This window comes from Aquabacterium sp. J223, from assembly GCF_024666615.1.
Lineage (GTDB): Bacteria > Pseudomonadota > Gammaproteobacteria > Burkholderiales > Burkholderiaceae_C > J223.
This window is the reverse complement of the sequence record NZ_CP088297.1, coordinates 3,736,439-3,851,781: the sequence shown is the minus strand read 5'-3', so window position 1 is coordinate 3,851,781 and position 115,343 is coordinate 3,736,439. Positions and strand designations below refer to the sequence as shown.

Genomic DNA, 115,343 nt, shown 5'->3' with positions numbered 1-115,343 from the left:
CGCACGCACGACGTGCTGTTGTACGCCTACCGCGACGCGCATGGCCGCATCGCGGGCGTGGCCGCCATCGGCCGCGACATCACCGATGTCAAGCGTGCGAGGGAACTGACGAGCCTGCGCGAACGCGAGTTCCGCGCCTTGGTCGAGAACTCGCCCGACTACGTCGCGCGCTACGACCTGCAGGGCCGGCGCGTCTACCTCAACCCGGCGCTGCTGCGGGCCCTCTTCGGCGACCGCGGGCCGCCGACCAAGGTGCCGTGGCAGCACGGTGCACCCGGCGAGCGCATCGTCGATGCCGCCCTGTACCGGCAGATGATCAGCGCCGTGTTGACCGACGGTGTCACCCGGTCGGCCGAGGTGCGCTTTCGCGCCAACGACGAGGTGGTGCGCTGGCTGGACATCCGGGTGTGCGCGCAGCTGGACGAGTCCGGCCAGGCGGAGGCGGCGTTCTCCATCGCCCGCGACGTGACGGAGGCGGTGCAGTTGCGCGAGCGCATCCAGCAGCAGGCGTTGACCGACAGCCTGACGAGGCTGCTCAACCGCCAGGCGCTGTACGACCGCGGGCCGGCGCTGATCGCGCAGGCCCGGCGCCAGGGCGGCAAGCTGGGCGTGGTGGTGCTGGACATCGACCGCTTCAAGCAGGTCAACGACAGCCTGGGCCACAGCGCGGGCGACCGGCTGCTGGCCGCGGCGGCGCAGCGCATCGCCGCCTGCGTGCGCGAGTCCGACCTGCTGGTGCGGCTGGGCGGCGACGAGTTCGCGCTGCTGGCGCTGGACCTGGGCGACGAACTGGACATGGCCGCGGTGGCGTCCAAGATCGGCTCGGCGCTCGGCGAACCCTTCGACCTCGGCGACCGCAGCGTGGTGACCGGCGCCAGCGTCGGCGTGGCGGTCTATCCCGACGACGGCGACACGCTGGAGGAACTGATCACCCATGCCGACGTGGCGATGTACGAGGCCAAGCGCGCCGGCCGCGGCCGCTTCGAGTTCTACCGCAAGCAGTTCACCGTGCAGGCCCGCCTGCGGCTGGCGCTGGAGACCGCGCTGCGCGAGGCGCAGGACGGCCGGGGCCTGTCGCTGCACTTCCAGCCCCAGCTGCGCCTGGGCGACGGCGCGCTCGTCGGCGCCGAGGCACTGCTGCGTTGGAGCCATCCGCAGCTGGGTTTCGTCTCGCCGGCCACCTTCATCCCGATCGCGGAGGAGACCGGGCTCGTCGTGCCCATCGGCCGCTGGGTGCTGGCCCGCACCGCCGAGGCGGCGGTGCGCTGGAACCGCGGCCGCACCGGGTCGCCGCTGCGGCTGGCGCTCAACGTGTCGACGCGCCAGTTCCTCGACGACGACCTGCTGCGCGAGGTGCAGCGGGCGCTGGAGGCCACCGGCTGCCGGCCGTCGTGGCTGACGCTGGAGGTCACCGAGGGCCTGCTGCTGGAGGACAACGAACGCGTGCACCGCACGCTGGCCGACCTGCGCGCGCTCGGCCTGGCCGTCGAGATCGACGACTTCGGCACCGGCTACTCCTCCCTCACCTACCTCGACCGCTTCGCGCTGGACGGCCTCAAGCTGGACCGCCAGTTCATCGCCGGCATCGAGCACAACCGCCGGCGGCGCGAACTGGTGCGGGCCTGCATCGCCATGGCGCAGGCCCTGGGCCTCGGCCTCATCGCCGAAGGGGTGGAGAACGAGGAGCAGGCCGCCTTCCTGCGCGACAACGGCTGCCCGCTGGCCCAGGGCTTCCTGTTCGGCAAGCCGGTGAGCGAGGACGCCTTCGAGGCGCGCTGGCTGGCGACGGCGCCCACCGCCTGATCCCGCTCCGGAACGGCTCCGGCCGGTCGGTGGGTCAGGGCGATATCCTGCCGCCATGAGCCTGACCATCACCCACATCGAGGACCTGCAGCGGCTGGCGAGGAAGCGCGTGCCGCGGATGTTCTACGACTATGCGGACTCCGGCTCCTGGACCGAGGGCACCTACCGCGCCAACGAGGCCGACTTCAAGAAGATCCTGCTGCGCCAGCGGGTGGCGGTGGACATGTCCGACCGCAGCACCGCCACCACCATGGTCGGCCAGGCCGCGGCGATGCCGGTGGCGCTGGCGCCCACGGGCATGACCGGCATGCAGCACGCCGACGGGGAGATCCTGGCCGCGCGCGCCGCCGAGGCGATGGGCGTGCCGTTCACCTTGAGCACGATGAGCATCTGCTCGATCGAGGACGTGGCCGCGCACACCCGCTCGCCGTTCTGGTTCCAGCTCTACGTCATGCGCGACCGCGACTTCGTCGAGCGCCTGATCGACCGCGCCAAGGCGGCGAAGTGCTCGGCGCTGATGCTGACGCTGGACCTGCAGATCCTCGGCCAGCGCCACAAGGACCTGAAGAACGGGTTGTCGGCGCCGCCCAAGCCGACGCTGGCCAACCTGGTCAACCTCGCCACCAAGCCGCGCTGGTGCCTCGGCATGCTGCGCACGAAGCGCCGCGGCTTCGGCAACATCGTCGGCCATGCCAAGGGCGTGGGCGACCTGTCCTCGCTCAGCGCCTGGACGGCCGAGCAGTTCGATCCCCGCCTCAGCTGGGCCGACGTGGAATGGATCAAGACGCGCTGGGGCGGGCCGCTCATCCTCAAGGGCATCCTCGACGTGGAGGACGCCCGTCTGGCCGCCGACAGCGGCGCCGACGCGCTGGTCGTGAGCAACCACGGCGGCCGGCAGCTCGACGGCGCGCCGTCGTCCATCGCGGCGCTGCCGGCCATCGTGGAGGCGGTCGGTTCGCGCCTGGAGGTCTGGCTGGACGGCGGCATCCGGTCCGGCCAGGACGTGCTCAAGGCGGTGGCGCTGGGCGCCCGCGGCACGCTCATCGGCCGCGCCTTCCTCTACGGCCTGGGCGCCATGGGCGAAGCCGGCGTCGCCAAGGCGCTGCAGATCATCCACAAGGAACTGGACCTGTCGATGGCGTTCTGCGGCCGCCGGCGCATCGGCGACGTGGACCGCAGCATCCTGTTGCCCGGCACCGCCCCGGGCGGTTGAAAGGCACCGGCGGGGGCGTGGACTGGGGCACGCCGGCTAGAATCTGGTCGTTTCAACCAGATTGTGCCGTGCCATGACCACCCAGACCCTGGGCTTGTTCGAGGCCAAGACGCGACTGTCAGAACTCGTGGCGCGCGCCGAACAGGGCGAGGAAGTGATCATCACCCGGCACAACAAGCCCGTGGCCAAGATCGTGCCGATGACCCAGGGATCCTCGTTCGATCGCGAACGCCGCCGCGAGGCCGTCGCAGCGCTGCGCCAACTGGGGCAGGAGATCGCCGAGCGGCATGGCGCCTGGACGGCCGACGAGCCCGTTGGCTGGGTTCGTGAGGTCCGTGAAGAGCGCGAGGAGCAGGTCTGGCGGGGTGTCGCCTGTCGCAAGCCGTGATCGTCATTGACAGCTCCTATGCGCTGGCCTGCGTGATGCCGGATGAACTTCGCCCGGTCAGCATGGACGAGGTGCTGTCCGAGGCGCTGCAGGCGCCGTTCCTGTGGCCGGTCGAACTGGCCAGCGCATTGCGCGGTGCGGTGCGCCGGCGGCGACTCGATGCCGACCAGGCGCGCCTGGCCTGCGTCCGCCTGCAGGACCTGGATGTCGAGATCGCCGGCGCCCCGCATGAGGATCCGCTGCGCTTCCTCGACTTCGCCGCTTCGCACCGGCTGACGCCGCACGACGGCGTCTACCTCGATCTGGCGCTGACCCGTCGGTCGGCGCTGGCCACCCGCGACAGTGAATTGATGGCCGCCGCCGAACGCATCGGCATCACCGTGTACGCCTGAGAACCCCATGAAAGCCGCCGACATCCGCCAGACCTTCCTCAAGTTCTTCGAGTCGAAGGGCCATGCCATCGTCCCCTCCAGCCCGGTGGTGCCCGGGGACGACCCGACGCTGCTGTTCACCAACGCGGGGATGAACCAGTTCAAGGACGTCTTCCTCGGCTTCGACAAGCGGCCCTACAGCCGCGCGACGACGGCGCAGAAGTGCATCCGCGCCGGCGGCAAGCACAACGACCTGGAGAACGTGGGCTACACCGCGCGGCACCACACCTTCTTCGAGATGCTGGGCAACTTCAGCTTCGGCGACTACTTCAAGAAGGACGCCATCGCCTACGCCTGGGAACTGCTGACCGAGCACTTCAAGCTGCCGAAGGACAGGCTCTGGGTCACCGTCTACGCCGAGGACGACGAGGCCTACGAGATCTGGAACAAGACGGTGGGCGTGCCGGCCGAGCGCATCGTGCGCATCGGCGACAACAAGGGCGCGCGTTACGCGTCGGACAACTTCTGGATGATGGGCGACACCGGCCCCTGCGGCCCTTGCACCGAGATCTTCTACGACCACGGGCCGGAGATCCCCGGCGGCCCGCCGGGCTCGCCCGACGAGGACGGCGACCGCTACATCGAGATCTGGAACAACGTCTTCATGCAGTTCAACCGCACCGAGGACGGTGTGATGCACCCGCTGCCCAAGCCCAGCGTGGACACCGGCATGGGGCTGGAGCGGGTGACGGCGGTGCTGCAGGGCGTGCACAGCAACTACGAGATCGACCTGTTCGTGGCCTTGCTGGCGGCGGCTAGAGCGGCCGTCGAGAAGGCCGGTGGCGCGGACGTCGATGCCGACAGCCCCAGCCTCAAGGTCATCGCCGACCACATCCGCGCCTGCGCCTTCACCGTGGCCGACGGCGTCATCCCCGGCAACGAGGGCCGCGGCTACGTGCTGCGCCGCATCGCCCGCCGGGGCATCCGCCACGGCTACAAGCTGGGCGCGCGCAAGCCCTTCTTCCACACGCTGGTGGCGGAGCTGGCCGTGCAGATGGGCGACGCCTATCCCGAGCTGCGCCGCGACGAGGCCCGCATCACCGAGGTGCTGAAGGCCGAGGAGGAGCGCTTCTTCCAGACCATCGCCAACGGCATGGAGATCCTGGAGGGCGCCCTGGCGAAGTTGTCGCAGGGGGGCGGCAAGACGCTGGACGGCGAGCTCGCCTTCAAGCTGCACGACACCTTCGGCTTTCCGCTCGACCTGACGGCCGACGTCTGCCGCGAGCGCGGCGTGACGGTGGACGCCGCCGGCTTCGACGCCGCGATGAACCGCCAGCGCGAGCAGGCGCGGGCGGCCGGCAAGTTCAAGATGCAGCAGGGCCTGGCCTATGCCGGCAGCCCCACCACCTTCCACGGCTACGAGAAGCTGATCCACGAGACCGCCACCGTGGCCGCGGTCTACGTCGACGGCACGGCGGTCGACGAGGCCAAGGCCGGCGACGACGCGGTGGTGGTGCTCGACCACACGCCGTTCTACGCCGAGTCCGGCGGCCAGGTCGGCGACACCGGCGAGCTGCGCAACGGCACCACGCTGTTCGTCGTCGAGGACACGCTGAAGGTGCAGGCCGACGTGTTCGGCCACCACGGCCGGGTCAAGGAAGGTGCGATCAAGGTCGGCGACCGGGTGGATGCGCGGGTGGATGCCGACAAGCGCGCGCGCACCGTGCGCAACCACAGCGCCACCCACCTGATGCACAAGGCGCTGCGCGAGGTGCTGGGCGCGCACGTGCAGCAGAAGGGCTCGCTGGTGACGCCCGACCGCACGCGCTTCGACTTCTCGCACAACGCCCCGTTGACCGACGAGCAGATCCGCCGCATCGAGGCCCTGGTCAACGCCGAGATCCTGGCCAACCACGCCACCGAAGCGCGCGTGATGCCGATCGCCGAGGCGCAGAAGTCCGGCGCCATGATGCTGTTCGGCGAGAAGTACGGCGACAGCGTGCGGGTGCTGGACATCGGCTCCAGCCGCGAGCTGTGCGGCGGCACGCATGTGCAGCGCACCGGCGACATCGGCCTGTTCAAGGTGGTGGCCGACAGCGGCGTGGCCGCCGGCATCCGCCGCATCGAGGCGGTGACCGGCGACAACGCGCTGGCCTACCTGCAGTCGCTGGAACGCACGGTGAACGCCCTGGCCGGCACCCTGAAGGCCACGCCGGCCGAGGTGCAGGGGCGTGTCGCCCAGGTGCTCGACCAGGTGCGGGCGCTGGAGAAGGAGCTCGGGTCGCTCAAGGGCAAGCTGGCCTCCGCGCAGGGCGACGAACTGCTGGCCCAGGCGGTGGACGTGGGCGGCATCAAGGTGCTGGCCGCCACGCTGCAGGGCGCCGACGCCAAGGCGCTGCGCGAGACCATGGACAGGCTGAAGGACAAGCTGAAGAGCGCGGCCATCGTGCTCGCCGCGGTCGACGGCGCCAAGGTGCAGCTGGCCGCCGGCGCCACGCCCGACGTGTCGGGCCGCGTCAAGGCCGGCGAGCTGGTGAACTTCGTCGCCCAGCAGGTGGGCGGCAAGGGCGGCGGCAAGGCCGACCTGGCGATGGCCGGCGGCACCGACGCCGCCAGGCTGCCGCAGGCGCTGCAGTCGGTTCGGGGCTGGGTGGCCGAACGCGTCTGATGAAGGCGACCCTGCCGTGTGGAGGCAGGGGTCGCGCGATCACGCCATGGTCATCAAGCGCCGCCTGCGCGCCGCCTCGGGCGGGGCCGGCCCACCGCCGGTGGAGGTCGCCGCCCCGTTGACCTGCCCCCTGTGCGACCGACCGGTCGAGCCCGGCCCGGCGGCCGACGAGCACCACCTGGTGCCCAGGAGCCGGGGCGGGCGCGAGAAGGTGCTGGTGCACCGCATCTGCCACCGCAAGGTCCATGCGACCTTCAGCGAGCGCGAACTGGCGCGCGACTTCCACACCTGGGCCGCGCTGCGGGCGCATCCGGAGATCGCCACCTTCGTGCGCTGGGTGCGCAACAAGCCGCCGGGTTACCTGGACCGCACGCGCCGGCCGCGGCGTTGACATTCGACGCCGCTCGCTCGATGCCGCCGAAGGGCAACGGCGCCCGGCGACCACCCCGCGCCGACATTCACCGCGCCGATGCGGCGCATGGACCGGATCCATTTCCCGCGGACGGTCGGCGCCGCTAGCATCGCGCGCCTCGTCCATCGGCCGGCGTCGACCGGCCCCGCCGACATGCACCTGCTCATCACCGGCGCCGACGGTTTCGTCGGCCGTTCGCTGGTCCGACGCCTGCTGGGCCCGGACGGTGACGGCGTCGCCTCGCTGACGCTGATGGACCTGCGGCTGTCGCCGGTGGTGGCGGCGGCGCCGACGGTGCGGCCGCTGCCCGGCAGCCTGGCCGATGCCGGCCGGCTCGAGGCCGCGTTCGAGCGCCCGGTGGACGCGGTGGTGCACCTGGCGAGCGTCCCCGGCGGCGCGGCGGAGCGGCAGTACGCGCTGGCCCGCGACGTCAACCTGCACGGCACGCTGGCCCTGCTGGAGCGCTGCAAGGCCCAGGTCGAGGCCGGTGGCGTCGCGCCGGTGTTCGTCTTCGCCAGCACCGTCGCGGTGTTCGGCCGGCCGCAGGGCCCGGTGGACGACCACACGCCGCCCGATCCCCAGCTGAGCTACGGCATGCACAAGCTGGTGGGCGAGGCCATGGTCGCCGACTTCAGCCGCCGCGGCTGGGTCGACGGCCGCTCGCTGCGGCTGCCCGGCGTGCTGGCCCGGCCGGCGGAGCCCACGGGCCAGTGGTCCGCCTTCCTCAGCGACCTCATCCACGAGCTCGGCGCCGGCCGGCCCTTCACCTGCCCGACCTCGCCCCAGGCGGTGACCTGGGCGTCCTCGGTGCGCAACGTGGTGGACAACCTGCTGCACGGGCTGCGGGTGCACGCCGCCGCGCTGCAGGGCCGGCGCACGCTGACCCTGCCGACGCAGGTGTTCAGCCTGCAGGCGCTGGTGCAGGCGGTGGGCCGGGTGCATGGCACGCCGGCCGAGGCGCTGGTCCGCTGGCAGCCCGACGAGCGCATCGAATCGCTGTTCGGCCGCTTTCCCCCATTGCGCACGCCGCAGGCGCTGGCGGCCGGGTTCCGCGCCGACGCCGACCTCGACGCCCTGGTGCGCGACGCGGTGGAGCGATCTGCCGGCTGACCCGGCTCAGGCGGCGGCCGGCTCGGCGGCGGGCCGTGCGGCCGCCGCGGCATGCATCAGCCCGCGCAGCCAGACCAGGCCCGGGTCCTGGCTGCGGTACTTGTGCCACTGCATGGTCTGGGACATCGACAACGGCAGCGGCGGCGGGTGCAGGCGCAGCGGCCACTGGCGCGCCATCTGCCGGGCCAGGCTGTCGTGCAGGGTCGCGATGCGGTCGGTGCCCACCACCAGCGCCGCCATCGACGGGAAGCTGAAGGTGGTCACCTCCACGCGCCGCGCCAGCCCATGCCGCTGCATGAAGGCGCTCTCGACGGAGGCCTGCTGGTCGGTGCCCGCCGGCACCATCACCACGTGGCCGGCGGCGGCGTAGCGCTCGCGCGTCAACTCGCCCTCGGCCAGGCGGCTGCCCTGCCAGACCACGCAGGTGAACGGCTCCTGCAGCAGCACCTCGTGCGGGTGCTCGGGCGTGTGGTGCATCTGCGGGATCACCAGCAGGTCGACCTCGCCGAGCTCCAGCGCGCGGGTGGCGTGCGTCACCTGCGGCACCAGGCTGAAGCGCACCCGCGGCGCCTGCCGGTGGGCGAGGGCGATCACCCGCGGCATGAGGGTGAGCAGGGTGTAGTCGCTGGCGGAGATGCGGAACTCCCGCTCCGAACGCGCCGCATCGAACGCCGGCTGCGCGGTGATGCTGGTGTCCACCCGCATGAGCACGTCGCGCACCGCCTCGCGCAGCACCTCGGCGCGCGGCGTCAGCTCCATGCGCCGGCCCACCTGCACCAGCAGCGGGTCGTCGAAGTACTCGCGCAGCCGCGCGAGCGCGTTGCTCATCGCCGACTGGCTCATGTGCAGCCGCACGGCGGCCCGGCTGATGCTCAGTTCCTCGATGAGCGCGTCGAGCGCCACGAGCAGGTTGAGGTCGAGTTTGTTGAAGCGCACGGGCGCAAGGGTAGCGGCGCCGCTTCCAGGGTTAACCCGAAAAGTATTCAGCGCGTCGATCCCGTGCATGGATCCAAAGCGCTTTTCGCGATGGGCATGCGGCCGTAGCCTGCGCGACTCGCCGGCCGTCGTGTCCCGTGCGCCGGCCAGGCCGCCCCGCCGGGGGCTCGAACAACACAACACCCAGGAGACCCGTCCATGCTCGCCTCTGCCCCGCTTCCGCACCGGTCCGTCACCGGGCTCGCCGCATCGTTGGTGATCGGCCTGTGCACCCTGGCCGGAACGCCGGCCGCTCAGGCGCAGGCCTGGCCGTCGGGGCCGGTGGAGATGGTGGTGCCGTTCCCGCCCGGCGGGTCGTTCGATGCCGTGGCCCGCACCTTCGCCCGCCTGCTCGAAGCCAAGGTGAAGCAGCCGGTGGTGGTGCAGGCGAAGCCGGGCGGCAGCTTCGTCATCGGGCTGTCCTCGGTGCAGGCGGCGCCGGCGAACGGCCAGAGCTTCTACTACGGTCCCGTCACCCCGGTGACGGTGCACCCCCACTGGATGAAGACGCTGCCCTTCGGCAAGGACAGCTTCGTGCCGGTGTGCCAGGCGTTCGAGAACACCTTCGTGCTGGTGGCCGGCCCCGAGTCCCGCTACAGCCGCTTCGCCGACGTGGTGGCGGCGTCGAAGACCGGCCCGGTCAACTACGCCCACCCCGGGGTGTCCAGCTCGCCGCACCTGGCCGCCGCCGAGCTGTTCGGCAAGGCCGGCGTGCAGGCCGTCGACATCCCCTACAAGGGCGAGCCGGCCATCCAGCAGGAGCTGATCGGCAAGCAGATCGAGCTGGCCATCGTGACCGCGGCCACGGTCGCCGACTTCCCGGCGGTCAAGTCGCTGATGGTCTTTGCCGACCGGCGCCTGCCCAGCCTGCCCAACACGCCGACCGCCAAGGAGCTCGGCTTCAACGTCACGCCGTCGGGCTACGGCGGCGTCTTCGTGCGCGCCGGCACGCCGCCGGCGGTGATCCGGCAGCTCGAGTCGTCGTGCAAGGACGTGCTGGCCGAGCCGGAGCTGCAGGACCTGGTCAGGCGCTTCTCGCAGCGCGCGGAGTTCCTCGACAGCAAGGCCTTCGGCGCCCGCATCGATGCCGACCACGCCTCCAAGGCCGAGCTGCTGAAGACCGTCAAGCTGGACCGCTGATCCCACCGCCGCAGACCCCCTCCATGTTCAAGTACTTCCCCACCAACTACGTCTGGAACCTCTCGGTCAACCTCGCCATCGAGATGGGCGCCAAGATGGGCGAGATCGAGCAGATGTGCGCGCCGCTGCTGGAGGCGGCGAAGCAGCCGGACGCCGCCGGCACCCAGGCCTTCCGCGAGACGTGGGTGAAGATGGCCGACCGGCTGTGCGACCTGGCGGCCGAGGACGAGGGCCGCGGCCGGCGGCTGTCGGCCGGCGAGAAGCTCAAGCGCGCCGCCGCCTACCTCATCACCGCCGAACGGCTGCAGGCGCACGACGCGCCGGGCCGGCTGGCGATGTACCGCCGCGAGCTCGACCTCTTCCTGCGCGGCACCCGCCTGCTGCACGAGAACGTCGAGCGGGTGGAGATCCCCTACGAGGGCGGGCACATCAGCGGCCTCTACACCCGCGCCCAGGGCGTGCAGGGCAGGGCGCCGCTGCTGCTGCTGCTCAACGGCCTGGACTCGACCAAGGAGATGCAGTACCTGGTGGGCAACCACCGCTGGCTGGCCGAGCGCGGCGTGTCGTCGCTGTCGATCGACCAGCCCGGCACCGGCGAGGCGCTGCGGCTGCACGGCATGAAGGCCCGCCACGACGCCGAGCACTGGGCCAGCCGCGTGGTCGATTGGCTGGAACAGCGCGACGACGTGGACCCGAAGCGCATCGGCTGCTACGGCGTCTCGCTCGGCGGCTACTACTGCCCGCGGGCGGTGGCCTTCGAGCCGAGGTTCGCCTGCGGCGTGGTGCTGGGCGCCAACCACGACTGGCGCGAGGTGCAGAAGCGCCGCCTGGAGAAGGAAGGCGACTTCCCGGTGCCGCACTACTGGGCGCATGTGCGCTGGGTGTGGGGCGGCCGGGACAACGAGGAGTTCATGAAGATCGCCGAGGACGTGCACCTGGACGGCGTGGTCGAGCGCATCAAGGTGCCGTTCCTCGTCACCCACGGCGAGAAGGACTCGCAGATCCCGCTGAAGTGGGCGCACCGGACCTACGAGCAGCTGGTCAACAGCCCGAAGCGGGAGCTCAAGGTCTTCGACGAGCGCACCGGCGGCGTGCAGCACGCCAGCTTCGACAACAGCATCAACGCCGGCCACTACGTCATGGACTGGGTCGCCGAGACGCTGGGCGGCCGCACGGCCTGAGCACCGCATGTTGGGCCTTCCGTCCGTGGCCGAGCCGCCGCTCAAGCTCATCATCCTCGGCCGCCGCCGGCCGGGGCAGACGCGCGGCGAGCACCGCCACCACATCCGCCGTGTGCACGGGGAACTGGTGCTGCGCTACATCGCCGAGGACCCGTCGCATGCGCCGCGCCGCTACGTGCAGAACGTGGTGCTCGACGGCGAGTTCCCGGCGGTGGCGGCCGGCGCCGACCCGTTCGCGCTCGACCGCGACTTCGTCACCCAGATCTCCTTCGACGAGCTGGCGGGCCTGCCGCGATCGCGCGACACCGCCTTCTACCGCGAGCGGCTGCAGGGCGACGAGGACCACTTCGTCGACCAGGCCACCGTGCTGCCGGTGCCCTCGTCCTGGCGGGAGTGCCGGCGCAGCGACGGCGAGCGCCCGACCCACAAGGTCTTCGTCTTCTCGCGCCGGCGTGCCGGCGTCGAGCGCGAGGCCTTCCTTCAGGCCTGGCGCGACGGTGCGGCGGCGCTGCACGCCGCCGTGCCCGGCCTGCGCCGCCATGTGCAGAACGAGCCGCTGGCGCGCCCCGGCCACCCGCCGCCGGTGGACGCCATCGACGAGCTGTGGCTCGACGACGAGGCCGCCGCGCAGGCGGCCCTGGCCGCGGTGCGCGGCTGGCTGCAGCGCACGCTGGTGCAGGCCGGCCTCGCCGACGACACCGATCGGCTGCTGCTGATCGCCCAAGAGCAAGTGCTGCACGCCGGTCGCGCGTGATCCCGCTTCAACCTCCCCCGGAAGCCTGACATGAACATCATCGGACCCGACGCGCTGGTCTTCGGCGTCGACGACGTCGCCGCCTGCTGCCAGTACCTCGCCGACTACGGCCTGAAGCCCGTGGACGTCGGCGACGCGGGCGGCCGCTTCGAGGCGCTGGACGGCACGCACATCCTCGTCCGCCACAAGGACGATGCGGCGCTGCCGCCGGCCATGGGCACCGCCAGCATGCTGCGCAAGACCGTCTACGGCGTGGCGGACGACGCCACGCTGGCCGCCATCGCCGAGGAACTGGGCCGCGACCGCGAGGTCCGGCGCCTGGCCGACGGCTCGCTGGAGGTGGCCGACGACATGGGCTTCGTGCTCGGCTTCCAGCGCACGGTGCGCCGTCCCATCTCGATGCCCGCCGAGACGGTGAACGCCCCCGGCGGGCCGCGGCAGCGCCCGGCCAACGCCGTCGGCGTCGACCCCGATGCGGCGGCCCTGCCGCGCAGCCTCTCGCACGTCGTCTACTTCGTGCCCGACGCGGCCAAGGCCGAGGCGTTCTACGCCCGGCTCGGGTTCGTCTGCACCGACCGCTTCACCGGCGTCGGGCCCTTCCTGCGCCCGGCCGGCACGGCCGACCACCACACGCTGTTCATGATCCAGACGCCGCCGTTCATGAAGGGCTGCGAGCACTTCACCTTCCACATGGGCGGGCCGACGGAGGTGATGCTGGCGGGCAGCCGCTTCGTCGAGAAGGGCTACGAGAGCTTCTGGGGCCCCGGCCGGCATCGCTTCGGCAGCAACTGGTTCTGGTACTTCAACTCGCCGCTGGGCTGCCACGTCGAGTACGACGCCGACATGGACCAGCACGACGAACGGTGGGCCGCGCGCGAGGTGCCGATGGGCGCCGACGCCTCGCAGCTCTTCCTCTTCCAGTACCGCGAGAAATGGGCGCCGGGCGGTCCGCCCCCCGGCGCCGCCGGCGTCGCGCAGCGGCACTGAGGTCGGCGGTGCCCTCGATGTCGTCCCCGGTCCCGGACCCGCGGCAGGGGCCGCGGCGGCTGTGCCACCTGGCCGACCTGCCCGACCGGGCGTCGCGTGGCTTCGACCCCGACGCCCGCGGCCGCGACGTGCTGTTCGTCGTGCGCCGCGGCGACCGGCTGGTGGCGTGGCGCAACGCATGTCCCCACATCGACGGCGCGCCCATGGCCTGGCGCAAGCACGCCTACCTGAACGCCGACGGCAGCCGCATCGTCTGTGCGGCCCACGGCGCGCAGTTCGACATCGACAGCGGCGAATGCCTGCTCGGGCCCTGCCTGGGCCAGCGGCTCACGCCGGTCCCGCTGGCGGTGGGCGAGGGCGGTGACGTGTTCCTGATCGATCCATGACCCAAGCAACGAGGAGACATTCCATGGCCCTGCGCAACGTCCTCATCATCGGCGGCGGCTTCTCCGGCATGGCGGCGGCCCTCGCGCTGCGCAAGAACGGGTGGGACGTCGACCTGGTCGAGATCGACCCCGGCTGGCGCAGCTACGGCGCCGGCATCAGCCTGGGCGGCGCCACGCTGCGGGCCTTCCGCCAGCTCGGCATCCTCGAGGCCTTCCTGGCCGAGGGCAGCGCGGTCGACGGCCTGGACATCTTCCTGCCCCACGGTCAGCAGATCGGCACCCTGCCGACGCCGCGCCTCGCCGGACCCGACGTGCCGGGGGGCGGCGGCATCATGCGACCCGTTCTGGCCCGCATCCTGGCGCAGGCCACGCGCGACAGCGGCACGCGGGTGCGCCTGGGCTGCAGCGTCGAGTCGATGCGGCAGGACGCGCAGGGCGTGGACGTGCGCTTCAGCGACGGCGGCAGCGGCCGCTACGACCTCGTGGTCGGCGCCGACGGCCTGTACTCGAAGACGCGCACGATGCTCTTCGCCGACGCGCCCAAGCCGCGCTACAGCGGCCAGGCGGTGTGGCGTGCGGTGCTGCCGCGCCCGCCCGAGGTGGACAGGCCGATGATGTGGATGGGCCCGGTCAAGCCCGGCGTCAACCCGGTGTCGGCCACCGAGATGTACCTCTTCCTCACCGAGAACCGGCCGCAGAACGTGAAGGTCGACCCGGCGGAGTTCCCGACGCTGCTGCGCGCGCTGCTGGCGCCCTTCAGCGCACCGCTGGTGCGGTGGATCCGCGAGCAGATCGACGAGCGCTCGCAGATCGTCTTCCGCCCGCTGGAAGCCCTGCTGGTGCCGCGGCCCTGGCACCTCGGCCGCGTGGTGCTGATCGGCGACACCGTGCACGCCACCACACCACACCTGGCCTCGGGCGCCTGCATCGGCCTGGAGGACGCGCTGGTGCTGGCGGAGGAGCTGGGCCGCGCTGACGGCGACGTCATGCGTGCCCTGCCCGCCTTCCAGGACCGCCGCTGGGAGCGCTGCCGCATGGTGGTCGAGAACTCGCTGCGGCTGGGCGAGATCGAGATCGCCAACGGCGACAAGGACGAACACGGCCGGATCATGCGCGACAGCATGATGGCCCTGGCCCAACCCATCTGACCCTTTCGAACCATGCAAGACGACCTGCCGCAAGGCCCACGCCGATCCCCTGACGCCGGCCGCCGTCGCGTGCTGGCCGCCGGTGCGCTGGCCGCCGCACTGCCGCTGGCCGCCCGCGCCCAGGGCCGCCCCTTCACCATCGTCGTGCCGCAACCGGCCGGCAACCCGGGCGACGCCTTCGGCCGCAAGCTGCAGCCGCTGCTGCAGCGCGAGCTGGGCCAGCCGGTGATCGTCGAGAACGTGCCCGGCGCCGGCGGCTCCATCGGCGTGCAGCGGGTGCTCAACGGTGCCGCCGACGGCCAGACGGCGACGCTGGTGTCGCAGACCGAGCCCATCCTGACGCCGCTGGCGCTGGCCAGCGCGCGCTACCAGCCGTCGCAGCTGCGGCCGGTCGGACTGCTCGGGCGGGGCAGCTATGTGCTGGCGGCGCGTGCCGACCTGCCGGCCAGCTCGCATGCCGAGCTGCTGGCCTGGGTGCGCTCTCGCGCCGGGCAGCCGCCGGGCTACGGCCACATCGGCAACGGCTCCATGATCCACCTGCTCGGCGAGCAGTGGCGGCGTTCGTGCAACGTGGCCATGCTGCACGTGCCCTACAAGGGCGTGCCGCCGCTGCTGCAGGACCTGCTCGGCGGCCAGATCGACCTGTCCTTCGTGCCGCTGGGGGCTGTCGTCGACGCTGATCGACGGCGGCAAGCTCAAGGTCTTCGGCGTCACCGCGGCGCAGCCGGTGACGCAGCTGCCCAAGGTGCCGGCACTGTCCACGCTCGACCCGGCGCTGCGCGGCTTCGTCTACGAGGCCTGGGGCGCGCTGATGGTGGCCCGCGGCACGCCGGAGGCCGCCGCCGCCCGCTGGCAGCGGGCCTTCGCCGCCGCCGTCACCGACCCCGAGGTGGTCGCCTTCCTGCGCAGCAACGGCACCGACCCGCAGTCGCCGCTGTCGCTGGAGGCGCTGGAGGCCTTCTACGACACCGAGACCCGCCGCTACCAGCAGATGGCACGCGGCCTCGGCATCACGCCGGAATGACCCCCGCAGCGCCATGAAACCGCAACGCCGCTTCGTCGACCTGTCGATCTACCTCGAGAACGACGTGCTCTCGGATCCGCCGCCGCTGGCGCCGAGGATCACCTACCAGAAGCACGCCGACACGCTGCCCGAGTTCATCTCGATGATCCCGGGCACCACCGCCCGCGACTACCCCGACGGCGAGGCCGCCGCGGCCGAATGGGTGACGCTGACCACGCACAACGGCACCCACCTGGACGCGCCCTACCACTTCCATTCGACGATGGACGCCAAGCTGGGCGAGCGCAAGCCGTCCATCACCATCGACCAGGTGCCGCTGGAGTGGTGCTTCCAGCCCGGCGTGAAGCTGGACTTCCGCCACTTCCCCGACGGCTACGTGGCCACCGCGGCCGACGTCGAGGCCGAGCTGAAGCGCATCGGCCACGAACTGCAGCCGCTGGACATCGTCGTCGTCAACACGCGCGCCGGCTCGCGCTACGGCCACAACGACTTCGTGCAGGCCGGCTGCGGCATGGGCTACGAGGCGACCATGTACCTGCTCGAGCGCGGCGTGCGGCTGACCGGCACCGACGCCTGGAGCTGGGACGCACCGTTCTCCCACACCGCCCGCAGGATCGCCGAGACCGGCGACATGTCGCTGATCTGGGAAGGCCACAAGGCCGGTCGCGACATCGGCTACTGCCACCTCGAGAAGCTGCACAACCTGGAGGCGCTGCCGCCGCACGGCTTTCTCATCAGCTGCTTCCCGCACAAGATCCGCGGCGCCTCGGCCGGCTGGACGCGGGCGGTGGCGATCTTCGAGGACGGGGCACCGGCATGAGCTTCCCGCCCATCCACCGCGTCGTCACCGGCCACGACGCGCGAGGCCGTGCGGTGGTGGCGAGCGACGGCCCGCTGCCCACGGTGACCGAGATCGCCGCCATCCCCGGCACCGTCTTCCACGAGGTGTGGTGCACCGCCGGCAGCCCGGCACCGGTGGACAACGGACCGGATCCCAGCGTCAGGCCGATCCAGCTGCCGCCGCCGCCGGGCGGCACCCGCATCCGCTTCGTCGACATCCCGCCGGACACGCCGGCGTTCCTCGCCGGCGGTGCGGCCGCGATGCACGACGCCTTCGCGCAGATCGGCGACGTGGCCGCCTCGACGGTCGAGGCCGATTCGCCGCACCCGCTGATGCATCGCACCGAGTCGGTGGACTACGGCATCGTCATCGACGGCGAGCTGACCCTGGTGCTGGACGAAGGCGAGGTCCGGCTCAGGCCCGGCACGGTGGTCGTGCAGCGCGGCACCAACCACGCCTGGGCCAACCGCTCCGGCCGCCCCTGCCGCATGCTCTTCGTGCTCGTCGACGGCCGCTACGACCCCGCCATCCGCCGGGCGCTGGACGCGCGCTGACCTCCACACCGAACGCGACACCCCACCGACGACCATGAAGCTCGCCACCTACCGCGACGGCACCGCCGACGGCTGCCTGCACATCGTCTCGCGCGACCTCCGCCGCGCCGTGCCGGCCTCCGGCATCGCCGCCAGCCTGATCGACGCGCTGCAGCGCTGGGACGCGGTGCGACCGGCGTTGGCGGCGCTCTACGACCGGCTCAACGACGGCACCGAGGCGCTGGCCGCGGCCTTCGACCCCGCCCGCTGCGCGGCGCCGCTGCCGCGCAGCCCGCAGTGGCTCGACGGCTCGGCCTTCCTCAACCACGGCGACCTGATGCAGAAGGCCTTCAACCAGTCGCCGATCCCGCAGTTCGAGACGGTGCCGGTGATGTACCAGGGGGCGAGCGACGACTTCCTCGGGCCGCACGACGACGTGCCGCTGCCCAGCGAGGCCGACGGCATCGACTTCGAAGGGGAGTTCGGCGTGGTCGTCGGGCCGGTGCCCATGGCCGCCACCCCCGAGCAGGCCGCCGCCGCCCTCCGGCTGGTGGTGCAGATCAACGACTGGAGCCTGCGCACCCTGGGCGCGCACGAGGTGCGCACCGGCTTCGGCTTCCTGCAGGCCAAACCGTCGACCGCCTTCGCTCCGGTGGCGGTCACGCCGGACGAACTCGGCGAGGCCTGGCGCGACCACCGGGTGCAGATGCCGCTGCACATCGATTGGAACGGCGCGCGCTTCGGCGAGCCGCACGGCGGCCAGATGAACTTCAGCTTCGCCGACCTGGTGGCGCACGGCGCCCGCACGCGACGCCTCTCGGCCGGCACCATCGTCGGCTCCGGCACGGTGTCGAACCGCGAGCGCAGCGCCGGCTCGGCCTGCATCGCCGAGCGCCGCGTCATCGAGATCATCGACCAGGGCGCGCCGACGACCGGCTTCATGGCCTTCGGCGACCGGGTGCGCATGCAGGCCAAGTTCGAGGATGGCCGCGACGGTCCGTTCGGTGTCATCGACCAGCGGGTGGTGAAGGCCGGCTGAAGGCCGCTTCGCCCTGGCCCGGCCGCCTCTGCCGTCATCCTGAACCGGGCCCAGGGGGTGGGGGGGGGGGGGGGAGGCTCCGCCGGCCCGCCGGGCGGCCCGGTGCCGGGCGGGCCCCGGCCTGCAGGCGTCGGGACGAGGCGCTAAGCTCGCCGCATGGCCCTGCTGCCCACCTATTTCATCTCCCACGGCGGCGGTCCGTGGCCCTACATGCCCGACCGCCGCGCGCACCTGCAGACGCTGGAGCGATCGCTGGCCGACATGCCGCGGCAGCTGCCGGAGCGCCCGCGGGCGCTGCTGATGGTCACCGGCCACTGGGAGGCGCCGGCCTTCACCGTCGGCACCGCCGAGCGGCCCGGCATGCTGTACGACTACTACGGCTTCCCGCCGCACACCTACGAGGTGGTCTACCCGGCGCCGGGCGAGCCGTCGGTGGCGCGGCGGGTGCGCCAGCTCATCGAGCAGGCCGGCCTGCCGGCCGCCGAGGACGCCGAACGCGGCTTCGACCACGGCACCTTCACCCCGCTGGCGGTGATGTACCCGCAGGCCGACATGCCCGTCGTGCAGCTGTCGCTGCACCACAGCCTCGACCCGGCGGCGCACCTGGCGCTGGGCCGCGCGCTGGCGCCGCTGCGCGCCGAGGGCGTGCTCATCGTCGGCAGCGGCCTGAGCTGGCACAACCTGCGCCTGATGGGCCCGGCCGCCCGCGAGCCGTCGACCCGCTTCGACGCCTGGCTGCAGCAGACCCTGGTCGAGAGCCCGCCGGCCGAACGCACCGAGCGCCTGCTGCACTGGAGCCAGGCCCCCGCCGCCCGCCTGGCCCATCCGCGCGAGGACCACTTCATCCCCCTGCTCGCCGCCGTCGGCGCCGCCGAGCACGACCCGGCGACCGTGGTCTACCACCAGGAAGGCGTCTTCGGCGGCGTCACCGCGTCGAGCTTCCGGTTCGACGCAACGTCGTGACCGGAGTCCCCGGCAGGGGACAGACCGCGCAGCGGTCAGGGGAGCGGGGTCTCGTCAGCGCGCCCAACAGGATCCGGGTCCCCCGGTCGTGTCGGGTAGCCCCCTCCCGGGGGCGGCCCCATAGGGCCGGGGGCTCACTATTTCTCGACGAACGCCCGCTCGATGACGTAGTCGCCCTGCTCGCCCTGGCGCGGGCTGATCTGGAAGCCGCGGGCGTCGAGCAGCTTGCAGCAGTCGTCCAGCATGGCCTGGTTGCCGCAGATCATGGCGCGGTCGGTGGCCGGGTCGAGGTGCGGCAGGCCGATGTCGTCGTTGAGCTTGCCGCTGTCGAGCAGTTCGGTCAGCCGGCCGGTGTTCCGGAAGGGCTCGCGCGTCACCGTCGGGTAGTAGACGAGCTTGTCGCGCAGCAGCTCGCCGAGGAACTCGTGCTCCGGCAGTTCCTTCTCCAGGAAGTGGGCGTAGGCCAGCTCGCTCTTCCAGCGCACGCCGTGGATCAGCACCACCTTCTCGAAGCGCTCGTAGGTGGCCGGGTCCTGCACGATGCTCATGAAGGGCGCCAGGCCGGTGCCGGTGGCCATCAGGTACAGGTGCTTGCCCGGCCGCAGGTCGTCGATCACCAGCGTGCCCACGGGCTTGCGGCCGACGATCAGCTCGTCGCCCACCTTCAGGTGCTGCAGCCGCGAGGTCAGCGGGCCGTCCGGCACCTTGATGCTGAGGAACTCCAGGTGCTCGTCGTGGTTGGCGCTGGCGATGCTGTAGGCGCGCAGCAGCGGCTTGCCCTCGACCTTCAGGCCGATCATCACGAAGTGGCCGTTGTGGAAGCGCAGGGCGGGGTCGCGGGTGGTGCGGAACGAGAACAGCGTGTCGTTCCAGTGGTGCACGGACAGCACGCGTTCGGTGGCGATGTTGGACATGGCGGATCGGGTTCGACGGTGCCGCGGCGTCGACGGAAGGCCAGGGCAGGGCGCCTGGCGCGGCGGTCGACGATTATCGCCGTTCAGGGAAAACGCGCAGTCGCCCGGCCAGGAGTCGCCACCGGGCAGGGGGCCGCCCACGGCCACCCGGCGGCCGGCGGCCCCTGCGCTACAGTCCGGCGCCATCATGTCCGAGCCCCTCTCCAGCGGCGACCTCGCCACCAAGCGCGTGCTGCTGGGCCTGTCCGGCGGCATCGCCTGCTACAAGGCCGCCGACCTCGCGCGCGAGCTGGTCAAGGCCGGCGCCACGGTGCAGGTGGTGATGACGCCGGCCGCCACCCGCTTCATCGGCGCGGTGACGATGCAGGCGCTGTCCGGCCGGCCGGTGATCGTCGACCCGTGGGACGACAGCGCGCCGAACAACATGCACCACATCAACCTCACCCGGGAGGCGGACGTGGTGCTCGTCGCCCCGGCCAGCGCCGACTTCATCGCCAAGCTGGCGCAGGGGCTGTCGGACGACCTGCTCAGCCTGACCTGCCTGGCGCGGCCGTCGGGCCAGCCGCTGCTGCTGGCCCCGGCGATGAACCGCGAGATGTGGGCCCACCCGGCCACCCAGCGCAACGTGGCACAGGTGGTGGCCGACGGCGCCACCATCCTCGGCCCGGCCCACGGCGACCAGGCCTGCGGCGAGGTCGGCGACGGCCGCATGCTCGAAGCCGACCAGCTGCGCGACGCGCTGATCGCGCACTTCCAGCCCAAGCGGCTCGCCGGCAAGCGGGTGCTCGTCACCGCCGGCCCCACGTTCGAGGCCATCGACCCGGTGCGCGGCATCACCAACCTGTCCTCCGGCAAGATGGGCTTCGCCATCGCCCGCGCGGCGCGCGAGGCCGGCGCCGAGGTGACGCTGGTCGCGGGTCCGGTGCACCTGGCCACGCCCTACGGCGTGCGCCGCATCGACGTGCGCAGCGCGCAGCAGATGCACGATGCGGTGCTGCCGCGGGCCGCGCGCCAGGACGTGTTCATCGCCACCGCCGCGGTGGCGGACTGGCGGCCGGCCAACCTGTCGGCGCACAAGATCAAGAAGAACGGCAGCAAGGTGGCGCCCACCTTCGAGCTGGCCGAGAACACCGACATCCTGGCCGCGGTGGCCGCGCTGCCCGACGCGCCGTTCTGCGTCGGCTTCGCCGCCGAGAGCCGCGACCTGCTGGCCCATGCCCGCGAGAAGCTGGAACGCAAGAAGCTGCCGCTGGTGGTGGGCAACCTCGGACCGGCAACCTTCGGCCGCGACGACAACACGCTGACGCTGGTCGACGCCGACGGCCACCGCGAACTGCCCGCCAGCGACAAGCTCAGCCTGGCGCGCGAGCTGGTGCGCGAGGTGGCGGAGCGGCTGGCGAGGCGCCAGCGATGAGCCTGCGGGCCGTGCGCCGGGCCGCTCCCAAGCCGGCCCGCCATCCCCTTGGGGGATCGGCCGGCGCACCCGCCGGACGAGGGGCGAACAACTCATGACCACGATCGACATCCGCGTCCTTGACGCCCGCATGGCCGAGGTGCTGCCCGCCTACGCCACGGCGGGCAGCGCCGGCCTCGACCTGCGCGCCTGCCTGGACACGCCGCTGCACCTGCAGCCCGGCGACACCGCGCTGGTGCCCACCGGCCTGGCGGTGCACCTGGCCGACCCGGGCCTGGCGGCCATGCTGCTGCCGCGCTCGGGGCTGGGCCACAAGCACGGCATCGTGCTCGGCAACCTGGTCGGCCTGATCGACAGCGACTACCAGGGCCCGCTGCAGGTCAGCGTCTGGCACCGCGGCCGCGAGCCCTTCACCATCGCCCCGATGGACCGCATCGCGCAGATGGTCATCGTGCCCATCGTGCAGGCGCGCTTCCGGGTGGTGGACCGCTTCGAGGCCTCGGCGCGCGGCGCCGGCGGCTTCGGCTCGACCGGGCGCGGGTAGAACGCGGCGGGTGGTCCTTCGTGCTCGAAGGACCGGGGGTTGTCAGTGCAGCGAGGCGCCCGGCGGCGCCATGTCGAGCACCGTCAGCCCGGGCTCGTTCTGCACCGAGCCGGCCTCGATCTCCTCCTCGGTGGCCTCGCGCACCTCGCGCACGGTGACGTGCAGCTTCAGCGCCATGCCGGCCAGCGGGTGGTTGCCGTCCAGCACCACATGGCTGGGGTAGACGTCGGTGACGGTGTAGATCAGCTCCTGCGGCATGTCGGGCGTCTCGGCGCCTTCGGGCAGGCCCTCGAACTGCATGCCGGGCTCGACCGACTCGGGGAACAGGCTGCGCGACTCGAAGCACACCAGCTCGGCGCGGTAGTCGCCGAAGGCGTGCTCCGGCTCCAGCTGCAGGTCGGCGACATGGCCCGCCTCCTGGCCCTCGAGCGCCTCCTGCACCTTGGGCAGGAGGTCCTCGCCGCCGAAGAAGAACTCGACCGGCTCGGCCAGCTCGTCGATGGGCTGGTCCTGGGCATCGGACAGCCGCCACACCAGGCTGACCACGCAAGGGGCTTGGATGAGCATGCGTGAATGATCGCACAGCCGTTCCCCGCCCCCGTCCCCGGGAATCGCCGCCGAAGCCCCGGTGGGGCGGTCGTGCTGCCGGCCGCTGTTATCGTCCCGCGTCCGCCGCACCGCCCCGTCCCTTTTGAGCATCCGCACCCGCCTGCTGTTGTTGGTCCTGGCCGTCTGGCTGCCCGCGGCGGCGGGGTTCGGCGCACTGGCCTGGTCGACCTACCAACGGGAGGTGGCCGGCGCCCGGGAGGCGATGGCGAACTTCGGGCGCAGCCTGCGCCTGGTGATCGAGGCGGAACTGGACCAGCGCGCCGCCGCCGCGCGCACGCTGGCGGGCTCGCAGGCGGTGCGCGATGCCGACCTCGCCCGCTTCCACCAGGAGGCGAGCGCCGCCCTGGTGGGCACCCGGACCTGGGCCCTGCTCGCCACGCCGACCGAACAGCTGGCCAACACCCTGCGGCCGGTGGGCAGCCCGCCGCTGCGGCGCGCGCCGCAGGCGCCCTGGCTGCAGGAGGGCACCGCGGTGTTCTTCGCGCCGGTCGGGCCGGCCGCGCAAAAACCCGTCATCACCGTGCTGGCGGCGGTGCGCGCCGACGACGGCGGTCCGACCCGGTTCAACGTCGGCGTCGTCTTCGAGCCGGCGCTGCTGCAGGACCTCGTCGACGCCCACGCCCGCGGCTGGGTGGGGCTGGTGTCGGTGGTCAACGAGCGGCAGCTGGTGATGAGCCGCAGCCGCGACCCCGAGAAGTGGCTCGGCCAGCGGGCCAGCGACCGCGTGCTGCCGCCGCTGGTGGCGCGCCGCAGCGACTTCGTCGCGTCCACCACCCTGGACGGCGTGCGCAGCCTGACGTTCGTCTCGTCGCCCACCCACCAGGGCTGGGCGGTGCTGGTCTCGCTGCCGCAGGCGATGCTCGACGCGTCGGCACGGCGGCTCACGCTGCAGGCCTGCGCGGCGGCGGCCGGCCTGCTGGCCATCGGCCTGCTGGCGGCCTGGCTGGGCTCGCGCCGCATCGTGCGGCCGGTGCTGGCGCTGCGCGACGCCGCCGTCGAGCTCGGCCGCGACGCCGTGCCGGCGGCGCTGGCCACCGGCGTCACCGAGGCCGACCAGGTCAGCCTGGCGCTGCACGAGGCCGGTCGCCGTGCGCAGGAGGCCACGCAGCTGCTGGAGTCGCGGGTGGCGCAGGCGGTGCAGCAGGCCGAGCAGGCGCAGGCCCGGCTGCTCGACGCCCAGAAGCACGAGGCCATCGGCCGGCTCACCGGCGGCCTGGCGCACGACTTCAACAACCTGCTGCAGACCATCCGCACCGGCCTGCAGGTGCTCGACCGCGGCACCCACGAGCCGCCCCAGCGCCGGGTGCTGGAGGCGGCCCTGCGCGCCACCGGCAAGGCGGCCGAGCTGGTGCGCCACATGCTGGCGTTCGGCCGCACGCAGCCGGCCCAGGCCCGGCCGGTGGACCTGCACGACTTCATGCTCAAGGGCCAGGAGCTGATGGCCAAGGCGGTCGAGGGCCGGGCCCGGCTGCACGCCCACATCGACGTCGGCCTGCCGCCGGTGATGGCCGATCCCACGCAGCTGGAGCTGGCGCTGCTGAACCTCGTCTTCAACGCCCGCGACGCCATGCCCGCCGGCGGCGACATCCAGATCCGCGCGCGGCTGGCCACCGACGACGAGGTGCCGCCGGGACCGCCCGGCCGCTTCGTCTGCGTGCAGGTGGCCGACACCGGCGCCGGCATGGACGCCGCCACCCTGCAGCGGGTCTTCGAGCCCTACTTCACCACCAAGCCGGTGGGCGCGGGCAGCGGGCTCGGGCTGGCCCAGGTGCAGTCCTTCGCGCGCGAGGCCGGCGGCGAGGTGCGCGTCCACAGCGTCCTGGGCCAGGGCAGCCGCATCAGCCTGACGCTGCCGGTGGCCGACGTGCCGGCGCCGGTCGCGGACACCGTCGCGCCACCGCTGCCGGTGGCCGCGCTGCATGTGCTGGTGGTGGAGGACGACCCGCTGGTCGCGTCGGTGGTGGTGTCGGCGCTCGAGGGTGCCGGCCACCGCTGCGTGGCGGTGGGCAGTGCCGACGAGGCGGTGCTGGTGCTGTCCGGCGAGCAGCGCTTCGACGTCGTGTTCACCGACGTCGCCATGCCCGGCCGGCTGAACGGCATGCAGCTGGCCGCGCTGTGCCGCGGCCACCGTCCGCCGGTGCCGGTGGTGGTGGCCTCCGGCTACACCACCGAGGCGCTGGTCGACGGCGTGCAGATGCTGCGCAAGCCCTACGGCACCGACGAACTGCTGGCGGCGCTGCAGGCGGCGGTGACGGGGCCGTAGCCGGCCCGGCCTACACTGCCACGATCCGCCCACCCGGAGTGACGTCGTGCCCGGCGAGACCCTGCCGATCTCGGTGCTCGATCACCACCCCGACCCGGTGCTGCGCCTGCGCCGGGATGCCGGCCCGGCCGGCACGGCCGCGGCATGGCGCTGTGCCCATGCCAACCCGGCCGCCGCGGCCCTGCTGGGCCAGCCCGAGGCGAAGGGCATGGCGCTGGTCGCGTTGGTCGGCGAACGGCCGGCGGCCGCGCTGGCCGATGCGCTGCACGGCGACGGCCCAGTCCGCCTCGACCTCCGCCTCGACGATGGCCGCCGCCTGCGCGGCCAGGCCTTGCCCGACGGCGAGGGCGGCTGGCTGCTCCTGCTGTCGCCGGCCGAGGACCCCGAGCTGTCGCGGCTGCAGGCCGAGCTGGCCCAGCGCTCGCTGACGCTGGAGACGCTGCTCGAGGTGGTGCCCGTGCCCATCATCGTGGCGCAGGACCCGGAGGGCCGGCAGGTGGTGCGCAACCGCGCGGCGGTGCAGCTGCTGACCGCTGCCGTCGCGGGCACCGGCCCGAGCATCGTGACCAAGGGGCCGCCGGTGTCGCTGCAGTTCTTCCAGCACGGCCAGCCGCTGCCCCTGGCCCGCTTCCCGCTGCGTCGCGCGCTGCAGGGCGAGGAGGTGCGCGACGAGCCGTTCGAGCTGCGCCTGCCCGACGGCCGGCAGCGCCACATCCACGTCTGCGCCGCGCCGCTGTACGACCCGGCCGGCCGCATCCGCGGCGCGGTCAACACCTTCGTCGACATCAGCGAGCCGGTGCGCGCCGAGCAGCGCGTGCGCGAACTGCTGCTGGATGCGACCCGCGCCTCGCAGGCCAAGGACCACTTCCTCGCCACCCTGGCGCACGAGCTGCGCAACCCGCTGGCGCCGATCCGCAACGCGGTGCACGTGCTGCAGCGCGGCGGCATCGACGAACCCGAGCGGGTGCGCCTGCGCGCCGTCATCGAACGACAGATCGGCCACCTGGCGCGGCTGCTGGAGGACCTGCTCGACGTCTCGCGCATCGGCCGCCAGCGGCTGGAGCTGCGGCGCGAGCCCGTCGACCTGCACGCGGTGGTGGACGTGGCGCTGGAGACCAGCCGGCCGCCGATCGAGGCCGGCGGTCACCGGCTGTCGGTGCACGTCAGCGAGGCGCCGCTGCCGGTGGTCGGCGATGCGGTGCGCCTGGCCCAGGTGCTGACCAACCTGCTCAACAACGCCGCCAAGTACACGCCGCCGGGCGGCCGCATCGAACTGCACGCCCGCGCCGACGGCGACGACGTCGTGCTGCGCGTGCGCGACGACGGCATGGGCATCGAGCCGTCGATGCTGGAACAGGTGTTCGAGCTCTTCAGCCAGACCGAGAGCGCGCGCGAGCGCGCCCAGGGCGGGCTGGGCATCGGCCTGTCGCTGGTGCGGGCGATCGTGGAACTGCACGGCGGCAGCGTGCGGGCGCACAGCGCCGGCCTGCAGCGCGGCAGCGAATTCGTCGTCCGCCTGCCGATGGCGCCGGCCAAGCCGCCCGTCGCCGCCGCGGCGACGCCGGCGCCGGGCTGGAACGCGGTCGCCGGTGCCGGCGACGAGGCGCTGCGCGTGCTCGTCGTCGACGACAACCGCGACAACACCGAGACGCTGACCGTGCTGCTGCAGACCGCCGGCTGCCGGGCGCGCGGCGTCTGCGACGGCCAGTCCGCGCTCGACCTGGTCGACGGCTTCCGGCCCCAGGTCGTGCTGCTCGACCTCGGCATGCCGGGCCTGGACGGGCTGGAGGTGTGTCGCCGCCTGCGCCGCCGCCCCGACGGCGCGGCCATGCGCATCGTCGCCATGACGGGCTGGGGCGGCGCGGAGGACCTGCGCCGCACCCGCGAGGCCGGCTTCGACCTCCACCTGGTCAAGCCGGTGGCGGTGGAGGCGTTGCTGGCGGCGCTGCGCGTCGACGGCTGACCCGGCGCCGGCGCGTTCAGCCCGCCGCCACCTGCGCGGCGATCGCCCGGCCCATGTCGGTGGTCGAGGCGCTGCCGCCCAGGTCGGGCGTGCGCGGGCCCTCGGCCAGCACCTGTTCGATGGCGCGCACGATGGCGTCGTGCGCGTCGCGGTGGCCGAGGAAGTCGAGCATCAGCGCCCCCGACCAGATCATGGCCACCGGGTTGGCGATGTTGCGGCCGTAGATGTCCGGCGCCGAGCCGTGCACCGGCTCGAACAGGCTGGGGAACCGGCGCTCCGGGTTGAGGTTGGCGCTGGGCGCCAGGCCGATGGTGCCGGTGCAGGCCGGGCCGAGGTCGGACAGGATGTCGCCGAACAGGTTGCTCGCCACCACCACGTCGAAGCGCTGCGGCTGCAGCACGAAGCGCGCGCTCAGGATGTCGATGTGCTGCTTGTCGACGGTGACGCCGGGGTAGGCCTTCGCCACCTCGTCGGCCCGTCCGTCCCACCACGGCATGCTGATGGCGATGCCGTTGCTCTTGGTGGCCACCGTCAGGTGCCGGCGCGGCCGCGCCGCGGCGCGCTCGAAGGCGTAGGTCAGCACGCGGTCGGTGCCGAAGCGCGAGAACACCGACTCCTGGATGACGATCTCGCGGTCGGTGCCTTCGTAGAGGATGCCGCCGAGCTTGGTGTACTCGCCTTCGGTGTTCTCGCGCACGACGAGGAAGTCGATCTCGCCGGGCCGGCGCGGCCGGCCGGTGGGGTCCACCAGCGGGCAGGGCACGCCCTCGAACAGGCGCACCGGGCGCAGGTTGACGTACTGGTCGAACTCGCGCCGGAACTTCAGCAGCGAGCCCCACAGCGACACATGGTCGGGCACGGTGGCCGGCCAGCCGACGGCGCCGAAGTACAGCGCGTCCATGCCCTCGAGCTGCTGCTTCCAGTCGTCCGGCATCATCTGGCCGGTCTTCACGTGGTGGTCGCAGCTGGCCCAGTCGATGTGCGTGGTCTGCAGCGACAGGCCGAAGCGCGTCGCCGCCGCGTCGAGCACGCGCAGCCCTTCGGGCATCACTTCCTTGCCGATGCCGTCGCCGGGGATGACCGCGATGCGGTGGGATGGGGTGGTCATGCCGCGAGTGTGCCCGCGCCATGGTGCCCCGCCGCCTGTCGCGGCCTTCGCCTGCCGGAGCCCCTCGCCGCCCGTCCAGGGCACGGCGTTTGCGCTGATGCCGACCTGAGGCGGCCGCACCGCATGGTGCGGCCCGGGGGGCCGGCGTGGGCGCGCGCCGGCGGGATCGGACTCGATTGCGGGGAGATGGAATGATTGGCGGCAAGAAGGTGCTGGCCCTGGTGCTGGCCGGCGGGGAGGGATCGCGGCTGCACCCGCTGACGGCCGAGCGGTGCAAGCCGTCGGTGCCGTTCAACGGCCGGCACCGCATCGTCGACTTCGTGCTGAGCAACCTGGTCAACTCCGGCCTGACCTCGATCTACCTGCTGGTGCAGTACAAGTCGCAGCCGCTGATCGAGCACGTGCGGCGCGCCTGGTCGCTGCCGCAGCTGATGGGGCACCACTTCGTCAGCGTGGTGCCGCCGCAGATGCGCCAGGGGCGCGAGTGGTATGCCGGCACCGCCGACGCGGTGGCGCAGAACCTGCACCTGCTGGACCAGCAGCGGCCCGACCTGGTGGCGGTGTTCGGCGCCGACCACGTCTACCGGATGGACGTCTCGCAGATGGTCGAGTGGCACCTGGCGCAGCGCGCCGACGTGACCGTCGCCACGCTGCCGGTGCCGATCAACGAGGCGCCGGCCTTCGGCATCGCCACCATCGACGCCCGCCACCGCATCGGCGCCTTCGAGGAGAAGCCGCGGGCGCCGCGCAGCATGCCGGGCCGGCCCGGCTTCGCGCTGGCCTCGATGGGCAACTACGTCTTTTCCGCGGCGGTGCTGCGCCAGGCGCTGGTCGAGGCGCAGGCCCGCGGCGAACACGACTTCGGCCGCGACGTGCTGCCGCGCCTGATCGGCAGCCACCGCGTCGTCGCCTACGACTTCGACGACAACCGGGTGCCGGGCCTCGACGCGCAGGAGGAGCGCGGCTACTGGCGCGACGTCGGCACGCTGGACGCCTACTTCGCCGCCAACTTCGACACCCTCGGCGCGCGGCCGCGCTTCCGCATGGCCAACGCCGCCTGGCCGATCCACACCGCACCGGATGCGGGCGAGTCGGCGCAGGTCGAGGCCGGGCACCTGCTGTGCTCGACGCTCGGGCCGGGCAGCGTGGTGCACGACGGCTGGCTGGACCATGCGCTGCTGCGCCAGGAGGTGCAGGTGCACGAGGAGGCCTGCCTGGAGCACTGCATCCTGATGGACCGGGTGGTGGTCGGCCGGGGCGCCCGCCTGCGGCGGGTCATCGTCGACATGGACAACCACATCCCGCCGGGCGAGGTCATCGGCCACGACGCGGCAGCCGACCGCGCGCGCTTCCACGTCAGCGAGGGCGGCATCGTGGTCGTGCCGCGCGGCCATTTCCGGCCCGGCGCGGCGGCGACGCCGGCCGTCGGCACCGAGGCGCTGGCCCGATGAACGCAGGCCAACGCATGTTCGGAGAACTGGACCGGCACCTCTTCCGTGAGGGCACCCACGCGCGGCTGTACCGCCACCTCGGCGCGCACCCCGTCGCCGACGGCGAGGGCGTGGACTTCGCCGTCTGGGCTCCCGCCGCCAGCGCGGTGTCGGTGGTCGGCGACTGGAACGGCTGGAACCCGCAGGCCGACCCGCTGACGTCGGCCGGCGACGGCAGCGGCATCTGGCACGGCCGCATCGGCATCGCCCGGCCGGGCCAGGTCTACAAGTACCGCATCGTCGGCGCCAACGGCTACACGGTGGACAAGGCCGACCCCTTCGCCCGCCTGGCCGAGCGGCCCCCGGCCACCGGCTCGCGCATCTGGCAGGGCGGCCACACCTGGGGCGACGGCGACTGGATGGCCCGGCGTGCCGAGCGCAACGCGCTGGACGCGCCGATGTCGGTGTACGAGCTGCACGTCGGCTCCTGGCGCCGGCAGGACGGCCAGCCGCTGACCTGGGCCCAGCTCGCCCCCCGGCTGGTCGAGCACCTGACGCGGCTGGGCTTCACGCACGTGGAGCTGATGCCGATCACCGAGCACCCCTTCTACGGCTCCTGGGGCTACCAGACGACGGGTTACTTCGCGCCCAGCGCGCGCTATGGCACGCCGGCGGACTTCATGGCCTTCGTCGACGCGCTGCACCAGGCGGGCATCGGCGTCATCCTCGACTGGGTGCCCTCGCATTTCCCGACCGACGAGTTCGGGCTGCAGTATTTCGACGGCACCCACCTGTTCGAGCACGCCGACCCGCGGCAGGGCTTCCACCCGGAGTGGAACTCCAGCATCTTCAACCTCGGCCGCGGCGAGGTGTCGAGCTTCCTGCTGTCGTCGGCGCTGTACTGGCTGGGCGAGTACCACCTCGACGGGCTGCGGGTGGACGCGGTGGCGTCCATGCTCTACCTCGACTACGCGCGCAAGCACGGCGAGTGGATTCCCAACGTGCACGGCGGGCGCGAGAACCTGGAGGCCATCCAGTTCCTTCGCCGGCTGAACGAGGCGGTCTACCGCGAGCACCCCGACGTGGTCACCATCGCCGAGGAATCGACCGCCTGGCCGATGGTGTCGCGGCCGACCACCATGGGCGGCCTCGGCTTCGGCATGAAGTGGAACATGGGCTGGATGCACGACACCCTGGCCTACTTCAAGGAAGACCCGATCCACCGGCGCTGGCACCACCACCAGCTCACTTTCTCGCTGGTCTACGCCTTCAGCGAGAACTTCGTGCTGCCGCTGTCGCACGACGAGGTGGTCTACGGCAAGGGCTCGCTTATCGGCCGCATGCCGGGCGACGACTGGCAGAAGTTCGCCAACCTGCGCGCGCTGCTGGGCTGGATGTGGACGCACCCCGGCAAGAAGCTGCTGTTCATGGGCGGCGAGTTCGCGCAGTGGCGCGAATGGAACCACGACACCGAGCTCGACTGGCACCTGCTGGAGCAGCCGCGCCACCGCGGCGTCGAACGCTGGGTGGCCGACCTGAACCGGCTGCTGCGCGAGGAGCCGTCGCTGCACGAGCGGGACGTCTTCCCCGACGGCTTCCAGTGGCTGCTGGCCGACCACACCGAGCACAGCGTCTTCGCCTTCCTGCGCCGGCCGTGCGAGGGCGAGGGCACGCCGCTGGTGGTGGCCTTCAACCTCACCCCGATGCCGCGGGAGCGCGTGCTGCTGGGCGTGCCGGCGCGCGGCCGCTGGACCGAGGCGCTGAACAGCGACGCCGACGTCTACGGCGGCAGCGGCCTGGGCAACCCCGGCGGCGTCGACAGCCGTCCGCTGCCGGCGCAGGGCCAGCTGCACTCGGTGCGGGTCACGCTGCCGCCGCTGGGCATGATCGTGCTGAGGCACCAACCCACCTTCTGAACCCTTCACGCTGATGGCCAAGACACCCCGCGAGAAGACGAACCCGGCGGCGCCGGCGGTCGAACCGTCGAAGCCCAAGGCCGGCCGCGCCAAGGTCGCCCAGGCGGCGCAGGCGGTGACCGCAGCCGCCGCCGGCAAGCCGGCACGCAAGGCCGCCCGCGCCAAGGGCGCGCCCGCGGAAGTGATGGCCGCCGCCATCGGGGCCGAGCTGTCGCCGGCCGAGCTGGCCGCCAGCCTGACGCCGGGCGACGGCGATCGCGTCGTGCCGCCGGGACCGGCGGCGGACGCGGCGTCGCCGGTCGCCGCCGCGCCGGCCGCGTCGCCGGGCGAGCCGCCGTCGCCGGCCATGGCCGCGGTGGCGGCGGCGCTCACCGCGCCGGCGGCCGCCGTCCCGCCCACGCCGGCCGCGCCCACCGAGGGCCTGCGCGCCGGCACCGCCGCCCGCGCCTGGCCGGGCGAAGGCCGCGTGCGCGCGGTGATCGACGCGCTCAAGCCGTCGGTCGACGGCGGCCGCTTCGACGCCAAGTGCGTCGCCGGCGAGCCCACCGACATCGAGGTGCACGCCTTCACCGACGGCCACGACCGGCTGCGGGTGGTCATGCACTGGCGCGCCGAGGACGAGGACACGGCGCGCGAGGTGGAGATGGCGCTGGACGTCAACGACCAGTGGCATGCGCGCTTCCTGCCGCCGCGGCCCGGCCGCTACCTGGTCGGGGCGGTGGCCTGGGTCGACGGCTTCCAGTCGTGGCGCCACGAACTGCGGCGCCGGGTGGACGCGGCCGACATCCGCATCGCGGCGCAGGTCGGCGCCGAGCTGCTCGACGGCGCCGCGCGGCGCGCGCAGGAGGCCGGTGCCGGCGACGACGCGGCGCAGCTCAAGGGCTGGGCGCAGCGCCTGCGCGACGAGGCCCCGGCGGCCGAGCCGGAGGTGCTGAAGGCGCTGGCGCTGGACGACGGCCTGGCCGTCCTGGCCGACCGCCACCCGGACCGCCGGTTCGCCACCGTCTTCCCGGAGCGGCCGCTGTGGGCCGACCGGGCGCGGGCGCGCTTCTCGACCTGGTACGAACTGTTCCCGCGCTCGGCCTCGCCGGACCCCGGGCGCCACGGCACCTTCGCCGACGTCGAGGCGCGGCTGCCCTACGTGGCCGAGATGGGCTTCGACGTGCTGTACCTGCCGCCCATCCACCCCATCGGCCGCGACAAGCGCAAGGGCCGCAACAACACCCTCACCCCGGAAGAGGGCGACCTGGGCAGCCCCTGGGCCATCGGCGCCGCCGAGGGCGGCCACAAGGCCATCCATCCCGAGCTCGGCACGGCGGAGGACTTCCGGCGCCTGGTGGCGCGGGCCCGCGAACTGGGCATCGAGCTGGCGCTCGACATCGCGCTGCAGTGCGCGCCCGACCACCCGTACGTCAAGGAGCACCCGCAGTGGTTCCGCTGGCGGCCGGACGGCACGGTGCAGTACGCCGAGAACCCGCCCAAGAAGTACCAGGACATCTACCCGTTCAACTTCGAGTGCGACGACTGGCCGGCGCTGTGGCGCGAGCTGAAGAGCATCTTCGACCACTGGATCGGCGAGGGCGTGAGCGTCTTCCGCGTCGACAACCCGCACACCAAGAGCTTCGCCTTCTGGGAGTGGTGCATCGCCGAGGTCCGGCGCGAGCACCCAGAGGTCATCTTCCTGGCCGAGGCCTTCACCCGGCCGAAGGTGATGCACCGGCTGGCCAAGCTGGGCTACAGCCAGAGCTACACCTACTTCACCTGGCGCCACACCAAGGAAGAGCTGACCGACTACTTCACCGAGCTGAGCGCCACCGACGCCTACTTCTACTTCCGGCCCAACGTCTGGCCCAACACGCCGGACATCCTCAACGAGCAGCTGCACGGCGCCGGGCGACCGATGTTCGTGCAGCGGCTGGTGCTGGCCGCCACGCTGTGTTCCAGCTACGGCATCTACGGCCCGGCCTACGAGCTGATGGAGAACCGGCCGGTCAAGCCGGGCAGCGAGGAGTACCTGGACTCCGAGAAGTACCAGCGCCGGGTGTGGGACCTGGACCGGCCGGACTCGCTGCGCTGGTTCATCGCCCACGTCAACGCCATCCGCCAGGCCCACCCGACGCTGCAGGACAACCGCCGCCTGCGCTTCATGCCCACCGACAACGACCAGCTGATCGCCTACGCCCGGCGCAGCGCCGACGGCGGCGACACGCTGCTGGTGGTGGTCAACCTCGACGCGCACCAGGCGCAGGCCGGCGTGGTCGACGTCAACCTCGACGCGCTGGACCTCAAGCCCGACACCGACTACGTGGTGCACGACCTGCTGGACGACCAGCGCTACACCTGGCGCAACGGCCGCAACTTCGTGATGCTGGACCCGCACCACTGCCCGGCGCATGTGTTCCGCATCGAGCGCCAGGGCGCGCGCAGCGAGCGCGACTTCGATGCCTTCCAGGGGTGATGGACATCGGGTTACCCTGAACGCGGCACGCTAATGGCCCCTGGACCGGAATGAACGCTCCCGACCCCACCCCGACACTGGCCGATGCCGATGCGGGCGCGACGACGCCGGTGACCGATGCCGCCCTGTGGTACCAGGACGCGGTCATCTACCAGCTCAACGTCAAGGCCTTCTTCGATTCCAACGACGACGGGGTGGGCGACTTCAACGGCGTCACCGCCAAGCTCGACTACGTCAAGGACCTGGGCGTCAACACCCTCTGGCTGATGCCGTTCTACCCGTCGCCGCTGCGCGACGACGGCTACGACATCAGCGAGTACGAGAACGTCCACCCGCAGTACGGCACGCTGGACGACTTCAAGCGCATGCTGGACGCGGCGCATGCGCGCGACCTCAAGGTGATCACCGAGCTGGTGATCAACCACACCTCGGACCAGCACCCCTGGTTCCAGCGCGCGCGCAACGCCCCGCCGGGCAGCCCCGAACGCGACTTCTACGTCTGGAGCGACAGCGATGCCAAGTACGCCGGCACCCGCATCATCTTCACGGACACCGAGAAGTCCAACTGGACCTGGGACCCGGTGGCCAAGGCCTACTTCTGGCACCGCTTCTTCAGCCACCAGCCGGACCTGAACTTCGACAACCCGCTGGTGCTGGAGGCGGTGTTCAAGGTCATGCGGTTCTGGATGGACCTGGGGGTGGACGGTTTCCGGCTGGACGCCATTCCCTACCTGATCGAGCGCGAGGGCACCAACAACGAGAACCTGCCCGAGACGCACGCCATCCTCAAGCAGCTGCGCGCCGCCATCGACGCCAACTACCAGAACCGCTTCCTGCTGGCCGAGGCGAACCAGTGGCCGGAGGACGTGCGCGAGTACTTCGGCGACGGCGACGAGTGCCACGCCTGCTACCACTTCCCGCTGATGCCGCGCATGTACATGGCCATCGCGCAGGAGGACCGCTTCCCCGTCACCGAGATCATGGCGCAGACGCCGGAGATCCCGCCGGGCTGCCAGTGGGCCATCTTCCTGCGCAACCACGACGAGCTGACGCTGGAGATGGTGACCAGCAAGGAGCGCGACTACATGTACAGCACGTACGCGGCCGACCCGCGTGCGCGCATCAACCTCGGCATCCGCCGCCGCCTGGCGCCGCTGCTGGACAACGACAACGACCGCATCAAGCTGATGAACAGCCTGTTGATGTCGATGCCGGGCAGCCCCATCGTCTACTACGGCGACGAGCTGGGCATGGGCGACAACGTGTTCATCGGCGACCGCAACGGCGTGCGCACGCCGATGCAGTGGAGCCCCGACCGCAACGCCGGCTTCAGCCGCGCCGACCCGCAGCGGCTGTACCTGCCGCCCATCATGGACGCCATCTACGGCTTCCAGGCGGTGAACGTCGAGTCGCAGCTGCGCGACCCCAGCTCGCTGCTGCACTGGATGCGGCGGCTGCTCACCGTGCGCACCAGCAGCCAGGCCTTCGGCCGCGGGTCTCTGAGCTTCCTCAAGCCGGGCAACCGCAAGGTGCTGGCCTACCTGCGCACCTTCCGCGACGACGTGATCCTCTGCGTGGCCAACCTGGCGCGCACCGCGCAGCCGGTGGAGCTGGACCTGGCGGCCTGGAAGGGCCGGGTGCCGGTGGAGATGATGGGCAACACGCCCTTCCCGCCGATCGGCGAGCTGCCCTACCTGCTGACGCTGCCGGCGCACGGCTTCTACTGGTTCCGGCTGTCCGCCGACGCGCCGGTGCCGGGCTGGCACGCCGAGGTGCTGCCGGCCGAGGAGCGGCCGGTGCTGGTGCTGTTCGACGAGTGGTTCAGCCTGTTCCGCGAGGAGGTGGTGCCCTGGCGCATCGGCCTGGCGGTGCGCACGCGGGAGCAGTTCGAGACCGCCATCCTGCCGAGCTGGATCGAGACCCAGCGCTGGTACGCCGCCAAGGGCAGCGCCATCGCGCGCGCCCGGCTGGAGGACAGCGCGCTGTGGGAGCGCGACGGCCACACCTGGCTGATGCCCCTGGTCGGCGTCGAGCCGAAGGGCGGCGCCGCGGCGGGCGAGGAGCCGGCGACCTACTTCCTGCCGCTGTCCCTGGCCTGGGAGGAGCGCGACGAGGCCCGTGCCCGCGCGCTGGCGCCGCACGCGGTGGCCCGCACCCGCCAGCAGGCGCAGGTGGGGGTGATGGGCGACGCGATGGCCGACGAGGCCTTCCTGCGCGAGCTGCTGCGCGCCATGTCGATGGGCCAGCAGGTGAAGACCGCCAATGGCGGGCGGCTCAACTTCCTCGCCACGCCGGCCTTCCAGCGGCTGGTGGGCGACCGGCTGGACACGCTGCCCATCGGCCGCCCCCAGGCGCAGAGCAGCAACACCGTGGTCTCGGTGGACGAGACGCTGCTGCTCAAGGCCTACCGCCGCATCCGCCGCGGGTTGAACCCCGAGGTCGAGATCGGCCGCTTCCTGTCCGAGCAGGCGAAGTTCGAGGCCGCGGTGCCGATGGCCGGCCTGGTCGAGCACGTCGACGCCACCGGCGAGGTGGCCACGCTCTTCACCGTGCAGGCCTACGTGGCGAACCAGGGCGACGGCTGGGGCTACACCGTGGCCTACCTGGAGCGCTACCTGGCCGGCCGCATGTCGAGCACCGAGCCGGAGCCGGACGACGTGCACGGCGCCTACCTCGAACTGGTGCGCACGCTCGGCCGGCGCACGGGCGAGATGCACGTGGCGCTGGCCGGCCGCCACGGCCTGCCGGCCTTCGACCCCGAACCGCTCGGCCCCGCCGACACCGCGGCGCTGCAGCGCGAGGTGGAGGCGTCGCTGCAGGCCACGCTGGCGCTGCTGCAGTCGCGCATCGGCCACCTGGGCGGCGACGCGCTGGCGATGGCCGAGCGGCTGCAGGCCGGGTCCGCCGACCTGCAGGCGCGCCTGCGCACGCTGGCCGGCGGCGCCGGCGGCCTGAAGACCCGGGTGCACGGCGACTACCACCTGGGCCAGGTGCTGGTGACGAAGAACGACTTCATGATCATCGACTTCGAGGGCGAGCCGGGCCGCACGCTGGCCGAGCGCCGCGCCAAGCAGTCGCCGCTGCGCGACGTGGCGGGCATGCTGCGCTCCTTCGGCTACGCCGCGCAGGCCGGCCTGCAGGCGGCCACCGCCAACGGCGAGGACCCGTCCGCGCTGGCACCGCTGGCGCTGACCTGGGAGCGGCAGGCGCGGGCCGCCTTCCTCGACGGCTACGGCCGCGCGGTGTCGGGCCACGGGCTCGTCGACGACCTGCAGCCCGGCCAGGGGCTGCTCGGCCTGCTGGAGCTCGACAAGGCGCTGTACGAGCTGCGCTACGAGCTCAACAACCGGCCGGACTGGGTGGGCATTCCGCTGCGCGGGTTGTTGGGGTTGTTGGGTGAGGGGGGTGGTTCGTGATTGCCTGTCGTGCTCGTGTTGGGCGCGGCGAAGGCGGCCGGGTGCGGCCGTCGGCGCGCGGTCGCTGGCCGCCGCTGAAGCGGCGGTGCCCTGCGCTGCTCACGCCGACGGCCGCGTCGCGAAACTCGCTCCGCTTGCTGCGCAAGCTGCGCTCAGACAGCCGCGCCGAGTCAGAGGTTGAACGGGCTTCGCCCTGGCCGTCGGCGCTGCGCTGCTCGGCTGCGCTCGACGCACGCCGCCGGCCGCCCCGGCCGCCTTCGCAGAACCGCTCGGGGACTGCGAAGGTCATGGCAGCGGTGCCCTCGAACCACTGGTGCTGAGCAGGTGGGTGGGTGCCGGGTTTCTCGTGCGTAGAGCGCCGCCGAGCAGCGCAGAACGGCCGGCCCGCGCGCAGCGCGTTCAAGCACTGACTCGGCGCGGCTGTCTGAGCGCAGCCCGCGTGGCGGGCGGAGCGAGTTTCGCGACGGGGCCGGCCGTTCGAGCAGCGCAGGACACCGCCGCGAACGCGGCGGCCAGCGACCGCACGAGAAACCCGGCACCCACCCACCTGCGACGCACCACCACAACGCAAGACCAACGCATCGAGGGTCGAACCCCATGGCCGAAGTAGATGTCCTCCTCGCCCCCCTGCGCGCCTTCGTGCTGCAGCTCGCCGACTTCCTGCCCCGGCTGCTGCTGGCGCTGGTGGTGCTGGTCATCGGCTTCCTCGTCGCCAAGGCGGCCCGCTTCGCCATCGAGAAGGGCCTGCGCGCCATCAACCTGCACGTCGTCACCCGCCGCTCCGGCATGGACGAGTTCATGCAGCGCGGCGGCGCCGGGGCCGACACGGTCAGCATCTTCGGCGTGCTGGTGTACTGGGTGGTGATCCTGGCGGCGCTGATCGTGGCCTTCAACACGCTCGGCCTGGCCTACGTCACCGACCTGCTGACGCGGGTGATGCTGTTCGTGCCCAAGCTGGTGGTGGCGCTGCTCATCCTCGCCTTCGGCACCTACTTCGCGCGCTTCATCGGCTCGGCCATCGCCAGCTACGGGCACGGCATCGGCATGCGCGGCGCCGATGCGCTGGGGCAGCTGGCCCGCTACGCCGTCATCGCCTTCGTGCTGATGATCGCCATCGACCAGATGGACATCGGCTGGGACATCGTGCGCCAGTCCTTCCTCATCATCCTGTCCGGTGCCGTGCTGGCCGTGGCGCTGGCCTTCGGCCTCGGCGGCAAGGACTGGGCGGCGGCGCGCCTGGAGCAGTGGTGGCCCACCGGTCCAGGCCACCCGCGGAAGCCGGAATGAGAAGCCGGGACGTCCCGATCAGCACCGTCTGGCCCGGCCGGCCCTACCCGCTGGGCGCCACCTGGGACGGCGAGGGCGTCAACTTCGCCATCTTCTCGGAGCACGCGGAGCGCATCGACCTCGCGCTGTACGACGCTGCCGGGCGGCGCGAGACGAAGCGCATCACCCTGCGCGAGCGCACCGACCACGTCTGGCACTGCTACCTGCCCGAGGCCCGGCCCGGCCAGGCCTACGGCTACTACGCCCACGGGCCCTACAAGCCAGAGGAAGGGCACCGGTTCAACCCGCACAAGCTGCTGGTCGACCCGTACGCGCGCGACTTCGTCGGCCGCCTGCGCTGGAACGACGCGCTGTACGGCTACACCGTCGGCCACAAGCGCGCCGACCTGACGCTCGACCGCCGCGACAGCGCCGCCTACATGCCGAAGTGCCGGGTGCTGGAAAGCGCCTTCAGCTGGGGCGAGGACCGGCGGCCCGACATCCCGTGGGCCGACATGGTGGTCTACGAGCTGCACGTGCGCGGCTTCACCATGCGCCACCCGGAGGTGCCGGAGCCGCTGCGCGGCACCTACGCGGCCATGGCCTCGGCGCCCGTCATCGGCTACCTGAAGAAGCTGGGCATCACCACGGTGGAGCTGCTGCCCATCCACGCCTTCGTCAACGACCGCCACCTGGCCGAGAAGGGCCTGCAGAACTACTGGGGCTACAACACGCTCGGCTTCTTCGCGCCGGAGATGCGCTACACCGCCTCCGAGAAGGTCAAGGAGTTCAAGACCATGGTGCGCACGCTGCATTCGGCGGGCATCGAGGTCATCCTCGACGTGGTCTACAACCACACCTGCGAGGGCAACCAGCTCGGTCCCACGCTCAGCTTCCGCGGCCTGGACAACGCCACCTACTACATGCTCGGCGAGGACCGGCGCTACTACGCCGACTACACCGGCTGCGGCAACACGCTGAACCTGGAGAACCCGCGCACCCTGCAGCTGGTGATGGACTCGCTGCGCTACTGGGTCGAGGAGATGCACGTCGACGGCTTCCGCTTCGACCTGGCCTCGGCGCTGGCGCGCGAGGGCGGCGTGGTGTCGCACTGGGGCGGCTTCTTCGACGTCATCCGCCAGGACCCGGTGCTCAACCGGGTCAAGCTCATCGCCGAGCCGTGGGACCTGGGTGCCGGCGGCTACCAGGTGGGCAACTTCCCGCCCGGCTGGGCCGAATGGAACGACCGCTACCGCGACGGCATGCGCGCCTACTGGAAGGGCGACGGCGGCCTGATCGGCGAGTTCGCGCGCCGGCTCACCGGCTCGTCCGACCTCTACGGCCGCTCGGGCAAGAAGCCGCACGCGAGCGTCAACTTCATCACCGCGCACGACGGCTTCACCCTGCACGACCTCGTCAGCTACAACGGCAAGCACAACCAGGCCAACGGCGAGGACAACCGCGACGGCAACGACAACAACCGCAGCTGGAACTGCGGCGAGGAAGGTCCCACCGAGAACGCGGAGATCAACGCGCTGCGCGAACGGCAGAAGCGCAACTTCCTGGCCACGCTGCTGCTCAGCCAGGGCGTGCCAATGATCGTGGCCGGCGACGAGATCGGCCGCACGCAGGGCGGCAACAACAACGCCTATTGCCAGGACAACGAGGTCTCCTGGCTGGACTGGAACCTCACCCCCGAGCGCGAGCGGCTGCTGCACTTCACCCGCACGCTGATCGAGCTGCGCTGCGAGCACCCCAGCTTCCGCCGGCGCGACTTCTTCGCCGGCCGGCCGCTGGTCGGCAGCCAGCTGAAGGACGTGCTGTGGCTCAAGCCCGACGGCCACGAGATGAGCAGCCAGGAGTGGGAGCACGACTACGCGCGCTGCCTCGGCATGTACCTCGCGGGCGCCGCCATCGACGAGATCGGGCGGCACGGCCGGCCCATCGTCGACGACGACTTCCTCATCCTCTTCAACGCCGGCGCCGACGACATCGGCTTCACCATCCCGACCATCGACGGCGAGCGCTGGACGCTGCGCGTGGACACCCGCGAGGAGACCGGCCTGCCCGCCCCGCGGGAGCTGGCCAACGGCGAGGTGTTCCCGCTCGGCGCGCGTTCGCTGGCGCTGCTGCAGCGGCCGATGGTGGCGCCCGGCCTTCCCGGCTGACCGCCCGCGACGGCCGCGGCCCCGGCGCAACAATGACCGCATGCCCGCTCCGCAACGCCACCCCCACCGTCCCCGCCGTCGGCCTTCGGCCTGGGCGGCGCTGGTCTGCTGCCTGCCGGCCGCGCCCGGCATGGCGCAGGACGCCGCCACGCCGTCCGACGGCGCACCGGCCGAGGTGGTCATCAGCGCCACCCGCACCGAGCGCCGTCCCTTCGACGTGCCGGCGTCGGTGGACCGGCTCGGGCCCGACGACCTGCGCGAGGGCCGGCCGCAGGTCAACCTGACCGAGGGCCTGGCGCTGGTGCCGGGCGTGGCGGCGCGCGACCGGCAGAACTTCGCGCAGGACGTGCAGCTGTCCATCCGCGGCTTCGGCACGCGGTCGAGCTTCGGCATCCGCGGCCTGCGGGTCTACGTCGACGGCATTCCCGCCACGCTGCCCGACGGGCAGGGGCAGGTCTCGCACGTCGACCTGGCCTCGGCCGACCGGGTGGAAGTGCTGCGCGGGCCGTTCTCGGCGCTGTACGGCAACTCCTCCGGCGGCGTGGTGCAGGTGTTCACCGAGGACGGCCAGGGGCCGCCCAGCGTGACCGCCGGCGCCGGCGCCGGCAGCCACGGCCTGCACCGCGAACAGCTCAAGGTCAGCGGCGGGCAGGGCGCTTTCGGCTACGTGCTCAGCGCCTCGCGCCTGGCCACCGACGGCTCGCGCGAGCACGCCGCCGCCCGTCGCGACGGCGCCAACCTCAAGCTGCGCTGGCAGCCGACCGCCGACCGCACGGTCACCCTGGTCGCCAACCACCTCGACCAGCGCGCGCAGGACCCGCTGGGCCTGACGCGCGCCCAGTTCGACGCCGACCCCGACGGCGCCGACCCCGCCGCCCTTCGCTTCGACACCCGGAAGACGACGCGGCAGACGCAGGCCGGCCTGGTCTGGCGCGAGCGGCTGGACCGCCACCACGAGCTGCAGGCCATGGCCTATGCCGGCACGCGCAGCACGGTGCAGTTCCAGGCCATTCCGGTGGCCGTGCAGGCGTCGCCGCTGCACCCCGGCGGTGTCATCGACCTCGACCGCGGCTACCACGGCGGCGAGGCGCGCTGGACCTGGCGGCCGTCCGCGCCGCGGCCGTTCTCGCTGGTCGCCGGCCTGGCCTGGGACCGGCTGGACGAGGACCGCCGCGGCTGGGCCAACTTCGTCGGCCCCACGCTCGGCGTGCAGGGTGCGCTGCGGCGCGACGAGCGCAACCGCGTCAGCAGCCTGGACCCGTACCTGCAGGCCGGCTTCGACCCGACGCCGCGCTGGCGCGTCGAGGCCGGCGTGCGCCACAGCACGGTGCGCGTGCGGCTGCAGGACCGCTACGTCGCCGGTCCCAACGGCGACGACAGCGGTGCGCTGCGCTACGGCGCCACCTCGCCGGCGCTGGGCCTGCTCTACCGCGCCAGCGAGCGGCTGCACCTGCACGCCTCCGCCGGCCGCGGCTTCGAGACGCCGACGCTCAACGAGCTGTCCTACCGCCCCGACGGCAGTGCCGGACTGAACGGCGCGCTGAAACCGGCCATCAGCCGCCAGTTCGAGCTCGGCCTGAAGTGGCGGCCCGAGGCGGGGCAGGCGTTCGACGTCGCGCTGTTCGACGCGATGACCCGCGACGAGCTGGTCGTCGCCACCAACGTCGGCGGCCGCGCGACCTTCCGCAACGCCGCCCGCACCCAGCGCCGCGGCGCCGAGGCGGGCTGGACCGGCCGCTGGTCCGACTGGCGGGCGCGGCTGTCGCTGACCTGGCTCGACGCCCGCACCCTTGACGGTTTCCTCACCTGTGCCGCCACCCCCTGCGCGACGCCCGACGCGCCCGTGCCCGCCGGCCAGCGCCTGCCCGGCGTCGCCCGCCACAGCGCCGCGGCCACGCTCGACTGGGCGCCGCCGCAGGGCTGGCGTGCGGGGGGCGGAGCTGCGCCAGGTCGGCGCGGTCCCGGTCAACGACAGCGGCAGCGACGCCGCCGCCGGCCACACCGTGGTCGCCCTGCACGCCGGCTACACCGTGCAGCGCCCCGGCTGGACGCTGCGCGCCTTCGGCCGCGTCGACAACCTGCTCGACCGCCGCTACGCCGGCTCGGTCATCGTCAACGAGGGCAACGGCCGCTACTTCGAGCCGGCCCCGGGTCGCACGCTGTTCGTCGGGCTGGACGGGCGCTGGAGTTTCTGAGGCAGGGCCGGCCCCATGGCCCGAGGCACACCCCGGTGCCGGCGGGTCTGTGCCTTGCTGACCTGACGCCGTTCCGCGCCACGGCTTTTGCTGCCTCGATGACCCTCCGACACGACATGCCCTTCGGCGCCAGCCTCCTGCCCGGCGGCGGCGTGCGCTTCCGACTGTGGGCGCCCGACCGGGCGCAGGTGCAGCTGCAGGTGGAACGCGGGGCCAGCGGGCCGTCGCGCCGGCCGATGCGGCCGCTCGAGGGCGGCTGGCACGAGCTGGTGGTGCCCGAGGCGGGCGCCGGCACCCGCTACCGCTTCGTCATCGACGACGGGCAGGGCGGCGAGCTGGCCGTGCCCGATCCGGCGTCGCGCTACAACCCCGACGACGTGCACGGGCCGAGCATGGTGATGGACCCGACCGCCTACGCCTGGCGCGACGGCGCCTGGCGCGGCCGGCCGTGGCACGAGGCGGTGGTCTACGAGCTGCACCTGGGCACCTTCACCCCCGAGGGCACCTACGCCGCGGCGACGGCCCGGCTGTCCGACCTGGTGACGCTGGGCGTCACCGCCGTCGAGCTGCTGCCGCTGGCCGACTTCCCCGGCCGCCACGGCTGGGGGTACGACGGCGTGCTGCAGTACGCGCCCGACGCCAGCCACGGCACGCCGGACCAGCTGAAGGCACTGGTCGACGAGGCCCACCGGCTCGGCCTGATGGTGCTGCTCGACGTCGTCTATAACCACTTCGGGCCGGACGGCAACTACCTGCACGCCTACTGCTCGACCTTCTTCAATCCCCGGCACCAGACCCCGTGGGGCGCCGCCATCAACTTCGACGGCGAGGGCAGCCGCACGGTGCGCGACTTCTACGTCCACAACGCGCTGTACTGGGTGGAGGAATTCCACTTCGACGGCCTGCGCATGGACGCGGTGCACGCCATCCGCGACGACTCGCCCGAGCACATCTGCGCCGAGATCGGCCGCGCGCTGCGCGGCGGGCCCGGCCGGCAGCGCGCCGTGCACCTGGTGCTGGAGAACGACCTCAACCAGGCGCACCTGCTGACCCGCGACGCGGAGGGCCGGCCGCGCATCGCCGACGCGCAGTGGAACGACGACCTGCACCACGCGGCGCACGTGCTGCTCACCGGCCAGACCGACGGCTACTACGCCGACTACGCCGACGAGCCGGTCAGGCGCCTGGCACGGTGCCTGGCCGAGGGCTTCGCCTACCAGGGCGAGCCGTCGGCGCTGCGCGACGGCGAGGCCCGCGGCGAGCCCAGCGCCCAGCTGCCCTCGATCGCCTTCGTCTCCTTCCTGCAGAACCACGACCAGATCGGCAACCGGGCCTTCGGCGAGCGCCTGCACCAGCTCTGCGACCCGCGCGCGCTGCAGACGGTGCAGGCCTGCCTGCTGCTGTCGCCGCACATCCCGATGCTGTTCATGGGCGAGGAGTTCGACGCCGCCACGCCCTTCCTCTATTTCTGCGATTTCGAGGGCGAGCTGGCGGAGGCGGTGTCCACCGGCCGGCGCGAGGAGTTCAAGCGCTTCGCGGCCTTCGCCGACCCGAAGGTGCGAGAGCGCATTCCCGACCCCAACGACGAGGCCACCTTCGTCCAGTGCAAGCTCGACTGGTCCTCGCGCACCCAGTCGCCGCACCGCGAGCGGCTGGACTGGCTGCGCCGCATCCTGCAGGTGCGCCACGAACACCTGGCGCCGCGGCTGGCCGGCCAGCGCGAGGGCGGGCACTACCGGGTCGAGGGCAGCCGGATGCAGGTGATGTGGACGCTGGGCGACGGCAGCACCTGGCGCATGGACGCCAACTTCGGCGACACGGCCGTGCCGTGCCATGGGCAGGGCGAGACGCTGTTCAGCCACGCCTGGGACGGCGGCTCGCTGATGCCGCACGGCCTGAGGGTCGGCCGGGAGCAGGCCAGTGGCGGCTGACGGCATGCAGGAGCAACGATCCGACGACGACCTGGCGGGCTGGTGCCGCCGCCTCGGCCTGCAGCCCGGCTACGACGACATCTGGGGCGGCCACCACCCGGCGCCGGAGGACCGGCTACGCGCGCTGCTGGCCGAACTCGGCGTGCACGACACCTCGGCCGCCGCGCTGCAGGCGGCGGAAGACGACGACTGGCGCCGCCCGCTGCCGCCGGTGCTGGCCATCACCGCCGGCGCGCCCGACTGGTCGCTGCCCGTGCGCCTGGACGGCGACCGGCGCCTGGGCTGGACCGTGGTCACCGAGGACGGCCGGCGGCACCAGGGCGACGCCGCGCCCGGCCCGTCCACCCTGCAGGCCGAGCGCGAGGTGGGCGGCGCGCGCCTGCAGGCGCACGCCCTGAGCCTGGGGCTGTCGCTGCCGGCCGGCTACCACCGGCTGACGGTGGACGGGCTCGACGGCGAGACCCTGCTCATCGCAGCGCCGCCGCGCTGCTGGCGCCCGGCCGCGCTGCAGGGCGAGGGCCGGGTCTGGGGCCCGGCGGTGCAGCTCTACGCCGTGCGCAGCGAGCGCAACTGGGGCATGGGCGACTTCGGCGACCTGGCGGCGCTGGTGGAGCACTGGGGCGCCCGCGGCGCCGGCATCGTCGGCCTGAACCCGCTGCACGCGCTCTTCGGCCACAACCCCTGGCACATCAGCCCGTACAGCCCGTCGTCGCGCGGCCAGCTGCACACGCTCTACCTCGACGTCGAGGCGCTGGACGACTTCCGCGAGTGCGAGCCCGCGCAGGCGCTGGTGCGCAGCGCCGGCTTCCAGGCCCGGCTGGCGGCGCTGCGAGAGGCCGAGCAGGTCGACCATGCCGGCGTGGCCGCCGCCAAGCGCGAGGTGCTGGGGCTGCTGCACCGTCATTTCCGCGAGCGCCACCTGCGCACCGCCAGCCCGCGCGGCGAGGCCTTCCGCGCCTTCTGCCGCGAGCGCGGCGAGGCGCTGCACGGCTTCGCGCTGTTCGAGGCGCTGCAGCAGCACTTCCACGACCGGGACCGCCAGGTCTGGGGCTGGCCGGTGTGGCCCGAGGCCTACCGCGACCCGCGCGGCGAGGCGGTGCGCCGCTTCGCCGAGGAGCAGGCGGCGCAGGTCGAGTTCCACGCCTGGCTGCAGTGGCAGGCCGACACCCAACTGGCCGCGGTCAACCGTCGCTGCCGCGAGCGCGGCCTGGCGGTGGGGCTGTACCTGGACCTGGCGGTGTCGGTCGACCGCGCCGGCGCCGACACCTGGCTGCGGCAGGACCTGTACGCGGTGAACGTGAGCGTCGGCGCGCCGCCCGACGAGCTCAACCTGCAGGGCCAGAACTGGGGCCTGCCGCCGCTGAAGCCGGCCGCCATGCGCGACGACCGCCACGGCTTCTTCATCGAGACGCTGCGCGGCTGCATGCGCCATGCCGGCGCGATCCGCATCGACCACGTGATGGGGCTGATGCGGCTGTTCTGGATTCCCGAAGGCGGCACCGGCCGCGACGGCGCCTACGTGCACTACCCGCTGCAGGAGCTGATGGCCATCGTCGCGCTGGAGAGCGAGCGCCAGCGGTGCATGGTCATCGGCGAGGACCTGGGCACCGTGGCCGACGAGATGCGCGCCACGCTGGCCGAACGCGAGGTGCTGTCCTACCGGCTGGCCTACTTCGAGCGGCAGGACGGCGGCGCCTTCAAGCCGCCGGCCGACTACCCGCGCGAGGCGCTGGTGGCGGTGGGCACCCACGACCTGGCCACGCTGCCGGGCTGGTGGACCGGCCACGACATCGAGGTGCGCCGCGCGCTCGACCTCTACCCGACGCCCCAGGTCTACGAGGAGCAGCTGGTGCAGCGCACGCAGGACCGGCTGCGCCTGCTGTTCGCGCTCCACCATGCCGGCCTGCTGCCCGAGGGCGTGCCGCTGGAGCCCGGTGCCGCGGTGCCGCTGACCACCGAACTGGCCACCGCCGTGCAGGCCTGGCTGGCCGCCGCCCCGTCGCGCGTGATGGTGGTGCAGCTGGAGGACGTGCTCGGCGTGCCCGACCAGGCCAACCTGCCCGGCACGGTGAACGAGCACCCCAACTGGCGGCGCAAGCTGCCGGCCACGCTGGAGGCGATGCAGCGCGACGAGCGCATCGAGCGCCTGGCCGAGCGCCTGGCCGCCATCCGCCCGCATGCGCCGCTGGCCACCGCCGCGCCGCCGCGCGCCGAGGCCATCGTGCCGCGGGCCACCTACCGGCTGCAGCTGCACCAGGACTTCACGCTCGACGACGCGCGGCTGGTGCTGCCGTACCTCAAGCGCCTCGGCGTGAGCCATGTCTACTGCTCGCCGCTGATGCGCGCGCGGCCGGGCAGCCGCCACGGCTACGACGTGGTGGCGCACGACGAGATCAACCCCGAGCTGGGCGGCCGCGAGGCGTTCGATCGCTTCACCGAAGCGGTGAAGGCCGAAGGCATGGGCCTGCTCATCGACCTCGTGCCCAACCACATGGGCGTGCTCGGCGGCGACAACGCCTGGTGGATGGACGTGCTGGAGAACGGCGAGGCCTCGCCCTACGCCCGCTACTTCGACATCGCCTGGCACCCGGTGGACCCGGAGCTCGACGGCAAGGTGCTGGTGCCGGTGCTGGGCAAGTCGTTCGGCGCGGTGCTGGAGGACGGCGAACTGACGCTGGCCTTCGAGCCCGAGGCCGGCAGCTTCGCCCTGCGCTACTGGGACCACCGCTTCCCGCTGGGGCCGCGCTCGGTGGCGCCCGTTCTCAAGCGGGCGGCCGAGCGCCTGGGCGGGGACAGCGCCGGGCAGGTGGTGCTGGCCAGCCTGGCGGCGGCCTTCGGCCACCTGCCGCCGCGCGAAGTGGACGATCCCGACGCCCGCCGCGAGCGCGCCCGCGACAAGGAACTGCTCAAGCTGCGCCTGGCCACCGCGGTGGAGACCGATCCCACGGTCGGCGCCGCCATCGAGGCCGCCGTGGCCGAGTTCAACGCCAGCGCCGACGCGCTGGCCGCCCTGCACGACCAGCAGGCCTACCGGCTGGCGTTCTGGCGGGTGGCCTCGGACGAGATCAACTACCGGCGCTTCTTCGACGTCAACGACCTGGCCGCGCTGCGGCAGGAGGAGCCGGCGGTGTTCGAGGCCACCAACGGCTTCGCGCTGGAGCTGGCCGCCGCCGGCAAGGTCGACGGCCTGCGCATCGACCACCCCGACGGCCTGCACGACCCGGCGCAGTACTTCCGCCGGCTGCAGGAGGGTTATGCCCGCCGCGTCGGCCTGGTGCTGCCGCGCCAGGACGCCGACGGCCGGCCGCCGCGGCCGCTGTACGTGCTGGCCGAGAAGATCGCCGCCGGCCACGAGGACGTGCCGCTGGACTGGGCGCTGCACGGCACCACCGGCTACCGCTTCGCCAACCTGGCCAACGGCGTGCTGGTCGACACCACCGCGCGCGAGCGCTTCGACCGCATCTGGGCCCACCACACCGGCGACCGCCGCGACTTCGAGGCGCTGGCGCACGAGGGCAAGCACCTCATCATGCGGACCACGCTGGCCAGCGAGTTGAACGTGCTGTCCACCGAGCTGCTGCGCATCGCCCGCGCCCACCGCCGCACCCGCGACTTCACGCTGAACACGCTGCGCCGCGCGCTGGCGCAGGTGGCGGCCTGCATGCCGGTGTACCGCACCTACCTGGTCGACGAGGAGGGCGCGCAGCCCTCGGAACAGGACCAGCGCTTCATCGCCTGGGCCCTGGGCCAGGCGCGGCGCCACCGCGAGGCGGCCGAGCCCGAGGTGCTCGACTTCCTGCAGCAGACGCTGCTCGCGCGTGCGGTGGAGGGCGCGCCGCCCGGGCTGCAGGCGCAGGTGCGGCGCTTCGCGGTGCGCTTCCAGCAGTTCAGCGCGCCGGTGACGGCCAAGGGCGTCGAGGACACGGCCTTCTACCGCTACAGCCGGCTGGTCTCGCTCAACGAAGTGGGCGGCGAGCCGGGCGTGTTCGGCATCACCGTCAAGGCCTTCCACGCGGCCACGGCCGACCGCTGGGCGAAGTGGCCGCACACGCTGATCGCCACCTCCACGCACGACAACAAGCGCTCGGAGGACGTGCGCTGCCGCATCGACGTGCTGAGCGAGATGCCCGCGGCCTGGCGCTTCGCGCTGCGGCGCTGGCGCCGCATGGCCGCCGAGCAGCGGCTGCCGGTGGGGCCCGACGGCCCCAGCCCGGCCGACGAGCTGCTGCTGTGGCAGGTCATCCTCGGCACGCTGCCGCCCGGCGGCCTGACCGAGGAGGCGCTGCCCGACTACCGCGACCGCATCGAGGCCTACGCGCTCAAGGCCGCACGCGAAGCGAAGCGCGACACCAGCTGGCTGCACCCGGACGAGGCGTACGAGGCGCGGCTGTCCGGCTTCGTGCGCGGCCTGTTCGCCCGCGTGTCGCCCAACCCGCTGCTCACCGACGTGCAGGCCCGCGCCGAGGTGGTGGCCTGGTTCGGCGCCCTCAACAGCCTGGTGCTCACCACGCTGCGCTGCACCGCGCCCGGCGTGCCGGACTGCTACCAGGGCAACGAATGGCTGGACTTCAGCCTGGTCGACCCCGACAACCGCCGGCCGGTGGACTACGGCCTGCGCGAGCGGGCGCTCGACGCGCTGCAGGCCTGGGGCGACCAGGCCGACCCGGCCGCCGCCATGGCCGCGGCGATCGGCTCACCGCACGACGGCCGGCTCAAGCTGTGGGTCACCTGGCGGCTGCTGCAGCTGCGCGCGGGGCTGTCCGACGTCTTCAAGCTCGGCGGCTACCTGCCGCTCACGGCCGAGGGCGACAAGGCGGAGCACGTGCTCGCCTTCGAGCGCCGGCTGGGCGACCAGCGGGTGGTGGTGGTCGTCGGCCGGCTGTTCGCCAAGCTGCTGAGCGAGCCGGGCTGGCCGGTGCGCGCCGACGCCTGGGGCGACACGCGGCTGGTCGCGGAGGCGGTCGAGGGCGACTGGCACGACGTGCTCAGCGGGCACCGGTGCCGGCCCGAGGCGTCCGGCTGGCCCCTGGCCCAGGTGTTCTCCCACCTGCCGGTGGCGGTGCTGGTGGGGCCCGGCGCCGTTCAGCGGTAGCGCGCCGCGGTGATGAACTGGCCGAAGCTCTCGCACCAGACGATCACCGTGGTGTGGCGTTCGATGTCCACGCCCTCCGGCACCGCCACCGTGAAGTTGCGGAAGGTCTTGACGTCGCCGACGCGCACCATGCGCGGCTTCAGCCGCAGGAAGTCGGCTTCGGTCTCGACGAACTCGGGCGACAGGTACAGCTTGTAGTCGGGCCCGGGGGCCAGCGTGCCGGTGAGCGCGATGCTGCGCCGGCCGACCGCCACCTGGCCCTCGCCCCAGTGCAGCGCGTCGCTGTCCTTCAGGTCGCGGCGGAATTCGCCGCGGTAGGCGGCCTGCGCCGCCTGCGCCGCCAGTTCCTCGGTGCTGGGCCCGGCCGGCGCCACCAACAGCGGCAGGGTGTAGACGCCGAGCGCGAAGCCCACGGCCAGCACGATGCCGTGCGACGCGACCAGCAGCAGCGAACGGGTGAGGCGTGTCATGGGGCGGCTCCGTCGGTGGCGTGGCGGCGCACGGTGTAGCGCAGCTCGGCGAAACCGGGGCCGATGCGCCGCGCCCCGGTGAGTTCCAGCGTCGGGTGGGTGATGCGTCGAGGCAGCAGCGGCCGGCCCGCGCCGAGCGTGACCGAGCCCACCTGCACGATGACCTCGTCGAGCAGGCCGGCGTCGTGGAACTGGCCGACCAGGTCGCCGCCGCCGACCAGCCAGACGTTGCCGGCGCCGGCGGCCTCCCGCATGGCCGCATGCACCGGCCGCACGTCGCCGCGCACGAAGCGGATGTCGGCGCCCGGCACCCCCGGCCGCGTGCGGTGGGAGAACACCCACACCGGCCGTTCGTAGGGCCACGGCTGCTTGGCCTGCACCACATGGCGCAGCATCCAGTCGTAGGTGGACGACCCCATGGCCAGCGCGCCGACGCCGCGGATGAAGTCGGGGTAGCCGGTGTCGGCGATGTCGCCCAGCGGGAACAGCCAGGCCAGCGAGTGGTCCTCGGTGGCGATGAAGCCGTCCAGGCTGGTGGCGGTGTAGTACTGGGTGGCCATCACGACCCCCTGAGGCCCACGCCGCGTGCCATCAGGCTGGCGCACAGCAGCAATGCGATCACCAGCACCACCTCCAGCCGCAGCACCAGGCGCAGGCGGCGGTACTCGTCGCCCGACAGCACCGGGGCCAGGCCCTGCCGCGTCTGCGGCCGCCATCGGATGAAGCGCACCGTCGGGTAGATGGACAGCAGGCCGATCGCCACGAAGAGGCCGACCTTGGCGTGGAAGAAGGGGTTGCCGGTGTAGAAGGCATGGCCCTTCTCGAAGTACAGCACCCGCAGCGTGCCGGCCACCAGCACCACGACGGCGAACAGGCCGTACCAGGCGTCGACGCGCTGCAGCCGGACCGCTTCGGCGTGCGTGGGCGACGGGCCGAGCGTCTGCCATTCGAGGAACAGCGTGGCCGCGAGGCCGAACGCGGCGACGAAGTGCAGGAAGGCGAACAGGCTGCTCATCGGGCGCTTCCTCGGCCGGTGCGGTGGATGGGGGCCATTCTGCCGGCCGGTGCCCCGGCGGTCAGGGCCCGAACGGCTCCTGCAGCAGGTCCGCCATCCGCGCGACGATGGGGGCGTAGTCGATGACGGCATGGGTGGGGCGGCGCTGGCCGGCGTAGGCCATGAGGGCGGCTTCGGTGGGGCTGCCTGGCCCGTCGCGTGGCGCCGACAGCTGGTGGTGGATCAGGGCGGCGGCCACGCCCAGCGCCGCGCATTCGTCCGCCAGGGTGCCGACCGGGTCGGCGGCCCAGGCCGCCGGGGTCCGCCCGCCCGGCGGCATCCGCACGAGCAGCGACGACAGGGTGGACGGCCGGATCTGCGCCGGGCCGAGCGAGAGGTCCGGCAGGTCGCCGGTCAGCGCCGACCAGGCGCGCGCCCACCACCATTCCAGCCGCCGCTGCAGGCCGGTGCGGTGGAACTTCTCCACCGCCACCGCCGAGATCGCGAGGTGGGCGGCGTGCATGAGGCGGGCCACCGCCGCGTCGTCGGCCGGTTGCGGCAGGCTCAGGCCGGCATGGGCGCAGTTCAGCACCTCGGGCAGCGGCCGCAGGCGGTAGGCGGTGACCGGCGGGTCGCCGCCCAGCACGTCGGCGCTCGCGCTGTCCAGGTAGCCGGAGCGGAGCAGCAGGTTGACCGCGACACGGCCCTGCGTCGCCCACTGCCGGGCGGGGTCGGCGGGCGTCGGGCGGCCGCCGCGCGATTCCAGCGCGACCACCCGAACCGGCAGCTCGCGGCGGTCCCCGCCTTCGATTCCGGCCGCGGCGGGCGCGTCAGGCTCCGTCGGCGCCTCGTCCTCGGCCGGCGGCAGCCCGGCGGCGGCCAGCGGCAGCGGTGGCGGCCGGCCGGCGGCGTGCAGGCCACGGTAATGGGCGGCGTCGAGGCACAGCGTCGCCGACAGCAGCAGCATGCCGCCCAGCAGCGGCGGCAGCAGCGAGCCACGGGCGAGGGCGGTCAGCGTCGGGCCGGCCGGTGGGCCCGGTCGGCGCCGCAGCGGGCGACGGGTCAGGCGCATGGTCAGGCGCCCGTCAGCAGCTTCATCGCCGCCGACGCCAGCCCCGAATTGAGCAGCCACAGCGCGCCGACCCGGGACAGCTCGCGCCGCGAGACCGAGCCTTCGCCGGCGTCGGCGCCGCCGACGTGCTCGCGCAGGAAGATGGCCGTCAGCAGGCCGAGCAGGCTGACATAGCCGAAGCTCAGCATGTAGATGGCGTACAGCACGAAGAAGGCCGGCTTGAGGTGCGCGACCTCGGGGTTGGCCATCAGGTCCCAGTACACCATGGCCGGCCAGGCGGACAGGAAGGCGGCGAGGACGCCGGCCGCGAACAGCGTCGGCGCCCAGACGGTGCGAACGCGCCGCGCGAACGCACTGCGCGGACCGGCCTGCGCGCCGTGGAGCCGGCGCCAGCGGGCGAGGCACAAGACGCCGGCCAGCAGGCCGCACAGGAAGGGCGCCGCCATCTTGCCGAACAGCGACAGCAGCATGTGGCGCGGCTCGCGGTCGGAGAACAGCGACTGGAAGGTGAAGTAGAAGTCGGTGGGCAGGGCCAGCGCGAGCAGCCGCGACAGCACCAGCACGGCGAAGACGGCGGCGACGAACAGCGGCCCGTCCAGCCTTGAAAACGGCAGCCTCATCCCACGCCTCCTCGCAGGCCTGCCCGGCCTCGCAGGCGATGGTAGGGGGGCTTGCCGCGTGGCCGCCATTGCCAACCGAGGGATGTTTACACTGCCCGAAGAGGCCGCCGCAGGGCGCGCTGTTCCACCGACCGTCGGGCCTGAACCCGGTCACCATGGCGCTTTCGAAGCGCACAGGGAAAGCAGTACTGTGACCCAGCTCCCGATCCCCGTCGTTCCCGCCCGTGGACCGGCCTGCACGGCCGCCGTGCCCGCCCCGGCGCCTTTCGGGCTGGTGGCGCAGTGCGCCGACGCGTCCTGGGCCCTGCTCGAACGCAACACCACGCCGGGCGGCGTGCTCGCCGCCACCGACGGCGAGCAGGCGGCGTCGCGCCGCTACACCCGCGTCTTCGGCCGCGACGCCGCCATCTGCGTGCTGGCCATGGCCGGCAGCGGCCGCACCGCGCTGGAGCAGGGCGCCATCGCCAGCCTGGACGCGCTGGCCGCCGGCCAGGCGGCGAACGGGCAGATCCCGAAGTTCGTCGACCCGGGCGGCGAGGGCGCCGACTTCTGGTACCTCGGCTGCATCGACGCCACGCTGTGGTGGCTGATCGCCGTCGACCACGTGCGCCGGCAGCCGGGCGCCGACGCCGCGCTGCGTGGTCGCTGGCAGCCGCAGGTGGACAAGGCGGTGCAATGGCTGCAGGCGCAGGAGCACCCGGGGCTGGCGCTGCTGCAGCAGAACGAGGCCAGCGACTGGGCGGACATCATGCCCCGCTCGGGCTACGTGCTCTACACCAACGCGCTGTGGTTCCGCGTCAAGCAGCTCTACGACCTGCCGGGCTACGAATCGACGCGCGACCACTTCCAGCAGCTGTTCCATCCCTTCGGCCGCGAGGTGTCGGAGAACCGGCGCGTGCGGCTGCTCGGCCACTACGTCAAGCGCGGGCAGCGCAACCCCGGGCTCTACCTCAGCTTCGTCAACCTCTCCTTCGCCGGCGACGAGGGCGACGTGTTCGGCAACGTGCTGGCGCTGCTCTACGGCCTGGCCGGCGACGCCATGGGCCAGCAGATCATCAAGACGCTGCTGGCCGGCGGCGCCAGCAGCCCTTACCCGGCACGGGCGGTGATGCGGCCGATCGCGCCGGACGACGACATGTGGCGCCTGTACATGGGCCGCCACCAGCAGAACCTGCCGCACCAGTACCACAACGGGGGCATCTGGCCCTTCATCGGCGGCTTCTGGGCGATGGCGCTGGCGCAGATGGGCCAGCACGACCTGGCCCGCACCGAGTTGTCCAAGCTGGCGCAGGCGAACGCCGCCGCCGACTGGCGCTTCTCCGAGTGGTTCCACGGCCAGACGCTGGCGCCGTCGGGCATGCCCGGCCAGAGCTGGAACGCGGCCGCCTTCCTCATCGCCCGGCAGGCGATCGAGCAGGGGCGCTTCGCCATGTAGGGCCGGCGCCCGGCGCCGCGGTGCCCGGGCGCCTCCGGCCCCCGCTGAAACCTGCGGTTGCCGCTGGGCATCCGGCTTGCCCGCGATGGCCCAATGGCCACCCCGCTCGCCCGAACGCTCCAACTCCCCAAGCAGGCGGTGGCCCTCGTGCTGGCCGGTGGCCGCGGCAGCCGGCTGAAGAACCTGACCGACCGCCGGGCCAAGCCGGCGCTGTACTTCGGCGGCAAGTTCCGCATCATCGACTTCGCGCTGTCGAACTGCCTGAACTCGGGCATCCGGCGCATCGGCGTCATCACCCAGTACAAGAGCCACAGCCTGCTGCGCCACCTGCAGCGAGGCTGGGCCTTCCTGAAGCAGGAGCTGAACGAGTTCGTCGACCTGCTGCCGGCGCAGCAGCGCATCGACGAGGAGAGCTGGTACCGCGGGACCGCCGACGCCGTCTGGCAGAACCACGACATCATCCAGAGCTACCGCGCCGACTACGTCATCGTGCTGGCCGGCGATCACGTCTACAAGCAGAACTACGCGCTGATGCTGGCCGACCACGTGGCGCGTGGCTGCGAGGTCAGCGTCGGCTGCATCGAGGTGCCGCGCCGGGAGGCCTCCGGCTTCGGCGTGATGGCGGTGGACGCCGACTACCGCATCACCGATTTCGTCGAGAAGCCCGCCGACCCGCCGGCCATGCCCGGCAAGCCGGACATGGCGCTGGCCAGCATGGGCATCTACATCTTCAACGCCGCCTACCTGTTCCGCGAGCTGGCGCGCGACATCGACGACCCGGTGTCCGCCCACGACTTCGGCAAGGACATCATCCCGCGGGCGGTGCGGCTGGGCGTGGCCCAGGCCCATCCCTTCGCCGCCAGCTGCGTCACCAGCGGCGACGGCGCGCCCTACTGGCGAGACGTGGGCACCATCGACGCCTACTGGGACGCCAACATCGACCTGACCGCCACGCTGCCCGAACTCGACCTGTACGACCCGCGCTGGCCCATCCTGACCTACCAGCCGCAGCTGGCGCCGGCCAAGTTCGTGCATGACCAGCCCGGGCGGCGCGGCGTGGCGCTGCAGTCGCTGGTCTCCGGCGGCAGCATCATCAGCGGCGAGGTGCACAACTCGGTGCTGTTCTCCAGCGTGCGCACCGAGGTCCACAGCCAGGTCGACTGCGCCGTGCTGCTGCCCTACGTCGAGGTCGGCCGCGGCGCGCGGCTGAAGCGGGTGGTGGTCGACCGCAGCTGCGTCATCCCCGACGGCATGGTCATCGGCGAGGACCCGGCGGAGGACGAACGCCGCTTCGTGCGCAGCGAGGGCGGCATCACGCTGGTGACGCGGGACATGCTGGCGCGGTTGTAGCGCCATCGACGGGTCGTGATCCGCGGGCACACTGCGGCGCGTCGTTCCCCTCCGCCCTCCAACCATGAAGCTCCTGCACGTCGCCGCCGAGGTCTACCCGTGGTTGAAGACCGGCGGCCTGGCCGACGTGGTGGCGGCGCTGCCGGCGGCGCAGGCGGCGGCCGGCGACGAGGTGCGGCTGCTGCTGCCCGGCCACCCGGCGCTGCTGGACGCGCTGCACGGCCGCGAGCCGGTGGCCGAGCTGGGGCCGGCGTTCGACGCCGCGCGCGTGCGGCTGGTGCTCGGCCGGCTGGGGCCGCGCGGGCTGGCGGCCTACCTGATCGACGCGCCCTACCTCTACCGCCGCGGCGCCGGCCCCTACCAGGACGCGCGCGGCCTGGACTGGCCGGACAACCTGCAGCGCTTCGGCCTGCTCGGCTGGGTGGCCGCCCGGCTGGCCGCCGGCGAGCTGGACGAGCACTGGTCGCCCGAGGTGGTGCACGCCCACGACTGGCATGCCGCGCTGACCTGCGCCTACCTGGACGCGCACGCGCCGACGCCGGCCGCCAGCGTCTTCACCGTGCACAACCTGGCCTACCAGGGCCTGTTCCCGATGGCGTCCTTCCCGCGTCTCGGCCTGCCCCCGTCGTACGCGCAGCTGCAAGGGCTCGAGTTCCACGGCGAGCTCTCGTTCATGAAGGCCGGGCTGCTGTTCGCCGACCGGGTGACCACCGTCAGCCCCAGCTACGCCCGCGAGATCGCCACGCCGGCGTTCGGCTGCCAGCTCGACGGCGTTGTGCGCCACCGAGGCCCGGAGGTCAGCGGCATCCTCAACGGCGTCGACGACACGGTCTGGAACCCGGCGATCGATGCCGCGCTGGTGCAGACCTATGACGCCCGCGACCTGGCCGGCAAGGCCGCCTGCAAGCGCGCGCTGCAGGCCGAGATGGGGCTGGCCGACGACCCGAGCGCGCCGCTGTTCTGCATCGTCAGCCGCCTGACCGAGCAGAAGGGGCTCGACCTGGTGCTGGCCGCGCTGCCCGCGCTGCTCGACCGCGGCGGCCAGCTGGTGGTACAGGGCACCGGCGACGCGGCGCTGGTGCACGCCTTCGAGTCGGCCGCGTCGGCGCAGCCCGGTCGGGTGGCGGTGCGCATCCAGTACGACGAGGCCTGCGCCCACCGCATCGTCGCCGGGTCCGACGTCATCCTCGTGCCCAGCCGCTTCGAGCCCTGCGGGCTGACCCAGCTCTACGGCCTGCGCTACGGCACGCTGCCGCTGGTGCGCCGCGTCGGCGGCCTGGCCGACACGGTGCGCGACGCCGACGAGCAGCCGTCCCAGGGCACGGGGTTCGTCTTCGACGAGGCCACGGCCGAGGCCCTGGCCGACGCCATCGGCCGCGCCATGGCGGCCTGGGGCCGGCGCGAACACTGGCAGGCGCTGCAGCAGCGTGCCATGGCCGAGGACCCGTCGTGGGCGGCGGCGGCGCGGGCCTACCGCCCGGTGTACGAGGCCGCGCTCCACCGACGCCAGGCGCGCCGCGCGCCCATCGTCGGTGAAGCGCCTCAACCGGTCGGCAGCGCGACGTAGAAGGTCGCGCCTTCGCCCGGACGGGCTTCGGCGTGGATGCGCCCGCCGTGCTGCTGCACCACCCGGCGCACGATGGCCAGGCCGATGCCGGTGCCGCTGAACTCGTCCTCGCTGTGCAGGCGGCGGAAGGGCTCGAACAGCCGCTCGGCGCGCGCCATGTCGAAGCCGGCGCCGTTGTCGCGCACGCAGAAGCCGCTGCGGCCGTCGTCGGCCCAGGGCTGCACGGCGATGTGCGCCTCGTCACGGCGGCCGGTGTACTTCCAGGCGTTGCCGACAAGGTTCTCCAGCGCCAGGCGCAGCAGGCCGGGGTCGGCGTGCACCGGCAGCGGGTCGGCGATGTCGACGTGCACCCGGCGCCCCGGCTCCGCCGTCTGCAGCCGCTGGACCACCTCGCGCGCCATCGGCGCCAGGTCGAAGCTGCGGCACACCGGCTCGCGTCGGCCGACCTGCGCCAGCTTCATCAGCTCGTCCATCAGCGCGTCCATGCGGCCGGCGGCCTGCCGCACGCCGGACAGCAGGTGGCGGCCATCGGCGTCCAGCCGTTCACCGGCGCGCTCATCGAGCAGTTGGGCGAAGCCCTGCACCGCCCGCAGCGGCGCGCGCAGGTCGTGCGACACCGACACCGAGAACGCCTCCAGCGCCTCGTTGGCCTGCTCCAGCGCCGTGGTGCGTTCGCGCACCCGGCGCTCCAGGTCGTTGACCAGCGTCACGTTCTCCATCGCCACCGAGGTGGTGTCGGCCAGCGCCTGCAGCAGCGCCACCCGCTCCGGCGCCAGCGCCTGCGGACGGGCCCAGTAGGTGCCGATGGCGCCGATCGGGTCGTCCGGCCGGATCGGCACCATCACCAGGCTCTTGACGAAGGTCGGCCGGTAGGCGTCCAGCGGCACCCGGTCGTCCTGGTAGATGTCGGGGGATCACGGCCGGCCGGCGGTTGAGCATGACCCAGCCGCTGACGCAGCTCTCCATGGGGAAGCGGCGGCCCTTCCACAGCGGCTGGATGGCGTCCTCGTCCGCGTAGTGGCACAGGTCGCCCTCGCGCAGCACGACGGTGGCGCCGTCGGCGCCGGCCAGCGCCCGTGCGCCGCCGCGCACGATGGCGGTCAGGTCCTCAAGGCGGCGGGCCATCGACAGTCGCTGCACCAGTTGCAGCAGCAGAGAGAGCCCTTCGGCCTCCGAGGGGGTCGTCGAACGGTGCATCGCAGGTCCTGTTTCTTCTTCGCTCCCGACCGTCCGGCGGCGCCGTCGGGCCGCGCGTCGATGCGGCTGGCGTTGATCATAGGGGGGCGTTCGACACCGGCCCATCGGCCATCCGGTCGGCCGGCGTGCACATTGCCGCAGCCGGGGCCGACGCTGCCATCGCGATCGCGACGCGCGTTTTGTGGTGGGTGGACCACCCATTTGCGGGGAACGAGCCCGTTTGGGCGTTATTTCCCGCAATGATGTGCCGCTGCCCCGGGAGGCCGCCTCGAACCGCCGGGGCTTTCGCAGGAAGCCCCTTGCGGCGTGCCACCGCACCCCTTGCTCACGGGTTGTTACCGCAATACGCCATCCCTAGCATGCGACCCCTACAAATCGTTACGGGGGAGACATGGCGGTCCCAGTTCTCAATGGCGTGGTGCACTTGTGCGAGGACACCAGCAAATCGTTTGACATCGCCGATCTGCTGACCCAACTCGGCTACCCGCCGACTGGCGCCGTGAAGATCACCGCCATGCTGGCCGACGACGGCGGGACGCTGAAGCCCGTGCCGACCCAGATGGTGAGCCTGGTGGACAGCGACACCTTCTCGGTCAACGCCGCCGCCCGCCCCGACTGGTTCGGCCAGTTCAACACCCTCACGCTGACCGTCGACAGCGCGCCGAACTCGGTGCAGATCCGGCTGCAGGTGGTCGTCGACTCGGTCAACGACGCACCCGACGGCGCCGACAAGGACCTCGGCACGGTGACCGCGGCGGGCATCGTCCTGAACGAAGCGGACTTCGGCTTCTCCGATGCGCACGATGCCGCCGGCCCTGGCGGTGCGAACGCCTTCAAGTCGGTGCTGGTCACCAGCCTGCCGGGCGCGGGCTCGCTGCTGCTGGACGGCGTCGCCGTTCAGGCCGGCGACCAGATCCCGGTGCAGGCCATCCGCGACGGCCTGCTCAAGTACGTGCCGCCCACCGACAGCGCGGGCGAGGTGCAGTTCGGGTTCAAGGTGCAGGACGATGGCGGCACCGCCGGCTGCAACGCGTCCGACACCGATGCCAGCGCCAACTACCTGACCTTCCGCATCCCCTTCGCGAGCCTGGGCGACCGGGTGTGGTTCGACACCGACCGCGACGGTGTGCAGGACGACGGCGAGGCCGGCGCCGCCGGCGTCAAGGTCACGTTGATCGGCGGCGGCGTCGATGGCGTGATCGGCACGGCCGACGACACCGAGGTCAGCACGGTGACCGACGGTCTGGGCAACTACCGTTTCGATCACCTGACGCCCGGCACGCAGTACCAGGTGCAGTTCAGCGACCTGCCGGCCGACCACACCTTCACCAGCCGTGACGTCGGCGACGACGCCGCCGACTCCGACGCCGACACCGTCACCGGCAAGAGCCAGATCGTCACGCTGACCCCGGGCGAGCACAACCCGACGCTGGACGCCGGCCTGGTGACCAAGCCGGCCAGCCTGGGCGACCGGGTGTGGTTCGACGCCGACCGCGACGGCGTGCAGGACGACGGCGAGGCCGGCGCGGCCGGCGTCAAGGCGACGCTGATCGGCGGCGGCCTCGACGGTGTCATCGGCACGGCCGACGACACCGCCACCGTGGCGACCACCGATGCCAACGGCCTGTACAAGTTCGACGGCCTGATCGCCGGCACGCAGTACCAGGTGCAGTTCAGCGACCTGCCCGCTGGCTACCAGTTCACCTCGAAGGACGTGGGCGACGATGCTGCGGACTCCGACGCCGATGCGGTCACCGGCAAGAGCCAGATCGTCACGCTGGCGCCGGGCGAGCACAACCCGACGCTGGACGCCGGCCTGGTGACCAAGCTCGCCAGCCTGGGCGACCGGGTGTGGTTCGACGCCGACCGCGACGGCGTGCAGGACGACGGCGAGGCCGGCGCGGCCGGCGTCAAGGTGACGCTCATCGGCGGCGGCCTCGACGGTGTCATCGGCACGGCCGACGACACCGCCACCGTGGCGACCACCGATGCCAACGGCCTGTACAAGTTCGACGGCCTGATCGCCGGCACCCAGTACCAGGTGCAGTTCAGCGACCTGCCGACGGGTTACCAGTTCACCAAGAAGGACGTGGGCGACGACGCCGCCGACTCCGACGCCGACACGGTCAGCGGCAAGAGCCAGATCGTCACCCTCGCCCCGGGCGAGCACAACCCGACGCTGGACGCCGGCCTGGTGCAGGTCAAGACCGCCAAGCTGGGCGACCGCGTCTGGGTCGACTGCGACAACGACGGCATCCAGGACGCCGGCGAAGACGGCGTGGCCGGGGTGAAGGTCATCCTGCGCGGCGCAGGCAACGACGGTCTGTTCAACACCGCTGACGACGTCCTCGCCAGCACGACGACGAATTCGAACGGCAACTACCTGTTCGCCAACCTGGCCGCCGGCAAATACCAGGTCACCTTCGGCACGGTCGACGGCTACGACTTCGCCAAGCGCGACCAGGGGGCCGACGACGCCAGGGACTCGGACGCGGACACCACCACGGGCGTCAGCCAGGTCGTCACCCTGGCCGCCGGCGAAACCAACCTGACGGTCGACGCCGGCCTGGTCAAGGCGCCCAAGGGCAGCATCGGCGACCGCGTCTGGCTCGACTGCGACGGCGACGGCATCCAGGACTCGGGCGAGGACGGCGTGTGCGGCGTCAAGGTGACGCTGACCGGCGCCGGCAAGGACGGCACCTTCGGCACCGCCGACGACACCACCGCCGTCGACACCACCGACGCCTACGGCCGCTACCGCTTCGACAACCTGTCCGCCGGCAAGTACCAGGTCACCTTCGGCACGGTGGACGGCTACGACTTCACGCGCAGGGACCAGGGCGCCTACGACAGCAAGGACTCCGACGCCGACACCACCACCGGCAAGAGCCATGTCATCGACCTGGCCGCCGGCGAGGTGGACCTCACCGTGGACGCCGGCCTGGTCAAGGCGCCCAAGGGCAGCATCGGCGACCGCGTCTGGCTCGACTGCGACGGCGACGGCATCCAGGACTCGGGCGAGGACGGCGTGTGCGGCGTCAAGGTGACGCTGACCGGCGCCGGCAAGGACGGCACCTTCGGCACCGCCGACGACATCACCGCCGTCGACACCACCGACGCCTACGGCCGCTATCGCTTCGACAACCTCGCGGCCGGCAAGTACACCGTGACCTTCGGCACCATCGCCGGCCACGAGTTCACGCGCAAGGACCAGGGCGCCTACGACAGCAAGGACTCGGACGCCGGCAGCAACGGCAAGACCGACGTCATCACCCTGGCCGCCGGCGAGGTGAACCTCACCGTCGACGCCGGCCTGGTGGAGAAGGCCTGCGCCTCCATCGTCGGCTGCGATTCGATGTACGAGGGCACCAAGGCCAGCTTCAAGATCGAGCTGTCCAAGGCGGTGGCCTACGACACCAGGATCTGGGTCAGCGCCATCGACGGCACCGCCGACCGCACCAACGCCTGGGCCGGCAACCAGAAGATCACCGCGGGCGGCTACTACACCGAGTCGGCCGAGGGCAACAAGGCCTTCTGGGGCGAGTACTACGACCCTGCCACCGGCCTCAAGCACCAGAAGGCCACCGGCCCGTCGGACATGAGCGCCGACTACGCGATCTACGACACCGCGGGCAACCTCATCGGCAGCGCCGGCGGCTTCTGGGTCACGGTGCAGGCCGGCAAGACCAGCTCGGCCCTCTTCTCGGTGGAGGCCTGGAAGGAAGCGGTCTACGTCGACCGCGACGTCTTCCCCAACGGCAGCACCGCCTACAAGGAAGCCGCCTGGGAGTCGTTCACCCTCAAGCTGAGCAACAGCAGCAACGCCTCGGTGGACATCTGCGAGCCGACCAAGAAGGTCAGCATCGGCGACACCTCCACCTACTCGCTGTACAGCCCGATCGTGCTGGACCTGGACGGCAACGGCATCCAGACCACCGCGCTCATCGACAGCAAGGGCAGCTTCGACCTGCTGGGCACCGGCAAGGCCGTGCAGTCGGGCTGGATCTCCGCCGGTGACGCCTTCCTCGCGGTGGACGGCAATGCCAACGGCCGCATCGACGACATCCACGAGCTGTTCGGCGGCAAGAAGGGCGACGGCTTCGCCAAGCTGGCCAGCTTCGACAGCAACGGCGACGGCGTCGTCGACGCCCAGGACGCGCGCTTCGGCGAGCTGCGGGTGTGGCAGGACCTGGACGGCGACCACCAGACCGATGCGGGCGAGCTGCGCACGCTGGGCGAAGCCGGCATCGCCAGCCTGACGGTCGACTACCTGGACCAGGCCATCGACCAACTGGGCAACGTGCTGGGCGAGACCAGCACCGCCACCCGGGCCGACGGCAGCAGCCTGGCCATGGTCGACGTGTACTTCAACCTGTCCGCGGAGGACGCGGCCGCCGCGCCGGCGCTGGGTGACCTGCTCGGCAGCACCAACACGCTGCTGGACCAGGTGTTCGGGACGGCCAGCGCCAACAGCGCCGCGGTGTGCGATGGCGGTGGCAGCGAGGCCGAGGCCCTGCGCCAGCTCGCCGGACTCATGCAGCAACAGCAGCAGGCCGCGCAAGTCGCCGTCGGCTGACCCTCACTCCCTCCTCCCGTCGAAAGACCCGTCATGAAACTGCACATCCTCAAGACCCTGGCCCTGGCCGCCGCGCTGGCCTGCTCGGCGGCGCATGCCGACACGCTGAAGGTCAGCAACTACACCGGCGGCGGTGCCGCCGATGCCTTCAGCGGCGCCTTCCTCAACCTCGGCAGCTTCGACACCGTCACCACCCAGCCGTGGCAGGTGAGCAACCTCACCACCAACGGCAGCTTCGTCGCCTTCTGCCTGGAGCGGCTGGTGCCGGTGAGCGCGGCCGCCTTCGGCGCCGGCGAGACCTACACCGCGAGCGCCTACACCAGCGCCGCGGTGGTCAACCTGTTCAACGGGTTCTACGGCAGCGCCCTCACCAGTGCCAACAGCGCGGCGGCCTTCCAGCTGGCGTTGTGGGAACTGCTGGAAGACAGCGCCAACACCAAGGACCTGTTCGCCGGCAACTTCAACCTCACCGGCTACGACTTCAACCTGTCGACGGCCGACTTCGGCACCGCCACCACGCTGGCCACCAGCATGCTGGCCGGCACCGGCGCCGCCAGCGACAGCTACCAGCTGACGATGTGGGACGCCCGCGGTTCGCAGGACCTGATCTCCGCCGTCGCCGCGCCCATCCCCGAGCCGTCCACCTACGCCCTCATGGCAGGCGGCCTGGGCATCATGGGCTACCTCGCCCGCCGTCGCCGCCAGGCCTGATTCCGGGCCCGATGCGGCCGGCCGGCGGCCGCTGGAGCAGCCCCCTGCGAGCAGGGGGCTGCGTCGTTTCTGGCGTCGCTTTCCGGCACTTTTCGCTGCCTTCGCGCCGGGCCCGGCTGGCATCCTGCCCCGGCCCGGCCCCTGGGCTGGATGGAGACCCTGCTTGAGTTCCGCTGCCTGCCCCGCCGGCCTGAATCCCAGCCCCGACGACGCCGTGCCGCCGCCCGATGCGCTGCTGGCGGCCGTGCTGTTCCTGGCGCGGTTCCTCGGCCAGCCCAGCGAAGCCCAGGCGCTCGCGGCCGGGCTGCCGACCGCCGCCGATGGCCGGCTGCCGGTCGACACGCTGCCCGAGGTGCTGGCCCGCGCCGGCCTCTCGGCCACGCCGCTGGGCGTGGCGCCGCGGAAGGTCGCGCCGGCGATGCTGCCCGCGCTGCTGCACGACGGCCACGGCCGTGCGCTGGTGGTGCTGCAACGCGACGGGGACCGCTTCGAATGCCACCTGCCCGGCGTGCAGGGCGCACGATGGATGAACGTGGCCGAACTGCAGGCGGCCCTGCCCGATGCGCACTGGTCGGCCGTGCGCCCTGCCCTGTTCTTCGACGAACGCAGCCTGCTCTACACGTTGCCCCAGCCGCGGCGCTGGTTCTGGGACGTGTTCGGCCGCAACCGCTGGATCTTCCACTGGGCGCTGCTGGGCACGCTGGCGCTGAACGTCTTCGGTGCGCTGCTGCCGTTCTTCTCGATGGCGGTGTACGACCGGGTGGTGCCGAACAACGCGCTGGACAGCCTGTGGGTGCTGGGCGCCGCGGCGCTGGTGCTGGTGCTGTTCGAGCTGGCCACCAAGACACTGCGCGGCCACCTGGTCGAGTCGGCCGCCAAGCGCATGGACATCGCGCTGTCGTCGGCCATCTTCTCGCACTGCCTGAAGCTGCGGGCCGCGCAGCGGCCGGCCAGCGGCGGCGTGCTGGCCAACGTGGTGCGCGACTTCGAGGCGGTGCGCGAGTTCTTCGCCACCGGCACGCTGGCGCTGCTCGGCGACCTGCCGTTCGTGCTGCTCTTCCTGGTGCTCGTCGGCCTGGTGGGCGGCTGGCTGGTGGTCGTGCCGCTGGTGGCCATCCCGCTGCTGCTGGGCGTCAGCCTGGCGGTGCGCGGGCCGCTGGCCCGCCACGTCGCCACGTCGGCGCAGGCCAACGCCCAGCGGACTGCCCACCTGTTCGAGACGATGAACGGACTCGACACCGTGAAGGCGCTGGGCGCCGAGGCCTACAGCCGCCGCAAGTGGGAGCGGCTGACGCTGGCCATCGCGCAGGATGGCGTCGCCACGCGCGAGTTCGCCGCCACCGCCGGCCATGTCTCGGCGACGCTGGTGGCGCTGACCAACATCGCGCTGGTGGTGCTGGGTGCGGTGCTGATCGGCCACCAGCAGCTGACCATGGGCCAGCTCATCGCGGTGACCATGCTCTCCAGCCGTGCGCTGTCGCCGGTGGCGCAGATCGCCGGCCTGCTGGTGCGCTGGCAGCAGACGCGGCTGGCCTTCGGCGCCATCGACCAGGTCATGCGCGCGCCCACCGACGACCAGCAGGCCAGCCTGCAGGCACCGCCGCTGCAGGGCCGCATCGAATTCCGCGACGTGAGCTTCGCCTATCCCGACGCGTCGCCGCTGCTCGACGGGCTGAACCTGCGCATCCGCCCGGGCGAGAAGGTCGGCTTCATCGGCCGCCTCGGGTCGGGCAAGAGCACGCTGCTCAAGCTGTTGCTCAACCTGTACGCGCCGCAGACCGGCACCGTGCTGGTCGACGGGGTCGCCAGCACCCAGCTCGACGCGCTCAGCCTGCGCCGGCAACTGGGCTACGTGCCGCAGGACGTGACGCTGTTCCATGGCAGCCTGCGCGAGAACATCGAGCTCGGCCGCAGCGCGCCCGGCGGGCAGGGGCCCGACGCCGCGCTGCTGGAGGCGATCCGCTGCGCCGGCCTGGACGAGACCCTGACCCAGCTGCCCAAGGGCCTGGCCACGCCGGTGGGCGAACGCGGCGAGCGGCTGTCCGGCGGTCAGCGCCAGCAGGTGGCCATCGCCCGCGCGCTGCTCACGCGCCCGCCGGTGCTGCTGTTGGACGAGCCGAGCAGCATGATGGATCCGGCCTCCGAGCAGAAGCTGATCCAGCGCCTGCGCGGGCTGCAGGACACCACCGTGCTGCTGGTCACCCACCGCATGGCGATGCTGCCGCTGGTCGACCGCCTGGTGGTGATGGACCGTGGCCGCGTGCTCTTCGACGGTCCACGCGACGAGGTGCTGCGCGCCCTGGCGCAGACGCCGGCCGCCGCGCCGGTGCCGGCCCCCGGCCGCATGCCGGAAGAGGTGGCCGCATGAACGCGCTCGCGTCGCCGGCCGGCGTGCTGCAGGCCGACCTCGATGCCGGTCCGCGCCGGGCGGCGCTGTGGCTGACCGGCGTGCTGGCCGCCTTCCTCGCCGTCGGCGTGGGGTGGATGGCCTGGGCGCAGCTGGACGTGTCGGTGCAGGCGCGCGGCGCCGTGGTCGCCCCCAGCCGGGTGCAGGAGCTGCAGAGCCTGGAGGGTGGCATCGTGCGCGAGCTGCTGGTGCAGCCGGGCCAGGCGGTGCGCCGGGGCCAGCCGCTGGTGCGGCTGGACCGCGCGCAGTACGACGCCGAGCGCGGCGAGAGCCGGCTCACGCTGCTCGGCCTGTCCGCGGCCCGCACCCGCGCCGACGCGCTGCTGGCCGGCGCGCCGCCACGCTTCGACCCCGCCCTGGAACGGGAGGCGCCCGAGCTGGTGCGCGAGGAACGGCGGCTGTGGCAGGAGGCCCGCGAGGAGGCGCTGCGCGCCCAGCAGGCGGCGCAGGAGGCGGTGCACCGGCAGGAGGCCGAGCTGGCCGAGACGCGCACGCGCATCGACGCGCTGCAGCAGTCGCTGCGCGTCACCGAGGAAAGCCACGCCATCGAGGACCGGCTGTTCCGCGAAGGCGCGGGCAGCCGTGCCGACTACCTGACCGCGCAGCAGCGGCTGGTCTCCCAGCGCGGCGAGCTGGACACGCTGCGCCAGGCGGTGCCGCGGCTGAACGCCGCGCTGGCCGAGGCCCGTGCCCAGGCGGGCGCCACGCTGGCGCGCTACCGGGCGCAGTGGAGCACGCAGCGCGCCGAGCTGGAGTCGCGCGCGGCGGTGATGGGCCAGACCCTCAAGGGTCGCGAGGAGCGGCTGGAGCGCCGCGAGCTCGTCTCGCCGATGGACGGCATCGTCAACCGCGTCCTCATCCCCACCCGCAACGGCGTCGCCGCCCCCGGCGCCCCCATCCTGGAGATCGTGCCGGACGACGGCGGCATGAGCGTCACCGCGCGCGTCAAGCCGGCGGACATCGGCTTCCTGCACGCCGGCCAGAAGGCGGTGCTGCGCGTGCTGCCCTTCGACGACGCGGTCTACGGCAAGCTGCCCGCGGTGGTCGAACGGGTGGGCGCGGACACGCTGCTGGACGAGAACAAGCAGCCCTACTACGAGGTGCAGCTGCGCACCGAACGCGCGCAGCTCGAACACCACGGCCAGCGCCTGGCGCTGCAGCCCGGCATGCCGGTGGACGCCAGCATCCTCACCGCCAAGCGCAGCGTGCTGCAGTACCTGCTCAAGCCGGTGTTGAAGACGCTGGACGCCGCGCTGCAGGAACGCTGATGCGCCGCCTTCGACCGAGCGCCGTGCGCTGCCTGGCGTTGAGCCTGGCGTTGTGGGGCGGTGCGACCGGCGTGACGTCGGCACAGCCCGTGTCCGCGGCCGACGGCCTGCCCTGGCCGGAGCTGGTGTCGCGCGGCCTGGCCCGCGATTCGCAGTGGCGTGCCGCGCGCGAACAGGCCGAAGCGGCCGAAGCCCAGTGGGTGCAGGCGCGTTCGCGGCTGTACCCCCGTGCCGGCGTGACCGTCACCCGCGGCCAGTCGAGCGACGTGGACCTTGGCCAGCCGGTGGACCGACGCCGCGAGCGCAGCGAGGCCACCCTGCGCTGGAACCTGTTCAACGGCCTGGCCGACAAGAGCCTGATCGAGGCCACCGCGCTGGAGCGCGACGCCGCGCGCGTGGAGGCGCAGCGCGCCCGCGACGAGGCGGTGGAGCGCCTGGCCGAAGCCGCGGCCGACGTGCTGCGCCTGCAGCGCGTGCTGCAGCGCTCCAGCCAGCGGCTCGACGAGGTGCAGCGGCTCAGCGGGCTGGTGGTGCGCCAGGCGCAGGCGGGCAGGGGGTCGGAGGCCGACCTGCAACTGGCCGCCTCCGGCCTGGTCAACGCCCGCGTGGCGCACGACACGCTGCTCGCCGACCTGGCCGCCGCCCGGCTGAAGCTGGCGCTGCTGCTCGGCGAGCCGGCCGGCGCGCGGATCACCCCGGCGCGGTTCGACGCCCCACGGCTGTCCGCCGACGAGGCGGCCCGCCTGGCCGAGCAGGCGCCGCAGGCGGGCCCGGCGCACCGGGCCGCCGCCCTGCGGGCCGAGGCGGCGCGCAGGCGCCCGGGGCCGGTGGCGGCCGACTACCTGCCGAAGCTGGACCTCGACCTGCGCCGGCGGCTGTCGGAGAACACGCGGCCGCTGCCGACCACCACCACGCAGGGCAGCTGGTCCGTCGGCCTGACCTACGAGGTGCCGCTGGGCGGCGAGGCCGGTGCACGCCGCGACGAGGCGCTGCACCGGGCCGCGGCCGCAGCCGCCGAGGCCGAGCGCGTGGCGCTGGCGGTGCAGGTCGAGGCCGGCGGCGTGCGGCTGCGGCTGGCGCAGGCGGAGGAGGCGGTGCCGCTGCTGCAGCGCCAGGTCGACAGCCTGGCGGTGGTCGTCAACGCCAGCGAACTGCAGTACGAGGCCGGCCGCCGCAGCCTGCTGCAGCTGATGGACCTGCGCGACCAGCGCTTCGCGGCCGAGCAGCGACAGGCCGAGAACGACCAGCGGGTGCTGCTGTCGCGCCTGCGGCTGCTGTCGCTGGGCGGCGGCCTCGGCGCCGCGTTGGGCCTGCCGCCGCTGGACGGTCCCGCCGCGCCCTGAAACCCTCCCGGCCTGTCGCCGGACGGGCCTGAAGTTTCAGGAATTTCTGAAATCAGCATAGGATCGCGGCGCGTCGAAACGACGTGCCGACGCCTGTGCCATGCCCGCCCTCTCGCCCCTCGTCCACAGCTTCGTCTCCCACTTCGGCGAGATGGGCAGCCGCTGGGGCATCAACCGCACGGTGGGGCAGATCTACGCGCTGATCTTCGTCTCGCCGCGGCCGTTGAACGCCGACGAGATCGCCGAGTCGCTGGAGTTCTCGCGCTCGAACGTCAGCATGGGCCTGAAGGAACTTCAGGCCTGGCGGCTGGTCCGCCTGAAGCACCTGCCGGGCGACCGGCGCGAGTACTTCGAGGCCCCGGGCGATGCCTGGGAGGTCTTCCGCACCTTGGCCGAAGAACGCCGCCGGCGCGAGATCGAGCCGACACTGTCGATGCTGCGCAACGCGCTGCTCGACGCGCCGACCACCGACGAGGACCGCTTCGCCCAGGAGCGCATGAAGGGCATGCACGACCTGATCGAGCTGATGACCACCTGGTTCGACGACGTCCAGCGCCTGGACGCGAAGACGCTGGCGCAGCTGATGAAGATGGGCAGCAAGGTGCAGAAGCTGCTCAGCTTCGCCGGCAAGGGCAAGACCGCCTGAACGCCTGAACGCGAGGAACCGCCATGGACCCGCTCATCCTGTCGCGCCTGCAGTTCGCGGCCAACATCAGCTTCCACATCCTGTTCCCGACCATCACCATCGCGCTGGGCTGGCTGCTGCTCTTCTTCCGCTGGCGCTGGCTGCGCACCCGCGACGAGGCCTGGCTGGCGGCGTGGCGCTTCTGGACCAAGGTGTTCGCGCTCAGCTTCGCGCTCGGCGTGGTCAGCGGCATCACCATGAGCTTCCAGTTCGGCACCAACTGGCCCGGCTTCATGGAGAAGGTGGGCAACGTGGCCGGGCCGCTGCTGGGCTACGAGGTGCTGACCGCCTTCTTCCTCGAGGCCACCTTCCTCGGCGTGATGCTGTTCGGCAGCGGCCGGGTGTCGGAGCGGGTGCACTTCCTGGCCACCTTCCTGGTCGCCTTCGGCACCACGATGAGCGCCTTCTGGATCCTCGCGCTCAACTCCTGGATGCAGACCCCGGCCGGGCACGAGGTCCTCAATGGCGAGTTCTTCGTGCGGTCGTGGTGGGCGGTGATCTTCAACCCGTCCTTCCCCTACCGCTTCACGCACATGCTGCTGGCGTCGTTCCTCACGGCGTCCTTCCTGCTGTGCGGGCTGTGCGCCTGGCAGCTGCTCAAAGGCACCGCCGACGCCGCCACCGGCCGGGTGCTGCGCACCGGCCTCACCGTGGCCGCGCTGGTCATCCCGGTGCAGATCTTCGTCGGCGACTTGCACGGGCTCAACACGCTGGAGCACCAGCCGCAGAAGATCGCCGCGATGGAGGGCATCTGGAAGACCGAACGCGGCGCGCCGCTGCTGCTCTTCGGCTGGCCGGACGAGGCGGCACGCGAGAACCGCTTCGCCCTCGGCATCCCCAAGGCGGCCAGCCTCATCCTCGGCCATTCGCTGGACGCCGAGATCCGCGGCCTCGACGAGTTCGAGGGCGTGCACCCGCCGGTGGCGCCGCTGTTCTGGGGCTTCCGCGTGATGGTGGGCACCGGCCTGCTGATGCTGGCCGTCAGCTGGGGCGGCTGGTGGCTGTACCGCCGCGCGCAATGGCGGCCCGACCGCCTGCCGCGGCCGCTGCTGTGGGGCCTGGCCGGCATGACCTTCTCCGGCTGGGTGGCCACGCTGGCCGGCTGGTACGTCACCGAGATCGGCCGCCAGCCCTTCATCGTCCACGGCCTGCTGCGCACCGCCGACGTCGTCACCACCACACCGGCGCCGCACATCGCGCTCACGCTGGCCGGCTACGTCACGCTGTACCTGGCGCTCATCGTGGCCTACGTCACCGTGCTCAAGTACCTGGCCGAACACACCGCCGAGGCGAAGTCGCAGCCGGTCCACTCCGCCGAGGCGGTGGCCGCGGTCGCCGAGGACGGCGCCGACGCCAAGCGGCCGCTGAAGCCGGCGCCGGAGGGCCGCTGAGATGACCTGGTCCTATGCGCTTCCCGTGGTCTTCATGGCCCTGATGGGCCTGTCCATGCTGGTCTACGTGGTGCTCGACGGCTTCGACCTCGGCGTCGGCCTGCTGCTGCCGCGCGCCGACGACGCCGACAAGGACGTGATGGTGGCCTCCATCGGCCCCTTCTGGGACGCCAACGAGACCTGGCTGGTGCTGGGCGTGGGCATCCTGCTGGTGGCCTTTCCTAAGGCGCACGGCGTCGTGCTGCAGGCGCTGTACCTGCCGGTGGCGCTGATGCTGCTCGGGCTGGTGCTGCGCGGCGTCGCCTTCGACTTCCGCGTCAAGGCGCGCGACCGCCACAAGCCGCTGTGGAACCGTGCCTTCGCCGCCGGTTCGGCGCTGGCCGCGCTGGCCCAGGGCTGGATGCTCGGCCGCTACATCACCGGCTTCGAGAGCGGCTGGGGCTTCACCTGCTTCGCCGCCGCCATCGCGCTGTGCCTGCCGGCGGCGTACGTGCTGCTCGGCGCCTGCTGGCTGATCCTCAAGACCGAGGGCGACCTGCAGCGCCGCGCGGTGGACTGGGCCAAGCTGGCCTGGTGGCCGCTGGTGCTCGGCATGGGCCTGATCTCGCTGGCGACGCCGCTGGTCAGCGAGACGGTGCGCGAGCGCTGGTTCGCCATGCCGGCGCTGATCGCGCTGCTGCCCATCCCGCTGGCCACCGTCGGCGCGCTGCTGGCGGTGCGCTGGGTGCTCGGCCGCCCGCAGGTGCTGGGCCGCTGGTGCGCGCTGCCCTTCGCCGGCGTGGTGGCGGTGTTCCTGCTCGGCGCCATCGGCCTGGCCTACAGCCTCTACCCCTTCGTGGTGATGGACCGGCTGACGCTGTGGCAGGCCGCCAGCGCGACCGAGTCGCTGGCCGTCATCGCGGTGGGCACCGCCATCACCGTGCCGGCGATCGCCGCCTACACCGTGTTTTCCTACCGGGTGTTCTGGGGCAAGGCCGGGGCGCTCACCTACGGCTGATCGCGGCGGCGGATCGGCGTGCCGCCCCGGGTCCTACACTGCGGTCGTGAGGTCAGACGGGAGCACGACGGCGACGATGGGTGGGCAGCGCAGCAACCGGCCGTCCGGCGGTGCGCCGCCCGCCCACCTTGCCTGGCTGGCCGGCGCGGCCGGGCTGCTGGGCGGCTGCGCCGCACCCCCGACCGCACCACCGGCCACCCCGTCGCTGCCCGCCTACTCGGCCCCCGCCACCGGGCCCACCGCGCGGCTGGTCATGCGCGGCACGCTGCCGGCCGGCCGGGTCTATGCCGTCACCGTCTACGACGACCCCGAGCAGTGCACCGGCGTGCGCACCATCGGCTCCGGCAGCGCCGGCAAGCACCCGGACAGCACGCTGCTCGCCGCCGGCCGGCTGACCACGCTGGAGTTCGTGCTGGTCAAGCCGGGCCAGGGCGCCTGCCCGGTGCGCTGGACCTTCACCCCCCAGGCCGGCCGCACCTACCTGCTGAGCGGCAGCGAGACCGCGCAGGGCTGCGTCGCCGGCGTGCTGGACATGACCGACCCCGAACGCATCCGCCCCGACGCCGGCGCCCGCCGCCGCAACCCGCTGGGCACCGGCGCCCGCTGCCTGCCGCTGGCGCAGTCGCCACTGGCCCAGCTGGCGCAGGCCGGCGCGGCGGGCGACGACGCGGTGCTGCGGCCCAACGCCACCGCCGACGACCTGAAGGGCCTGATCGAGGGCGGCCGGTGATGGCGCGCCGCCATGCCGCCTGGGTGGCCGGGATGCTGTGGTCAGTGGGGGTGGGCACCGCCTCGACGCAGCCGCTGTCGCCCACCGAGCTCTACGCCAAGGCGGCGCCCAGCGTGTGGCGGGTGCAGACCTACGACGCCGACAACCTGCCGCTGGGCCTGGGCAGCGGCGTGGTGGTCGAGACCGAGGCGCTGGTCACCAACTGCCATGTGCTGGCCAAGGCGCGCCGGGTGACGGTGCGGCGCGAGGGCGGCCGGCCGCTGCCGGCGCGGCTGGTGCAGTGGGACCCGCCGCGCGACGTGTGCCGGCTGCAGGTGCCCGGCCTCGCGGCGCCGGCGGTCGAACTGGTCGACAGCGCTCAGCTGCAGGTCGGCCAGCCGGTCTATGCCATCGGCAACCCGAAGGGCCTGGACCTGACGATGAGCGCCGGCCTGCTGTCCTCCATCCGCCGCAACGACCGCCAGCAGACCGTGCTGCTGCAGACCTCCGCGGCCATCAGCGGCGGCTCCAGCGGCGGTGGTCTCTTCGACGACCAGGGCCGGCTGATCGGCCTGACCACCATCGGCTCGGTGGTGGGCGATGCGCAGAACCTCAACTTCGCCATCCCGGCCGAGTGGGTGCGCGACCTGCCGCGGCGCCACGCGCTGGGGCAGGCGCCGCGCGGCGCGGCCAGCGGCCCGGCGACCCCCTGAAAGGCGACTCCCGATGACGCCCAACCCCGACCTGCTGAAAGAGATCGCGCCCACCGGCGTGCTGCGCGCGGCCATCAACCTCGGCAACCCGGTGCTGGCCCGGCGCGGGCCGGATGGCGGGCCGCCGCAGGGCGTGTCGGTGGACCTGGCCACCGAGGTGGCGCGCCGGCTCGGCCTGCCGCTGTCCTTCGTCGAGTTCGACGGCGCCGCGCAGGTGGCCGACTGCGCCGGCGCCGATGTCTGGGACATCGCCTTCCTCGCCGTCGACCCCAAGCGTGCCGAGCAGGTGGCGTTCACGCCGCCCTACGTGGTCATCGAGGGCAGCTACCTGGTGCGCGACGGCGCGCCCCAGCAGCGCATCGACGAGTTCGACCGCGCGGGCGTGCGCATCGCCGCCGCCAAGGGCGCCGCCTACGAACTGGTGCTGGCGCGCACGCTGAAGCAGGCCACGCTGGTCCACACCGCCACCTCGCCCGAGGCGCTGCAGCGCTTCCTCGACGATGGCCTGGACGCCGCCGCCGGGGTGCGCCAGCCGCTGCTGCGCTTCGCCGCCGAGCACCCCGGCCTGCGCGTCATCCCCGGCCGCTTCGCCGCCATCGAACAGGCCATGGGCGTGCCGCGCGGCCGCCCCCGCGGCGCTGGCCTGGCTGACCGCCTTCATCGAGCAGGCCAAGGCCGGTGGCGCGGTCGCCGAGGCGCTGGCCCGGCATGGCCAGACCGACGCGGCGGTGGCGCCGCCGGCGGCCGGCTGACACGACTTCGGGTCAGGGCAGGGCGGCCGTCCCCGACGGCTGTGCCAGCGCCAGCCCGGGCAGCACCGGCTGGCCGAAGTCGGGCCGGCCGTCGGCGGTCCAACCGAAGGGCTGCGCGCGCACGCTGCGCTGGGCCCAGCCGCCGGCGCTGCGGTCGATGGCGTGGTAGACCAGCCAGTCCTCGCGGCCGTCGGGCGACGGCACGATGGCCGGGTGCCCCGGCCCCCAGGCGCCGCTGCGCTGGGTGAACACCGGCTCGCCGTGCTTGCGCCAGTTCGCGGCGTCGAGGATGTCGCCGCCGGAGAAGGTCAGCAGCCCCAGCGTGTAGTCGTCGGTCCAGCTGCCGCTGGCCGAGTAGACGAGGTGCAGGCGGCCGTCGCGCCGCACCAGCGCCGGCCCCTCCAGCAACGGCGCGCCGCGCTGCTCCCACGGCCGGTCGGGCGCGGCGATCTCGCGCCGCGGGCCGCTGATCGTCCACGGGTCGCTCATCGGCGCGATGTAGAGCACCTGCGGGAAGCCGTCGCCGGCGCCGCGCCAGCCCGACCAGACGAAGTACAGCCGGCCGTCGTGTTCCAGCGCCAGGCCGTCGATGGCCCACTGGTCGTCCGCGGCGTCCGGCGGGGCGAGCCGGCCGCGGTACGACCAGGCGCCCAGCGGGTCGGTGCCGTCGGCCGCCAGCACGTGCATGCGGTGGTGGGCGTTCTGGCCGTCGCTGGCGGCGAAGTAGATGACCCAGCGGCCCTGCACGAACTGCAGCTCCGGCGCCCACACCTCCTGGCTGTGGTCGGTGCCCGCCGGCGGCGTCCACACGGTGGTCGCCGGCGCAAGGCCGATGTCCTGCAGCCGCGTCGCGCGGGCGATGACGATGCGGCCGTCGGGCAGCACCCGGCAGTAGTGGTAGTGCCCGTCGTGCCAGACCACCGACGGGTCGGCCGAGCCGCTGGGCGCCAGCGCGGGCACGATGGGGTTGGTGAACTGCGACGCGCCGAGCGCGACGCTGGTGGCGGCCAGCGGCGCCGGGCCGGCCTCGCCGGCGCCACCGCCGCCGCCACAGGCGACCAGCACGATGCCGGTCGCGACGCCCAGGGCGGCCCAACGTCCCAGGCCGCGGGCCCAACCGCGGACCACCTTCCGGGCCGCCGCGGCCCCACCCCAACTGCGAGTCATGCGGCGGCATCGGCCGCCGCACGCCGATCTGAAGCGCGGGGCGGCCCCGCGCTTGATGCAGTTCACGCATGGCGCCGTTGGGCCCGGCCACAGGGCCGACCGCGCATTGTCCCGGGCTGGTGTTCATGGGGGGCGCGGCGCCCGCCCCCTATCGGAGCGCCGGGGATGGGTCGAGCATCGGCGCGTCACGTCCAGCCACCCCTCCCCAGGAGTCGTCATGCGCCTTCACGTCCTCGCCTGCGCCGCCCGCAGCGCCGCCTTCGGCCTGCTGGCCGCCCTGTCCGTCGCCTCGCCGTCGCAGGCCGCCGGCGTGCTGGTGGCGCCGTGCGGCACATCGGTGTTCGACGGCACCTTCGCCACCGTCGTCCACTGCTCGGTGGGCAGCACCGCCGACAACGCCATCGGCGGCGGCTCCGCGGTGGCCGGGCTCGACCATTTCGAGAACCACCTGTCGCCGATCCACTTCTACGGCGACACCGACGCCTTCGACCAGACGCAGACCTGGACGATGACCTCCAGCCCCACCTGGAGCCCCGGCGTCACCGAGGTGATGACCCACCTCGGCCTCGACGGGTCGGTCAAGCTGCAGGGGCCGGGCTCGTCGCTGACGATCACCCTGACCGGCCTGCTCGGCGGCCCTGCGCTGGCCATCGGCCCGCTGACCTTCGCCTGGACCGGCGTGCCCACCGAGCACCTGCTCGGCCTCGACGTGTTCGGCGAGCAGGCCGTGGCGGCGTCGGCCGTCGAGACGCTGTCCATCCACATCGTCGGCCGCGCCCGCTACGACGTCGACGGCAGCCCGGTGTTCATCGGCGCGGCGATTCCCGAGCCGCAGACCTGGGCGCTGCTGGCGGCCGGCCTGCTCGTCACCGGCGGCCTGGCCCGTCGCCGGCGCGGCTGACCGCCCGACGTGCCGGGGGCGGGCCGGCGGGCACCGGCCTTGCCGCGCGGCGGTCAGCCCCGCGCCCGCGGGGCACCGCCGGAGACGCTCCATGGATTCAGACCAAGGCCTGCTCGCGCGCCTGCGCGAGTTCGACGACCAACGCGAGAGCCTGCCGGGCGAGCACCTGTTCGCCATCGCGGCCGGTGCGCTGCTGCTGACGCGGCGCTCGCATTCGACCCTCGGCTGGCTGCTGTCGCGCGGCCTCGGCGCGGCGCTGGTCGCCCGCGGCCTCAGCGGCCGCGACGGCCCGATCGCGAAGTGGCGCGAACGGCAATCGGCCGACGCCTGGTCGAACGACGACGTGGTGATGGAAACCGCCGAAACATCACCCGCCATCGCCTCGCGCGAAGCCGCCGCCGGCCTGCAGAGCGTCGGCCAGGACTGGCCGGCCGGCGCCAGCGCCAAGCTCGCCGAGCGCACCGAGGACATCGACAAGGGCTGGCACTGAGCCAGGACGTCGGACCGTCCCTGCGGACGGTCTGACGCCTGGCGAAGGCCCGACCCGTCTCGGGTCGGGCTGAGGCTGAGGCCGACGGTTACCCCTTCGCCAACGTCCGGTCCGCGCCCCGCCACTGCGTCAGGTCGAAGTCCTGCCGCACCAGCTTCTGCTCCAGCAGGAAGGCCTTGGTGTGGGCCAGCAGCTGCAGGCCGGTGGCGGGGAAGGGCTGGTCGGGGAACTGCTCCAGCGGGTAGGACGCCTGCACCGCCGCCAGCGGGAAGCCGGTGGTGCGGGCGTGGAAGGCGTGATAGGCGGCCGGGTCGCGGCGGATGGCCTGCAGCGCCGCGCCGCGCGCCCGGTGCCAGGCCGCGGGCAGGGCCGGCCAGCGGTCCAGCGCCTTGTCGGTGGCCACGATCACCGACGAGCCGCGCAGCGTCGGGTGCTTGGCCGCCTCGTCGATCACCGGGTAACCCTTGGACGCCAGCAGCGGCCCCAGCTCGATCTGCGCCGCGTAGCCGGCCAGGTCACCGCGCTCTAGCGCCGGCTCGGCGTCCTTGCCGAGCAGGTAGACCACGCTGACCTGGCCCAGCACGCCGGCCTGCTTGAGCGTGCCGAGCAGGTAGCGGTGCATGTACGAACCCACCGCCACGCCGACCTTCCGGCCGCGCAGCTCGGCCACCGCCTTCACGCCGTCGCGCGGCGTCAGCAGCCACGCGTTCATGCCCGAGGTCTCGATGCCGATCAGCACCGACGACGGGCTGCGCGAGCGCGCCACCACGGCGGGGGTGTCGCCGTAGATGCCGACGTCCAGCGCGCCGGCCAGCAGCGCCTCGTTGAGGTCCGGCCCGTTGGGGAAGGCATGCGTGCGGATGGTCGTGATGCCGAGCGCCTGCAGCTCGCGCGGCAGCTGGCCGTGGGCCAGTGCCCAGCCGCTGGGCAGCGCCGGCGACCTGCCGCTGCCGATGTAGCCCCAGCGCAGGGTGTTGCCATCGGACTGGGCACGGACGGCGCCGGGCAGGGCCAGCGTGGCGGCGCAGGCGACGAGCAGTCGTCGACGGGAGGCGGAGGTCGTGTGGCTCATCGGGCCCTCTCGAGCAGGTAATGGCTGTGGTCCAACGCGGCGGTGGGCTGGCGGCCGCGGCCCCAGCCGATGGCCGCGCGGTAGCTGCCGAGCAGGCCGCGCTGGCGCAGCGTGGCCTCGTCGACCGCCTCGGCGGCGTCGGCCTGCGGCGCGACGAAGAGCGCGTCCTCCGGGCAGTACAGCTCGCACATGAAGCAGGTCTGGCAGTCGTCCTGCCGCGCGATGACGGGAATGCCGCCGGGCACCGCGTCGAAGACCTGGGTCGGGCAGGCGCGCACGCAGATGTTGCAGGCGGTGCAGCGGTCGGCGCTGACGAGTTCGATCACGCGGCCACCTCCTGCCGCGTCGTGCCGACGCCGAGGTCCGAAGGATGGGCCAGCGTGCTGGTCACCGCCTCCGGCCGCACCTGCACCTCGTCCAGCCCGCGGGCGATGAGGCGGTGCCGCTGCGCCGGGTCGAGCGCGGGGTGGTCGGTGCGGCGGTGCATGCCGCGGGTCTCGTTGCGGGCCAGCGCGCTGCGGTACATCCAGCGGGCGGTGGCCAGCATCGAGGCCGCCTCGCGCGCCTTCACCGCCTGGTCGGCCGCGGCCGGCGCGGCCTGGCGCCACTGCCGCCACAGCGCATCCAGCCGCTGCAGCGAGTCGCGCAGCCCATCACCGTCCCGGAACCAGTTGCGGTCATAGGGGAAGACCTCGGCCTGCACCGCCCGCACCAGCGCCGCGGGGTCCTGGGCGACGGGGCCATGGCCCTGCAGCGCGACGCCGCCGGCGCGCAGCAGCGGCCGGCCCGCGGTGGACCCCAGCTGTCGCGCGAAGTCCGCCGCGCCGGCGCCGGCCCAGAAGCCGGACGACAGCGCCCAGGCCGCGTTGTGGCTGCCGCCGCCGGTGAAGGCGCCGCAGATCAGCTCGCGGGTGGCGGCGTCGCCGCCGGCGTAGAGGCCCGGCACGCTGGTGGCGCAGTCCTCGCCGACCAGCCGCAGGCCGCCGGTGCCGCGCACCGTGCCCTCCAGCCGCAGCGTGACCGGGAAGCGGTCGGCGAAGGGGTCGACGCCGGCGCGGTCGAAGGGCAGGAAGAAGTTGGGCTGCGCCGTGCGCATCCAGGTGCGCACCTGCGCGTCGGCCTTGTCCAGGCGGGCGTACACCTTCTGCGTCTGCAGGGCGCTGGCGATCAGGCTGCGGCCGCGCGACGAGCCGGCGCCTTCGATGACACGACCGTCCTCGTCGTAGAAGGTGGCCCAGTTGTAGAACAGCGACTTGGTCACCGAGCCGAAGGCCGGCCCCAGGCCGTAGGAGTTGGAGAACTCCATGCCCGACAGCTCGGCCCCCACTTCGGCGGCCATCAGCAGGCCGTCGCCGGTCAGCACGTTGCAGCCCAGCGCCCGGCTGAGGAAGGCGCAGCCGCCGGTGGCGATGACCACCGCGCCGGCGTGCACCGTCCACGGCTGGCCGGTGAGCCGGTTCCAGCCGCCGGCGCCCGCCACGCGGCCCTCGGCATCGACCAGCAGTTCCAGCGCCGGGTGGTGGTCGAGGATGCGGCCGCCGCTTTCCTTCACCCGCTTGCGCATCAGCCGCATGTAGTCCGGTCCCTGCAGCGAGGTGCGGCGCGGCGCGCCGTCCTCGCCCACGGGGAAGGGGTAACCCCAGTCGGCCAGCTCTGCACATGGGCCCAGGTCTGGTCGAGCACCCGGTCCATCCACGCCGGCTCGGCGAGCTGGCCGCCCATCGCATAGCGGCTGGCCTTGGCCTCGTGGCGCGCCTGCGCGTCGGGCGGCACCGTCCACAGCCCGGTGCCGGACGGCGCCGTGGCGCCCGAACTGCCGCAGTAGCCCTTGTCGGCCAGCACCACCCGGGCGCCGCGGGCGGCCGCCGCCACCGCGGCCCAGGTGCCCGCCGGGCCGCCGCCGATCACCAGCACGTCGGCCTGGTGGCGTTCCCCAGCGTCACTGGCGCCGCCGGGCGTGAAGAGGGAAGAATGGTCGGAAGCGCCCATGGCCTGCGGCACCGTCAGTGGAGAAGGGCGTCACCGTAGTGCCTGCGGCGCACCGCACGAAGCGCGGAATGCGTTGGTCCATATGACGTCGGTGCGCGGGCGCGCCAACTGCTGCACCCGACCATCCCACCGCGTGTCGGGGAGCTTCACCGTGCACTTTCTCTGGCCCTCCCTGCTGTGGCTGGCGCTGCTGCTGCCGGTGCTCGCCCTGCCCTGGGGGCTGGCGCGCTGGCGGCGACGACGCGGCCTGGGCCTCCACCCGGGCTTCGTCGCCATCGCGGACCGCAGCCGGGTGCGCTGGCTCGCGGCCGGCCTGTGGGGGCTGGCGCTGGTGCTGGCCGTGGTGGCCGCGGCGCGGCCGACCGCACGGCTCACGCTGCTGATGCCCGAGCAGACGGTGCTGCTGGTGATGGACGTGTCGGGCAGCATGCGCGCCAAGGACATCCTGCCCACCCGCATGGAAGCCTCGCAGGCGGCGGCGCAGGCTTTCGTCGCCGGCCTGCCGCGGGCCACCCGCGTCGGCGTGGTGGCCTACGGCGAGGTGGCGCACCTGGTGCAGGCGCCGACGCCCACCCGCAGCGCGGTGCAGGAGGCCATCGCCCGGCTCAAGCTGCAGCGTGGCACGGCCATCGGCAGCGGGCTGGCGCTGGCGCTGGCCACGCTCTACCCCAAGGACGAGGTGACGCTGGCGCTGGAGTCCATCCGCACCGACGACGACCTGCCGCGGGCGGCAGGTGCACCGCGGCCGGCGCCGGTTTCGGCGGAGCCGCCGGCGGTGCTGGACGACAGCGTGGCCATCGTGCTGCTGACCGACGGCGAGAACACCATCGGACCGAACCCGGTGCGCATGGCGCGCTGGGCGGCGAAGAAGGGCGTGCGCATCTACACCGTCGGCTTCGGCACCCGCAGCGGTGCCGTCGTCACGCTCGACGGCGGGCTGGAGGTGAAGGTGTCGCTGGACGAGCCGACCCTGCAGCAGATGGCCCGGCTCACCGGCGGCGAGTACTTCCATGCCGAGAACCAGGTGCGGCTGGACCGCGTCTACCGCACGCTGGGTCAGCGCCTGGTGGCGCAGCGCCGCGAGACCGAGCTGACGGGGCTGTTCGCCGCCGCGGCCGCGCTGGGCGTGTTGGCGGCGGCCGGGCTCTCGCTGTGGCGCTTCGGGCGGATCCTCTAGGCCCGGGAAGGGGCCCGGGCGATCACTGCTGCTCGATGCCGATGTCGCGGATCTTGCGGGTGATGGTGTCGAACTCGCCGCGGTAGTGGGCGATGAACTGCTCGGGCGTGGTGTTGAGCACCTCCAGCCCGCGCTCGTTGAGCAGCGCGCCCACCTCCGGCTGCGCCATGATGGTCCGCACCTCGGTGGTCCAGCGCTGCGCGATGGGCGCGGGCAGGCCGGCCGGCGCGATGAGGCCCACCCAGACCGCCGCGTCGAAGATCGGGTCGTCGAAGCCCTGCTCGCGCGCCGTCGGCACCTGCGGCAGCGACTTGGACCGCTCGCGGCCCATGATGGCCAGCGGCGTCACCTTGCCGGCCTGGACATGTTGGCGCGCCAGCCCGGCGGAGGTGAAGCCGATGCTCAGCGTCTTCGACAGGAGGTCGTTCATCACCGGGCCCTCGCCGCGGTGCGGCACGTGCACCATGCGCGCGTCCAGCCGCTGGTTCAGCGCCTCGCCGGCGATGTGCCCCAGCCCGCCCACGCCCCAGGAGCCGTAGCTCATCTGCCCGCGGTGGTCGGCGGCGTAGCGCCGCAGGTCGGCCAGGTTCTTCACCGGCAGGTCGGTGTTGGCGCAGACGATGGCCGGGCTGAGCACCGTCTGCGTCAGGAAGGTGAGGTCGCGCTGCGGGTTGTAGGGCAGCGTCTTGAACAGCGCCACGTTGTTGATCAGCGAGTCGCCCAGCGTCAGCCCCAGCGTGTGGCCGTCGGGCGCCGCCTTTGCCACCTCGGACACGCCGAGCGCGCCGGAGGCGCCGGTGCGGTTGTCCACCGACACCGGCTGGCCGAGGACGCGGGCCAGCCGCTCGGCGAGCAGTCGGGCGCCGAAGTCGGTCGAGCCGCCGGCGGGGTAGGGCACGATCAGGCGGACGGGCCGCGAGGGGAAGGCCGGCTGCCCGAAGGCGGCCAGGGGCGACAGGCCGGCCAGGGCCAGGGCGCGGTGGAACGAGCGGCGGTTCATGCGTCTCCTCGGTGAGCCCCCCGTCGGGCGGAGGTGGCCCACTGTAGGAAGCGCCGGCGTCGCTGTCTGTGCCATGCGGATGGCACGCGCCAACCCGCCCCGGCGGTCGGCGGGGCGTCAGCTCAGCGCAGCAGCCACAGCAGCTGCAGCCGGCTGTGCAGGCCGACCTTGGCGTACGCGCGCTTGCGCAGGGTGAGCACCGTGGCCGGCGCCACGCCCAGGTCGGCGGCGATGCCGTCGTTGCTCATGCCGCAGGCGATGCGGGCGGCGACCTCGCGCTCGCGCGGCGACAGCGCCGGTGCGCGCTCGGCCAGTCGGCCCTCGGCCTGCTCCACGCGCTGGCCGGTGGCCGCCGGGTGCAGCCAGTCCAGCTGCGGCAGCAGTGCCGCGCGCAGCAGCGGCGCCGCGGCGACGAAGCGCTGCAGCTCGTCGCCGTCGAAGGCGCCGGCACCCGCGTCGCGGTAGACGTTGAAGGCGTAGGCGTTGTGCGCGTGGCCGGCGAAGAGGATGCTCATGCGCCCGGCCAGCCGCTCGCGCTCGAAGATGGTCTCGCGCCACTGCGGGTGGGGGGATGTCGGGCAGCCGGTAGTGCAGCACCTCGATCTGCGGCGCCTCGGGGTCGAGGCGGACCAGCTCGCCGGCCAGCGAGGTGGCGTGGTCATGGTGGTGGAATCGGGCCTGGTAGCGCGAGAAGCAGCGCACCGTCACGGCCTGCCGCTGCGGGGTGACCGCAAGGCCCTCGAGCTGCCGCGGGGGGCCGCCGTCACCGGGGTACTCGACCAGCGACAGGTACTCCAGCGGGACCAGCTGGTGCAGGAAGCGCAGCGCCGCCAGGCCCGGGCTGTGCCGGCGCAGCCCCCTCCAGCAGCGCGACCACCGAGCCCATGCTGCAATGCGCATCGGTCGGCGGCTCGCGCACGGTCCACAGTTGCCCCATGGGCCGATTACACACGCAATGCCCGCCGCCGACATCCGCGGCTGCCCGCCCCTTCGGGCAGGGGCCGCGGGTGCGACAACTGCCGCACGCTGCCACCGCCCGCCCGCCCGCCGCATGACCGACCGGACCCCCGGCACGCCGCTGCCCGCCGACACCGTCTTCGTCCTCGGCGCCCAGGACCCGGAGATGCGCGAGATCCAGCGCGTGCTGGACGACGCCCGCCGGCCCTGGGTGCACGCTGCCGTGCAGGGGCGCCGCTGCAACGCCCGCACCGCCTACGACGCCGACGGCGTGGTGCGGCTGGGGCCGGACGGCATCGCCCGCGCGGCCGTGCTGCCGCCGCGGGCGCCGGCGGTGTTCGTCGAGTGCAGCGTGCGCGGCCACCCGGCCTGGGTGCAGGTCGACCACCACCACCCGGGCGACGCCGGCTTCGAGGTGCCGCCGCAGCGCTTCCTCGACGGCGCCTCGCTGGGCCAGGTGCTGCACCTGCTCGGCCGCGAACCGACCGCCACCCAGCGCCTGCTGGCCGCCGGCGACCACTGCCTGACCGCCGCCTACCAGGGGCAGTGCCCCGGCGTCGACCCGGACGAGCTGCTGTTCCTGCGCGCGTCGTGGCAGGCCAAGGTCTCCGGCCGCACGTTGACCGAGGTGGTGCAGGGCATCCTCGACGCCGCGGCGCGGGTCCGGCGCCAGTTCGACGACAGCACCGGCGAGGCCGCCTTCCTCGACCCCACCCGCGTGCCGCGCGACCTGCCCGAAGGGGCGGCGCTGGCCGGCCTGCCGGTGCGCTACCGCGGCTGGCGCGAGGACGGCGACCTGAAGGAGATGCTCAAGGGCGGCACGCCGGCGCACATCCGGCGCTTCATGGACGCCCACCAGGCGGCCGGGCGCCGCGTCTACGGCAACCCGTACCGAGGTTACGCCGGCGCCTACTGGACCACCGACGGCCCCGACGAGGAGCCGTGGGAAGAGGCGCCTCAGCCGACCGCGATCGGGCTGGTGGACAGCGAGGACCCGGCCGCCGAGGCCTGAGCCGGCGCGGCGCCCGGCCCGGCCTGCAGCAGCCGCTGCTGCGCCCGGCGCAGCCGCACCAGCCCGACGTCGCTGGCGATGCGCAGCGGCTGCAGGTCGGGGTGGGCCGCCTCCTCGCGCTGGATGGCTTCGAGCAGCTGCCTGTCCTCGTCGAAGGTCAGGCGGTACAGCGCCTCGAACTCGGCCGTCACCGCCGCGTCGCCCACCGCCACGTTGCGCAGCTGGAAGGAGAAGTAGTGGCTGTGGCCCTCGTCCTCGGGCGTGATGAAGGCATAGGACAGCACGCGGTACGGCGCCGCGTCCTGCGCCGCGGGGCCGGGTTCGGGGCCGCTGGCATAGGCGCCGAAGTCGACCCACGAGGTGCTGGGCGGCTTCAGGTGATAGAGCTGCCAGCGGTCGGTGGGGCCGTCGAGGCCGGTGAAGCGGCGCACCACCGGCACCGGCGGCGCGCCGCGGATCCAGCGCCCGCACTGCAGCGTGCCGTCGGGCAGCTCGCGGGCCTGGACCGGCACCTCGTCGCCGGCGTCGTTGCCGATGGTGCGCTGGTGCACGAAGCTGGTGTGCGCGGGGTCGATCAGGTTGTCGGTGATGAGCTGCCAGTTCGCCGCGAAGCGGTCGTAGCCGCGCGACAGCCCCCAGCCGGGCGCGCCGTACTGCGGGATGTCGACCAGCGGCGTGGCGGCGGCGCGCGCCGCGTCGCCCAGCCAGGCGAAGACCAGGCCGTAGCGCTCGCACACCGGGAAGCTGCGCACTTGCGCTCCGGCGGGGATGCCGGCCTGGCCCGGGATGTGGCGGCAGCGGCCCTCGGTGTCGAACTGGATGCCGTGGTACAGGCAGGCGATGGCGTCGCCCGCCACCCGGCCCATCGACAGCGGCGCGAAGCGGTGCGGGCAGCGGTCGAGCAGGGCGGCCGGCGTCCCGGCCGCGCTGCGCCACAGCACCAGGCGCTGGCCGAGCACCGTGCGCGCCAGCGGCGCGGGGCCCAGCTCATCGGTCGTCGCCACGGCGTACCAGGCATCGTGCAGCCAGGGCGCGGTGGCGCCGCTCACAGCCGCCGCTCCGCCAGCGCCGGCAGGAAGGCCGGGTTGAACAGCAGGTCCGCATCGGGGTACTGCTTGAGGCCGAAGGCATCGACCACCTGCACGGTGTTCAGCCGAAGCCGTGCCGTGTCCACCGCGCCCAGGCCCTGAATGCGCACCAGCGGCGTGGCCAGGAAATGGTCGAGGAAGTAGCGCAGCCGGCGCTCTTCCAGCGCCAGGTCCACCGTGCCCTCGCGCTCCTTCACGTGGCGCATGGCGGCCCGCGGGTCGCGCACCGTGTCCTTGATGCCGCGGTTGAGCGCGCGCAGGAACGCGGCCAGCGCCTGCGGCTTCTCGGCGATCAGCTTCGGCGAGGCCACCACCGCGTTGCCGTAGAGCTGCACGCCGTGCTCGGCGTACTTGAAGACGGTGAGGTCGCTTTCCTTCAGGCCGCGCGCCTCGAGGTTGAGCAGGCTGGTGTAGTAGAAGCCGGTGATGGCGTCGACCTCGCCGCGGGCCAGCAGTGTTTCGCGCAGGGCCGGATCGACGTTGACCCAGTTCGCCGGCGTCGCCGGCAGCCGGTTGGCCTTGGCGAACAGCGGAAACGTCTTGCGGCCGGCGTCGAACACCGGCGCCGCCAGCTTGCGGCCCACCAGATCGGCCGGCGTGCGGATGCCGGAGGACTTGCGCGCGAACAGCGCGGCCGGCGTGCGCTCCAGCAGCAGGTAGACCGCCTGCAGCCGCGGCGCCTGCGGGTTGTTGGCGTGCAGCTCGATCAGCGAGGCGATGTCCGCGAAGCCGATGTCGTGCGTGCCCGCGGCCAGCCGCTGCACCGCGGCCGACGAGCCGCTGCCGGCGTCGATCACCACGTCGAGCTTCTCGTCGGCGAAGTAGCCCTTGGCCTGCGCCAGCAGCACGATGGCCGACGGGCCTTCGATGCGCCAGTCGAGCTGGAAGCGCAGGCGGGTGGTCTCCTGCGCGCGCACGCCGCTGGCGGCCAGGCCACCGAGGGCGGCGAACGCGCCGGCGACGGCGCGGCGGGTGAGGGCGGGGACGCCGGGGTGTGAGGGCGGGTGTGAGGGCACGGCGTTTCCAGGAGGGTCGCGGATGGCGCACCTTAGGCCACCGGCGACCATTGTTGAACGCAGATAATCGTCTGAATCCATCGCGAAAGACGATGAAACCCAGCCTCGACCAACTGCAGGCCTTCATTGCCCTGGCCGACACCAGCCACTTCACCCGCGCGGCCGAACGGCTGGGCGTGTCGCAGTCCTCGCTCAGCGCCACGGTGGGCAAGCTGGAGGCGCTGCTCGGCGTTCGGCTGTTCGACCGCCACACCCGCGGCTGCCGCCTGAGCGCCGCCGGTGCGGCGCTGCTGCCGTCGGCCCGCCGCCTGGCGCAGGACTGGCGCGGCTTGCTGGACGACGCCCGCGACTTCGCCGTTTTCGGCCGCGGCCGGCTGGACATCGCCGCCCCCGGCGTGCAGTCGGCGCTGCTGCTGCCCCCGCTGCTGCGCGAGTTCCTGCAGACGCGGCCCGGCGTGCGGGTCACGTTGCACGACGTGGCCGAAGAGCAGGTGCACGAGCTGGTCCGCAGCGGCGCGGTGGACCTCGGGCTGAGCACCGACACCGGCGAACGCTCCGACCTGGTCGTCACCCCCTTCTATGCCGACCAGTACGTGGTCGCGGTGCCGCCCGAACATGCGCTGGCGCGCCGGCGGTCGGTGGAATGGGCGCACCTGGCCGGTGAGCCCATCGTCGGCCCGCTGCCCGACAACCCGGTGCGACGCCACCTCGACACGCGGCTGGCCGAGTTCGGCATCCGCCTGGACTACCGGCACGAGGTGTCGCTGGCCTGGACCATGGTGGGTCTGGTGCGCGAAGGGCTGGGCGTCACCGTGCTGACCACCGCCGTGCGCCCGCTGGCCGAATGGCACCAACTGGTGGTGCGGCCGGTCAACCGGCCCAGCGTGTCGAGAACCCTCGGCCTGCTGCGCGCGCCGGGCCGCAGCCTGTCGCCGCCGGCGGCGGCGTTCCGCGACCAGTTGCTGGGGCTGCAGCGCGAGACCGACCGCGCGCGGCGCCAGGCCTAGAACACCCCGCGGTACAGCGCGCACGACCGGCACACCGCCGGCGGTTGGTCGCTGTCCAGGGCGGCGCGGAACGACTGTGCGGCGGCACCGTTCCAGCGCGAGGCCAGGTCCTCGCCCTCGTCGAAGACGTTGCCGAAGCTGGCGCGGTCGGCGGTGGCCACCATGCAGCAGGGCAGCAGCTCGCCGGCGGCGGTGAGGTAGAGCTGGTCCGACGGCCAGGTGCAGCGGCCCGGGCCGCCGGCGGCGTCGGCAGGCGGCGCGGCGCCGGCCGCGGGCAGCTTGGGCAGGTGCAGGTTGAAGCTCAGCCGGTGAGCCAGCGCGCGCGCGGCGTCGAACACCTCGGCCATGCGCGGCCGGTCGGCATCGTGCAGCTCGGCCTCGTCGACGTAGCGGCGGATCGGGATGTAGCGCGCCGGCAGGTCCGGCTGGTCGAGGTCGCTGGACAGCCGCTGCACCAGCAGCGCGTGCACGCCGTGGTCGTGCAGCAGCCGCACCAGCGCCGGCAGCTCGTGCAGGTTGCCGCGCATCAGCACCATCACCCCGCGCACCTCCAGCGCCGAGCCCGCCGCGTCGCGTTCGGCGACCAGCCGGTCGAGGTTGCGCAGCACCTTGGCGAAGCTCGCTTTTCGCCGCACCGCCTCGTAGGTGGCGGCGGTGGCGCCGTCCAGCGACACCGACAGCGTGTGCAGTCCGCTGGTCACGCAGGCGCGTGCGCGGCGCTCGGTCAACAGCGTGAGGTTGCTGTTGGCCGAGACGCGGATGCCGCGCGCCACCGCCCGCCGCACCATGTCGAAGAAGCCGGGGTGCAGCATCGGTTCGCCCAGGCCCTGCAGGTGCAGTTCCTGCAGGCCCGGCAGCTGGTCGAGCAGCGCGTCGAAGCGGTCCAGTCCGAGTTCGGCCACCGCATCGCCGCGTTCGTTGACCGTGCACATGCGGCACGCCAGGTTGCAGCGGCCGATGGGCTCGACCTGCGCGAAGGCCGGCAGCGGGGGACGGCGTGGCGAGGCGGCGCTCATGTCGTCGGTGGACAGGCCGTTGCCGGCGCGGCGAGCGCACCGCGCGGCGGCCGGTGCACCGCGCGGTAGGCGGCCTGTGCCGCGGCCGGCACCACGCGACGGCGTGCCAATGCCCACGGCAGGCCGGCCAGCGCCCGCGCCAGCGCCGGCATCAGGACCCCCTGCCGCGCCGCCTCGCCGAGCGCGAGGCGGGCGTCCGCCAGCGCCATCGCCCACGGCAGGCGCAGCCAGCCCAGCCACAACCGGTTGCGGGCGACCGCCAGGTGGCGGCCACGCGGGTCGCGGCCGCTGGCCGACGGGTGGTGGTGGGTGACGATGTCGTCGGCGTAGACGATGGCACCGCCGGCGGCCAGCAGGTCCAGGCCGAGCAGCGCCTCCTCGCCGCCGAGGAAGAAGCGCGGCTCGTAGCCGCCCGCGTCGCGGAAGGCGCGCACCCGCACCACCGCCGCCCCGGCCATGAAGCCGACCAGCGCGGGCCCCGGCAGGCCCTGCGACGGCAACGGGCTGGCGGCCATCGCGTCGCAGGTGGGGTCGCGCCGGTTCTGGGCGCCGACGCGCACCTGCGCCGACAGCGCCACCACCCGCGGGTGCGCGTCCAGCCGCAGCGCGGCCCGGGTCAATGCGCCGGGGGCCCACCAGGTGTCGTCGTCGCAGAAGGCGACGTACGGCGTCGCCACCGCCTCGACCCCGAGGTTGCGCGCCGCCGCACCGAGGTTGCGCTCGCTGCGCACCAGGCGCACCGCGGGGAAGTCGCGGTGCACGCGCTGCGCCGTGCCGTCGGTGCTGCCGTTGTCGACGACCACGATGGGCACCGACTCGGGCAGCGACTGCAGCCGGCGCAGGCAGCGCACCAGCTCGTGCCGCCGGTTGTGGGTGAGCACGACGATGCTGAGTCGGTGGGCGAGGGGCATGGCGATGCGGGGTGGCCGGTCAAGGAAGGGGCGTCGCCTCGCGCTCCAGGCGCCACAGGCGCTCGGGCCGCTGCACGTCGTCGAGGCCGCCCTCGCCGAAGGCGCGAAGCTGGCTGGCGTAGCAGCGCAGCGCCTGGGCCTTCAGCGGCGACACCGGCCGGGCGGTGCGCTTGACCGGCGTGGCGGTCCAGCCGGTGCGCAGCAGCTGCGCCAGTCGGTGCTGCAGCAGGCCGCGGATGGCGCGGTAGGGCACGTCCTCGTAGGCCAGCGCCCGCAGCGCCGGGCGACGCGCCAGCACCTGCAGCGCCGCGTGGTGCAGCAGCCGGTGGTCGCTGTGGAACAGGCCCATCGGCAGCACCAGCGTGTCGGCGCCGAACTCGGCCGCCAGCGTGACCAGCGCCTCGGCCACCGCGGTGGTCGTCGGCGTGTGGCCGTACTGGCTGTCGAGGAAGGGCAGCCAGCACGGCCGCGCACCCAGCACCACCAGCGCCCGCCGGTCCTCTTCCCGCCGCTGCGCCATGGCGTCGGCGGCATCGTCGAAGCCGCAGCGCCGGTCCCAGTCGGTGGGCGGCCCGGGGGCGTCCGGCACGCCGGCGAAGACGGTGACCACCGGGGTGCCCGGGTGGTCGAGCAGCCATTCGCCGCAGGCGAAGACCGCGTCGTCCAGGTGGGGCGAGAGCAGCAGCGGGCTCATCGCCCGAGCCTGTGGTCGCCAGCGGCCGCAGGCCGCCTGGCATCGCCGCGGCGGAAGGCGTCGACCGCCCGTTCGAGGTCGGGCAGCGCCAGCCGCAGCCAGCCGCCGGGCGCCAGCACCCGGTGCACCTCGGCCAGCACCGGCGGGATGTCCGGCCACGCCAGGTCCTGCAGCAGGTGGATGCCGACGACCGCGCCGACGCTGGCGTCGTCCAGTGGCAGGCCGCGCGTCAGGTCGGCGACGAGGTCCACGCCGGGACCGGGTGCGCGGTCGTGGTTCAGCCAGCCGGCCGCGGCGTGCTCGCCACAGCCGAGGTGCAGTCGGGGCAGCGCCATGCGGTGCGGACGTGGGGTCAGACGACCCGCGGGCTGATGGTGTCGGGCAGCGTGTTGTCGTCCATGGGGGGCCTCCGTGGGGACCTGCGCCGCGGCAACCGCCAGACCCAGCGGGCCCGGGGAAACCGAGGGTCCGGCACCGCGTCAGGCCGGCGGCGCGGGCACCGGCTCGGCCACGTGCGCCAGGCAGCCGAGCAGTTCGTCCAAGGCCAGCGGCTTGACGAAGTGGTGGTCGAAGCCGGCGTCGGCCGCGCGCTGCTTGTCCACCTGCTGGCCCCAGCCGGTGAGCGCGATGAGCACCGGCGGCGACGCCAGCCGGCTGCGGATGGCGCGCGCCGCCTCGTAACCGTCCATCACCGGCATGCCGATGTCCATGACCACCGCGTCCGGGTGCTCGCTGCAGGCCATGGACACCGCCTCGGCGCCGTCGCGCGCGACGATCACCTCCACCCCGTGCAGCCCGAGCAGCGTCTGCAGGGTGTCGGCCGCATCCGGGTTGTCGTCGACCACCAGCACGCGCGCCGGCAGCGGGCTGCCTTCGGCGGGTGGCGGCGCCGGCGCCGGTGCCGTGGCCGAGGCGGTCGACGGCGCCACCACCGGCAGGCGCAGCATAAACTCGCTGCCCTGGCCGGGGCCGCCGCTGCGGGCCCAGACGTCGCCGCCGTGCAGCCGGGCGAAGGCGCGGGTGAGGTGCAGGCCCAGTCCCAGGCCGCCGCCCGATTCGCTGGAACGCGGCTGCGCCTGCACGAACATCTCGAAGATGTCCTCGAGCAGGGCCGGGTCGATGCCCTTGCCGTTGTCGCGCACCGTGAACTCCACCTGCGGCGGCTGCACCGTCGCCTGGAGCTCGATGTGGCCACCCGGCGGGGTGAACTTGCTGGCGTTGCCCAGCAGGTTGGCCAGGCTCTGCACCAGGCGCACCGCATCGGCCTGCAGCGGCACCTCCTCCGCCGGCTGGTCCACCGTGAGCCGGTGGCCGCGCGCGGTGAGGTCGGCCTGCGTGATCTCCACCGCATGCGCGATCACCCGCTGCACCGACGTGAGGCCGGGCTGCAGTTCCAGCTTGCCGCTGGTGATGCGCGCCACGTCCAGCAGGTCGTCGACCAGCCGCTTCAGGTGGTCGACCTGCCGTTGCACCATGTCGGCCAGCGACCGGACCTGGTCGGTCGGGTGCAGCCGTTCGACGATGCCCATGGCGTTGCGGATGGGCGCCAGCGGGTTGCGCAGTTCGTGCGCCAGCGTGGCCAGGAACTCGTCCTTGCGCCGGTTCAGCGTCCGCACCTGGTACTGCCGCTCACGGGCGCGCAGGGCCGAGCGCACGCTGGTCACCAGCGTGCCCAGCCGCACCGGCCGTTCCAGCAGCGTGACGTTGCCCAGGCGCCGGGTGGCGCGCTGCGCCTCCTCGGAGTTCGCGCCGGGCTTGGTCATCACCAGCACCGGCAGGTCCGACCAGGGCGGCTGCTGGGCAAGGAAGTCGGTCACCGCCTGCTGCAGCGCGCCGCCGGCCAGCGACTCCTCGACCAGCAGCAGGGCGCCGGCGCCCTGGGACAGCGCCGTCAGCAGCGCGGCCTCGTCGTCGCAGACCGTCGAATCGATGCCGGCGCCGGCCAGCACCCGGGCGGTGAGCGCGCTGTCCCGGCCCAGCGGCGCATGGATGAGCACGCGGTGCTCCATCAGATGCCCTCGGGCTCCTTCGTGTCCGCGATGGGCACCGGCACGCCCGTGAGCAGCCCGCGGTAGCCGCGCAGCACCTGACCCACGTGGATGCCGTCCGAGCCCAGCCTGAAGTCGCGGATGGAGCGCTCGTGCGTGCTGCCGCGCTTCTTGAACACCGACACCGCCTGCCGCACGTGGCCGTTGTCCTCGAAGTAGCGCAGCATCAGCACGTTGTCGGCGACGTAGCTGGCGTCCAGCGTGGTCGACATGGCGCCGCCCAGCATGCCCTGCTGCACCGCCACCAGCAGGGTGACCACCTGGTGCTGGCCCAGGTAGGTCAGCAGCTCGTGCAGGTAGGTGGTGAGGAAACGCTCGTCCGGCACCGCGTTGAGGTAGCCGTTCAGGCTGTCGATCACCACCACCTTGACGCCGCGGGCCACCGCCTCGCGCGCGGCGGCGCCCATCTGGCCGGGCGTCAGCTCGGCGGGGTCGACCTGCTGCACGGTGAGCAGGCCGCTGTCGAGCGCCGAGCGCAGGTCCTGCTTCAGCCCGTCGGAGCGGTGCAGCAGGTTGCTCGCCGATTCCTCGAACAGGAACATCGCCGCCGGCTGCCCGCGGCCCACGGCGGCGCTGACGAACTGCGCCGCCAGCGACGACTTGCCGGTGCCCGGCGGGCCGACGATCAAGGTGCTGGTGCCTTCCTCGACACCGCCGCCGAGCATCAGGTCCAGCGTCGGCAGGCCGCTGTGCAGCTGCGCGCGGTCGGTGAGGCGGCGGGTGTCGGCGGCCACCAGGCGCGGGTACACCTGCAGGCCGCCCTTGACCAGGTTGTAGTCGTGCAGCCCGCCCAGCACCTTGCGGCCGCGGAACTTGATGACGCGCAGCCGCCGGCGCTCGACGCCGTACTCCTGCAGCGAGTGGTCGAGCTGGATCACGCCGTGCGCGATGCTGCGCACCTGCAGGTCGCCGGCGGCGGAGGCGGTGCGGTCGTCCAGCAGCAGCACGGTGCAGCGGCGGCGGGCGAAGAACTGCTTGAGCGCCAGCACCTGGCGGCGGTAGCGCAGCGGCGACTCGGCCAGCAGCTGCAGCTCCGACAGCGAGTCCAGCACCACGCGGCTGGGCTGCAGTTCGTCGACGACGGCCAGCATGCTGCGCAGCGTGTCGGCCATCTCCACTTCGGAGGGATGGAACATCGAGTACTGGCCCTCGCCGGCCAGCACGTCCTCCGGCGGCAGCACCTCGTGCAGGTGGATGCCGTCGAGGTCCCAGTCGTGTGACGCGGCCACCGACGTCAGCTCCTCGCGGCTTTCGGCGAGGGTGATGTAGACCACCGTTTCGCCGAGCCGCACGCCCTCGCGCAGGAACTGCAGGCCCATGGTGGTCTTGCCCGCGCCGGGCTCCCCCTCCACGAGGTAGATGCGGTGCGGCGCCAGTCCGCCCCCGAGGACGTCATCGAGGCCGGCGATGCCGGTGGACAAGAGTTCCATGCGGCCTCTCCTGGTGGGTCTGGGATCCTAGCGCACACCTCTGGGGCGGGTCCGAGCCGGCGGCGACGGCCGGCTCAACCATCAGGAGGTGGCGGTCGGCGCCGTGGCGCGGTCGGCCGGCGCGGCCTGCGGCGCGGGCGGGACGTCGCGGGCGGTGGCCGCCGGGCCGGCCGGGCTCGCCGCCAGCTCGGTCGCGTACAGGTCGCGCCAGAACGCCTGCGTCGTCATGGCGTCGAAGCCGGCGGCATGGGCGCGGCGCAGGGCCGGCAGCCGGCGCAGCAGCGTGGCCAGCGCCCGCAGGAAGCGGCGCAGCTCGCCGAAGAAGAGCCGCTTGTCGTGCGGCAGCAGGTAGCCGGTGCCGCTGTCGGCATGCTCGTACAGGACGCGGCGGAAGCGGAACACCGACGCCTCGTCGACGTGGTAGCCCTTGCCCAGCCGCAGCACGCGGTCGCGCAGCAGCGCGCGCGGCAGCAGGAAGCCCTGCAGCGTGAGCTTGCGGCCCAGCCGGCGCAGCGCGCTTTCCGGCCGGCGGCGCGGCCCGCGCAGCGGCAGCGCGTCCACGTCCTGCAGCGGCGACAGCTTCTCCACCGGCGTCCACGCACCGATCTGCGCGCGCACGTCGGCCAGGTCGAGGTGGTCCTGGAAGAAGCGCGGTCCCTGCAGCAGGTGCTCCATCGCCAGCGTGAAGGCACGGGCCGTGGCGTACTGGTAGCCGAACAGCGGGCGCCAGAACAGGCCCTTGGCCAGCCGCAGCACGCCGCGCCCGCCGCGGCGGTCGTCGAGCAGGGCGTGCAGCAGGTGGTAGCGCGCGTCGAGGTAGGCGGTCATCGGCCCGTGCTTGAGCCAGAACGGCTCGCCCCAGCAGCCGATGCCCAGGGGGGTGGCGATGTGGAAGCCGTTGGCCAGGCTGAAGAACACGTCGTCGCCCCGCACGAAAAAAGGGAACGGGAAGCGCCGGATGTCCTTCAGCGCGAAGGCGAAGCACCACCAGCCGCCGTAGTCCGGCCGTTCGGTGCGGGTCTCGGTCTGCAGCAGGTCGTCGAGCCGGCCCATGTCCAGCCCGGCGTGCAGCGGCCGGCACATGCCGTCGAAGCGGGCCCCCTTCTCCATCAGCTGCCAGGGACGCAGCTCGTCGAGCAGCGCGCCGGCGACGGCCAGCCGCGGTGTGCGCGCGTGCTGCAGCAGGGTCACGATGCGGGCGATCGACTCCGGCTCGCAGGAGGCGTCGTCGTCCATGAACAGGCAGTGCGTGTGGCGGCCGTCGTCCAGCAGCGACAGCAGCCCGCGGGTGAAGCCGCCGGTGCCGCCCAGGTTGCGGTTGGGCAGCACGGTGAAGCGGTCGTCCGCGCCCAGGTGCGACAGGTCGGGCAGGTTGTTCGAGTTGTCGACCACCGTCAGCGTCAGCCGGTCCTGCAGCTCGGGGCGGGCGAAGAGGTGGCGCCGCAGCCGCTCGATCGCCGGCACCACCTGGGCGACCCGGTTGAAGTGCGTCACCACCACGCCCAGGGTGACCTCCTGGCGGGGCGCGTCGGGTGTGCTCCAGCGGGCCCCGTCGAGCACCGCGGCCCCGAGCGCGCGCAGCCGGAAGTACAGCAGCCCGGTGGTCAGCGCCGCCCAGCCCGGCACCTCCAGCCGCGCCGGCTTGCCGGGCCGCGGCGAGACGAACTGCTCCGTCAGCCAGGCGCCATGGCGGGCCGGCGTGTGCAGGCCGAGCGAAAGCATGAAGTCGCCGCTGCCCTCGACCTCCAGCACCAGCGAGGACAGCGCCGCATGGCGCTTCCACGACGACACCGGAAAGGCGCCGAACCAGGTGTCGGTGTGCACCACGCCGCCGGCTTCGAAGTGCACGCGCGGCACGCCCAGTTCGACCCACGCGCGGTCGTTCGGTCGCAGGTACAGGCTCTCCGGCGCGGGGGTTTCCAGGTTGGGCAGCACCAGCCGCTGCAGGGGGCTGAGGGTCGTCATCAGGTTCGGGTCATGTGCTTTCGTCGGCCGTTGAGCTTCTTCAGCCAGAAGACGAAGCGCTCGCCCGCGGGCAGTGGCACATCGCGGACCCGGGCTTCGACCGAGTACTTGGCCTCGGCCCGCACCTCCTGCAGCCCGTAGCGGGCGAGGATGCGCCGGGCGTCGGCCCGCGGGTCGAGGTCGGCGTGGTTGCGGTAGAGCTCGCCGCCCACCGGCCGGGTGTGCCGCACCGGGGTGGCGTCGATCACCGCGATGCCGTGCAGGCCGGCGCGGTCGCACAGTCCCGGCCAGACCCAGTCGAGGCCCCAGCCGCTGCGGCTTTCGGCGAACGACGGGCCGCAGGCCTGCAGCGCCTGGCGGCTGAACAGCGGGGCCATCACCTCGACGAAGCGGGTGAAGCGCAGGTGGCAGTCCGGCTCCTGCAGCAGGGTGCTCCAGGTGTGGTACGAGTTGCGGGTCAGCGCCGGCTGCGCCAGGTGCAGCCGGTGGGCGTGGAAGAAGGCGAACAGCCGGTTCAGCGTGTCGGTGTCGGCGGCCAGGTCGTCGTCCGGGAACCAGACGGCGTCGTACTCGTCCACCAGCGCCCGGTGCTCGGCCAGCAGGTCGAAGAGGGCCGGCCATTTCGGGCCGGGGCGGTGCTCCCAGTGGTCGGCGTCCTCGCGGTGGCGGTCGGGCGTGCGGCCGTAGTAGCTGATGAAGAGGTCGAAGTCGGGCCGCCCGGGGCCGGCGATCCAGGGGCGGTGCAGCGACTGGTCGCCTGCCCGCAGCACGATCAGGTTGCGCGGGTGGCGGTGGGGCTGGCGGGCGCTCACCGCACCGGGCCCTGCGCCCAGTCGGACCGGCCGCCGGCCGCCGGCCGCGGTGGTGGGCTGCCGTCGTCGGACGCCGCCGGCGGCCGCTGCCGGGCCTGCCAGTTGTGCAGCGAGTAGCCGGCCTGCTGCACCAGCCGGCGCCAGCGGCTGGCGGCGTCGCGCGGCACCCGCTGGCGGTCCTCGATGGTGGAGCGGTGGGCCGCCGGCGCCGCCTGCACCGGGTAGGGCCAGACGCCGAACAGGTCGAGGTCGCATTCCCACCAGTGGCGCAGGTCGACGTCCACCGGCCGGCCGAAGGGCAGTCGGCGTGACAGCAGTTTCTGCGCGCCCCGGCGGTGCACGACGTAAGCGCCTGTCAGGCTGGGCACCCGGCGGTAACGAACCAGCTGGCGGCCGGAGGCGAACGGCCGGGCCGCCGCCAGCTTCTCCGACCGGGCGCGGCCGATGAGCTTGACCATGTCCCAGCACCCCGGCAGGTGCGCCAGCGCGCGCAGCACCACCGGCAGGTCGGCCGCGGGCGCCATGTCGTCCTCAAACACCGCCATGCACTCGGCCGGCGAGTCGACCAGCGCGCGCCACAGCGCCAGGTGGCTGGCGTAGCAGCCGATCTCCCCGGGGCACAGGGGCTGGTGGTACTGCCGCCGGTTGAGCGCTTCGCTGTAGAGTGCCGCCCGCTGGTGCGGCTGGAGGTCGCGGCCGGCCACGGCCTCCATGCGGCGTGCGCGCAGGCCGAGGGCGGCGAACTGCGCCTGCATGGCGAGCCAGCGACGGGGTTCGGAGGCGAGGTTGATGACGACGACGTCGATGGCGGGGTTCATCCGCCGTGGCGCGGCAACCGGCGCACCTCCCGGTCCCCGGGTGGATGGGGCAGGCGACGCGTTCCCGGCCGGCGTCCCGGGCTTGTCCCGGCAGGGCGCCGCGGGTACCGTCCTTGCTCCCCCGCTGTCTTGTTGCTGTCACACGACCCAGGAGAACTGCCGATGAACGAGGGCGGCTTGCAGGCCGAGATCGCGACCTCCGACCGCGCCGTGCACGGCGCGCCCGCCAACCGCCGGTCCCACCCCGCGCCGCGGCCGGTGGCCCAGGGCGTGGCCCGCACCTACGACCGGCTGGCGCCGCTGTACGACTGGGTCTATGGCGCCAGCCTGGAACCGGGCCGGCGCGCCATGGCCGAGGCCGCCGCGGCGCTGCAGCCCGGCTCGCTGCTGGAAGTGGGCGTGGGCACCGGCCTGGCGCTGGAGCACTACCCGGCGACCACCCGCGTGCTCGGCGTCGACGTGTCGCACGACATGCTGGAGCGGGCCCGCCAGCGCGCCGCGAAGCTGCCGGGCCGCGACATCGGCCTGCAGCTGATGAACGCCGAGGCGATGGACCTGCCCGACGCGGCCTTCGACTGCGTCACCGTGCCCTACGTCCTGTCCGTCACCCCACACCCCGAGCGGCTGGTGCAGGAGGTGCGCCGGGTGTGCAAGCCGGGCGGCCACATCCTCATCGTCAACCACTTCAGCGGCAGCCGCTTCTGGTGGCTGATGGAGCGCGCGGTCAAGCGGCTGGCCGACCGCGTGGGCTTCCGCAGCGAGTTCCGCTACGAGGACCACATCGCCGTGCACGACTGGCAGGTGCTGTCGTCGCGGCCGGTGAACCTGTTCGACCTGTCGAAGCTGGTGGTGATCCGCAACGGCCCGTCCGCGTAGCGGCCCGGCCGGGCCCGGGCCGCCCCCACGGCGGCCGGGCCTCGCCCGACGTCACGCCATCGGCCGCACCCGCTCGATCAGCACGCCGTCGCGCGGCAGCGCGGGCAGGCGGTCCATCGCCACCTGCAGCCGCTGCGGGGGCAGTTCGTAGCGCATGCGGCGGACGAGCATCTGCAGCGCCACGAGCATCAGCTGCACCGTGGCGTCCTCGCCCGGGCAGCGGTGGCCCATCGCCGCGTCGCCGCCGCCCTGCGGCACGAAGTCGAACCGGCCGGGGGCGCGCTGCTGCCAGCGCTCGGGCCGGAACTGGCCCGGATCGCCCCAGGCCCGCGCGTCGTGGTTGGTGCCGTAGAGGTCGAGCAGGGCCCGCCGGCCGGCTGGAAAGCGCAGGCCGTTCCACTCGAAGTCGTGCCGCACGCGCGCCGCGATGACCGGGAAGAACGGGTAGTGCCGCCGCACCTCCTGCACGAAGGACAGGGCCGAGGCGCTCCCGCTCGGCCGCTCCGGCGGAGACGCCGCATCCCTTTCGGAGGCAAGGTGCGCAGCGCCAGGGTGTGCCGTCGAACCGCCGTGGCCGGCGTCGGCCAGGCGGCGGCGCCACTCGGGGTGGGTGTGCAGCGCATGGGCGACGAAGGCGATGTAGACCGACACCGCGACCACCGGGCGCAGCAGGTTGAGCAGCTCCACCGCCGCCACCCGCACCGGCAGCCACCGGCCGTCGGCCTCCCGGTACTGCGTCACCGCGGCGGCCGGGCTGTCGGCCGGCAGCTTGATCGCGCCGGCGCGCGCCGCCTCGATCATGCGGCCCAGCCAGGCCTCGGCCCGGCCGCGCGCCAGCCGCGCCTGCAGGTGGCCCAGCACGCCCGAGCCGGCGCCGTCGAACAGCGCCACCAGCTGGCGACAGCGCAGGGCCACGTCGTGGTCCTGCAGCGGCACGCCCGCCCAGTGGCACACCGCGCGCGTGAGCACCGGCTGCACGGCGCGGTACAGGCTGAAGCGCCGCTGCTGCGACCAGCCGCGCAGCGCCTGCTCCCATTCGTGCCGCACCCGCTGCGCCAGCCGGCCGACGCGGTCCGGCGCGGCCGTCTGCAGGAACAGCGCCTTGCGCAGCCGGTGCGCCTCGCCGTCCAGCGTCTGCACGCCGCCGTGGCCGAAGAGGGTGCTCCTCAGCGGCTCGGGCGCGGCGCCCTCGCGCTGGAAGTGCTCGGGGTCGTAGAACAGGCGGGCCGCCCGCAGTCCGCTCAGGCACAGCGTGGGCTGCAGCATCAGCCGGGTCTCGAACACCTCGCTGCCCAGCGCATCGCAGTGCCGGCCGATGAAGCGGTAGGGATCGGCAAGCAGCGCCAGCGTGTGGTCGCCGCCCTCCAGCTGCGGCAGGGCGATCACCGGCGGGCCGGGGTGCAGGAGGGGCTCGTGAAGGGACATCGACAGGGGCAGTGCCGGGCGACGCGCACCGCGCCGCGGAACGTTCGGCGGACCCGCCCGCAAGGCAAGCGCCGTACCCCTGTCGGCCGCCGGGCCCCCCCAGGCCGTCGGGCGGCGGCTGGCCACCCGCCGCAAGGACATCGGCACACTGTGTGCACGACACCCGCGACGTCATCGCCATGCCACCCCTGATGCCCGCCGACGATGGCAGCCTGCGCTGGGAGCTTCGGCGCAACTGCCGGCTCACCCCGCGCCAGCTGCTCGTCGGCTGCGGCGCGCTGGCCGGGGTGCTGCTGGCGGTGGGCGCGGGCTTCGCGCTGCTCGGCCTGGCCTGGGTGACGGCCTTCGCGGTCGTCGAGGCGCTGGTGGTTGCCGGTGCGGTGGTGGCCTACGCCCGGCATGCCGCCGACCGCGAGATCCTGGTGCTGCGCGCCGGCGAACTGCACGTCGAGCAGCACGACGGCGCCCGGCGTCGCCACCTGGTGCTGCCGGCCAAGGCGGCGCGGGTGGAGGCGCCGGCCGGCCCCGGTGCCCTGGTGACCGTCCGAGGCCCCGGCGGCGCCGAGGTGCGGTTGGGCCGGCACCTGCGCCAGCACGACCGCTCGGTGCTGGCGCACGACCTGCGCCGCGCCCTGCTGCAGGCCGGTTGACCCGGCCACCGCCGCCCGCGCCGGATCGCCCACCGGGCGGGAACGACATTCGCCGGGTCGCTGCCGTTCCGCATACGGAGTTGCCAGAATCGTTTTGGCGACCCGCTTGTCGCATCGTTCGCAGCCCACACAAGGGAGACCGCATGCCTGTTGTCAATCGTCCGCGCCGCCCGGCGTTCCGCTGGTTCCTGGCCAGCGTCGCCGCCGGCTTCATGGCCACCAGCCTGTTCCCGACCACGGCCCTGGCCCAGCTGGCCGAGCCCGGCGTGACGACGCCACCGGGGGCCAAGCGCGAGCCGTTCAAGCCGGTGGTCGGCCAGCCCGGCAAGGACGTGATCTGGGTGCCGACGCCGCCGGAGGTGGTGGACCGCATGCTCGACATGGCGCAGGTCAAGCGCGGCGACCGGCTGGTCGACCTCGGCTCGGGCGACGGCGGCATCGCCATCGCCGCCGCCAAGCGCGGCGCCAAGGCACGGGGCATCGAGTTCAACCCCGACATGGTGGCGCTGTCCAAGCGCAACGCGAAGGCCGCCGGCGTGAAGGTCGACTTCCGCCAGGGCGACATCTTCCAGACCAACTTCACCGATGCGGAGGTGGTCACCATGTACCTGCTGCCGCAGCTGAACATCCGCCTGCGGCCGACGCTGCTGGCGATGAAGCCCGGCACGCGCATCGTCTCGCACCAGTTCGACATGGGCGACTGGGAAGCCGACGAGACCGCGACCATCGATGGCCGCAGCGCGCGCTTCTGGCGCGTGCCGGCGCAGGTGGGCGGCCAGTGGACCGTGCAGGTCGAAGGCGACGGCCCGCCGCTGGCCCTGCAGCTGACGCAGAACTACCAGAAGCTGTCCGGCCAGGGCAGCTGGAACGGCGGCGCCGCGGCCGAGCTGACCGACGCCAGGCTCGAAGGCGGCGCGATCCGCTTCGCGGTGGCCGACGGCGGCGGTGGCGTCTACCGCTTCGAAGGCACCGCCGGCCACGACGGCCGCATGCAGGGCAAGGTCACCGACCCGGGTGGCCGCCAGCGCAACTTCACCGGTCGCCGGTCTTGAGCGGCGCGGCGACGGGCCAGGGATCGGCGGGCCGAGCGCCGGGCCGCTCCCAAGCCGGCCCGCATCCCCTCGGGGGATCGGCCGACGTACCCGGCGGACGAGGGGCAGACGGTCCGCGGCCGGTGCTTCGGCTGCGGGAGGCCGTCCTCATCATCGTCGGCATCGTCATCGGCGCCGGCATCTTCAAGGCGCCCGCCATGGTCGCCGGCATGGCCGGCAGCCCGGGCTGGATGTTCGGCGCCTGGGTGCTGGGCGGGCTGGTGTCGCTGATCGGCGCCTTGTGCTACGCCGAGCTGGCGACGAGCTTTCCCCATGCCGGCGGCGACTACCACTTCCTGCAGCGGGCCTACGGCCGGCCGCTGGCCTTCCTCTTCGGCTGGGCCCGCTTCGCGGTCATCACCACCGGTTCCATCGCGCTGCTGGCCTTCGTCTTCGGCGACTACCTCAACCAGCTGCTGCCGCTGGGGCCGAAGGGCCCCGCGCTGTATGCGGTGGCGGCGGTGGTGGTGCTGTCGTGGGTCAACCTGCGCGGGCTGAAGAGCGGCGCCGCCACCCAGAGCTGGCTGACGCTGGCCGAGATCGGCGGCCTGCTGCTCATCGTGGTGGCGGGGGTGGTGCTCGCCGCGGGCGACGGTGCGGCCGCGCCGCCCACCGCCTCGACCGCCGCGGCGGGCGCGCCTTCGGCCGGCGCCTTCGGCCTGGCCATGGTCTTCGTGCTGCTGACCTACGGCGGCTGGAACGAGGCCGCCTACATCAGCGCCGAGCTGAAGGATCGCCAGCGCAACATGGTGCGCGCGCTGGTGCTGTCGATCGCGCTGCTGACCGCGCTGTACCTGGTCGTCAACTGGGCCTACTGGCGCGGGCTGGGGCTGGACGGCATGGCCAAGTCGCAGGCGCTGGCCGCCGACCTGCTGCGCGCCGCCTTCGGCGACTGGGGCGCCAAGGCCATCTCTGCCATGGTGGCGGTGGCGGCGCTGACCTCGATCAACGCCACCATGATCGTCGGCGCCCGCACCAGCTACGCGGTGGGGCAGGACTGGCCGCAGGTGCTGGGCTGGCTGGGCCGCTGGGACGAGGGCCGCGGCTCGCCGACGGTGGCCATGGCCTGCCAGTCGGCGATGGCCCTGGCGCTGGTGGCGGTGGGCAGCGCCTACGGCAGCGGCTTCTCGGCCATGGTCGAGTTCACCTCGCCGGTGTTCTGGCTGTTCTTCCTGCTGTCGGGGCTGTCGCTGTTCGTGCTGCGGCGTCGCGAGCCGCAGCGCGAGCGGCCGTTCAAGGTGCCGCTGTACCCGGTGCTGCCCGCCGTGTTCTGCGCCGTCTGCGGCTACATGCTGTGGTCCAGCCTGTCGTACGTGGGCAGCCAGCAGCTGGGTCCGGTCAATGCGGCGTGGATCGGAGTGCTGGTGCTCGCCGCCGGGGCGGTGCTGCTGCTGGTGATGCGGCCGGCTGCGGCACTCAGTCCAACTGCACGCCCGAAGCCCTGACCAGCTGGGCCCACAGCGGCGCCTCCTGGTCGTAGGCGGCGGCGAAGGCCTGGGGCGTGGTGGCCCGGACCTCGCAGCCCAGCTCGGCGATGCGCTGCTGCACCGCGGGCTGCTGGCAGGCGTCGCGGGCCAGCGCCGACAGCCGCTCGACGACGTCCGCCGGCGTGCCGGCGGGCGCGGCCAGGCCCAGCCACACCGTCAGCCGGTGCGGCAGGTCGTTGAGGCCCTGCTCCAGCAGCGTGGGGATGCCCGGCGCCACCGCCAGTCGGCGCTCGCCGGTGAGGCCCACCGCGCGCAGCCGGCCGGCGTCGATGTAGGGCTTGCTGATGCGCAGGCCGGCATACGCCAGGTGCACCTGGCCACCCAAGAGGTCCTGCACCATCGGCGCCTCGCCGCGGTAGGGCAGGTGCGCCATGTCGGCGTCCAGCGTCTGGCTCAGGTGCAGGCCGGCCAGGTGCGGGAAGGAGCCCACGCCCCAGGAGCCGTAGCTCAGGCGGCCGCGGCGCGCCGACAGGTAGTCGGCGAAGGCCTTGCCGGACAGTGCGGGCAGCCCGGGCGACGTCACCAGCACCATCGGCCCGGAGGCCACCAGGCTGACCAGCGCCAGGTCGCGCCGCGGGTCGAAGGCCAGCTTGCGGTGCAGGAAGGGCGCGACCAGCAGCGCGTCGCTCAGGCCCATCAGCAGCGTGTGGCCGTCGGGCGCGGCCTTGGCCACGTGCTCGGTGCCCACCAGGCCGGCCGCGCCGGTGCGGTTCTCCACCACCACCGGCTGGCCGAGGGCCGGCGACATGGCCTCGGCCAGCGCCCGCGCCAGCGCGTCGGTGCCCCCGCCGGCGGCGTAGGGCACCACCAGCCGCAGCGGGCGGGAAGGGTAGGGCGTGGCCGCGGCGCCCAGCGCCGGCACGCCCGCCAAGGTGGACAGCAGCAGGGCGCGGCGGGTGGCGCGGGCCAGGGCCATGGGCGTGCGGACGGTCGAGGGGCGGGCAGTCTGCCACGGCCGCTTCGGCACCCCGCTTGCCGCAGACGGTGAACGAATGTTCCAGAGGGGCGGCGATGTTCTCCATCGACTGGCATCACCTGTTCGGCGTCGACCACTCGCTGGCCGAGCTGGTCATCCGCGGCACGGTGATGTACTGGTTCCTCTTCGCCATCTTCCGCTTCGTGCTGCGACGGGACATCGGCGCCATCGGCGTGGCCGACGTGCTGCTGGTGGTGGTCATCGCCGACGCCTCGCAGAACGCCTTCACCGACGACTACGACAGCCTGACCGAGGGCTTCGTCGTGGTGGCGACGCTGGTGTTCTGGAACTACCTGGTCGACTGGCTGGGCTTCCACTCGCGCCGCTTCGAGCGCTTCGCCGAGCCGCCGCCGCTGCCGCTGATCCGGGACGGCCAGCTGCTGGTGCGCAACCTGCGGCGCGAACTGCTGACCGAGGACGAGCTGAAGTCCAAGCTGCGCGAGCAGGGCATCGAGGCGTTCGCCGAGGTGCGCTGGGCCTACATGGAAAGCGACGGCGAGATCAGCCTGCGCACCTACGCCGAGGACCAGGGCGGCGTGCGGCGCCGCAAGCCGAGGACCGGCATGACCGGCGCCGTCTGACCACTGCGTTCCACGCGCGGCGGGCCTTGGCCATGCCGCTGCGCGGGGACAAGGGGCGCCGTTTGCCCCGGCCCTGGGGTTACCCCTGTTAAGGTCGGCCCATGACATGGAACCCCACCCCCGCCACGCCCGCCCGCCTCGCCCCGTCCCGTCGTGAGGCGCTGCGCGTGGGGCTGCCCGAGGCGGTGGACCTGCTGCACCGGCGCCAGGCCGCCCGACTCGACGAGGTGGACCTCGACGACTACGTCTCGTTGCGCTGGCTGGAATGGCACGGCGGCGGGCTGCGACTGACCACCGCCGGGCAGGCGTTGTGCGACCGACTCCAGCGCCCGTGACGCCGGCCGCGGCGCCGGCCGCGGTCTGCGCACCGGCCGCCATGCCGCCGGTGGAGCCGGTGTTCTACGCCACCACCCGGATCGACACCTTCGACGGCGCACGCGGGCTGACCAACGCCACCGGCTTCTTCTTCCGCCGCGCCGGCCGGCTGTTCCTGGTCACCAGCCGCCACGTCATGGTCGATCCGAAGAGCCATCACCACCCCGACCGGGTGGAGATCGAGCTGCACACCCCGTCGGCCGACCTGACGCGCACCACCACCCATTCGCTGCTGCTGTACGAGCACGGCCTTGCGCGCTGGCGGCAGGGCGAGGACAGCGGCGGACCGATCGACGTCGCGGCGCTGGAGGTGGACCCGTCGGCGCTCGGCGAGCACGTGCGGCTGGAGGCCTTCACCGAAGCCCACCTGCAACATGAACTGCAGGCGGTGGGCATCGGCGAGCCGGTCACCATCCTCGGCTTCCCGCTCGGCTTCCACGACACCGTCCACCGGCTGCCGGTGGCGCGGCAGGGCGCCATCGCGTCGGCCTTCGGCGTGCGCTTCCAGGGCGAGGGCTACTTCCTCACCGACGCCCGCACCCACCGCGGCGCCAGCGGCGCGCCGGTGCTGATGCGCCAGCGCGGCGCGTCGCCGCAGGACCCACTGCCGTGGAAGCTGCTCGGCGTGCATTCGTCGCGGGTCGACATGCGCAACCGCGACCGGGTGGAGGACGACGCGCTGTCGCTCAACTGCGCCTGGTACGCCGACATCCTGCTGACGCTGACGCGGTAGCGGCCGCCCGTCACGGAGCCGCCGCGCGCTCAACCGGTGCCGGCGTCGTCGAGCGGGATCGGCCGCTGGGCCTCCGACAGCGCGCGCAGCGCCTCGGCCTGCTGCAGCACCCGTTCGGCCTCGGCGTCGCAGGCCTCCGCCCGGGCCGGGTCGCCGGCCAGCCGGTCCAGCTCGGCCAGCCGGCGCAGCACCTCGGCCTTGTCCTGCAGCGCTCGCATGGCCGCGAACAGCGCGTCCTCGGTGCTCTGGTGCTGCGCCGAGCCCAGGCTGTGCAGCGAGTAGGCGTGGCCGGTGTGGCAGCGAAAGCGCGGCGGCCGCGACCGGTGGATCTCGTAGAGGGTGCCCCGGCACTCCGGGCACACCAGAGGCGTCGGGCGGCCTGCCGACTGCAGGGCCTGCAGCGCCTGCGGTCCGGGCAGCGACGCGCGCTGCTCCTGCTCCCAGGCTCCCGGCTGCTCGCGCTGCGGCGGCGCGGGCTCGCACACCAGCCGCGCCAGCAGGTCGGGCAGGTCGTCCAGGCGCACCAGGTGATCGGGCCGGCCCAGCGCGCGCAGCGCGGCCCTCGGCATGCTGGGCTCGGCCGCGTCGTCCGGGTCCTGCACCACCGTCAGGCCGCCGCAGTCGCGGATGGCCTGCAGGCCGGCGCTGCCGTCGTCCAGGCAGCCCGTCAGCACCACGCCGATGACACGCGGCCCCGCGCTCAGCGCCGCGCTGCGGAACAGCGGGTCGATGGCGGGCCGGGTGTGGTGCTCCTTCGGCCCGCGGGTCAGGCGCAGCCGGTCGCCGTCGATCAGCAGGTGGCGGTCGGGCGGGGCCAGCAGCAGCCGGCCCGGCACCAGCCGGTCACCGTCGCGCGCATGGCTGGCCGGGTTGGGGCCCCAGGCGCCAAGCATGCGCGGCAGCTGGCTGTCCTGCTGACCGATGTGCAGCACCAGGCAGACGCTGGCCGGAAACTGCGCCGGCAGCCGGCTGGCCAGGCGACGCAGCGCCTCCACCCCGCCGGCCGACGCGCCGACCACCACCACGTCCCTCATCCGTGTCCTCATGGCGCGGCTGACGCCGCCACGGCCCGGGCAGCGCAAGCCGCGTGCCCCCCGGGGATCGGCGCGGGATGGACGGCGGATTGCCCACCCTCACAATGACCGCCCCCCATGCGCCTGAAAAGAGCCTGATGAACGACGCCGCGTCCCCGCTACCGCCCGAAGCCCTCCTGGTCGGCGCCGAGGCGGGCTTTCCGGTGGTGGGGCTGGGCGCCTCCGCGGGCGGGGTGCAGGCGCTGACCCGCTTCTTCCAGCACATGCCGGTCGACAGCGGCATGGCGTTCGTGGTGGTGCTGCACCTGTCGCCGCACCATGCCAGCGCGCTGCCGGAGGTGCTGCAGCACGCCACCACCATGCCGGTGACCGTCGTCGACGACGCCGTGCTGCTGGAACGCAACCGCATCTACGTGCTGCCCCCGGCCCGGTCCATCGTGCTCAACGACGGCTACGCCAGCGTGCGCGACCTGCAGCGGCCTCATGGCCGCCAGGTGACGGTCGACCTCTTCTTTCGCTCGCTGGCCGCGGTGCACCGGCACCGCGCGTTCGCGGTGGTGCTGAGCGGCAGCGGCGCCGACGGCGCGGTGGGCATCACCCGCGTCAAGGAGGAGGGCGGCGTCACCTTCGCGCAGCGGCCGGACGACGCCGAGTTCGACGCCATGCCGCGCTCGGCGGTCGCGACCGGGGTCGTCGACTGGGTGCTGCCGGTGGACGAGATCCCGGCCAAGCTGGTCGAGCTGGGCGCGAACATGCGGGCCATGCAGCTGCCCATGGCCGACCGCCTGGGCCTGCCCGCCGCCCCGCCGCCCGACGGCCCGGCGGCGCACGACGCGGAGGAGGCCCTGCGCCAGGTCTTCGCGCTGCTGCGCGCCCGCACCGGGCATGACTTCCGCAGCTACAAGCGCGCCACCGTGCTGCGCCGCATCGAGCGGCGCATGCAGGTCACCGCCGTGCCCACGCTGCCGGCCTACCGCGACCACCTGCAGCGGCAGCCCGACGAGGCGCTGGGCCTGCTCAAGGACCTGCTGATCGGCGTGACCAACTTCTTCCGCGACGTCGAGCCCTTCAATGCGCTGCAGCGCGAGGTGCTGCCCCGGCTGTTCGATCAGCCGGCCGACCCCGCCGGCCTGCGGGTGTGGGTGCCGGGCTGCGCCACCGGCGAGGAGGCCTACTCGCTGGCCATGCAGCTGGCCGAGCTGACGACCGAGCGGCCGCACGCGACGAAGTTCAGCGTCTTCGCCACCGACCTGGACGCCAGCGCCATCGCCACCGCGCGCAGCGCCTGCTACCCGGCGTCGATCGAGGCCGACGTGTCGGCCGTGCGGCTGCGCCGCTTCTTCGACAAGGACACGCTGCACTACCGCGTGCGCAAGGAGCTGCGCGAGCGGGTGCTGTTCGCGGTGCACAACCTGCTCAGCGACCCGCCGTTCTCGCGCCTGGACCTCATCTCCTGCCGCAACCTGCTGATCTACTTCGACCGTGAGGTGCACCCGCAGGTGCTGGAGGTGTTCCACTTCGCGCTCAAGCCCGGCGGTTACCTCTTCCTCGGCAGCGCGGAGTCGGCCGATGCGGCCAGCCACCTGTTCTCGGTGGTCGACAAGAAGCACCGGATCTTCCGCGCCAACCTGGTGCCGCGCGGGCTGCGCCTGCTGTCGCCGGTCCCGCCGGCGCCGGCGATGCCGCTGCCGGCCGCCGACGGCCTGCCCACGCCGCCGCCCGAGCGCCGCTCGCCGACCTACGTCAACCTGCACGCCCGGCTGGTCGAGCAGCACTCGCCGCCGTCGGTGCTGGTCGACGGGTCGGGCAACGTGGTGCACCTGTCCGACCGGGCCGGCCGCTTCCTGCGCCATGCCGGCGGCACCCCCTCGCACCAGCTGGTGCAGCTGGTGCACCCGGCGCTGCGGGTCGAACTGCGCACGGCCATCTTCCAGGCGCAGAACACCGGCAAGAGCGTCGAGGCGCGCCGGGTGCGGGTGGAGAACGACGGGCGCAGCAGCTTCGTCACCATGATCGTGCGGCCGGTGCGAGAACCCGGCCTCGGCAGCGGCTTCGCGCTGGTGCTGTTCGACGAGGTGGAGGACAGCATGGCACACGAGGTGACGCCGGCCGACGGCCTTTCTGCCGACCCGGTGGTGCAGCAGCTGGAAGAGGAGCTGCGCCACCTGAAGGACCAGCTGCAGAACACGGTCGAGCACGCCGAGACGTCGACCGAGGAGCTCAAGGCCAGCAACGAGGAGCTGCAGGCCATGAACGAGGAGCTGCGTTCCACCACCGAGGAGCTGGAGACCAGCAAGGAGGAGCTGCAGTCCATCAACGAGGAGCTGATCACCGTCAACCACGAGCTCAAGGCCAAGGTGGAGGAGACGGGGAAGATCAACGACGACCTGCAGAACCTGATCGCTTCGACCAGCATCGCCACGGTGTTCGTCGACCGCGCCATGAGCATCAAGCGCTACACGCCGCGCGCCACCGAGCTGTTCAACCTCATCCCCGGCGACATCGGCCGCTCGCTGATGGACATCCGCCACCGGCTGGACTACGAGCAGCTGGCCGACGACGCGACGCAGGCCTTCCAGTCGCTGCGCACGATGGAGCGCGAGGTGCGCTCGGCCGACGGCCGCTGGTTCCTCGCGCGCGCGCTGCCCTACCGCACCACCGAGGACGTGATCGACGGCGCGGTGCTGACCTTCGTCGACGTGTCCAGCCGGCGCCGCGCCGAGGACTACGTGCGCCTGGTGGCGGAGAGCATGAAGGACTACGCCATCGTCACGATGGACCCGGAGGGCCGCATCACCAGCTGGAGCAAGGGCGCCGAGCGCATCTTCGGCCACAGCGAGGAGCAGGCCGTGGGCCAGGAGATGGCGATCATCTTCACGCCCGAGGACCGCGAGGCCGGCGTGCCGGAAGCCGAGCGCGAGAAGGCCCGCCGCGAAGGCCGCGCCGAGGACGAGCGCTGGCACGTCCGGCGCGACGGCGAGCGCCTGTACTGCAGCGGGGTGACGACGCCGCTGGTGGTCGACGGCCAGCTGCGCGGCTTCGGCAAGATCGCGCGCGACCTGACGCAGCAGCGGCTGGTCGACGCCGAGCGCGAGGCGCAGCTGAAGCGGGAAAGCGCCGGCCGCGAGCGCGCGCAGTCCTCGGCCGACCTGAAGGACGAGTTCCTGGCGGTGATGTCGCACGAGCTGAAGAACCCGCTCAACCTGATCCAGCTCAACGCCGAGCTGCTGAGCCGGCTGCCCGAGGCGAAGACGGTGCCGGCGGTGTCGAAGGCGGCGGAGACCATCCGCCGCACCGTGCTCAGCCAGGCGCAGATCATCGACGACCTGCTCGACCTGTCGCGGGTGCGCACCGGCAAGCTGTCGCTCAACCCGCAGCCGGTGGACTGGGTGCCCATCGTGCAGACCATCGCCGACGCGGTGCGCGACGAGGCCCAGCGCAAGTCCATCCGGTTCGAGCTGGTGCTGCCGCCGAAGCCGCTGTCGCTGCGGGCCGACCCGGTGCGGCTGGAGCAGGTGGTGTGGAACCTGGTCAGCAATGCGCTGAAGTTCACCCCCGCCGGCGGCCGCGTGACCGTGCGGCTGCAGGCCGAGGGCCACCAGGCGGTGCTGTCGGTGCAGGACACGGGCCGCGGCATCGCGCCGCAGGCGCTGTCGCACGTGTTCGACATGTTCCGCCAGGCCGATGCCGGCCCCGCGCGGCGGCAGGGCGGCCTGGGCATCGGCCTGGCGCTGGTGAAGAGCCTGGCCGAGGCGCAGGGCGGGCTGGTGGAGGTGCAGTCGGCCGGTCTGGACCTGGGCTCCACCTTCACCGTGCGGCTGCCGCTGCGGGCCGAAGGGGCGCGGGCCGTGCCCGAAGCGGCCGACGGCGGCTGGCCCGGCCTGCGCGGCTGCCGGGTGCTGCTGGTGGACGACGAGCCGCTGTCGGTGGAGACGCTGACGCAGCTGCTGGAGCTGGAAGGCGCCACGGTGGTCAGCAGCACCAGCGGCGCCGACGCGCTGCAGCGCGCGGAGCACGACCGCTTCGACTTCGTGCTCAGCGACCTGGCCATGCCGGAGATGGACGGCTACGAGTTCGTGCGCCGGCTGCGTGCGCTGCCGGCCATGCGGGCCGTGCCGACGCTGGCGCTGAGCGGCATGGGCCGGCCGGCCGACGGCCAGCGCGCGCTGGCCGCCGGCTTCACCGCACACCTGAAGAAGCCGATCACGCTGGACGCGCTGCTGCAGGTGCTCGGCCAGGTGGTGCGGCAGGCGGTGCACGGGCCCCGGGACTAGCCTGGGAGGTGCGAGGAATGCCCGGCACCGATGCAGGTGCTATGGTCTTCCGATGTCCGTCGTGTTCTCCCTTCGAACCGTTTCTGCGCTGCCGCCGGCGCCGGAGCTGGCCGGGCTGCAGGTCATGGAGCCGTCGATCGGCTGGCAGCCCTTCGACGACCCGGCCTGGTCGTTCGCGCTGGCCTGCGGCGGCCACCGGCTGCTGGTGCAGCTGGACCATGGCCGGGTGGCGCTGCGCAGCCGACAACACGTCGACGTGACGGGTCGCTTTGCCGACCTGGTGGCGGCGCTGTCGCGCTGGCGCGGCGGCCGCGCGGTGCTCGACGGCGAGCTGTGCGTGCTGGGCGACCACGGCCTGCCGTCGCCGTCGCTGCTGCACCGGCGCGCGGTCGGGCTGGGCGAGACGGGCGGCCGGCTGGTGCTGCGGGCGTTCGACCTGCTGGTGCTGGAAGGCGCGGACGTGCGCGGCTGGCCCTGGCACGAGCGGCAGCGGGCGCTGGCGCTGTTGCCGCTGGACCGGCTGGGCATGGTCGAGCGCCAGCCGCAGATCCGCGGACAGGGCTACTGGCTGCACGACCAGGCGCAGGCGCTGGGGCTGCCCGGCGTGGTGGCCCGGCATCGCGACAGCGCCTATGGCACGGCCGACGGTCACCCGTGGCGCCTGCTGGCCTGCGGTGCGGTCCGGTCCACCCCGCCACCGGGCTGAGCCGATGTCCGTCGCAGGTCACACCGGGGAAGGCTTGGCGCCCGTCCTCGTGACCACGGGCACCCTGGCCGCCGCGGCCGTGTCGGCGGCCCCGGGCACGCCGGCCTGGCACGCCCTGTTCGACGGCGCCGCGGTCGGCGTCGCGCAGGCCGATCCGTACAGCGGCGCGCTGCTGGACGTGAACACGCGGCTGTGCGCCATGCTGGGCCGCGACGCCGCGCAACTGCTGGGGCGCAGCTTCCTGGACGTCACCCATCCCGAGGACCGTGGCTGGAACTGGGACGCCTTCCGCGCCATGGTGCGCGGCGAGGTGCCGGGCGTCACCCTGGAGAAGCGGCTGCTGCATGCCGACGGCCGGGCGCTGTGGACGCTGATGTCGGTGCACCTGCTGCGCGACGCCGAGGGCCGCCCGCTGCGCACGATCGCGGTGGTCATGGACATCACCGACCGCCGGGTGGCCGAGGCGGCGCTGGGCGACAGCGAACAGCGGCTGCAGCTGGCGCTGGACGCCAGCGGCCTGGGGGAATGGGAGCTGGACCTCGAGGCCGGCGTGTTCCGCGGCTCGGCGCAGGTGCTCGACCTGTTCGACCTGCCGCGCGACACGCCGCAGCCACTGGACGTGGCCGAATGGCGCAGCCGCCTGCACCCCGACGACGTGGAGAGCCTGTGGGCCTGGGAGGCCGCGGCGGCGGAGGGCCGGCCCTTCCAGGGCGAGTACCGGCTGCTGCTGCCCGGGGGCCGCGAGCGCTGGGTGGCCCACCATGCTCGGCCGGTGCCCGAGCGGCCGGGGCACCGGCGCCGGGTCATCGGCACCCTGGGCGACATCACCGAGCGTCGGCACGGCGAACAGGCGCTGCGCCAGGCGCGCGACGAACTCGAATCGCGGGTGGTCGAGCGCACGGAGGCGCTGGAGCGGCTGAACGCGGCGCTGCACAACGAGGTGGCCGAGCGCCGCGCCATCGAGGAGCAGGTGCGCGACCTGCTCGGCCAGCTGGTGGTGGCCGAGGAAGAGGAGCGGCGGCGGCTGTCGCGCGAACTGCACGACGGCGTGGGCCAGCACCTCACCGCGCTCAGCCTCGGCCTCAAGGCCGCCTGCGACGAGCAGGTGGCGCCGGCCGTGCTGCGCGACCGGCTGCTGCGCCTGCAGGCCGCGGTGCGCCAGATGGAGGACGAGATCGACCGGCTGTCGCACGAGCTGCGGCCGCCGGCGCTGGACGACCTGGGCCTGGAGGAGGCGCTGCGCGAGCTGGTGCAGGCCTGGTCGCGCGCGGCCGACACGCCGGCCGAGTTCTACGGCCATGGGCTGCTGCACCACCTGCCGCCGCCGGTGGAGGCCACCGTCTACCGCATCGTGCAGGAGGCGCTGACCAACGTGCGCAAGCACGCCGACGCCGGCCGCGTGGCCGTGGTGCTGGAGCGCCGCGGCGCGCTGCTGCGGGCCATCGTGGAGGACGACGGCTGCGGCTTCGAGGCCGAGCCCGCGTCACCGCGGGGGCCGATGCGCCGGCGGCTGGGCCTGCGCGGCATGTCCGAACGCGCCGCCCTGGTCGGCGGACAGCTGGAAATCGAGAGCCGGCCCGGGGCCGGCACCACCATCTACCTGAGCGTGCCGCTGCCGCCGCTCGACGACCTGATGTCAAGGAGCACGTGATGAGCCAGTCCCCGTTGTCTTCCTTCTCTTCCGCCCCGGCGGGCCGCGACCCGGGACCCTGGCGGGTGCTGCTGGCCGACGACCACGCCATCCTGCGCGAGGGCGTGGCCCTGCTCGTCGAGCAGCAGCACGACATGCACGTGGTGGCCCAGGCCCGCGGCGGCCGCGAGGCGGTGCAGATGGCCGAGGAGCACCGGCCCGACGTGGTGGTGCTCGACGTGGCCATGCCCGACCTGGCCGGGCCCGAGGTGGCCGAGCAGATCCGCGCCGGCAGCCCGCGCTCGCGCGTGCTGGCGCTGACCCGTCACGCCGACCAGGGCTACCTGCGCCGCATGCTGCGCGCCGGCGCCGCGGGCTATGTGGTCAAGCGCGCCGCGGCCGATGCGCTGGTGACCGCCATCCGCACCGTGGCCGAGGGCGGCACCTACGTCGACCCCAGCCTGGCCGGGGCGCTGGTGGCCCGCAGCGTGAGCCGCCACGAAGCCGTCGGCGCGGTGCCGCGCACGCGGCCGCCGCTGTCCGAACGCGAGGAGCAGGTGCTGCGGCTGATCGCCTGGGGCAAGAGCAACAAGGAGGTGGCGGCGCAACTGGGCATCAGCGTGAAGACGGCGGAGTTCTACAAGGCGGCCGCGTTGGAGAAGCTGCAGATCCGGACGCGGACGGACATCCTTCGGCATGCGTTGGCGGAACGGTGGTTGGTGGAGGATGAGGGGCCGGATTGAGTTTGCGTTTCGCATTTCGCGTTTCGCGTTTTGTGTTTTGCGTTGCAGCCCGTGGGCCTGCGCGGCCCACACCCGCGGTTCTTTCTTTTTGGTGGCCCAAAAGAAAGGAACCAAAGAAAAGGGCCTTCAACACATCATCCGATTTCGCTCTCGAACTGGATGACGGGGCCCGCTTGTCGCTCCGGTTTCTGCCGGCCACCAGGCCCTGCCTCAGTCTGCAAGGGCGTCTGACGCTCGCACGCTGCCGGCTTCCGATCAGGCTCGTGTCTGGGTCCGCGCCGCTTCGCTTCGCTCGCTTGCAAGCCCGAAGGCACCTCGTGCCCCCACTGCCTGCTGTAGGCGAGCGCAGCGACGCCGCATGGGCCAAGACACGAGCGCTGTCGGAAGCTGCCGCTGGTGGCGCGTTCCCCTTCCTCGCAGACTGAGGCAGGGCCTGATGGCAGGCAGAAACTGGAGCGAGAAGCGGCCCCCGTCATCCAGTGAGGGAGCGAAATCGGATGTTGAAGCGCCCTTTTCTTTGGTGACTTTCTTTGGGCAAGACCAAAAGAAAGTTACCGCGGGTGTGGGCCGCGCAGGCCCACGGGCTGCCGCGCACGGGCTCCAACGCAGAGGGATTTGAGGCACCGAGCTACCTCGAAGACCCGCGCCTCGCCCCCCACCCACTCCACCACCCCGAACCCCGCCTGCAAGGCCAGCGCCAACGCCGCCGCCGGCACCGCGCCCGCCAGCATCAACGCGCTGTCGTTGACCGCCAGCCCGCTGACGATGCGCTCGCCCAGCCCGCCGGCGCCGATGAACGCCGCCACGGTGGCGGTGCCGACGTTGACCACCGCCGCGGTCTTGACGCCGGCCAGCAGCACCGGCAGCGCCAGCGGCAGCTCGACATGGCGCAGCACCTGCGCCGGCCGCAGGCCGAGCGCCCGGCCGGCCTGGGTCAGGCCCGTCGGCACGCCGGACAGGCCCGCCTCGGTGTTGCGCACGATGGGCAGCAGCGCGTACAGCCACAGCGCCAGCAGCGCCGGCCAGAAGCCGATGCGGCCCACCGCGGCGATGAGGAAGGCCAGCAGCGCCAACGAGGGCACGGTCTGCAGCAGGCCGACCGCGCCCATCACCACCCCGCGCCAGCGCGGCCGGCGCTGCGCCCACAGGCCGAGCGGCACGCCGGTGGCCAGGGCCAGCGCCAGCGAACCGGCCACCAGCATCAGGTGCTGGCCGAGCAGCCGGGGCAGGTCCGGTGCGAACAGGCGGTGGACGAAGCCGCGGCCGGCCGCCGTCGACGGCGCGCCGCCGCCGGCGCGCAGGAAGTCCGCGGCCACGGCGTCGAAGGCGCGCCCGTCCAGTTCCACCTGGGCGTTCAGCCGCTGCATGGTCGCCTCGTCGAGGCGGCCGGCCAGCGATGCGAAGCGCGACGGGTCGACCGCGGCGCGCATAAGCAGCACGGCGTCGTAGCGCGGGAAGAAGCCGCGGTCGTCGCGCAGCACGCGCAGGCCCAGGCGCTGCACCTGCGCGTCGGTGGTGTAGACGTCGACGATGTCGACCTGGCCGTCGGCCAGCGCCTGGTAGGCCAGGCCATGGTCGAGCCCGTTGCCGGCGCGCAGCGACGACAGACCGTAGGCGCGGCGCAGTCCCGGCCAGCCGTCGGCGCGCTGCAGGAATTCGTGCGACAGGCCGAGGCGCAGCGTGGCCGCCTGGGCCGCCGGCAGCCCGGCCAGGTCGCTCAGCGTCGACAGGCCGAGCCGGGCCGCCACCTCGTCCTTCAGCGCCAGCGCATAGCCGTTGGCGAAGCCGAGCGGCACCGCGGCCTTGAGGCCGCGCGGTGCCAGCCCGGCGTTCAGGCGGGCGAGCACGGCCTCGACCGGCGCGGCCCCGGCCGGCGACTGGCCGAGCAGCTCGCGCTCGATGGTGCCGGTGTACTCGGGGTAGACGTCCACCGCGCCTGTGGCCAGCGCCTGCGCCAGCACCGCGGTGTTGCCCAGGCCGGGCCGGTGCGAGGCGGCCTCGCCGCGGGCCAGCGCGGTTTGCCGCAGCAGCTCGCCGAGCACGTAGCTTTCGGTGAAGCGCTTGGAGCCGACGACGAGCTCGGCATCCGCCGCGGAGCGGGCGGGCACCACGACGGCGGCGAGCAGCAGCAGGGGCAGCAGCCGGTGGAACCAGCGTCGGGTCGGCAGCAGGCGAGGGCGCATGCCCGAGTCTGCCGCGCGGCACGGCCGCAGGTCGGCCGGCCCGTCGCGCAGAATCGACGCGGCCGGGCCCTGCGGGCCGCGGTGCTGTTGTCCACCCCGTCGAAAGGACCCCCGATGAAGACGCTGCTT

General features: G+C 73.2%; 89 protein-coding genes and 4 pseudogenes (2 of these 93 running past the window's edge). 62 read left to right on the top strand and 31 right to left on the bottom strand.

Annotation, left to right across the window (positions count from 1 at the left end; all coding sequences use genetic code 11):
- The 7 genes from LRS07_RS18160 to LRS07_RS18130 all read left to right on the top strand — a co-directional run.
- Positions 1 to 1,803: the 3' portion of a sensor domain-containing protein gene (locus LRS07_RS18160; protein WP_260499341.1), read on the top strand. The gene continues 627 nt to the left of window position 1, outside the view; the window shows 1,803 of its 2,430 coding nt (coding positions 628-2,430); its start codon lies beyond the left edge, outside the window; it ends in the stop codon at positions 1,801 to 1,803.
- Between the two features lie 55 nt (positions 1,804 to 1,858).
- The gene (locus tag LRS07_RS18155) at positions 1,859 to 3,016 is read left to right on the top strand and encodes an alpha-hydroxy acid oxidase (protein ID WP_260499340.1); all 1,158 of its coding nucleotides are present in this window, start codon (positions 1,859 to 1,861) and stop codon (positions 3,014 to 3,016) included.
- Between the two features lie 73 nt (positions 3,017 to 3,089).
- Entirely contained in the window at positions 3,090 to 3,404 is a 315-nt protein-coding gene (locus tag LRS07_RS18150; RefSeq protein ID WP_260499339.1) for a type II toxin-antitoxin system Phd/YefM family antitoxin, read from the top strand.
- On the top strand, positions 3,401 to 3,796 hold the full coding sequence (locus tag LRS07_RS18145) for a type II toxin-antitoxin system VapC family toxin (RefSeq protein ID WP_260499338.1): 396 nt from the start codon (positions 3,401 to 3,403) through the stop codon (positions 3,794 to 3,796). The genes LRS07_RS18150 and LRS07_RS18145 overlap by 4 nt, the downstream gene beginning before the upstream one ends.
- 7 nt (positions 3,797 to 3,803) lie before the next feature.
- Positions 3,804 to 6,443: an alanine--tRNA ligase gene (gene alaS, locus LRS07_RS18140; RefSeq protein WP_260499337.1), complete on the top strand. Its 2,640-nt coding sequence runs from the start codon at positions 3,804 to 3,806 to the stop codon at positions 6,441 to 6,443.
- A 46-nt stretch (positions 6,444 to 6,489) separates the two neighbouring features.
- A complete protein-coding gene (locus LRS07_RS18135) occupies positions 6,490 to 6,834 on the top strand; it encodes an HNH endonuclease family protein (protein ID WP_260499336.1) in 345 nt (114 codons plus the stop codon).
- A gap of 174 nt (positions 6,835 to 7,008) precedes the next feature.
- Complete coding sequence (locus tag LRS07_RS18130) at positions 7,009 to 7,965, top strand: NAD-dependent epimerase/dehydratase family protein (protein ID WP_260499335.1); 957 nt, start codon at positions 7,009 to 7,011, stop codon at positions 7,963 to 7,965.
- A 6-nt stretch (positions 7,966 to 7,971) separates the two neighbouring features.
- Here LRS07_RS18130 and LRS07_RS18125 read toward each other — a convergent pair whose 3' ends face one another.
- Positions 7,972 to 8,901, bottom strand: coding sequence for a LysR family transcriptional regulator (locus tag LRS07_RS18125; RefSeq protein ID WP_260499334.1), 930 nt, complete (start codon positions 8,899 to 8,901; stop codon positions 7,972 to 7,974).
- A gap of 198 nt (positions 8,902 to 9,099) precedes the next feature.
- On the opposite strand from LRS07_RS18125, the gene LRS07_RS18120 reads away from it, so the two are divergent.
- From LRS07_RS18120 to LRS07_RS18065, 12 genes and pseudogenes are all read left to right on the top strand, one after another.
- Entirely contained in the window at positions 9,100 to 10,080 is a 981-nt protein-coding gene (locus LRS07_RS18120) for a tripartite tricarboxylate transporter substrate binding protein (protein WP_260499333.1), read from the top strand.
- A 23-nt stretch (positions 10,081 to 10,103) separates the two neighbouring features.
- Complete coding sequence (locus tag LRS07_RS18115; protein WP_260499332.1) at positions 10,104 to 11,261, top strand: alpha/beta hydrolase family protein; 1,158 nt, start codon at positions 10,104 to 10,106, stop codon at positions 11,259 to 11,261.
- A gap of 7 nt (positions 11,262 to 11,268) precedes the next feature.
- A complete protein-coding gene (locus tag LRS07_RS18110; protein WP_260499331.1) occupies positions 11,269 to 12,015 on the top strand; it encodes an EthD domain-containing protein in 747 nt (248 codons plus the stop codon).
- Positions 12,016 to 12,045: 30 nt separating this feature from the next.
- Positions 12,046 to 13,002 carry a VOC family protein gene (locus tag LRS07_RS18105; protein ID WP_260499330.1) on the top strand — a complete coding sequence of 319 codons (957 nt, stop codon included), beginning with the start codon at positions 12,046 to 12,048 and terminating at the stop codon, positions 13,000 to 13,002.
- Between the two features lie 17 nt (positions 13,003 to 13,019).
- The gene (locus LRS07_RS18100; RefSeq protein WP_260499329.1) at positions 13,020 to 13,388 is read left to right on the top strand and encodes a Rieske (2Fe-2S) protein; all 369 of its coding nucleotides are present in this window, start codon (positions 13,020 to 13,022) and stop codon (positions 13,386 to 13,388) included.
- A 23-nt stretch (positions 13,389 to 13,411) separates the two neighbouring features.
- Positions 13,412 to 14,536, top strand: coding sequence for an FAD-dependent oxidoreductase (locus LRS07_RS18095; protein ID WP_260499328.1), 1,125 nt, complete (start codon positions 13,412 to 13,414; stop codon positions 14,534 to 14,536).
- 12 nt (positions 14,537 to 14,548) lie between these two features.
- A pseudogene (locus tag LRS07_RS18090) lies at positions 14,549 to 15,142 on the top strand (tripartite tricarboxylate transporter substrate-binding protein); the annotation flags it as partial.
- Positions 15,143 to 15,263: 121 nt separating this feature from the next.
- On the top strand, positions 15,264 to 15,560 hold the full coding sequence (locus tag LRS07_RS18085) for a type 2 periplasmic-binding domain-containing protein (protein WP_260499327.1): 297 nt from the start codon (positions 15,264 to 15,266) through the stop codon (positions 15,558 to 15,560).
- A 13-nt stretch (positions 15,561 to 15,573) separates the two neighbouring features.
- Entirely contained in the window at positions 15,574 to 16,380 is an 807-nt protein-coding gene (locus tag LRS07_RS18080) for a cyclase family protein (RefSeq protein ID WP_260499326.1), read from the top strand.
- Positions 16,377 to 16,955 carry a cupin domain-containing protein gene (locus LRS07_RS18075; protein WP_260499325.1) on the top strand — a complete coding sequence of 193 codons (579 nt, stop codon included), beginning with the start codon at positions 16,377 to 16,379 and terminating at the stop codon, positions 16,953 to 16,955. Before LRS07_RS18080 ends, LRS07_RS18075 begins: the two co-directional genes overlap by 4 nt.
- Positions 16,956 to 16,989: 34 nt before the next feature.
- Positions 16,990 to 17,973: a fumarylacetoacetate hydrolase family protein gene (locus LRS07_RS18070; RefSeq protein ID WP_260499324.1), complete on the top strand. Its 984-nt coding sequence runs from the start codon at positions 16,990 to 16,992 to the stop codon at positions 17,971 to 17,973.
- Between the two features lie 156 nt (positions 17,974 to 18,129).
- Positions 18,130 to 18,936, top strand: a complete 807-nt coding sequence (locus LRS07_RS18065) for a DODA-type extradiol aromatic ring-opening family dioxygenase (protein WP_260499323.1) — start codon at positions 18,130 to 18,132, stop codon at positions 18,934 to 18,936.
- A gap of 137 nt (positions 18,937 to 19,073) precedes the next feature.
- Here LRS07_RS18065 and LRS07_RS18060 read toward each other — a convergent pair whose 3' ends face one another.
- Positions 19,074 to 19,850 carry a ferredoxin--NADP reductase gene (locus tag LRS07_RS18060; protein WP_260499322.1) on the bottom strand — a complete coding sequence of 259 codons (777 nt, stop codon included), beginning with the start codon at positions 19,848 to 19,850 and terminating at the stop codon, positions 19,074 to 19,076.
- A 187-nt stretch (positions 19,851 to 20,037) separates the two neighbouring features.
- Between LRS07_RS18060 and coaBC the strand changes: the two genes are divergently transcribed.
- Positions 20,038 to 21,264, top strand: coding sequence for a bifunctional phosphopantothenoylcysteine decarboxylase/phosphopantothenate--cysteine ligase CoaBC (coaBC, locus tag LRS07_RS18055; protein ID WP_260499321.1), 1,227 nt, complete (start codon positions 20,038 to 20,040; stop codon positions 21,262 to 21,264).
- Positions 21,265 to 21,358: 94 nt separating this feature from the next.
- On the top strand, positions 21,359 to 21,808 hold the full coding sequence (gene dut / locus LRS07_RS18050; protein ID WP_260499320.1) for a dUTP diphosphatase: 450 nt from the start codon (positions 21,359 to 21,361) through the stop codon (positions 21,806 to 21,808).
- 42 nt (positions 21,809 to 21,850) lie between these two features.
- Here dut and LRS07_RS18045 read toward each other — a convergent pair whose 3' ends face one another.
- Entirely contained in the window at positions 21,851 to 22,375 is a 525-nt protein-coding gene (locus tag LRS07_RS18045) for an FKBP-type peptidyl-prolyl cis-trans isomerase (RefSeq protein ID WP_260499319.1), read from the bottom strand.
- 124 nt (positions 22,376 to 22,499) lie between these two features.
- Here LRS07_RS18045 and LRS07_RS18040 point away from each other — a divergent pair, with 124 nt between their 5' ends.
- A complete protein-coding gene (locus LRS07_RS18040) occupies positions 22,500 to 24,680 on the top strand; it encodes an ATP-binding protein (protein WP_260499318.1) in 2,181 nt (726 codons plus the stop codon).
- A gap of 46 nt (positions 24,681 to 24,726) precedes the next feature.
- Complete coding sequence (locus tag LRS07_RS18035) at positions 24,727 to 26,643, top strand: hybrid sensor histidine kinase/response regulator (RefSeq protein WP_260499317.1); 1,917 nt, start codon at positions 24,727 to 24,729, stop codon at positions 26,641 to 26,643.
- 16 nt (positions 26,644 to 26,659) lie between these two features.
- Here LRS07_RS18035 and LRS07_RS18030 read toward each other — a convergent pair whose 3' ends face one another.
- Complete coding sequence (locus LRS07_RS18030; protein ID WP_260499316.1) at positions 26,660 to 27,751, bottom strand: tartrate dehydrogenase; 1,092 nt, start codon at positions 27,749 to 27,751, stop codon at positions 26,660 to 26,662.
- Between the two features lie 191 nt (positions 27,752 to 27,942).
- On the opposite strand from LRS07_RS18030, the gene LRS07_RS18025 reads away from it, so the two are divergent.
- The 8 genes from LRS07_RS18025 (at position 27,943) to LRS07_RS17980 (ending at position 49,623) form a co-directional block, all read left to right on the top strand.
- Positions 27,943 to 29,202, top strand: a complete 1,260-nt coding sequence (locus tag LRS07_RS18025; protein WP_260499315.1) for a glucose-1-phosphate adenylyltransferase — start codon at positions 27,943 to 27,945, stop codon at positions 29,200 to 29,202.
- Complete coding sequence (glgB, locus tag LRS07_RS18020; RefSeq protein ID WP_260499314.1) at positions 29,199 to 31,097, top strand: 1,4-alpha-glucan branching protein GlgB; 1,899 nt, start codon at positions 29,199 to 29,201, stop codon at positions 31,095 to 31,097. The genes LRS07_RS18025 and glgB overlap by 4 nt, the downstream gene beginning before the upstream one ends.
- Before the next feature lie 13 nt (positions 31,098 to 31,110).
- On the top strand, positions 31,111 to 33,555 hold the full coding sequence (locus tag LRS07_RS18015) for an alpha-1,4-glucan--maltose-1-phosphate maltosyltransferase (protein WP_260499313.1): 2,445 nt from the start codon (positions 31,111 to 31,113) through the stop codon (positions 33,553 to 33,555).
- A 50-nt stretch (positions 33,556 to 33,605) separates the two neighbouring features.
- A complete protein-coding gene (treS, locus tag LRS07_RS18010) occupies positions 33,606 to 36,971 on the top strand; it encodes a maltose alpha-D-glucosyltransferase (RefSeq protein WP_260499312.1) in 3,366 nt (1,121 codons plus the stop codon).
- A 597-nt stretch (positions 36,972 to 37,568) separates the two neighbouring features.
- Positions 37,569 to 38,258, top strand: coding sequence for a mechanosensitive ion channel family protein (locus LRS07_RS18005; protein ID WP_260499311.1), 690 nt, complete (start codon positions 37,569 to 37,571; stop codon positions 38,256 to 38,258).
- The gene (gene glgX / locus LRS07_RS18000; protein WP_260499310.1) at positions 38,255 to 40,405 is read left to right on the top strand and encodes a glycogen debranching protein GlgX; all 2,151 of its coding nucleotides are present in this window, start codon (positions 38,255 to 38,257) and stop codon (positions 40,403 to 40,405) included. The genes LRS07_RS18005 and glgX overlap by 4 nt, the downstream gene beginning before the upstream one ends.
- Positions 40,406 to 40,445: 40 nt before the next feature.
- Complete coding sequence (gene treZ, locus LRS07_RS22330; protein ID WP_409450561.1) at positions 40,446 to 44,531, top strand: malto-oligosyltrehalose trehalohydrolase; 4,086 nt, start codon at positions 40,446 to 40,448, stop codon at positions 44,529 to 44,531.
- Between the two features lie 4 nt (positions 44,532 to 44,535).
- A complete protein-coding gene (locus LRS07_RS17980) occupies positions 44,536 to 49,623 on the top strand; it encodes a malto-oligosyltrehalose synthase (RefSeq protein ID WP_260499309.1) in 5,088 nt (1,695 codons plus the stop codon).
- On the opposite strand, the gene LRS07_RS17975 is transcribed toward LRS07_RS17980, so the two are convergent.
- The 5 genes from LRS07_RS17975 to LRS07_RS17955 all read right to left on the bottom strand — a co-directional run bounded on the left by LRS07_RS17975 (position 49,614) and on the right by LRS07_RS17955 (position 52,779).
- Complete coding sequence (locus tag LRS07_RS17975; protein WP_260499308.1) at positions 49,614 to 50,093, bottom strand: DM13 domain-containing protein; 480 nt, start codon at positions 50,091 to 50,093, stop codon at positions 49,614 to 49,616. The genes LRS07_RS17980 and LRS07_RS17975 overlap by 10 nt on opposite strands.
- On the bottom strand, positions 50,090 to 50,653 hold the full coding sequence (locus tag LRS07_RS17970) for a dihydrofolate reductase family protein (protein WP_260499307.1): 564 nt from the start codon (positions 50,651 to 50,653) through the stop codon (positions 50,090 to 50,092). Before LRS07_RS17970 ends, LRS07_RS17975 begins: the two co-directional genes overlap by 4 nt.
- Positions 50,653 to 51,108 carry a DUF2214 family protein gene (locus LRS07_RS17965; protein ID WP_260499306.1) on the bottom strand — a complete coding sequence of 152 codons (456 nt, stop codon included), beginning with the start codon at positions 51,106 to 51,108 and terminating at the stop codon, positions 50,653 to 50,655. Before LRS07_RS17965 ends, LRS07_RS17970 begins: the two co-directional genes overlap by 1 nt.
- Positions 51,109 to 51,169: 61 nt before the next feature.
- Positions 51,170 to 52,159 (bottom strand): hypothetical protein, encoded by a 990-nt coding sequence (locus tag LRS07_RS17960; RefSeq protein WP_260499305.1) that lies wholly within the window; start codon positions 52,157 to 52,159, stop codon positions 51,170 to 51,172.
- 2 nt (positions 52,160 to 52,161) lie between these two features.
- The gene (locus LRS07_RS17955; RefSeq protein ID WP_260499304.1) at positions 52,162 to 52,779 is read right to left on the bottom strand and encodes a hypothetical protein; all 618 of its coding nucleotides are present in this window, start codon (positions 52,777 to 52,779) and stop codon (positions 52,162 to 52,164) included.
- A gap of 247 nt (positions 52,780 to 53,026) precedes the next feature.
- Here LRS07_RS17955 and LRS07_RS17950 point away from each other — a divergent pair, with 247 nt between their 5' ends.
- From LRS07_RS17950 to glgA, 3 genes are all read left to right on the top strand, one after another.
- On the top strand, positions 53,027 to 54,214 hold the full coding sequence (locus tag LRS07_RS17950) for an amylo-alpha-1,6-glucosidase (RefSeq protein WP_260499303.1): 1,188 nt from the start codon (positions 53,027 to 53,029) through the stop codon (positions 54,212 to 54,214).
- Positions 54,215 to 54,307: 93 nt separating this feature from the next.
- Complete coding sequence (gene glgC / locus LRS07_RS17945) at positions 54,308 to 55,564, top strand: glucose-1-phosphate adenylyltransferase (protein ID WP_260499302.1); 1,257 nt, start codon at positions 54,308 to 54,310, stop codon at positions 55,562 to 55,564.
- Positions 55,565 to 55,628: 64 nt separating this feature from the next.
- Positions 55,629 to 57,131, top strand: coding sequence for a glycogen synthase GlgA (gene glgA, locus LRS07_RS17940; RefSeq protein WP_260499301.1), 1,503 nt, complete (start codon positions 55,629 to 55,631; stop codon positions 57,129 to 57,131).
- Here the strand turns inward: glgA and LRS07_RS17935 are convergent.
- Entirely contained in the window at positions 57,107 to 58,018 is a 912-nt protein-coding gene (locus tag LRS07_RS17935; RefSeq protein ID WP_260499300.1) for a sensor histidine kinase, read from the bottom strand. The genes glgA and LRS07_RS17935 overlap by 25 nt on opposite strands.
- Before the next feature lie 701 nt (positions 58,019 to 58,719).
- Between LRS07_RS17935 and LRS07_RS17930 the strand changes: the two genes are divergently transcribed.
- From LRS07_RS17930 to LRS07_RS17880, 11 genes and pseudogenes are all read left to right on the top strand, one after another.
- Positions 58,720 to 62,904: an SdrD B-like domain-containing protein gene (locus LRS07_RS17930; protein ID WP_260499299.1), complete on the top strand. Its 4,185-nt coding sequence runs from the start codon at positions 58,720 to 58,722 to the stop codon at positions 62,902 to 62,904.
- Positions 62,905 to 62,937: 33 nt separating this feature from the next.
- Entirely contained in the window at positions 62,938 to 63,615 is a 678-nt protein-coding gene (locus LRS07_RS17925) for a PEP-CTERM sorting domain-containing protein (protein WP_260499298.1), read from the top strand.
- Positions 63,616 to 63,778: 163 nt separating this feature from the next.
- On the top strand, positions 63,779 to 65,983 hold the full coding sequence (locus LRS07_RS17920) for a type I secretion system permease/ATPase (RefSeq protein WP_260499297.1): 2,205 nt from the start codon (positions 63,779 to 63,781) through the stop codon (positions 65,981 to 65,983).
- Positions 65,980 to 67,290 (top strand): HlyD family type I secretion periplasmic adaptor subunit, encoded by a 1,311-nt coding sequence (locus LRS07_RS17915; RefSeq protein ID WP_260499296.1) that lies wholly within the window; start codon positions 65,980 to 65,982, stop codon positions 67,288 to 67,290. Before LRS07_RS17920 ends, LRS07_RS17915 begins: the two co-directional genes overlap by 4 nt.
- The gene (locus LRS07_RS17910) at positions 67,290 to 68,633 is read left to right on the top strand and encodes a TolC family protein (protein WP_260499295.1); all 1,344 of its coding nucleotides are present in this window, start codon (positions 67,290 to 67,292) and stop codon (positions 68,631 to 68,633) included. The genes LRS07_RS17915 and LRS07_RS17910 overlap by 1 nt, the downstream gene beginning before the upstream one ends.
- 100 nt (positions 68,634 to 68,733) lie before the next feature.
- The gene (locus tag LRS07_RS17905) at positions 68,734 to 69,279 is read left to right on the top strand and encodes a GbsR/MarR family transcriptional regulator (protein ID WP_260499294.1); all 546 of its coding nucleotides are present in this window, start codon (positions 68,734 to 68,736) and stop codon (positions 69,277 to 69,279) included.
- A gap of 23 nt (positions 69,280 to 69,302) precedes the next feature.
- On the top strand, positions 69,303 to 70,709 hold the full coding sequence (locus LRS07_RS17900) for a cytochrome ubiquinol oxidase subunit I (protein ID WP_260499293.1): 1,407 nt from the start codon (positions 69,303 to 69,305) through the stop codon (positions 70,707 to 70,709).
- Position 70,710: 1 nt separating this feature from the next.
- On the top strand, positions 70,711 to 71,706 hold the full coding sequence (locus tag LRS07_RS17895; RefSeq protein WP_260499292.1) for a cytochrome d ubiquinol oxidase subunit II: 996 nt from the start codon (positions 70,711 to 70,713) through the stop codon (positions 71,704 to 71,706).
- A gap of 46 nt (positions 71,707 to 71,752) precedes the next feature.
- Positions 71,753 to 72,436 carry a cupin domain-containing protein gene (locus LRS07_RS17890; RefSeq protein ID WP_260502207.1) on the top strand — a complete coding sequence of 228 codons (684 nt, stop codon included), beginning with the start codon at positions 71,753 to 71,755 and terminating at the stop codon, positions 72,434 to 72,436.
- Positions 72,436 to 73,128, top strand: a complete 693-nt coding sequence (locus tag LRS07_RS17885) for a S1C family serine protease (protein WP_260499291.1) — start codon at positions 72,436 to 72,438, stop codon at positions 73,126 to 73,128. Before LRS07_RS17890 ends, LRS07_RS17885 begins: the two co-directional genes overlap by 1 nt.
- A 13-nt stretch (positions 73,129 to 73,141) precedes the next feature.
- Positions 73,142 to 73,880, top strand: a pseudogene (locus LRS07_RS17880) (transporter substrate-binding domain-containing protein).
- Between the two features lie 12 nt (positions 73,881 to 73,892).
- Here the strand turns inward: LRS07_RS17880 and LRS07_RS17875 are convergent.
- Positions 73,893 to 74,945: a glycoside hydrolase family 43 protein gene (locus tag LRS07_RS17875; RefSeq protein ID WP_260499290.1), complete on the bottom strand. Its 1,053-nt coding sequence runs from the start codon at positions 74,943 to 74,945 to the stop codon at positions 73,893 to 73,895.
- Between the two features lie 319 nt (positions 74,946 to 75,264).
- Here LRS07_RS17875 and LRS07_RS17870 point away from each other — a divergent pair, with 319 nt between their 5' ends.
- Both LRS07_RS17870 and LRS07_RS17865 read left to right on the top strand, forming a co-directional pair.
- Positions 75,265 to 75,948, top strand: a complete 684-nt coding sequence (locus LRS07_RS17870; RefSeq protein WP_260499289.1) for a PEP-CTERM sorting domain-containing protein — start codon at positions 75,265 to 75,267, stop codon at positions 75,946 to 75,948.
- Between the two features lie 91 nt (positions 75,949 to 76,039).
- Positions 76,040 to 76,438 (top strand): hypothetical protein, encoded by a 399-nt coding sequence (locus LRS07_RS17865; RefSeq protein WP_260499288.1) that lies wholly within the window; start codon positions 76,040 to 76,042, stop codon positions 76,436 to 76,438.
- Between the two features lie 88 nt (positions 76,439 to 76,526).
- Here LRS07_RS17865 and LRS07_RS17860 read toward each other — a convergent pair whose 3' ends face one another.
- From LRS07_RS17860 to LRS07_RS17850, 3 genes and pseudogenes are all read right to left on the bottom strand, one after another.
- Positions 76,527 to 77,510, bottom strand: coding sequence for an ABC transporter substrate-binding protein (locus LRS07_RS17860; RefSeq protein WP_260499287.1), 984 nt, complete (start codon positions 77,508 to 77,510; stop codon positions 76,527 to 76,529).
- Positions 77,507 to 77,836, bottom strand: a complete 330-nt coding sequence (locus tag LRS07_RS17855) for a 4Fe-4S dicluster domain-containing protein (RefSeq protein WP_260499286.1) — start codon at positions 77,834 to 77,836, stop codon at positions 77,507 to 77,509. The genes LRS07_RS17860 and LRS07_RS17855 overlap by 4 nt, the downstream gene beginning before the upstream one ends.
- Positions 77,833 to 79,499, bottom strand: a pseudogene (locus tag LRS07_RS17850) (FAD-dependent oxidoreductase). The gene LRS07_RS17855 and the pseudogene LRS07_RS17850 overlap by 4 nt, the downstream one beginning before the upstream one ends.
- Before the next feature lie 151 nt (positions 79,500 to 79,650).
- Between LRS07_RS17850 and LRS07_RS17845 the strand changes: the two are divergent.
- Entirely contained in the window at positions 79,651 to 80,676 is a 1,026-nt protein-coding gene (locus LRS07_RS17845) for a vWA domain-containing protein (RefSeq protein ID WP_260499285.1), read from the top strand.
- Between the two features lie 22 nt (positions 80,677 to 80,698).
- On the opposite strand, the gene LRS07_RS17840 is transcribed toward LRS07_RS17845, so the two are convergent.
- A complete protein-coding gene (locus LRS07_RS17840) occupies positions 80,699 to 81,676 on the bottom strand; it encodes a Bug family tripartite tricarboxylate transporter substrate binding protein (RefSeq protein ID WP_260499284.1) in 978 nt (325 codons plus the stop codon).
- A 122-nt stretch (positions 81,677 to 81,798) separates the two neighbouring features.
- Positions 81,799 to 82,338: a helix-turn-helix transcriptional regulator gene (locus tag LRS07_RS22095; RefSeq protein WP_312028319.1), complete on the bottom strand. Its 540-nt coding sequence runs from the start codon at positions 82,336 to 82,338 to the stop codon at positions 81,799 to 81,801.
- A gap of 389 nt (positions 82,339 to 82,727) precedes the next feature.
- Here LRS07_RS22095 and LRS07_RS17830 point away from each other — a divergent pair, with 389 nt between their 5' ends.
- Positions 82,728 to 83,645, top strand: coding sequence for a hypothetical protein (locus LRS07_RS17830; protein ID WP_260499283.1), 918 nt, complete (start codon positions 82,728 to 82,730; stop codon positions 83,643 to 83,645).
- Here LRS07_RS17830 and LRS07_RS17825 read toward each other — a convergent pair.
- A complete protein-coding gene (locus tag LRS07_RS17825; RefSeq protein WP_260499282.1) occupies positions 83,591 to 84,694 on the bottom strand; it encodes an aromatic ring-hydroxylating dioxygenase subunit alpha in 1,104 nt (367 codons plus the stop codon). The genes LRS07_RS17830 and LRS07_RS17825 overlap by 55 nt on opposite strands.
- On the bottom strand, positions 84,691 to 85,749 hold the full coding sequence (locus LRS07_RS17820; RefSeq protein WP_260499281.1) for an ABC transporter substrate-binding protein: 1,059 nt from the start codon (positions 85,747 to 85,749) through the stop codon (positions 84,691 to 84,693). Before LRS07_RS17820 ends, LRS07_RS17825 begins: the two co-directional genes overlap by 4 nt.
- A gap of 92 nt (positions 85,750 to 85,841) precedes the next feature.
- Between LRS07_RS17820 and LRS07_RS17815 the strand changes: the two genes are divergently transcribed.
- Positions 85,842 to 86,756 carry a LysR family transcriptional regulator gene (locus LRS07_RS17815; protein ID WP_260499280.1) on the top strand — a complete coding sequence of 305 codons (915 nt, stop codon included), beginning with the start codon at positions 85,842 to 85,844 and terminating at the stop codon, positions 86,754 to 86,756.
- Here the strand turns inward: LRS07_RS17815 and LRS07_RS17810 are convergent.
- The 9 genes and pseudogenes from LRS07_RS17810 to LRS07_RS22090 all read right to left on the bottom strand — a co-directional run bounded on the left by LRS07_RS17810 (position 86,753) and on the right by LRS07_RS22090 (position 96,450).
- Positions 86,753 to 87,772 (bottom strand): radical SAM protein, encoded by a 1,020-nt coding sequence (locus LRS07_RS17810; protein ID WP_260499279.1) that lies wholly within the window; start codon positions 87,770 to 87,772, stop codon positions 86,753 to 86,755. The two genes, LRS07_RS17815 and LRS07_RS17810, sit on opposite strands and share 4 nt — an antisense overlap.
- Entirely contained in the window at positions 87,769 to 88,683 is a 915-nt protein-coding gene (locus LRS07_RS17805) for a glycosyltransferase family 2 protein (RefSeq protein WP_260499278.1), read from the bottom strand. The genes LRS07_RS17810 and LRS07_RS17805 overlap by 4 nt, the downstream gene beginning before the upstream one ends.
- A gap of 19 nt (positions 88,684 to 88,702) precedes the next feature.
- On the bottom strand, positions 88,703 to 89,377 hold the full coding sequence (locus tag LRS07_RS17800; RefSeq protein WP_260499277.1) for a PIG-L deacetylase family protein: 675 nt from the start codon (positions 89,375 to 89,377) through the stop codon (positions 88,703 to 88,705).
- Positions 89,374 to 89,712, bottom strand: a complete 339-nt coding sequence (locus tag LRS07_RS17795; RefSeq protein ID WP_260499276.1) for a class I SAM-dependent methyltransferase — start codon at positions 89,710 to 89,712, stop codon at positions 89,374 to 89,376. The genes LRS07_RS17800 and LRS07_RS17795 overlap by 4 nt, the downstream gene beginning before the upstream one ends.
- A gap of 144 nt (positions 89,713 to 89,856) precedes the next feature.
- Positions 89,857 to 91,386 carry an ATP-binding response regulator gene (locus tag LRS07_RS17790; protein WP_260499275.1) on the bottom strand — a complete coding sequence of 510 codons (1,530 nt, stop codon included), beginning with the start codon at positions 91,384 to 91,386 and terminating at the stop codon, positions 89,857 to 89,859.
- Positions 91,387 to 91,526: 140 nt separating this feature from the next.
- Positions 91,527 to 92,855, bottom strand: a pseudogene (locus LRS07_RS17785) (ATPase domain-containing protein); the annotation flags it as partial.
- Between the two features lie 81 nt (positions 92,856 to 92,936).
- Positions 92,937 to 94,820, bottom strand: a complete 1,884-nt coding sequence (locus LRS07_RS17780; protein ID WP_260499273.1) for a glycosyltransferase — start codon at positions 94,818 to 94,820, stop codon at positions 92,937 to 92,939.
- Positions 94,820 to 95,632 (bottom strand): hypothetical protein, encoded by an 813-nt coding sequence (locus LRS07_RS17775; protein ID WP_260499272.1) that lies wholly within the window; start codon positions 95,630 to 95,632, stop codon positions 94,820 to 94,822. The genes LRS07_RS17780 and LRS07_RS17775 overlap by 1 nt, the downstream gene beginning before the upstream one ends.
- Positions 95,629 to 96,450 carry a glycosyltransferase family 25 protein gene (locus tag LRS07_RS22090; RefSeq protein ID WP_312028318.1) on the bottom strand — a complete coding sequence of 274 codons (822 nt, stop codon included), beginning with the start codon at positions 96,448 to 96,450 and terminating at the stop codon, positions 95,629 to 95,631. The genes LRS07_RS17775 and LRS07_RS22090 overlap by 4 nt, the downstream gene beginning before the upstream one ends.
- 162 nt (positions 96,451 to 96,612) lie before the next feature.
- Here LRS07_RS22090 and LRS07_RS17760 point away from each other — a divergent pair, with 162 nt between their 5' ends.
- Positions 96,613 to 97,326, top strand: coding sequence for a class I SAM-dependent methyltransferase (locus LRS07_RS17760; RefSeq protein ID WP_260499271.1), 714 nt, complete (start codon positions 96,613 to 96,615; stop codon positions 97,324 to 97,326).
- A gap of 51 nt (positions 97,327 to 97,377) precedes the next feature.
- On the opposite strand, the gene LRS07_RS17755 is transcribed toward LRS07_RS17760, so the two are convergent.
- Positions 97,378 to 98,751, bottom strand: coding sequence for a cytochrome P450 (locus LRS07_RS17755; RefSeq protein WP_260499270.1), 1,374 nt, complete (start codon positions 98,749 to 98,751; stop codon positions 97,378 to 97,380).
- A gap of 152 nt (positions 98,752 to 98,903) precedes the next feature.
- Here LRS07_RS17755 and LRS07_RS17750 point away from each other — a divergent pair, with 152 nt between their 5' ends.
- The 3 genes from LRS07_RS17750 to LRS07_RS17740 all read left to right on the top strand — a co-directional run bounded on the left by LRS07_RS17750 (position 98,904) and on the right by LRS07_RS17740 (position 101,937).
- On the top strand, positions 98,904 to 99,401 hold the full coding sequence (locus LRS07_RS17750) for a DUF2244 domain-containing protein (RefSeq protein WP_260499269.1): 498 nt from the start codon (positions 98,904 to 98,906) through the stop codon (positions 99,399 to 99,401).
- 143 nt (positions 99,402 to 99,544) lie between these two features.
- Positions 99,545 to 100,453 (top strand): class I SAM-dependent methyltransferase, encoded by a 909-nt coding sequence (locus LRS07_RS17745; protein WP_260499268.1) that lies wholly within the window; start codon positions 99,545 to 99,547, stop codon positions 100,451 to 100,453.
- A gap of 122 nt (positions 100,454 to 100,575) precedes the next feature.
- Positions 100,576 to 101,937 carry an APC family permease gene (locus LRS07_RS17740; protein WP_312028317.1) on the top strand — a complete coding sequence of 454 codons (1,362 nt, stop codon included), beginning with the start codon at positions 100,576 to 100,578 and terminating at the stop codon, positions 101,935 to 101,937.
- Here LRS07_RS17740 and LRS07_RS17735 read toward each other — a convergent pair.
- Positions 101,909 to 102,895 carry a Bug family tripartite tricarboxylate transporter substrate binding protein gene (locus tag LRS07_RS17735; RefSeq protein ID WP_260499267.1) on the bottom strand — a complete coding sequence of 329 codons (987 nt, stop codon included), beginning with the start codon at positions 102,893 to 102,895 and terminating at the stop codon, positions 101,909 to 101,911. The genes LRS07_RS17740 and LRS07_RS17735 overlap by 29 nt on opposite strands.
- A gap of 95 nt (positions 102,896 to 102,990) precedes the next feature.
- Between LRS07_RS17735 and LRS07_RS17730 the strand changes: the two genes are divergently transcribed.
- The 3 genes from LRS07_RS17730 to LRS07_RS17720 all read left to right on the top strand — a co-directional run bounded on the left by LRS07_RS17730 (position 102,991) and on the right by LRS07_RS17720 (position 104,644).
- Positions 102,991 to 103,536, top strand: a complete 546-nt coding sequence (locus LRS07_RS17730) for a DUF421 domain-containing protein (protein ID WP_260499266.1) — start codon at positions 102,991 to 102,993, stop codon at positions 103,534 to 103,536.
- Between the two features lie 101 nt (positions 103,537 to 103,637).
- Complete coding sequence (locus LRS07_RS17725) at positions 103,638 to 103,871, top strand: hypothetical protein (RefSeq protein WP_260499265.1); 234 nt, start codon at positions 103,638 to 103,640, stop codon at positions 103,869 to 103,871.
- Positions 103,868 to 104,644: a trypsin-like peptidase domain-containing protein gene (locus tag LRS07_RS17720; RefSeq protein WP_260499264.1), complete on the top strand. Its 777-nt coding sequence runs from the start codon at positions 103,868 to 103,870 to the stop codon at positions 104,642 to 104,644. Before LRS07_RS17725 ends, LRS07_RS17720 begins: the two co-directional genes overlap by 4 nt.
- A 29-nt stretch (positions 104,645 to 104,673) precedes the next feature.
- On the opposite strand, the gene LRS07_RS17715 is transcribed toward LRS07_RS17720, so the two are convergent.
- Positions 104,674 to 105,678 (bottom strand): chemotaxis protein CheB, encoded by a 1,005-nt coding sequence (locus LRS07_RS17715; RefSeq protein WP_260499263.1) that lies wholly within the window; start codon positions 105,676 to 105,678, stop codon positions 104,674 to 104,676.
- A gap of 137 nt (positions 105,679 to 105,815) precedes the next feature.
- Between LRS07_RS17715 and LRS07_RS17710 the strand changes: the two genes are divergently transcribed.
- From LRS07_RS17710 to LRS07_RS17695, 4 genes are read left to right on the top strand one after another with little or no spacing between them, the layout of a single operon-like run.
- A complete protein-coding gene (locus tag LRS07_RS17710) occupies positions 105,816 to 109,952 on the top strand; it encodes a chemotaxis protein CheB (protein ID WP_260499262.1) in 4,137 nt (1,378 codons plus the stop codon).
- Between the two features lie 52 nt (positions 109,953 to 110,004).
- Entirely contained in the window at positions 110,005 to 110,658 is a 654-nt protein-coding gene (locus LRS07_RS17705) for an ATP-dependent DNA ligase (RefSeq protein WP_260499261.1), read from the top strand.
- 49 nt (positions 110,659 to 110,707) lie between these two features.
- Positions 110,708 to 112,309, top strand: a complete 1,602-nt coding sequence (locus LRS07_RS17700; protein ID WP_260499260.1) for a PAS domain-containing protein — start codon at positions 110,708 to 110,710, stop codon at positions 112,307 to 112,309.
- Complete coding sequence (locus LRS07_RS17695) at positions 112,309 to 113,031, top strand: response regulator transcription factor (RefSeq protein WP_260499259.1); 723 nt, start codon at positions 112,309 to 112,311, stop codon at positions 113,029 to 113,031. Before LRS07_RS17700 ends, LRS07_RS17695 begins: the two co-directional genes overlap by 1 nt.
- Positions 113,032 to 113,582: 551 nt before the next feature.
- On the opposite strand, the gene LRS07_RS17690 is transcribed toward LRS07_RS17695, so the two are convergent.
- Positions 113,583 to 115,214 carry a glycine betaine ABC transporter substrate-binding protein gene (locus LRS07_RS17690; RefSeq protein ID WP_260499258.1) on the bottom strand — a complete coding sequence of 544 codons (1,632 nt, stop codon included), beginning with the start codon at positions 115,212 to 115,214 and terminating at the stop codon, positions 113,583 to 113,585.
- A gap of 114 nt (positions 115,215 to 115,328) precedes the next feature.
- Here LRS07_RS17690 and sodC point away from each other — a divergent pair, with 114 nt between their 5' ends.
- Positions 115,329 to 115,343: the 5' end (the start) of a superoxide dismutase [Cu-Zn] SodC gene (gene sodC, locus LRS07_RS17685; RefSeq protein ID WP_260499257.1), read on the top strand. It continues 513 nt past the right edge of the window; only the first 15 of its 528 coding nucleotides appear in the window; it begins with the start codon at positions 115,329 to 115,331; its stop codon lies beyond the right edge, outside the window.

Excerpts from the sequence above, each read along its gene's own strand:
- LRS07_RS18155 (WP_260499340.1), top strand. The coding sequence starts at position 1,859 with ATGAGCCTGACCATCACCCACATCGAGGACCTGCAGCGGCTGGCGAGG.
- LRS07_RS18150 (WP_260499339.1), top strand. The coding sequence starts at position 3,090 with ATGACCACCCAGACCCTGGGCTTGTTCGAGGCCAAGACGCGACTGTCA.
- alaS (WP_260499337.1), top strand. The coding sequence starts at position 3,804 with ATGAAAGCCGCCGACATCCGCCAGACCTTCCTCAAGTTCTTCGAGTCG.
- LRS07_RS18135 (WP_260499336.1), top strand. The coding sequence starts at position 6,490 with ATGGTCATCAAGCGCCGCCTGCGCGCCGCCTCGGGCGGGGCCGGCCCA.
- LRS07_RS18130 (WP_260499335.1), top strand. The coding sequence starts at position 7,009 with ATGCACCTGCTCATCACCGGCGCCGACGGTTTCGTCGGCCGTTCGCTG.
- LRS07_RS18120 (WP_260499333.1), top strand. The coding sequence starts at position 9,100 with ATGCTCGCCTCTGCCCCGCTTCCGCACCGGTCCGTCACCGGGCTCGCC.
- LRS07_RS18115 (WP_260499332.1), top strand. The coding sequence starts at position 10,104 with ATGTTCAAGTACTTCCCCACCAACTACGTCTGGAACCTCTCGGTCAAC.
- LRS07_RS18110 (WP_260499331.1), top strand. The coding sequence starts at position 11,269 with ATGTTGGGCCTTCCGTCCGTGGCCGAGCCGCCGCTCAAGCTCATCATC.
- LRS07_RS18105 (WP_260499330.1), top strand. The coding sequence starts at position 12,046 with ATGAACATCATCGGACCCGACGCGCTGGTCTTCGGCGTCGACGACGTC.
- LRS07_RS18100 (WP_260499329.1), top strand. The coding sequence starts at position 13,020 with ATGTCGTCCCCGGTCCCGGACCCGCGGCAGGGGCCGCGGCGGCTGTGC.
- LRS07_RS18095 (WP_260499328.1), top strand. The coding sequence starts at position 13,412 with ATGGCCCTGCGCAACGTCCTCATCATCGGCGGCGGCTTCTCCGGCATG.
- LRS07_RS18080 (WP_260499326.1), top strand. The coding sequence starts at position 15,574 with ATGAAACCGCAACGCCGCTTCGTCGACCTGTCGATCTACCTCGAGAAC.
- LRS07_RS18075 (WP_260499325.1), top strand. The coding sequence starts at position 16,377 with ATGAGCTTCCCGCCCATCCACCGCGTCGTCACCGGCCACGACGCGCGA.
- LRS07_RS18070 (WP_260499324.1), top strand. The coding sequence starts at position 16,990 with ATGAAGCTCGCCACCTACCGCGACGGCACCGCCGACGGCTGCCTGCAC.
- LRS07_RS18065 (WP_260499323.1), top strand. The coding sequence starts at position 18,130 with ATGGCCCTGCTGCCCACCTATTTCATCTCCCACGGCGGCGGTCCGTGG.
- LRS07_RS18060 (WP_260499322.1), bottom strand. The coding sequence starts at position 19,850 with ATGTCCAACATCGCCACCGAACGCGTGCTGTCCGTGCACCACTGGAAC.
- coaBC (WP_260499321.1), top strand. The coding sequence starts at position 20,038 with ATGTCCGAGCCCCTCTCCAGCGGCGACCTCGCCACCAAGCGCGTGCTG.
- dut (WP_260499320.1), top strand. The coding sequence starts at position 21,359 with ATGACCACGATCGACATCCGCGTCCTTGACGCCCGCATGGCCGAGGTG.
- LRS07_RS18045 (WP_260499319.1), bottom strand. The coding sequence starts at position 22,375 with ATGCTCATCCAAGCCCCTTGCGTGGTCAGCCTGGTGTGGCGGCTGTCC.
- LRS07_RS18030 (WP_260499316.1), bottom strand. The coding sequence starts at position 27,751 with ATGACCACCCCATCCCACCGCATCGCGGTCATCCCCGGCGACGGCATC.
- LRS07_RS18025 (WP_260499315.1), top strand. The coding sequence starts at position 27,943 with ATGATTGGCGGCAAGAAGGTGCTGGCCCTGGTGCTGGCCGGCGGGGAG.
- glgB (WP_260499314.1), top strand. The coding sequence starts at position 29,199 with ATGAACGCAGGCCAACGCATGTTCGGAGAACTGGACCGGCACCTCTTC.
- LRS07_RS18015 (WP_260499313.1), top strand. The coding sequence starts at position 31,111 with ATGGCCAAGACACCCCGCGAGAAGACGAACCCGGCGGCGCCGGCGGTC.
- treS (WP_260499312.1), top strand. The coding sequence starts at position 33,606 with ATGAACGCTCCCGACCCCACCCCGACACTGGCCGATGCCGATGCGGGC.
- LRS07_RS18005 (WP_260499311.1), top strand. The coding sequence starts at position 37,569 with ATGGCCGAAGTAGATGTCCTCCTCGCCCCCCTGCGCGCCTTCGTGCTG.
- glgX (WP_260499310.1), top strand. The coding sequence starts at position 38,255 with ATGAGAAGCCGGGACGTCCCGATCAGCACCGTCTGGCCCGGCCGGCCC.
- treZ (WP_409450561.1), top strand. The coding sequence starts at position 40,446 with ATGCCCGCTCCGCAACGCCACCCCCACCGTCCCCGCCGTCGGCCTTCG.
- LRS07_RS17980 (WP_260499309.1), top strand. The coding sequence starts at position 44,536 with ATGCAGGAGCAACGATCCGACGACGACCTGGCGGGCTGGTGCCGCCGC.
- LRS07_RS17975 (WP_260499308.1), bottom strand. The coding sequence starts at position 50,093 with ATGACACGCCTCACCCGTTCGCTGCTGCTGGTCGCGTCGCACGGCATC.
- LRS07_RS17970 (WP_260499307.1), bottom strand. The coding sequence starts at position 50,653 with ATGGCCACCCAGTACTACACCGCCACCAGCCTGGACGGCTTCATCGCC.
- LRS07_RS17965 (WP_260499306.1), bottom strand. The coding sequence starts at position 51,108 with ATGAGCAGCCTGTTCGCCTTCCTGCACTTCGTCGCCGCGTTCGGCCTC.
- LRS07_RS17960 (WP_260499305.1), bottom strand. The coding sequence starts at position 52,159 with ATGCGCCTGACCCGTCGCCCGCTGCGGCGCCGACCGGGCCCACCGGCC.
- LRS07_RS17955 (WP_260499304.1), bottom strand. The coding sequence starts at position 52,779 with ATGAGGCTGCCGTTTTCAAGGCTGGACGGGCCGCTGTTCGTCGCCGCC.
- glgC (WP_260499302.1), top strand. The coding sequence starts at position 54,308 with ATGGCCACCCCGCTCGCCCGAACGCTCCAACTCCCCAAGCAGGCGGTG.
- glgA (WP_260499301.1), top strand. The coding sequence starts at position 55,629 with ATGAAGCTCCTGCACGTCGCCGCCGAGGTCTACCCGTGGTTGAAGACC.
- LRS07_RS17930 (WP_260499299.1), top strand. The coding sequence starts at position 58,720 with ATGGCGGTCCCAGTTCTCAATGGCGTGGTGCACTTGTGCGAGGACACC.
- LRS07_RS17925 (WP_260499298.1), top strand. The coding sequence starts at position 62,938 with ATGAAACTGCACATCCTCAAGACCCTGGCCCTGGCCGCCGCGCTGGCC.
- LRS07_RS17915 (WP_260499296.1), top strand. The coding sequence starts at position 65,980 with ATGAACGCGCTCGCGTCGCCGGCCGGCGTGCTGCAGGCCGACCTCGAT.
- LRS07_RS17910 (WP_260499295.1), top strand. The coding sequence starts at position 67,290 with ATGCGCCGCCTTCGACCGAGCGCCGTGCGCTGCCTGGCGTTGAGCCTG.
- LRS07_RS17905 (WP_260499294.1), top strand. The coding sequence starts at position 68,734 with ATGCCCGCCCTCTCGCCCCTCGTCCACAGCTTCGTCTCCCACTTCGGC.
- LRS07_RS17900 (WP_260499293.1), top strand. The coding sequence starts at position 69,303 with ATGGACCCGCTCATCCTGTCGCGCCTGCAGTTCGCGGCCAACATCAGC.
- LRS07_RS17895 (WP_260499292.1), top strand. The coding sequence starts at position 70,711 with ATGACCTGGTCCTATGCGCTTCCCGTGGTCTTCATGGCCCTGATGGGC.
- LRS07_RS17885 (WP_260499291.1), top strand. The coding sequence starts at position 72,436 with ATGGCGCGCCGCCATGCCGCCTGGGTGGCCGGGATGCTGTGGTCAGTG.
- LRS07_RS17870 (WP_260499289.1), top strand. The coding sequence starts at position 75,265 with ATGCGCCTTCACGTCCTCGCCTGCGCCGCCCGCAGCGCCGCCTTCGGC.
- LRS07_RS17865 (WP_260499288.1), top strand. The coding sequence starts at position 76,040 with ATGGATTCAGACCAAGGCCTGCTCGCGCGCCTGCGCGAGTTCGACGAC.
- LRS07_RS17860 (WP_260499287.1), bottom strand. The coding sequence starts at position 77,510 with ATGAGCCACACGACCTCCGCCTCCCGTCGACGACTGCTCGTCGCCTGC.
- LRS07_RS17840 (WP_260499284.1), bottom strand. The coding sequence starts at position 81,676 with ATGAACCGCCGCTCGTTCCACCGCGCCCTGGCCCTGGCCGGCCTGTCG.
- LRS07_RS22095 (WP_312028319.1), bottom strand. The coding sequence starts at position 82,338 with ATGACCACGCCACCTCGCTGGCCGGCGAGCTGGTCCGCCTCGACCCCG.
- LRS07_RS17830 (WP_260499283.1), top strand. The coding sequence starts at position 82,728 with ATGACCGACCGGACCCCCGGCACGCCGCTGCCCGCCGACACCGTCTTC.
- LRS07_RS17815 (WP_260499280.1), top strand. The coding sequence starts at position 85,842 with ATGAAACCCAGCCTCGACCAACTGCAGGCCTTCATTGCCCTGGCCGAC.
- LRS07_RS17810 (WP_260499279.1), bottom strand. The coding sequence starts at position 87,772 with ATGAGCGCCGCCTCGCCACGCCGTCCCCCGCTGCCGGCCTTCGCGCAG.
- LRS07_RS17805 (WP_260499278.1), bottom strand. The coding sequence starts at position 88,683 with ATGCCCCTCGCCCACCGACTCAGCATCGTCGTGCTCACCCACAACCGG.
- LRS07_RS17800 (WP_260499277.1), bottom strand. The coding sequence starts at position 89,377 with ATGAGCCCGCTGCTGCTCTCGCCCCACCTGGACGACGCGGTCTTCGCC.
- LRS07_RS17795 (WP_260499276.1), bottom strand. The coding sequence starts at position 89,712 with ATGGCGCTGCCCCGACTGCACCTCGGCTGTGGCGAGCACGCCGCGGCC.
- LRS07_RS17790 (WP_260499275.1), bottom strand. The coding sequence starts at position 91,386 with ATGGAGCACCGCGTGCTCATCCATGCGCCGCTGGGCCGGGACAGCGCG.
- LRS07_RS17780 (WP_260499273.1), bottom strand. The coding sequence starts at position 94,820 with ATGACGACCCTCAGCCCCCTGCAGCGGCTGGTGCTGCCCAACCTGGAA.
- LRS07_RS22090 (WP_312028318.1), bottom strand. The coding sequence starts at position 96,450 with ATGAACCCCGCCATCGACGTCGTCGTCATCAACCTCGCCTCCGAACCC.
- LRS07_RS17760 (WP_260499271.1), top strand. The coding sequence starts at position 96,613 with ATGAACGAGGGCGGCTTGCAGGCCGAGATCGCGACCTCCGACCGCGCC.
- LRS07_RS17755 (WP_260499270.1), bottom strand. The coding sequence starts at position 98,751 with ATGTCCCTTCACGAGCCCCTCCTGCACCCCGGCCCGCCGGTGATCGCC.
- LRS07_RS17745 (WP_260499268.1), top strand. The coding sequence starts at position 99,545 with ATGCCTGTTGTCAATCGTCCGCGCCGCCCGGCGTTCCGCTGGTTCCTG.
- LRS07_RS17735 (WP_260499267.1), bottom strand. The coding sequence starts at position 102,895 with ATGGCCCTGGCCCGCGCCACCCGCCGCGCCCTGCTGCTGTCCACCTTG.
- LRS07_RS17730 (WP_260499266.1), top strand. The coding sequence starts at position 102,991 with ATGTTCTCCATCGACTGGCATCACCTGTTCGGCGTCGACCACTCGCTG.
- LRS07_RS17725 (WP_260499265.1), top strand. The coding sequence starts at position 103,638 with ATGACATGGAACCCCACCCCCGCCACGCCCGCCCGCCTCGCCCCGTCC.
- LRS07_RS17715 (WP_260499263.1), bottom strand. The coding sequence starts at position 105,678 with ATGAGGGACGTGGTGGTGGTCGGCGCGTCGGCCGGCGGGGTGGAGGCG.
- LRS07_RS17710 (WP_260499262.1), top strand. The coding sequence starts at position 105,816 with ATGAACGACGCCGCGTCCCCGCTACCGCCCGAAGCCCTCCTGGTCGGC.
- LRS07_RS17705 (WP_260499261.1), top strand. The coding sequence starts at position 110,005 with ATGTCCGTCGTGTTCTCCCTTCGAACCGTTTCTGCGCTGCCGCCGGCG.
- LRS07_RS17695 (WP_260499259.1), top strand. The coding sequence starts at position 112,309 with ATGAGCCAGTCCCCGTTGTCTTCCTTCTCTTCCGCCCCGGCGGGCCGC.
- LRS07_RS17690 (WP_260499258.1), bottom strand. The coding sequence starts at position 115,214 with ATGCGCCCTCGCCTGCTGCCGACCCGACGCTGGTTCCACCGGCTGCTG.